119 protein-coding genes (1 of these 119 only partly in view) are annotated in these 110,439 nt (G+C 70.8%); 86 read left to right on the top strand and 33 right to left on the bottom strand.

The window, feature by feature from the left end:
* The 38 genes from fusA to truA all read left to right on the top strand — a co-directional run.
* On the top strand, positions 1 to 1,357 hold the 3' portion of the coding sequence (gene fusA / locus AB0M59_RS34510; protein WP_364623828.1) for an elongation factor G. 743 nt of this gene lie to the left of the window's left edge; only the last 1,357 of its 2,100 coding nucleotides appear in the window; the start codon falls outside the window, past its left edge; its stop codon occupies positions 1,355 to 1,357.
* A gap of 130 nt (positions 1,358 to 1,487) precedes the next feature.
* Positions 1,488 to 2,681, top strand: a complete 1,194-nt coding sequence (tuf, locus tag AB0M59_RS34505) for an elongation factor Tu (protein WP_364623826.1) — start codon at positions 1,488 to 1,490, stop codon at positions 2,679 to 2,681.
* A 409-nt stretch (positions 2,682 to 3,090) separates the two neighbouring features.
* Entirely contained in the window at positions 3,091 to 3,396 is a 306-nt protein-coding gene (gene rpsJ, locus AB0M59_RS34500; RefSeq protein ID WP_003102098.1) for a 30S ribosomal protein S10, read from the top strand.
* 31 nt (positions 3,397 to 3,427) lie between these two features.
* A complete protein-coding gene (rplC, locus tag AB0M59_RS34495; RefSeq protein ID WP_364623824.1) occupies positions 3,428 to 4,084 on the top strand; it encodes a 50S ribosomal protein L3 in 657 nt (218 codons plus the stop codon).
* Positions 4,081 to 4,770, top strand: coding sequence for a 50S ribosomal protein L4 (rplD, locus tag AB0M59_RS34490; RefSeq protein ID WP_364623822.1), 690 nt, complete (start codon positions 4,081 to 4,083; stop codon positions 4,768 to 4,770). Before rplC ends, rplD begins: the two co-directional genes overlap by 4 nt.
* Entirely contained in the window at positions 4,767 to 5,078 is a 312-nt protein-coding gene (gene rplW / locus AB0M59_RS34485; RefSeq protein ID WP_003102087.1) for a 50S ribosomal protein L23, read from the top strand. The genes rplD and rplW overlap by 4 nt, the downstream gene beginning before the upstream one ends.
* A gap of 14 nt (positions 5,079 to 5,092) precedes the next feature.
* Positions 5,093 to 5,929, top strand: a complete 837-nt coding sequence (gene rplB, locus AB0M59_RS34480) for a 50S ribosomal protein L2 (protein WP_364623820.1) — start codon at positions 5,093 to 5,095, stop codon at positions 5,927 to 5,929.
* A gap of 18 nt (positions 5,930 to 5,947) precedes the next feature.
* Positions 5,948 to 6,229: a 30S ribosomal protein S19 gene (rpsS, locus tag AB0M59_RS34475; protein ID WP_026468892.1), complete on the top strand. Its 282-nt coding sequence runs from the start codon at positions 5,948 to 5,950 to the stop codon at positions 6,227 to 6,229.
* Positions 6,230 to 6,258: 29 nt separating this feature from the next.
* On the top strand, positions 6,259 to 6,678 hold the full coding sequence (gene rplV, locus AB0M59_RS34470) for a 50S ribosomal protein L22 (RefSeq protein WP_290060366.1): 420 nt from the start codon (positions 6,259 to 6,261) through the stop codon (positions 6,676 to 6,678).
* On the top strand, positions 6,678 to 7,511 hold the full coding sequence (rpsC, locus tag AB0M59_RS34465) for a 30S ribosomal protein S3 (RefSeq protein ID WP_308669973.1): 834 nt from the start codon (positions 6,678 to 6,680) through the stop codon (positions 7,509 to 7,511). Before rplV ends, rpsC begins: the two co-directional genes overlap by 1 nt.
* 3 nt (positions 7,512 to 7,514) lie before the next feature.
* On the top strand, positions 7,515 to 7,934 hold the full coding sequence (gene rplP, locus AB0M59_RS34460; RefSeq protein ID WP_004558864.1) for a 50S ribosomal protein L16: 420 nt from the start codon (positions 7,515 to 7,517) through the stop codon (positions 7,932 to 7,934).
* A complete protein-coding gene (gene rpmC, locus AB0M59_RS34455) occupies positions 7,934 to 8,179 on the top strand; it encodes a 50S ribosomal protein L29 (RefSeq protein WP_086675500.1) in 246 nt (81 codons plus the stop codon). Before rplP ends, rpmC begins: the two co-directional genes overlap by 1 nt.
* The gene (rpsQ, locus tag AB0M59_RS34450; protein ID WP_013222609.1) at positions 8,176 to 8,454 is read left to right on the top strand and encodes a 30S ribosomal protein S17; all 279 of its coding nucleotides are present in this window, start codon (positions 8,176 to 8,178) and stop codon (positions 8,452 to 8,454) included. Before rpmC ends, rpsQ begins: the two co-directional genes overlap by 4 nt.
* Positions 8,455 to 8,545: 91 nt before the next feature.
* Positions 8,546 to 8,914 carry a 50S ribosomal protein L14 gene (rplN, locus tag AB0M59_RS34445; RefSeq protein WP_004558867.1) on the top strand — a complete coding sequence of 123 codons (369 nt, stop codon included), beginning with the start codon at positions 8,546 to 8,548 and terminating at the stop codon, positions 8,912 to 8,914.
* Positions 8,914 to 9,228, top strand: coding sequence for a 50S ribosomal protein L24 (rplX, locus tag AB0M59_RS34440; RefSeq protein ID WP_364514468.1), 315 nt, complete (start codon positions 8,914 to 8,916; stop codon positions 9,226 to 9,228). Before rplN ends, rplX begins: the two co-directional genes overlap by 1 nt.
* On the top strand, positions 9,228 to 9,791 hold the full coding sequence (gene rplE, locus AB0M59_RS34435) for a 50S ribosomal protein L5 (RefSeq protein ID WP_364623817.1): 564 nt from the start codon (positions 9,228 to 9,230) through the stop codon (positions 9,789 to 9,791). Before rplX ends, rplE begins: the two co-directional genes overlap by 1 nt.
* A 4-nt stretch (positions 9,792 to 9,795) precedes the next feature.
* Positions 9,796 to 9,981: a type Z 30S ribosomal protein S14 gene (locus AB0M59_RS34430; protein ID WP_284745392.1), complete on the top strand. Its 186-nt coding sequence runs from the start codon at positions 9,796 to 9,798 to the stop codon at positions 9,979 to 9,981.
* Between the two features lie 89 nt (positions 9,982 to 10,070).
* Positions 10,071 to 10,469 carry a 30S ribosomal protein S8 gene (rpsH, locus tag AB0M59_RS34425; protein WP_364623815.1) on the top strand — a complete coding sequence of 133 codons (399 nt, stop codon included), beginning with the start codon at positions 10,071 to 10,073 and terminating at the stop codon, positions 10,467 to 10,469.
* Between the two features lie 16 nt (positions 10,470 to 10,485).
* Positions 10,486 to 11,025 (top strand): 50S ribosomal protein L6, encoded by a 540-nt coding sequence (rplF, locus tag AB0M59_RS34420; protein ID WP_364623813.1) that lies wholly within the window; start codon positions 10,486 to 10,488, stop codon positions 11,023 to 11,025.
* A gap of 2 nt (positions 11,026 to 11,027) precedes the next feature.
* On the top strand, positions 11,028 to 11,426 hold the full coding sequence (gene rplR / locus AB0M59_RS34415; protein WP_364623811.1) for a 50S ribosomal protein L18: 399 nt from the start codon (positions 11,028 to 11,030) through the stop codon (positions 11,424 to 11,426).
* A gap of 34 nt (positions 11,427 to 11,460) precedes the next feature.
* Complete coding sequence (gene rpsE / locus AB0M59_RS34410) at positions 11,461 to 12,108, top strand: 30S ribosomal protein S5 (protein ID WP_328445515.1); 648 nt, start codon at positions 11,461 to 11,463, stop codon at positions 12,106 to 12,108.
* 1 nt (position 12,109) lies between these two features.
* On the top strand, positions 12,110 to 12,295 hold the full coding sequence (gene rpmD / locus AB0M59_RS34405) for a 50S ribosomal protein L30 (protein WP_155548877.1): 186 nt from the start codon (positions 12,110 to 12,112) through the stop codon (positions 12,293 to 12,295).
* Positions 12,292 to 12,738, top strand: coding sequence for a 50S ribosomal protein L15 (rplO, locus tag AB0M59_RS34400; protein WP_364623809.1), 447 nt, complete (start codon positions 12,292 to 12,294; stop codon positions 12,736 to 12,738). The genes rpmD and rplO overlap by 4 nt, the downstream gene beginning before the upstream one ends.
* A gap of 99 nt (positions 12,739 to 12,837) precedes the next feature.
* Entirely contained in the window at positions 12,838 to 13,452 is a 615-nt protein-coding gene (locus tag AB0M59_RS34395) for a hypothetical protein (protein ID WP_364623808.1), read from the top strand.
* Between the two features lie 48 nt (positions 13,453 to 13,500).
* On the top strand, positions 13,501 to 14,505 hold the full coding sequence (locus AB0M59_RS34390; protein ID WP_364623806.1) for a hypothetical protein: 1,005 nt from the start codon (positions 13,501 to 13,503) through the stop codon (positions 14,503 to 14,505).
* 31 nt (positions 14,506 to 14,536) lie between these two features.
* On the top strand, positions 14,537 to 15,166 hold the full coding sequence (locus AB0M59_RS34385; RefSeq protein ID WP_364623804.1) for a LysE family translocator: 630 nt from the start codon (positions 14,537 to 14,539) through the stop codon (positions 15,164 to 15,166).
* A 265-nt stretch (positions 15,167 to 15,431) separates the two neighbouring features.
* Complete coding sequence (secY, locus tag AB0M59_RS34380) at positions 15,432 to 16,739, top strand: preprotein translocase subunit SecY (protein ID WP_364623802.1); 1,308 nt, start codon at positions 15,432 to 15,434, stop codon at positions 16,737 to 16,739.
* Positions 16,736 to 17,290 carry an adenylate kinase gene (locus AB0M59_RS34375; RefSeq protein ID WP_364623800.1) on the top strand — a complete coding sequence of 185 codons (555 nt, stop codon included), beginning with the start codon at positions 16,736 to 16,738 and terminating at the stop codon, positions 17,288 to 17,290. The genes secY and AB0M59_RS34375 overlap by 4 nt, the downstream gene beginning before the upstream one ends.
* A 44-nt stretch (positions 17,291 to 17,334) precedes the next feature.
* A complete protein-coding gene (gene map / locus AB0M59_RS34370; RefSeq protein WP_364623798.1) occupies positions 17,335 to 18,111 on the top strand; it encodes a type I methionyl aminopeptidase in 777 nt (258 codons plus the stop codon).
* Between the two features lie 296 nt (positions 18,112 to 18,407).
* Complete coding sequence (infA, locus tag AB0M59_RS34365; RefSeq protein ID WP_004558881.1) at positions 18,408 to 18,629, top strand: translation initiation factor IF-1; 222 nt, start codon at positions 18,408 to 18,410, stop codon at positions 18,627 to 18,629.
* Between the two features lie 33 nt (positions 18,630 to 18,662).
* Positions 18,663 to 18,776, top strand: coding sequence for a 50S ribosomal protein L36 (gene rpmJ, locus AB0M59_RS34360; RefSeq protein ID WP_004558882.1), 114 nt, complete (start codon positions 18,663 to 18,665; stop codon positions 18,774 to 18,776).
* A 205-nt stretch (positions 18,777 to 18,981) separates the two neighbouring features.
* Positions 18,982 to 19,362, top strand: a complete 381-nt coding sequence (gene rpsM / locus AB0M59_RS34355; protein ID WP_004558883.1) for a 30S ribosomal protein S13 — start codon at positions 18,982 to 18,984, stop codon at positions 19,360 to 19,362.
* Entirely contained in the window at positions 19,359 to 19,544 is a 186-nt protein-coding gene (locus AB0M59_RS34350; protein WP_086681363.1) for a hypothetical protein, read from the top strand. Before rpsM ends, AB0M59_RS34350 begins: the two co-directional genes overlap by 4 nt.
* A gap of 18 nt (positions 19,545 to 19,562) precedes the next feature.
* Complete coding sequence (gene rpsK, locus AB0M59_RS34345) at positions 19,563 to 19,970, top strand: 30S ribosomal protein S11 (RefSeq protein ID WP_004558885.1); 408 nt, start codon at positions 19,563 to 19,565, stop codon at positions 19,968 to 19,970.
* Between the two features lie 23 nt (positions 19,971 to 19,993).
* The gene (gene rpsD / locus AB0M59_RS34340; RefSeq protein WP_364623796.1) at positions 19,994 to 20,599 is read left to right on the top strand and encodes a 30S ribosomal protein S4; all 606 of its coding nucleotides are present in this window, start codon (positions 19,994 to 19,996) and stop codon (positions 20,597 to 20,599) included.
* A gap of 148 nt (positions 20,600 to 20,747) precedes the next feature.
* On the top strand, positions 20,748 to 21,821 hold the full coding sequence (locus AB0M59_RS34335) for a DNA-directed RNA polymerase subunit alpha (protein ID WP_364623794.1): 1,074 nt from the start codon (positions 20,748 to 20,750) through the stop codon (positions 21,819 to 21,821).
* Between the two features lie 42 nt (positions 21,822 to 21,863).
* Positions 21,864 to 22,535 (top strand): 50S ribosomal protein L17, encoded by a 672-nt coding sequence (gene rplQ, locus AB0M59_RS34330; RefSeq protein WP_364623792.1) that lies wholly within the window; start codon positions 21,864 to 21,866, stop codon positions 22,533 to 22,535.
* A gap of 65 nt (positions 22,536 to 22,600) precedes the next feature.
* Positions 22,601 to 23,440: a tRNA pseudouridine(38-40) synthase TruA gene (gene truA, locus AB0M59_RS34325; protein WP_364623877.1), complete on the top strand. Its 840-nt coding sequence runs from the start codon at positions 22,601 to 22,603 to the stop codon at positions 23,438 to 23,440.
* Positions 23,441 to 23,486: 46 nt separating this feature from the next.
* On the opposite strand, the gene AB0M59_RS34320 is transcribed toward truA, so the two are convergent.
* From AB0M59_RS34320 to AB0M59_RS34310, 3 genes are read right to left on the bottom strand one after another with little or no spacing between them, the layout of a single operon-like run.
* Positions 23,487 to 24,206, bottom strand: a complete 720-nt coding sequence (locus AB0M59_RS34320) for a hypothetical protein (protein ID WP_364623790.1) — start codon at positions 24,204 to 24,206, stop codon at positions 23,487 to 23,489.
* Positions 24,203 to 25,438 (bottom strand): type VII secretion protein EccE, encoded by a 1,236-nt coding sequence (eccE, locus tag AB0M59_RS34315; RefSeq protein WP_364623788.1) that lies wholly within the window; start codon positions 25,436 to 25,438, stop codon positions 24,203 to 24,205. The genes AB0M59_RS34320 and eccE overlap by 4 nt, the downstream gene beginning before the upstream one ends.
* On the bottom strand, positions 25,402 to 25,770 hold the full coding sequence (locus AB0M59_RS34310; RefSeq protein WP_364623786.1) for a hypothetical protein: 369 nt from the start codon (positions 25,768 to 25,770) through the stop codon (positions 25,402 to 25,404). Before AB0M59_RS34310 ends, eccE begins: the two co-directional genes overlap by 37 nt.
* Before the next feature lie 251 nt (positions 25,771 to 26,021).
* On the opposite strand from AB0M59_RS34310, the gene eccB reads away from it, so the two are divergent.
* The 3 genes from eccB (at position 26,022) to AB0M59_RS34295 (ending at position 29,168) form a co-directional block, all read left to right on the top strand.
* Positions 26,022 to 27,662 (top strand): type VII secretion protein EccB, encoded by a 1,641-nt coding sequence (gene eccB, locus AB0M59_RS34305; RefSeq protein ID WP_364623784.1) that lies wholly within the window; start codon positions 26,022 to 26,024, stop codon positions 27,660 to 27,662.
* Between the two features lie 67 nt (positions 27,663 to 27,729).
* A complete protein-coding gene (locus AB0M59_RS34300; protein WP_364623782.1) occupies positions 27,730 to 28,047 on the top strand; it encodes a hypothetical protein in 318 nt (105 codons plus the stop codon).
* On the top strand, positions 28,047 to 29,168 hold the full coding sequence (locus AB0M59_RS34295; RefSeq protein ID WP_364623875.1) for a WXG100 family type VII secretion target: 1,122 nt from the start codon (positions 28,047 to 28,049) through the stop codon (positions 29,166 to 29,168). Before AB0M59_RS34300 ends, AB0M59_RS34295 begins: the two co-directional genes overlap by 1 nt.
* A gap of 39 nt (positions 29,169 to 29,207) precedes the next feature.
* Here the strand turns inward: AB0M59_RS34295 and AB0M59_RS34290 are convergent, their stop codons facing one another.
* Positions 29,208 to 30,833, bottom strand: coding sequence for a S8 family serine peptidase (locus AB0M59_RS34290; RefSeq protein WP_364623780.1), 1,626 nt, complete (start codon positions 30,831 to 30,833; stop codon positions 29,208 to 29,210).
* 20 nt (positions 30,834 to 30,853) lie between these two features.
* Positions 30,854 to 32,218: a type VII secretion integral membrane protein EccD gene (gene eccD / locus AB0M59_RS34285; RefSeq protein WP_364623778.1), complete on the bottom strand. Its 1,365-nt coding sequence runs from the start codon at positions 32,216 to 32,218 to the stop codon at positions 30,854 to 30,856.
* Between the two features lie 650 nt (positions 32,219 to 32,868).
* Here eccD and eccCa point away from each other — a divergent pair.
* The 5 genes from eccCa (at position 32,869) to AB0M59_RS34260 (ending at position 40,290) form a co-directional block, all read left to right on the top strand.
* The gene (eccCa, locus tag AB0M59_RS34280) at positions 32,869 to 36,882 is read left to right on the top strand and encodes a type VII secretion protein EccCa (protein ID WP_364623776.1); all 4,014 of its coding nucleotides are present in this window, start codon (positions 32,869 to 32,871) and stop codon (positions 36,880 to 36,882) included.
* A 103-nt stretch (positions 36,883 to 36,985) separates the two neighbouring features.
* Positions 36,986 to 38,989: a type VII secretion-associated protein gene (locus tag AB0M59_RS34275; RefSeq protein WP_364623774.1), complete on the top strand. Its 2,004-nt coding sequence runs from the start codon at positions 36,986 to 36,988 to the stop codon at positions 38,987 to 38,989.
* Between the two features lie 16 nt (positions 38,990 to 39,005).
* Positions 39,006 to 39,362, top strand: coding sequence for a hypothetical protein (locus AB0M59_RS34270; protein ID WP_364623772.1), 357 nt, complete (start codon positions 39,006 to 39,008; stop codon positions 39,360 to 39,362).
* A 256-nt stretch (positions 39,363 to 39,618) separates the two neighbouring features.
* Positions 39,619 to 39,936, top strand: a complete 318-nt coding sequence (locus AB0M59_RS34265) for a WXG100 family type VII secretion target (protein WP_364623770.1) — start codon at positions 39,619 to 39,621, stop codon at positions 39,934 to 39,936.
* A gap of 60 nt (positions 39,937 to 39,996) precedes the next feature.
* The gene (locus AB0M59_RS34260) at positions 39,997 to 40,290 is read left to right on the top strand and encodes a WXG100 family type VII secretion target (protein WP_364623768.1); all 294 of its coding nucleotides are present in this window, start codon (positions 39,997 to 39,999) and stop codon (positions 40,288 to 40,290) included.
* Positions 40,291 to 40,427: 137 nt separating this feature from the next.
* Here the strand turns inward: AB0M59_RS34260 and AB0M59_RS34255 are convergent, their stop codons facing one another.
* Together AB0M59_RS34255 and AB0M59_RS34250 are read right to left on the bottom strand one after the other, a co-directional pair.
* The gene (locus tag AB0M59_RS34255) at positions 40,428 to 41,150 is read right to left on the bottom strand and encodes a DUF4333 domain-containing protein (RefSeq protein WP_364623766.1); all 723 of its coding nucleotides are present in this window, start codon (positions 41,148 to 41,150) and stop codon (positions 40,428 to 40,430) included.
* Positions 41,151 to 41,179: 29 nt separating this feature from the next.
* A complete protein-coding gene (locus tag AB0M59_RS34250) occupies positions 41,180 to 42,073 on the bottom strand; it encodes a hypothetical protein (RefSeq protein WP_364623764.1) in 894 nt (297 codons plus the stop codon).
* Positions 42,074 to 42,347: 274 nt separating this feature from the next.
* Here AB0M59_RS34250 and rplM point away from each other — a divergent pair, with 274 nt between their 5' ends.
* From rplM to glmM, 3 genes are all read left to right on the top strand, one after another.
* Positions 42,348 to 42,800 (top strand): 50S ribosomal protein L13, encoded by a 453-nt coding sequence (rplM, locus tag AB0M59_RS34245; protein ID WP_284745421.1) that lies wholly within the window; start codon positions 42,348 to 42,350, stop codon positions 42,798 to 42,800.
* A 101-nt stretch (positions 42,801 to 42,901) separates the two neighbouring features.
* Positions 42,902 to 43,441 (top strand): 30S ribosomal protein S9, encoded by a 540-nt coding sequence (gene rpsI / locus AB0M59_RS34240; RefSeq protein ID WP_364623873.1) that lies wholly within the window; start codon positions 42,902 to 42,904, stop codon positions 43,439 to 43,441.
* A gap of 289 nt (positions 43,442 to 43,730) precedes the next feature.
* The gene (gene glmM / locus AB0M59_RS34235; RefSeq protein ID WP_364623762.1) at positions 43,731 to 45,065 is read left to right on the top strand and encodes a phosphoglucosamine mutase; all 1,335 of its coding nucleotides are present in this window, start codon (positions 43,731 to 43,733) and stop codon (positions 45,063 to 45,065) included.
* Here glmM and AB0M59_RS34230 read toward each other — a convergent pair.
* Complete coding sequence (locus AB0M59_RS34230; protein WP_364623760.1) at positions 45,051 to 45,935, bottom strand: cytochrome P450; 885 nt, start codon at positions 45,933 to 45,935, stop codon at positions 45,051 to 45,053. The two genes, glmM and AB0M59_RS34230, sit on opposite strands and share 15 nt — an antisense overlap.
* A gap of 30 nt (positions 45,936 to 45,965) precedes the next feature.
* Here AB0M59_RS34230 and AB0M59_RS34225 point away from each other — a divergent pair, with 30 nt between their 5' ends.
* The 5 genes from AB0M59_RS34225 to AB0M59_RS34205 all read left to right on the top strand — a co-directional run bounded on the left by AB0M59_RS34225 (position 45,966) and on the right by AB0M59_RS34205 (position 51,259).
* Positions 45,966 to 47,516 (top strand): fatty acyl-AMP ligase, encoded by a 1,551-nt coding sequence (locus AB0M59_RS34225; RefSeq protein WP_364623758.1) that lies wholly within the window; start codon positions 45,966 to 45,968, stop codon positions 47,514 to 47,516.
* Positions 47,509 to 47,769, top strand: coding sequence for an acyl carrier protein (locus AB0M59_RS34220; RefSeq protein ID WP_364623756.1), 261 nt, complete (start codon positions 47,509 to 47,511; stop codon positions 47,767 to 47,769). The genes AB0M59_RS34225 and AB0M59_RS34220 overlap by 8 nt, the downstream gene beginning before the upstream one ends.
* A gap of 175 nt (positions 47,770 to 47,944) precedes the next feature.
* Positions 47,945 to 48,223 carry a hypothetical protein gene (locus AB0M59_RS34215; protein WP_364623754.1) on the top strand — a complete coding sequence of 93 codons (279 nt, stop codon included), beginning with the start codon at positions 47,945 to 47,947 and terminating at the stop codon, positions 48,221 to 48,223.
* The gene (locus tag AB0M59_RS34210; RefSeq protein ID WP_364623752.1) at positions 48,223 to 50,766 is read left to right on the top strand and encodes a WXG100 family type VII secretion target; all 2,544 of its coding nucleotides are present in this window, start codon (positions 48,223 to 48,225) and stop codon (positions 50,764 to 50,766) included. The genes AB0M59_RS34215 and AB0M59_RS34210 overlap by 1 nt, the downstream gene beginning before the upstream one ends.
* A gap of 19 nt (positions 50,767 to 50,785) precedes the next feature.
* Positions 50,786 to 51,259, top strand: coding sequence for a hypothetical protein (locus AB0M59_RS34205; RefSeq protein WP_364623750.1), 474 nt, complete (start codon positions 50,786 to 50,788; stop codon positions 51,257 to 51,259).
* A 42-nt stretch (positions 51,260 to 51,301) separates the two neighbouring features.
* Here AB0M59_RS34205 and AB0M59_RS34200 read toward each other — a convergent pair whose 3' ends face one another.
* Positions 51,302 to 52,126 (bottom strand): alpha/beta hydrolase, encoded by an 825-nt coding sequence (locus AB0M59_RS34200; protein ID WP_364623749.1) that lies wholly within the window; start codon positions 52,124 to 52,126, stop codon positions 51,302 to 51,304.
* 374 nt (positions 52,127 to 52,500) lie between these two features.
* Between AB0M59_RS34200 and glmS the strand changes: the two genes are divergently transcribed.
* The 8 genes from glmS (at position 52,501) to tsaE (ending at position 61,945) form a co-directional block, all read left to right on the top strand.
* Entirely contained in the window at positions 52,501 to 54,363 is a 1,863-nt protein-coding gene (gene glmS, locus AB0M59_RS34195) for a glutamine--fructose-6-phosphate transaminase (isomerizing) (protein ID WP_364623747.1), read from the top strand.
* 15 nt (positions 54,364 to 54,378) lie between these two features.
* Positions 54,379 to 55,818 (top strand): NAD(P)H-hydrate dehydratase, encoded by a 1,440-nt coding sequence (locus tag AB0M59_RS34190; protein WP_364623745.1) that lies wholly within the window; start codon positions 54,379 to 54,381, stop codon positions 55,816 to 55,818.
* 78 nt (positions 55,819 to 55,896) lie between these two features.
* Entirely contained in the window at positions 55,897 to 56,730 is an 834-nt protein-coding gene (locus tag AB0M59_RS34185; protein WP_364623743.1) for a DeoR/GlpR family DNA-binding transcription regulator, read from the top strand.
* Positions 56,720 to 58,150, top strand: a complete 1,431-nt coding sequence (gene xylB / locus AB0M59_RS34180; RefSeq protein WP_364623741.1) for a xylulokinase — start codon at positions 56,720 to 56,722, stop codon at positions 58,148 to 58,150. Before AB0M59_RS34185 ends, xylB begins: the two co-directional genes overlap by 11 nt.
* A gap of 3 nt (positions 58,151 to 58,153) precedes the next feature.
* Positions 58,154 to 59,245 (top strand): sn-glycerol-3-phosphate ABC transporter ATP-binding protein UgpC, encoded by a 1,092-nt coding sequence (gene ugpC / locus AB0M59_RS34175; RefSeq protein WP_364623739.1) that lies wholly within the window; start codon positions 58,154 to 58,156, stop codon positions 59,243 to 59,245.
* 29 nt (positions 59,246 to 59,274) lie between these two features.
* The gene (gene alr, locus AB0M59_RS34170) at positions 59,275 to 60,390 is read left to right on the top strand and encodes an alanine racemase (RefSeq protein WP_364623737.1); all 1,116 of its coding nucleotides are present in this window, start codon (positions 59,275 to 59,277) and stop codon (positions 60,388 to 60,390) included.
* Positions 60,387 to 61,487, top strand: a complete 1,101-nt coding sequence (locus AB0M59_RS34165; protein WP_364623735.1) for an alpha/beta hydrolase — start codon at positions 60,387 to 60,389, stop codon at positions 61,485 to 61,487. The genes alr and AB0M59_RS34165 overlap by 4 nt, the downstream gene beginning before the upstream one ends.
* Positions 61,484 to 61,945 carry a tRNA (adenosine(37)-N6)-threonylcarbamoyltransferase complex ATPase subunit type 1 TsaE gene (gene tsaE / locus AB0M59_RS34160; protein WP_364623733.1) on the top strand — a complete coding sequence of 154 codons (462 nt, stop codon included), beginning with the start codon at positions 61,484 to 61,486 and terminating at the stop codon, positions 61,943 to 61,945. The genes AB0M59_RS34165 and tsaE overlap by 4 nt, the downstream gene beginning before the upstream one ends.
* Positions 61,946 to 61,978: 33 nt before the next feature.
* On the opposite strand, the gene AB0M59_RS34155 is transcribed toward tsaE, so the two are convergent.
* The 3 genes from AB0M59_RS34155 to AB0M59_RS34145 form a co-directional block, all read right to left on the bottom strand.
* Positions 61,979 to 62,977 (bottom strand): serine hydrolase, encoded by a 999-nt coding sequence (locus AB0M59_RS34155; RefSeq protein ID WP_364623731.1) that lies wholly within the window; start codon positions 62,975 to 62,977, stop codon positions 61,979 to 61,981.
* 74 nt (positions 62,978 to 63,051) lie between these two features.
* Positions 63,052 to 64,383 carry a carboxyl transferase domain-containing protein gene (locus tag AB0M59_RS34150; RefSeq protein ID WP_364623727.1) on the bottom strand — a complete coding sequence of 444 codons (1,332 nt, stop codon included), beginning with the start codon at positions 64,381 to 64,383 and terminating at the stop codon, positions 63,052 to 63,054.
* On the bottom strand, positions 64,376 to 65,800 hold the full coding sequence (locus AB0M59_RS34145; protein ID WP_364623725.1) for an acyl-CoA synthetase: 1,425 nt from the start codon (positions 65,798 to 65,800) through the stop codon (positions 64,376 to 64,378). Before AB0M59_RS34145 ends, AB0M59_RS34150 begins: the two co-directional genes overlap by 8 nt.
* A 200-nt stretch (positions 65,801 to 66,000) precedes the next feature.
* Between AB0M59_RS34145 and tsaB the strand changes: the two genes are divergently transcribed.
* The 3 genes from tsaB to tsaD are packed head-to-tail and all read left to right on the top strand — an operon-like array spanning position 66,001 to position 68,188.
* Entirely contained in the window at positions 66,001 to 66,666 is a 666-nt protein-coding gene (tsaB, locus tag AB0M59_RS34140) for a tRNA (adenosine(37)-N6)-threonylcarbamoyltransferase complex dimerization subunit type 1 TsaB (protein ID WP_364623723.1), read from the top strand.
* Positions 66,663 to 67,142 (top strand): ribosomal protein S18-alanine N-acetyltransferase, encoded by a 480-nt coding sequence (rimI, locus tag AB0M59_RS34135; protein ID WP_364623721.1) that lies wholly within the window; start codon positions 66,663 to 66,665, stop codon positions 67,140 to 67,142. Before tsaB ends, rimI begins: the two co-directional genes overlap by 4 nt.
* A complete protein-coding gene (gene tsaD, locus AB0M59_RS34130; RefSeq protein ID WP_364623720.1) occupies positions 67,142 to 68,188 on the top strand; it encodes a tRNA (adenosine(37)-N6)-threonylcarbamoyltransferase complex transferase subunit TsaD in 1,047 nt (348 codons plus the stop codon). Before rimI ends, tsaD begins: the two co-directional genes overlap by 1 nt.
* A gap of 93 nt (positions 68,189 to 68,281) precedes the next feature.
* Here the strand turns inward: tsaD and wecB are convergent, their stop codons facing one another.
* The 3 genes from wecB to AB0M59_RS34115 form a co-directional block, all read right to left on the bottom strand.
* The gene (gene wecB, locus AB0M59_RS34125; protein WP_364623871.1) at positions 68,282 to 69,433 is read right to left on the bottom strand and encodes a UDP-N-acetylglucosamine 2-epimerase (non-hydrolyzing); all 1,152 of its coding nucleotides are present in this window, start codon (positions 69,431 to 69,433) and stop codon (positions 68,282 to 68,284) included.
* A gap of 95 nt (positions 69,434 to 69,528) precedes the next feature.
* Complete coding sequence (locus AB0M59_RS34120; RefSeq protein WP_284745445.1) at positions 69,529 to 69,708, bottom strand: LPXTG cell wall anchor domain-containing protein; 180 nt, start codon at positions 69,706 to 69,708, stop codon at positions 69,529 to 69,531.
* 11 nt (positions 69,709 to 69,719) lie between these two features.
* Complete coding sequence (locus tag AB0M59_RS34115) at positions 69,720 to 70,487, bottom strand: choice-of-anchor P family protein (protein WP_364623718.1); 768 nt, start codon at positions 70,485 to 70,487, stop codon at positions 69,720 to 69,722.
* A gap of 361 nt (positions 70,488 to 70,848) precedes the next feature.
* Here AB0M59_RS34115 and xrtP point away from each other — a divergent pair, with 361 nt between their 5' ends.
* Both xrtP and AB0M59_RS34105 read left to right on the top strand, forming a co-directional pair.
* Positions 70,849 to 71,358 (top strand): exosortase P, encoded by a 510-nt coding sequence (xrtP, locus tag AB0M59_RS34110; RefSeq protein ID WP_364623869.1) that lies wholly within the window; start codon positions 70,849 to 70,851, stop codon positions 71,356 to 71,358.
* The gene (locus tag AB0M59_RS34105) at positions 71,355 to 72,731 is read left to right on the top strand and encodes a glycosyltransferase family 2 protein (protein ID WP_364623716.1); all 1,377 of its coding nucleotides are present in this window, start codon (positions 71,355 to 71,357) and stop codon (positions 72,729 to 72,731) included. The genes xrtP and AB0M59_RS34105 overlap by 4 nt, the downstream gene beginning before the upstream one ends.
* A gap of 60 nt (positions 72,732 to 72,791) precedes the next feature.
* On the opposite strand, the gene AB0M59_RS34100 is transcribed toward AB0M59_RS34105, so the two are convergent.
* Positions 72,792 to 74,669 carry an N-acetylmuramoyl-L-alanine amidase gene (locus AB0M59_RS34100; protein WP_364623714.1) on the bottom strand — a complete coding sequence of 626 codons (1,878 nt, stop codon included), beginning with the start codon at positions 74,667 to 74,669 and terminating at the stop codon, positions 72,792 to 72,794.
* A gap of 260 nt (positions 74,670 to 74,929) precedes the next feature.
* Here AB0M59_RS34100 and groES point away from each other — a divergent pair, with 260 nt between their 5' ends.
* Both groES and groL read left to right on the top strand, forming a co-directional pair.
* Complete coding sequence (gene groES / locus AB0M59_RS34095) at positions 74,930 to 75,223, top strand: co-chaperone GroES (protein ID WP_004559922.1); 294 nt, start codon at positions 74,930 to 74,932, stop codon at positions 75,221 to 75,223.
* Between the two features lie 97 nt (positions 75,224 to 75,320).
* Positions 75,321 to 76,934 (top strand): chaperonin GroEL, encoded by a 1,614-nt coding sequence (gene groL, locus AB0M59_RS34090; RefSeq protein ID WP_364623712.1) that lies wholly within the window; start codon positions 75,321 to 75,323, stop codon positions 76,932 to 76,934.
* Positions 76,935 to 77,048: 114 nt separating this feature from the next.
* On the opposite strand, the gene AB0M59_RS34085 is transcribed toward groL, so the two are convergent.
* A complete protein-coding gene (locus tag AB0M59_RS34085; protein ID WP_043792619.1) occupies positions 77,049 to 77,351 on the bottom strand; it encodes a WhiB family transcriptional regulator in 303 nt (100 codons plus the stop codon).
* Positions 77,352 to 77,560: 209 nt separating this feature from the next.
* Here AB0M59_RS34085 and AB0M59_RS34080 point away from each other — a divergent pair, with 209 nt between their 5' ends.
* The 5 genes from AB0M59_RS34080 to AB0M59_RS34060 all read left to right on the top strand — a co-directional run bounded on the left by AB0M59_RS34080 (position 77,561) and on the right by AB0M59_RS34060 (position 82,371).
* Entirely contained in the window at positions 77,561 to 78,505 is a 945-nt protein-coding gene (locus AB0M59_RS34080) for a MerR family transcriptional regulator (RefSeq protein WP_364623710.1), read from the top strand.
* A gap of 381 nt (positions 78,506 to 78,886) precedes the next feature.
* Positions 78,887 to 79,741, top strand: a complete 855-nt coding sequence (locus AB0M59_RS34075; RefSeq protein ID WP_364623708.1) for a hypothetical protein — start codon at positions 78,887 to 78,889, stop codon at positions 79,739 to 79,741.
* A 131-nt stretch (positions 79,742 to 79,872) separates the two neighbouring features.
* Positions 79,873 to 80,469: a response regulator transcription factor gene (locus AB0M59_RS34070; RefSeq protein WP_003073605.1), complete on the top strand. Its 597-nt coding sequence runs from the start codon at positions 79,873 to 79,875 to the stop codon at positions 80,467 to 80,469.
* 393 nt (positions 80,470 to 80,862) lie between these two features.
* Positions 80,863 to 81,435 carry a sigma-70 family RNA polymerase sigma factor gene (locus AB0M59_RS34065; protein WP_043786628.1) on the top strand — a complete coding sequence of 191 codons (573 nt, stop codon included), beginning with the start codon at positions 80,863 to 80,865 and terminating at the stop codon, positions 81,433 to 81,435.
* Complete coding sequence (locus tag AB0M59_RS34060) at positions 81,436 to 82,371, top strand: anti-sigma-D factor RsdA (protein WP_364623706.1); 936 nt, start codon at positions 81,436 to 81,438, stop codon at positions 82,369 to 82,371.
* Positions 82,372 to 82,432: 61 nt separating this feature from the next.
* Here AB0M59_RS34060 and AB0M59_RS34055 read toward each other — a convergent pair whose 3' ends face one another.
* Positions 82,433 to 82,828, bottom strand: a complete 396-nt coding sequence (locus tag AB0M59_RS34055; RefSeq protein WP_285459698.1) for a DUF5319 domain-containing protein — start codon at positions 82,826 to 82,828, stop codon at positions 82,433 to 82,435.
* A gap of 129 nt (positions 82,829 to 82,957) precedes the next feature.
* Here AB0M59_RS34055 and guaB point away from each other — a divergent pair, with 129 nt between their 5' ends.
* The 4 genes from guaB (at position 82,958) to AB0M59_RS34035 (ending at position 86,938) form a co-directional block, all read left to right on the top strand.
* Positions 82,958 to 84,469: an IMP dehydrogenase gene (gene guaB, locus AB0M59_RS34050; RefSeq protein WP_364372430.1), complete on the top strand. Its 1,512-nt coding sequence runs from the start codon at positions 82,958 to 82,960 to the stop codon at positions 84,467 to 84,469.
* A gap of 162 nt (positions 84,470 to 84,631) precedes the next feature.
* A complete protein-coding gene (locus AB0M59_RS34045; protein ID WP_364623704.1) occupies positions 84,632 to 85,078 on the top strand; it encodes a DUF3574 domain-containing protein in 447 nt (148 codons plus the stop codon).
* 74 nt (positions 85,079 to 85,152) lie between these two features.
* Positions 85,153 to 85,680 (top strand): hypothetical protein, encoded by a 528-nt coding sequence (locus tag AB0M59_RS34040; protein WP_364623702.1) that lies wholly within the window; start codon positions 85,153 to 85,155, stop codon positions 85,678 to 85,680.
* Positions 85,681 to 85,804: 124 nt separating this feature from the next.
* Positions 85,805 to 86,938, top strand: a complete 1,134-nt coding sequence (locus AB0M59_RS34035; RefSeq protein WP_364523465.1) for a GuaB3 family IMP dehydrogenase-related protein — start codon at positions 85,805 to 85,807, stop codon at positions 86,936 to 86,938.
* Here the strand turns inward: AB0M59_RS34035 and AB0M59_RS34030 are convergent.
* On the bottom strand, positions 86,922 to 87,122 hold the full coding sequence (locus AB0M59_RS34030) for a DUF397 domain-containing protein (protein WP_364623700.1): 201 nt from the start codon (positions 87,120 to 87,122) through the stop codon (positions 86,922 to 86,924). The two genes, AB0M59_RS34035 and AB0M59_RS34030, sit on opposite strands and share 17 nt — an antisense overlap.
* A 163-nt stretch (positions 87,123 to 87,285) precedes the next feature.
* Between AB0M59_RS34030 and AB0M59_RS34025 the strand changes: the two genes are divergently transcribed.
* The 3 genes from AB0M59_RS34025 (at position 87,286) to AB0M59_RS34015 (ending at position 91,516) form a co-directional block, all read left to right on the top strand.
* Positions 87,286 to 88,995, top strand: coding sequence for a GMC family oxidoreductase (locus tag AB0M59_RS34025; RefSeq protein ID WP_364623699.1), 1,710 nt, complete (start codon positions 87,286 to 87,288; stop codon positions 88,993 to 88,995).
* Positions 88,996 to 89,169: 174 nt separating this feature from the next.
* On the top strand, positions 89,170 to 89,880 hold the full coding sequence (locus AB0M59_RS34020; protein WP_364623698.1) for a maleylpyruvate isomerase family mycothiol-dependent enzyme: 711 nt from the start codon (positions 89,170 to 89,172) through the stop codon (positions 89,878 to 89,880).
* Positions 89,881 to 90,040: 160 nt separating this feature from the next.
* A complete protein-coding gene (locus tag AB0M59_RS34015; protein ID WP_364623697.1) occupies positions 90,041 to 91,516 on the top strand; it encodes an FAD-dependent oxidoreductase in 1,476 nt (491 codons plus the stop codon).
* Here AB0M59_RS34015 and AB0M59_RS34010 read toward each other — a convergent pair.
* Positions 91,513 to 92,958 (bottom strand): aldehyde dehydrogenase family protein, encoded by a 1,446-nt coding sequence (locus AB0M59_RS34010; RefSeq protein ID WP_364623695.1) that lies wholly within the window; start codon positions 92,956 to 92,958, stop codon positions 91,513 to 91,515. The genes AB0M59_RS34015 and AB0M59_RS34010 overlap by 4 nt on opposite strands.
* A 54-nt stretch (positions 92,959 to 93,012) precedes the next feature.
* A complete protein-coding gene (locus AB0M59_RS34005) occupies positions 93,013 to 94,047 on the bottom strand; it encodes a zinc-dependent alcohol dehydrogenase family protein (RefSeq protein ID WP_364623693.1) in 1,035 nt (344 codons plus the stop codon).
* Positions 94,048 to 94,122: 75 nt separating this feature from the next.
* On the opposite strand from AB0M59_RS34005, the gene AB0M59_RS34000 reads away from it, so the two are divergent.
* Positions 94,123 to 94,713: a rhomboid family intramembrane serine protease gene (locus AB0M59_RS34000; RefSeq protein ID WP_364623691.1), complete on the top strand. Its 591-nt coding sequence runs from the start codon at positions 94,123 to 94,125 to the stop codon at positions 94,711 to 94,713.
* Between the two features lie 49 nt (positions 94,714 to 94,762).
* Here AB0M59_RS34000 and AB0M59_RS33995 read toward each other — a convergent pair whose 3' ends face one another.
* Complete coding sequence (locus AB0M59_RS33995; RefSeq protein ID WP_364623690.1) at positions 94,763 to 95,233, bottom strand: hypothetical protein; 471 nt, start codon at positions 95,231 to 95,233, stop codon at positions 94,763 to 94,765.
* Positions 95,234 to 95,309: 76 nt separating this feature from the next.
* Complete coding sequence (locus AB0M59_RS33990) at positions 95,310 to 95,861, bottom strand: DinB family protein (RefSeq protein ID WP_364623688.1); 552 nt, start codon at positions 95,859 to 95,861, stop codon at positions 95,310 to 95,312.
* Between the two features lie 109 nt (positions 95,862 to 95,970).
* Here AB0M59_RS33990 and guaA point away from each other — a divergent pair, with 109 nt between their 5' ends.
* On the top strand, positions 95,971 to 97,527 hold the full coding sequence (gene guaA / locus AB0M59_RS33985) for a glutamine-hydrolyzing GMP synthase (protein ID WP_364623686.1): 1,557 nt from the start codon (positions 95,971 to 95,973) through the stop codon (positions 97,525 to 97,527).
* A 69-nt stretch (positions 97,528 to 97,596) separates the two neighbouring features.
* On the opposite strand, the gene AB0M59_RS33980 is transcribed toward guaA, so the two are convergent.
* Together AB0M59_RS33980 and AB0M59_RS33975 are read right to left on the bottom strand one after the other, a co-directional pair.
* Positions 97,597 to 97,842 (bottom strand): hypothetical protein, encoded by a 246-nt coding sequence (locus AB0M59_RS33980; RefSeq protein ID WP_364623684.1) that lies wholly within the window; start codon positions 97,840 to 97,842, stop codon positions 97,597 to 97,599.
* Positions 97,835 to 99,118: a PspC domain-containing protein gene (locus tag AB0M59_RS33975; RefSeq protein WP_364623683.1), complete on the bottom strand. Its 1,284-nt coding sequence runs from the start codon at positions 99,116 to 99,118 to the stop codon at positions 97,835 to 97,837. The genes AB0M59_RS33980 and AB0M59_RS33975 overlap by 8 nt, the downstream gene beginning before the upstream one ends.
* Positions 99,119 to 99,249: 131 nt before the next feature.
* Between AB0M59_RS33975 and AB0M59_RS33970 the strand changes: the two genes are divergently transcribed.
* Together AB0M59_RS33970 and AB0M59_RS33965 are read left to right on the top strand one after the other, a co-directional pair.
* Positions 99,250 to 100,545, top strand: a complete 1,296-nt coding sequence (locus tag AB0M59_RS33970; protein WP_364623681.1) for a PspC domain-containing protein — start codon at positions 99,250 to 99,252, stop codon at positions 100,543 to 100,545.
* A 40-nt stretch (positions 100,546 to 100,585) separates the two neighbouring features.
* Complete coding sequence (locus tag AB0M59_RS33965; RefSeq protein ID WP_364623679.1) at positions 100,586 to 101,254, top strand: response regulator transcription factor; 669 nt, start codon at positions 100,586 to 100,588, stop codon at positions 101,252 to 101,254.
* A 3-nt stretch (positions 101,255 to 101,257) separates the two neighbouring features.
* Here the strand turns inward: AB0M59_RS33965 and AB0M59_RS33960 are convergent, their stop codons facing one another.
* Complete coding sequence (locus AB0M59_RS33960) at positions 101,258 to 102,226, bottom strand: DMT family transporter (RefSeq protein WP_364623677.1); 969 nt, start codon at positions 102,224 to 102,226, stop codon at positions 101,258 to 101,260.
* A gap of 104 nt (positions 102,227 to 102,330) precedes the next feature.
* Between AB0M59_RS33960 and AB0M59_RS33955 the strand changes: the two genes are divergently transcribed.
* A complete protein-coding gene (locus tag AB0M59_RS33955) occupies positions 102,331 to 103,233 on the top strand; it encodes a LysR family transcriptional regulator (protein WP_364623675.1) in 903 nt (300 codons plus the stop codon).
* On the opposite strand, the gene AB0M59_RS33950 is transcribed toward AB0M59_RS33955, so the two are convergent.
* From AB0M59_RS33950 to AB0M59_RS33920, 7 genes are all read right to left on the bottom strand, one after another.
* On the bottom strand, positions 103,230 to 104,336 hold the full coding sequence (locus tag AB0M59_RS33950) for a serine/threonine-protein kinase (protein ID WP_364623673.1): 1,107 nt from the start codon (positions 104,334 to 104,336) through the stop codon (positions 103,230 to 103,232). The genes AB0M59_RS33955 and AB0M59_RS33950 overlap by 4 nt on opposite strands.
* A 16-nt stretch (positions 104,337 to 104,352) precedes the next feature.
* The gene (locus AB0M59_RS33945) at positions 104,353 to 105,975 is read right to left on the bottom strand and encodes a protein kinase (RefSeq protein WP_364623671.1); all 1,623 of its coding nucleotides are present in this window, start codon (positions 105,973 to 105,975) and stop codon (positions 104,353 to 104,355) included.
* Positions 105,976 to 106,190: 215 nt separating this feature from the next.
* Positions 106,191 to 107,051: a hypothetical protein gene (locus AB0M59_RS33940; protein ID WP_364623669.1), complete on the bottom strand. Its 861-nt coding sequence runs from the start codon at positions 107,049 to 107,051 to the stop codon at positions 106,191 to 106,193.
* A gap of 258 nt (positions 107,052 to 107,309) precedes the next feature.
* Positions 107,310 to 108,614 carry a hypothetical protein gene (locus AB0M59_RS33935; protein ID WP_364623668.1) on the bottom strand — a complete coding sequence of 435 codons (1,305 nt, stop codon included), beginning with the start codon at positions 108,612 to 108,614 and terminating at the stop codon, positions 107,310 to 107,312.
* A 335-nt stretch (positions 108,615 to 108,949) separates the two neighbouring features.
* Positions 108,950 to 109,264: a hypothetical protein gene (locus tag AB0M59_RS33930; RefSeq protein ID WP_285482411.1), complete on the bottom strand. Its 315-nt coding sequence runs from the start codon at positions 109,262 to 109,264 to the stop codon at positions 108,950 to 108,952.
* Between the two features lie 64 nt (positions 109,265 to 109,328).
* The gene (locus AB0M59_RS33925) at positions 109,329 to 109,625 is read right to left on the bottom strand and encodes a chorismate mutase (RefSeq protein WP_364623666.1); all 297 of its coding nucleotides are present in this window, start codon (positions 109,623 to 109,625) and stop codon (positions 109,329 to 109,331) included.
* Positions 109,626 to 109,783: 158 nt separating this feature from the next.
* A complete protein-coding gene (locus AB0M59_RS33920) occupies positions 109,784 to 110,209 on the bottom strand; it encodes a DUF1707 domain-containing protein (protein WP_364623664.1) in 426 nt (141 codons plus the stop codon).
* Between the last annotated feature and the right edge of the window lie 230 nt (positions 110,210 to 110,439).

Below are 110,439 nucleotides of genomic sequence, written 5' to 3'. Positions count from 1 at the left end.
CCGGAAGCTCACCATCACCCGCGACGTCTTCCCGGTGCTGGCCGGTTCCGCGTTCAAGAACAAGGGCGTCCAGCCCATGCTCGACGCGGTCATCGACTACCTGCCGTCGCCGCTGGACATGCCGGCGGTCGAGGGCACGCTGACCGACGGGGAGACCCCGGCCACACGCACCGCTTCGGTCGACGAGCCGTTCTCCGCGCTCGCGTTCAAGATCGCCGCGCACCCGTTCTTCGGCAAGCTGACCTACATCCGGGTGTACTCGGGCAAGGTCGCCGCCGGCGCTCAGGTCATCAACGCGACCAAGGAGCGCAAGGAGCGCATCGGGAAGATCTTCCAGATGCACTCCAACAAGGAGAACCCGGTCAACGACGCCCAGGTCGGCCACATCTACGCGGTCATCGGGCTGAAGGACACCACCACGGGTGACACCTTGGCGGACCCGCAGAACCCGATCGTGCTGGAGTCGATGACGTTCCCCGAGCCGGTCATCCGGGTCGCGATCGAGCCGAAGACGAAGGCCGACCAGGAGAAGCTGTCCCTGGCGATCCAGAAGCTGGCCGAAGAGGACCCGACGTTCCAGGTCAAGCTGGACGAGGACACCGGCCAGACGATCATCGCGGGCATGGGCGAGCTGCACCTCGAGGTGCTGGTGAACCGGATGAAGTCCGACTACAAGGTCGAGGCGAACATCGGCAAGCCGCAGGTCGCTTACCGCGAGACGATCAAGAAGACGGTCGACAAGCTCGACTACGTCCACAAGAAGCAGACCGGTGGTTCCGGCCAGTTCGCGAAGGTCATCGTGAAGCTGGAGCCGCTCGAGCGCACCGATGGCGCGCTCTACGAGTTCGACAACAAGGTGACCGGTGGTCGCGTGCCGCGGGAGTACATCCCGTCGGTCGACGCGGGCGCGCAGGACGCGATGCAGTACGGCGTCCTGGCCGGCTACCCGCTCGTCGGGTTGAAGTTCACCCTGTTGGACGGTGCATACCACGAGGTCGACTCTTCGGAGATGGCGTTCAAGATCGCCGGTTCCATGGCGATGAAGGAAGCCGCGAAGAAGGCCGGCCCGGTGATCCTGGAGCCGATGATGGCGGTCGAGGTGACCACGCCCGAGGACTACATGGGTGACGTCATCGGTGACCTCAACTCCCGCCGTGGTCAGATCCAGGCCATGGAGGAGCGGTCGGGTACCCGTGTCGTGAAGGCACTGGTCCCGCTGTCGGAGATGTTCGGCTACGTCGGTGACCTCCGGTCCCGCACCCAGGGCCGGGCGAACTACTCCATGGTGTTCGACTCCTACGCCGAGGTTCCCGCGAACGTCGCGAAGGAAATCATCGCGAAGGCGACGGGGGAGTAACTCCCCCCACCGCGCGCGGGCATTAAGGGACTCTCCTGAACGTCCGCAGCACCGACGAAGGAACATTCGGAGGGCAGCAGCCACGCTGCCCTCCGAGCACAAAGCGAAATCAGTCCAGGAGGACATTCCAGTGGCGAAGGCGAAGTTCGAGCGGAGCAAGCCGCACGTCAACATCGGGACCATCGGTCACGTCGACCACGGCAAGACCACGCTGACCGCGGCGATCACCAAGGTTCTGCACGACAAGTACCCGGAGCTCAACGAGTCCCGGGCGTTCGACCAGATCGACAACGCGCCGGAAGAGAAGCAGCGCGGCATCACGATCAACATCTCGCACGTCGAGTACCAGACCGAGAAGCGTCACTACGCGCACGTCGACGCGCCGGGTCACGCGGACTACATCAAGAACATGATCACCGGTGCCGCTCAGATGGACGGCGCGATCCTCGTGGTCGCGGCGACCGACGGCCCGATGCCGCAGACCCGTGAGCACGTGCTGCTCGCCCGCCAGGTCGGCGTGCCCTACATCGTGGTCGCGCTGAACAAGGCCGACATGGTGGACGACGAGGAGATCCTGGAGCTCGTCGAGCTCGAGGTCCGCGAGCTGCTGTCCTCGCAGGAGTTCCCGGGCGACGACGCTCCGGTCGTGCGCGTCTCGGGCCTGAAGGCCCTTGAGGGCGACGAGAAGTGGGGCGAGGCCGTTCTCGAGCTGATGACCGCTGTCGACAACAACGTGCCGGACCCGGTGCGCGAGCTCGACAAGCCGTTCCTCATGCCGATCGAGGACGTCTTCACGATCACCGGTCGCGGCACCGTCGTCACCGGCCGCGTCGAGCGTGGCGTGGTCAACGTGAACGAAGAGGTCGAGATCGTCGGCATCAAGGAAAAGTCGACCAAGACCACCGTCACCGGTGTCGAGATGTTCCGCAAGCTGCTGGACCAGGGCCAGGCGGGCGACAACGTCGGCCTCCTCGTCCGCGGTATCAAGCGTGAGGACGTCGAGCGCGGCCAGGTCGTCGTGAAGCCGGGTACCACCACCCCGCACACCGACTTCGAGGGCCGGGTCTACATCCTGTCGAAGGACGAGGGTGGCCGTCACACCCCGTTCTTCAACAACTACCGCCCGCAGTTCTACTTCCGCACCACCGACGTGACCGGCGTCGTGACCCTCCCCGAGGGCACCGAGATGGTCATGCCGGGCGACAACACCGACATCTCGGTCGCGCTGATCCAGCCGGTCGCGATGGACGTGAACCTGCGCTTCGCCATCCGCGAGGGTGGCCGCACCGTCGGTGCGGGTCAGGTCACCAAGATCATCAAGTGATTCGACGCCCGGCCCGGGGGCAATACACCCCCGGGTCAGGGGCGTCAAATCACGTGTGCGACACTATTCAGGTTGCTCGTCCTGGGGCGGCCGATCCCTTCGGGGTCCGGCCGCCTCGGTGCGAGTGGCCACGGTCCGCCGAGCTCTTCCTTCGGGTTGCAGGCGAGCGGGCAAAGGCAGTGAGACGACAGTGCTTGCAAAGGCAGAGCCGGCTCATAGCCTCCTCACGTTGAGGAAGACCAGGCAAGACGACGATCCCGCGGGATCCGTCTGTGCGTCGGGCGCGACACGCCCGACCGCGTGGACCGGGGACAGGGCCGTTGAACTGCGGAAACCCAGGCCAAAGTGGAGACACAGCGGCGGGGTTTGTGAGATAGCGGCACGAGACGACAAGGAACGAGCAGCCACCATGGCGGGACAGAAGATCCGCATCCGGCTCAAGGCCTACGACCACGAGGCGATCGACACCTCGGCGCGCAAGATCGTGGAAACGGTCACGCGCACCGGCGCCCGGGTCGTCGGGCCGGTGCCGCTGCCCACCGAGAAGAACGTTTACTGCGTCATCCGCTCGCCGCACAAGTACAAGGACTCGCGCGAGCACTTCGAGATGCGCACGCACAAGCGTCTGATCGACATCCTCGACCCGACGCCGAAGACGGTCGACGCGCTCATGCGCATCGACCTGCCGGCGAGCGTCGACGTCAACATCCAGTAAGCGTTGGGCGAGCGGCGGAGATAAGAGACTCATGTCTGACAGGCAGATGAAGGGCATCCTGGGCACCAAGCTCGGCATGACCCAGGTCTTCGACGAGCAGAACCGGGTTGTCCCGGTCACCGTCGTCAAGGCCGGTCCGAACGTGGTCACCCAGGTTCGGACCCAGGACAAGGACGGCTACACGGCCGTGCAGCTGGCGTTCGGCGCGGTCGACCCGCGCAGGGTGAACAAGCCGCGCACCGGCCACTACGACAAAGCGGGCGTGACCCCGCGGCGCTTCCTCGCGGAGCTGCGTACCACCGACGCCGAGACCTACGAGGTCGGCCAGGAGATCACCGCCGAGGTGTTCGCCGCCGGCGTCGAGGTCGACGTGACCGGTACCAGCAAGGGCAAGGGCTACGCCGGTGTCATGAAGCGCCACGGTTTCAAGGGCCAGGGCGCGAGCCACGGTGCCCAGGCCGTGCACCGCAAGCCGGGTTCGATCGGTGGCTGCGCCACCCCCGGCCGCGTCTTCAAGGGCCTGCGCATGGCGGGCCGGATGGGCAACGACCGGGTCACCACGCAGAACCTGACCGTGCACGCCGTGCGTGCCGAGGACGGCCTGCTGCTGATCAAGGGCGCCGTGCCCGGTCCCAAGGGCGGCCTGCTGTTCGTGCGCAGCGCCGCGAAGGGTGGTAACTCCGAATGACAAGCGTCGAGCTGAAGACCCCGGCCGGTAAAGCCGACGGCACCGTGGACCTCCCCGAGGAGATCTTCGACGTGCAGGCCAATGTCGCGCTGATGCACCAGGTGGTGGTGGCCCAGCAGGCCGCCGCGCGCCAGGGCACGCACGACACGAAGACCCGTGGTGAGGTCTCCGGTGGCGGCAAGAAGCCGTACCGGCAGAAGGGCACCGGCCGTGCCCGCCAGGGTTCGACCCGCGCGCCGCAGTTCGTCGGCGGTGGCGTCGTCCACGGCCCCACGCCGCGCGACTACTCGCAGCGCACCCCGAAGAAGATGAAGGCTGCCGCCCTGCGTGGCGCCCTCTCCGACCGGGCGCGCGCCGGCCAGCTGCACATCGTCACCGAGCTGGTGACGGGTGAGAAGCCGTCGACCAAGGCCGCCAAGGCCGTTCTGGCCGCGGTGACGCAGGCGAAGCGCGTGCTCGTGGTGCTGCACCGGGACGACGAGTACAGCTGGGTTTCCCTGCGGAACCTCCCCGAGGTGCACCTGCTCTGGGCGGACCAGCTCAACACCTACGACGTGCTGGTCAACGACGACGTCGTGTTCACCAAGGCCGCGTACGACGCGTTCGTCGCCGGCCCCGCCCGCGGAAAGACCGTCAAGGCTTCCGCGCGGTCGGGCGAGGTCACGGAAGGGAGTGACGAGAAGTGAGTTCGGTCGCCATTCCGGACCCCCGCGACATCCTGCTCGCGCCGGTCATCTCCGAGAAGTCCTACGGGCTGCTCGAGGACCACAAGTACACGTTCATCGTCCGTCCGGACGCCAACAAGACCCAGATCAAGATCGCGGTCGAAAAGGTGTTCGGCGTCAAGGTGGTCAGCGTCAACACCGCCAACCGCCAGGGCAAGCGGAAGCGGACTCGCGCCGGCTTCGGCAAGCGCAAGGACACCAAGCGCGCCATCGTGACTCTTTCGCCTGAAAGCAAGGCGATCGAGATCTTCGGCGGACCCACCGCGTAAAGGACTGAGCTGACATGGGCATCCGCAAGTACAAGCCGACGACCCCGGGTCGTCGCGGTTCGAGCGTCTCGGACTTCGCCGAGATCACCCGCTCGACTCCCGAGAAGTCGCTGCTGCGTCCGCTGAGCGGCACCGGTGGTCGCAACTCGTCGGGCAAGATCACCACCCGGCACAAGGGTGGCGGCCACAAGCGCGCTTACCGCCTCATCGACTTCCGTCGCAACGACAAGGACGGCGTTCCCGCCAAGGTCGCGCACATCGAGTACGACCCCAACCGGTCCGCTCGCATCGCGCTGCTGCACTACGCCGACGGCGAGAAGCGCTACATCATCGCGCCGGAGAAGCTCAAGCAGGGTGACACGGTGGAGAACGGACCCCGGGCCGACATCAAGCCGGGCAACAACCTGCCGCTGCGCAACATCCCGGTGGGCACCGTGATCCACGCGATCGAGCTCCGCCCCGGTGGCGGCGCGAAGATGGCGCGGTCCGCCGGCGCGAAGGTGCAGCTCGTCGCCAAGGACGGGCCGTACGCCCAGCTGCGTCTCCCCTCGGGCGAGATCCGCAACGTGGACGTGCGCAACCGCGCCACGATCGGCGAGGTCGGCAACTCCGACCACGCCAACATCAACTGGGGCAAGGCGGGCCGTAACCGCTGGCGCGGCAAGCGCCCCACGGTCCGTGGTGTCGTGATGAACCCGGTCGACCACCCGCACGGTGGTGGCGAGGGCAAGACGTCCGGTGGTCGTCACCCCGTCAACCCGAACGGTAAGCCCGAGGGCCGCACGCGTCGCCGCAAGGCGTCCGACGCGATGATCGTCCGCCGCCGCCGTACCGGCAAGAACAAGCGCTGAGCAGGGAGGTAGAAGAACATGCCACGTAGCCTTAAAAAGGGCCCCTTCGTGGACGACCACCTGCTCAAGAAGGTGGACGTTCTCAACGAGTCGGGCAAGAAGACCGTGATCAAGACTTGGTCGCGCCGTTCCACGATCATCCCGGACTTCCTGGGTCACACGATCGCTGTGCACGACGGACGCAAGCACGTCCCGGTGTTCGTCACCGAGGCCATGGTGGGTCACAAGCTGGGCGAGTTCGCCCCGACGCGGACCTTCAAGGGTCACATCAAGGACGACCGCAAGTCGCGCCGCCGCTGAGCGGGCACGAAACCAGACAGGAAGTAGCGATGAACGCCCAGAACGACGTGACGACCGAGGCTGAACTGCCTACGGCGTACGCGCGGGCTCGCTTCGTCCGGGACTCGCCGACCAAGGTGCGCCGGGTGATCGAGCTCATCAAGGGACGTAGCGCCGCCGACGCCTTGGCCGTGCTCCGGTTCGCCCCGCAGGCGGCCAGCGAGCCGGTCGCGAAGGTGCTTGCCAGCGCTGTGGCCAACGCCGAGAACAACCTTCAGCTGGACCCGGACACCCTCTGGGTCAAGAACGCGTACGCCGACGAGGGCCCCACCCTCAAGCGGATCCGCCCGCGGGCCCAGGGCCGTGCGTACCGGATCCGCAAGCGGACCAGCCACATCACCGTCGAGGTGGAGTCGCGTCCCGCCGTCGCGCAGAAGGCTCAGAGCAAGAAGAAGGCAGGTGGCCGGTAGTGGGCCAGAAGATCAACCCGCACGGTTTCCGCCTGGGTATCACCACGGACTGGAAGTCGCGCTGGTACGCCGACAAGCAGTACGCCGAGTACGTGGCCGAGGACGTCAAGATCCGCAAGCTGCTGGCGACGGGCATGGAGCGCGCCGGCATCTCCAAGGTCGAGATCGAGCGCACTCGTGACCGCGTCCGCGTCGACATCCACACCGCCCGGCCGGGCATCGTCATCGGCCGCCGCGGCGCGGAGGCCGACCGGATCCGCGGCGCGCTGGAGAAGCTGACCAAGAAGCAGGTCCAGCTGAACATCCTCGAGGTCAAGAACCCCGAGGCCGACGCCCAGCTGGTCGCCCAGGCGGTCGCGGAGCAGCTTTCCAACCGGGTGGCGTTCCGCCGCGCGATGCGGAAGGCGATCCAGACCTCCATGCGCTCGCCGCAGGTCAAGGGCATCCGCGTGCAGTGCGGCGGTCGTCTCGGCGGTGCCGAGATGTCCCGCTCCGAGCACTACCGCGACGGCCGGGTCCCGCTGCACACGCTGCGCGCCGACATCGACTACGGCTTCTTCGAGGCCAAGACGACGTTCGGTCGCATCGGCGTCAAGGTGTGGATCTACAAGGGTGAGCTCGTCGGTGGCCTGAAGGCTCGCGAGGCCCGCGACGCCGCCGAGCGCGCGCCGCGCGGCGGTCGCGACCGTGACCGCAGCGACCGGCCGTCCCGTCCGCGTCGTTCCGGCGCCTCGGGCACGACCGCCACCTCGACCGAAGCCGGTCGCGCCGCCGCTGCCGCCACGACCGAGGCGGCCCCGGCCACCGAGACCGCAGAAAAGACGGAGGGCTGAGACGTGCTCATCCCGCGCAGGGTCAAGCACCGGAAGCAGCACTCCCCGAAGCGCCACGGCGCCGCCAAGGGTGGCACGAAGGTCAGCTTCGGCGAGTACGGCATCCAGGCGCTTGAGCACAGCTACGTGACGAACCGGCAGATCGAGTCCGCTCGTATCGCCATGACCCGTCACATCAAGCGTGGTGGCAAGGTGTGGACGACCATCTACCCGGACCGCCCGCTGACCAAGAAGCCGGCCGAGACCCGCATGGGTTCCGGCAAGGGTTCGCCCGAGTGGTGGATCGCCAACGTGAAGCCGGGTCGCGTGATGTTCGAGATCAGCTTCCCGAACGAGGAGACCGCCCGTGAGGCGCTCCGCCGTGCGATCCACAAGCTGCCCATGAAGTGCCGCATCGTGACCCGTGAAGGTGGTGAGTTCTGATGGCGAACGCAGGTGCTTTGGCATCGGAGCTGCGTGAGCTCACCGCGGAAGAGCTCGTCCTGCGTCTGAAGGAATACAAGGAGGAGCTCTTCAACCTCCGCTTCCAGATGGCGACCGGGCAGCTCGACAACAACCGCCGCCTGCGCACCGTCCGCACGGACATCGCGCGGATCTACACGGTCATGCGCGAGCGCGAACTCGGCCTGTCCGTTGCCCCCGACGCCGAGAGTGAAGGTGCCGCATGAGCGAGCCCACCACCGAGACGCCGGCCCGGAACGACCGCAAGGTCCGCGAGGGCTACGTCGTCTCGGACAAGATGAACAAGACGATCGTGGTCGAGCTCGAGGACCGCAAGAAGCACCCCCGTTACTCGAAGGTCGTTCGCAGCACCACCAAGGTCAAGGTGCACGACGAGAACAACGAGGCGGGCGTGGGCGACCGGGTCACCCTGATGGAGACCCGCCCGCTGTCGGCGACGAAGCGGTGGCGCCTGGTGCAGATCGTGGAGAAGGCCAAGTAAGCAGGGCTCTTCGGAGTTCTTAGTTCCGCAAGGCTCGCCACGGTGAATCCTCACCAGCGGGCGAGAACCGGCGCGACATACAGGAGTTGACGTGATCCAGCAGGAGTCGCGGCTTCGGGTAGCCGACAACACGGGTGCGAAGGAAATCCTCTGCATCCGCGTTCTCGGTGGTTCCGGGCGGCGCTACGCCGGCATCGGTGACATCATCGTCGCCACCGTGAAGGACGCCATCCCGGCTGCCGGGGTGAAGAAGGGCGATGTCGTCAAGGCCGTCATCGTCCGCACGGTCAAGGAGCGTCGTCGTCCGGACGGTTCCTACATCCGGTTCGACGAGAACGCCGCCGTGCTCATCAAGAACGACAACGAGCCCCGGGGCACCCGCATCTTCGGCCCGGTGGGCCGCGAGCTGCGCGACCGAAAGTTCATGAAGATCATTTCGCTCGCGCCGGAGGTGCTGTGATGAAGGTGAAGAAGGGCGACACGGTCGTCGTCATCGCCGGCAAGGACAAGGGCGCCAAGGGCAAGGTCATCCAGGCTTACCCCGAGCGCGACCGCGTGCTGGTCGAGGGCGTGAACCGGATCAAGAAGCACACGCGGATCACCCAGACCCAGCGCGGTGCGCAGTCCGGTGGCATCGTCACGCAGGAGGCCCCGATCCACGTCTCGAACGTGATGGTGGTCGACTCGGACGGCAAGCCGTCGCGGGTGGGTTACCGCTTCGGCGAGGACGGCAAGAAGGTCCGGGTTTCGCGCCGGAACGGTAAGGACATCTGATGACCACCGCAGAGAAGGTCGCGCCGCGCCTCAAGGTGCGCTACCGCGAAGAGATCAAGGGCCAGCTGCAGGCGGAGTTCTCCTTCGCCAACGTCCACCAGATCCCGGGCGTGGTGAAGGTCGTCGTGAACATGGGCGTCGGTGACGCCGCCCGCGACAGCAAGCTGATCGAGGGTGCGGTCAAGGACCTCGCCCTGATCACCGGCCAGAAGCCCGAGGTTCGCAAGGCCCGCAAGTCCATCGCGCAGTTCAAGCTGCGCGAGGGCCAGCCGATCGGTGCGCGCGTCACGCTGCGCGGCGACCGGATGTGGGAGTTCCTCGACCGGTTGCTGACCATCGCGCTGCCGCGTATCCGCGACTTCCGCGGGCTTTCGCCGAAGCAGTTCGACGGCCACGGCAACTACACCTTCGGTCTCAACGAGCAGTCGATGTTCCACGAGATCGACCCTGACGCCATCGACCGCCCGCGCGGCATGGACGTCACCGTCGTCACGACCGCCACGAACGACGACGAGGGCCGGGCGCTGCTGCGCAAGCTCGGCTTCCCGTTCAAGGAGAACTGAGCCGATGGCCAAGAAAGCACTGGTCCACAAGGCCGCGAAGAAGCCGAAGTTCGCCGTTCGCGGCTACACCCGCTGCCAGCGGTGCGGCCGCCCGCACGCCGTGTTCCGCAAGTTCGGGCTCTGCCGGATCTGCCTTCGCGAGATGGCGCACGCGGGCGAGCTGCCCGGCGTCCGCAAGTCCAGCTGGTAAGAGCTTTTTTCTAAAACTCCACTTCGCCACAGGCCCCGCCCCCTCTTTACGGGGTGGGGAACCAGGGCGAGAAAGGTTGACAGGTCACCATGACGATGACCGACCCCATCGCAGACTTCTTGACGCGTCTGCGTAACGCGAACTCGGCGTACCACGACGAGGTCAAGCTTCCGCACTCGAAGCTCAAGGCGAACATCGCCGAGATCCTCAAGCGCGAGGGCTACATCGCGAGCTACCGCGACGAGCCGGGCGAAAAGCACAAGAACCTCGTCGTCGAACTCAAGTACGGCCCCAACCGTGAGCGGAGCATCGCCGGCCTGCGGCGCGTCTCCAAGCCCGGTCTGCGGGTCTACGCAAAATCGACCGAACTGCCGTCCGTTCTCGGAGGGCTGGGCATCGCGATCATCTCGACGTCCGGCGGCCTCCAGACCGACCGGCAGGCCAAGCGAAACAGCGTGGGCGGCGAAGTCCTCGCCTACGTCTGGTAAGGAAGGGGGCACAGACATGTCACGCATCGGAAAGCTGCCGGTCGCCGTCCCCTCCGGGGTCGAGGTGACCATCGACGGTCAGCACATCAGCGTCAAGGGCCCCAAGGGGACCCTGGAGCACACCATCGCCGAGCCGATTTCGGTCGTGCGCGACGATGACGGCACTCTGCTGGTCAAGCGCCCGGACGACGAGCGCACCAGCAAGGCTCTGCACGGCCTCACCCGCACCCTGGTGAACAACCTGGTCGTGGGTGTGACCGCGGGCTACGAGAAGAAGCTCGAGATTCACGGTGTCGGTTACCGCGTGCAGGCCAAGGGCTCGGACCTCGAGTTCGCCCTCGGCTACAGCCACCCGGTGAAGATCGAGGCTCCGGAAGGCATCACCTTCAAGGTGGAGACCCCGACCCGGTTCTCGGTCTCCGGTATCGACAAGCAGAAGGTCGGCCAGATCTCGGCCGTCATCCGCAAGCTGCGGCGCCCGGACCCGTACAAGGGCAAGGGGCTGCGGTACGAGGGTGAGAAGATCCGCCGCAAGGTCGGAAAGACGGGTAAGTGATCATGAGCGACACGACTACGAAGCGCAAGCCGGTGGGCACGGACATCTCGACCCGCCGCCGCGTCGCGAAGGCCCGTCGGCACTTCCGCCTTCGCAAGAAGGTCTCGGGCACGGACCAGCGTCCGCGCCTGGTCGTCAAGCGGTCCTCGCGGCACATCGCCGTGCAGGTCATCGACGACCTGGTCGGCCACACGCTGGCGTCGGCGTCCACCCTCGAGGCGGACGTCCGGGCGCTGGACGGCGACAAGAAGGCCAAGGCCGCCAAGGTCGGGGAACTGGTCGCGGCCCGTGCCAAGAACGCCGGGATCTCGGCTGTGGTGTTCGACCGTGGGGGCAACGCCTACCACGGCCGCATCGCCGCGCTCGCCGACGCCGCCCGTGAGGCGGGGTTGGAGTTCTGACGATGCAGAAGCTTGTTAACGGAAGGAAAGCCTGATGCCGGGACGTACACGGCAATTCGGCGGCGGACAGGGCGGACCCGGCGGCCAGGGCGGCAACGACCGCAATGACCGTCGCGGTGGCGGCCGGGACCGGCGCGACAGCGGCCGTGGCGGGGCCGGCCAGGACAAGACCCCGCACCTCGAGAAGGTCGTGACGATCAACCGCGTCGCCAAGGTCGTCAAGGGTGGTCGTCGCTTCAGCTTCACCGCTCTGGTGGTCGTCGGTGACGGCGACGGTCAGGTCGGCGTCGGCTACGGCAAGGCCAAGGAAGTTCCCGCGGCGATCGCCAAGGGCGTCGAGGAAGCGAAGAAGAACTTCTTCCGCGTTCCGCGCGTCGGCGGCACCATCCCCCACCCGATCACGGGTGAGGCGTCCGCCGGTGTCGTGCTGCTCCGCCCGGCGTCCGCCGGTACCGGCGTCATCGCCGGTGGCCCGGTGCGCGCGGTGCTGGAGTGCGCGGGCGTCCACGACGTGCTGTCGAAGTCGCTCGGCTCCGACAACGCGATCAACATCGTGCACGCGACCGTGGCGGCCCTGAAGGGCCTGCAGCGTCCCGAAGAGGTCGCGGCCCGCCGCGGTCTCCCGCTCGAGGACGTCGCGCCGGCCCGGATGCTGCGCCAGCGCGCGGGCCAGGGGGTCTGACATGGCTGAGCTCAAGGTCACCCAGGTCAAGAGCAAGATCGGCACGAAGCACGCTCACCGCGAGTCGCTGCGCACCCTCGGGCTGCGCAAGATCCGCCAGAGCGTCGTGCGTGAAGACACCCCCCAGGTGCGCGGCCTGATCCACACCGTCCGCCACCTGGTGGAGGTCGAGGAGGTCAAGGCATGACGGCCATCAAGATCCACCACCTGCGCCCGGCTCCGGGCTCGAAGCGCGAGAAGATGCGCGTCGGCCGTGGTGAGGGTTCGAAGGGCAAGACCGCCGGTCGCGGTACGAAGGGCACCAAGGCCCGGAAGAACGTGCCCGCCGGGTTCGAGGGTGGGCAGATGCCCATCCACATGCGGCTCCCGAAGCTTCGCGGCTTCAAGAACCGCTTCCGCACCGAGTACCAGCCGGTGAACGTGGGCGACATCGCCCGCCTCTTCCCGGACGGTGGCAAGGTCGGTGCCGAGGAGCTCACCTCCGCGGGTCTCGTCCGCAAGGGCAAGCTCGTCAAGGTGCTCGGCAACGGTGACGTCAACGGCGTCAAGCTCGACGTGACCGCCGACGGTTTCTCCGGCTCCGCCAAGGAGAAGCTCGAAGCGGCCGGTGGCTCCGCCACCACCAACTGAGCTGATTCTCGTCCGAAGGCCCGTCTGGTTCGCCAGGCGGGCCTTCGGCGTTCCCGGGTTCGCTTGTGGCGGCCGCGCTACGGCGGAAGGATCAGCGGGATGGACGTCACCCCTCCGGCGGCTCGCCGGACTCCGGTCTTCCTCACTCCCGCGCTGGTGACGGTCGCCCTCGCGTTGACGGTCTTCGGGACGTTCCTGCCGTTCTTCACCACCGAGCAGCCGCTGGGGCTGGAACCGTCCGGGGTCGCGCGGACGATCCAGCGGGCCTGGCGGATCGACTTCTCGTTCCCGGGCCAGGGGGAGCTCAGCTCGCCCTCCGTCCCGCTCGGGTTCCCGCTGCTGCTGGCGAGCGCGATCCTCCTGGCCGCGGCGGTCCTCGGCACCCGCCAGGCGGTGACCGGCCGGCCGTCCGCGGCCGCGCGGCGGACGACGCTGGCGGGAGCGGCGTTCCTGGCGGGAGCGGTCTGCACGATCGGCATGCAGGGCGCGCGCAACCTCTTCTACGACGGGGCACCCCAGCTGCAGACGACGGCCATGGCGGGCATGTGGGTGCTCGTGGCAGCCGTCCTGGCCGCGGCGGCGGCGACGGCGCTGAGCCACCGCAGGTTCGCGGAGGGCCGCCCGGAGTGGGCGGACCCGGCTGTCGCGTTCGCGGACACCACGACGCCGCCGTCGGGTGTCGTGATCACGGTGCTGCCCCCGGAAGACGACTGACCGGACAGGCTCCTTGCCGCGGCGCGGATCCGGACGGAGGATCACAGGGTGGACAGACCGTCGCAGAAGCCGCCCGAGCGGCCCGGCCCGCCATCCGAGGCGGGTGAGTCGCCGTTGAGCTTCCCGGTCGAGGCCCCGAAGCCGCCGCTCGACTTCCCGGCGGAGGTCGCGCCGCCCGCGGTCACGGCAACAGCAGGCCCGCTTGCTCCGGCGGATGCGGCATCGCCCCCACCGAATCCCCTGGCCTTCCCGGCGGAAGCCACACCGCCTGCTGACGCCCCGCTCTTCGCGGCCGCGGCGCCCGCCGATCCGTTCGCTTTCCCCGCGCAGGCACCCCCTCCGCCCGAGCAGCTGCCGTTCCCGGTGGCCGAACTGCCCGGCTCGGTCACCGCCGTCCCGCCGCCGGCCCCGCCAGCCGAGCCCGCACCGGTCCCGGTCACCGCCGCCGAAACCCCCGCCGGAGGGCTCCTGCGCTTCCTCCCACCCGTCCTCACCGCCGTCGCCGCGCTGATGACCGTCGGTGGCTGCTTCCTCCCGCTCTTCCGGCTGCAAGAGCACGTCAGCGTCCACCAAGGGTTCTTCGAAGCCCAGCTCACCGTCACCCAAAACGCCTGGGGCAGCCGTACCGAGATTCCCGGGCAGGACGCCGCCGACCAGGGGGGCGCGCCGGTCGGCATCCCGCTGATCCTCGCCGTCATCGTGCTGGCCGCCGCCGCTTTCACGGCCTTCTCGTGGCGGCAACGCGGCCTCGGGCGGTGGCTGATCGCCGCGGGTGCGCTCTTCAGCGCGGGTGTGGTCACCACCGTCGGCATGAGCGGGCTCGGTTGGTCCGCCATGGCGGAGGGCCTGGACCTCGAAGTCATCACCGAGGCCGGCATGTGGCTGCTGATCGGCGCCACCGTCCTGGCCGGCGTCGCGGCCGTGCTCGCCTACCTGCCCGCCTGGCGGCGCACCGGCGACGACTGGGCCGACCCCACGCTCGCCTACGCCGACACCCCGACCCCGCCCACCGGCGTCGCCATCACGGTCCTGCCGCCGGAAGAACCCGGATAACCCGCTCGCCACCGGCGTTACCGTGAGAACCATGACGTGGCTGCTGGTCTTCTTCGGGGCTTCCGTGCTCATCGCGCTTACGCCAGGGGCGAACAACCTGCTCGGCCTCCACCACGGGATGACGCACGGTGTTCGCCGCGGCCTCGCCGGGCTGGCCGGCCGGCTGACCGCGTTCACCCTGTTGATCACCGCCGTGGCGGCCGGGCTGGGGCAGCTGCTGGCCGCGTCCGAGACCGCCCTCACGATCATCAAGTGGGCCGGCGCGGCCTACCTGCTCTACCTCGGCGTGCGGATCCTCTGGTCCACCATCCGGCACAAAGACGACGAGACCGGCACCGCACCGAAGGCCGAACCGGCGACGGCGTGGCGCGTCGCGCGCAAGGAGTTCGGCGTCGCGATCACCAACCCGAAGGCGATCCTCATCTTCACCGCGTTCGTCCCGCAGTTCATCGACGCAGGTCACGGGCCCTTTTCGGCGCAGATTGCGCTGCTGGGCGCGGTGTACCTGCTGGCCGAGTTCCTGGCCGGCTCGGTGTACGTCGGGGTCGGCGCCGCGGTGAAGTCGATCGAGCTCACGCGGCGGGCCCGGCGCAACGTCGACCGCGGCACCGGCGTGGTCCTCGTCGGCCTCGCCGGGGTGCTCGCGACATCGACGGCTTGACCCGATCTTGCCCTCGTGTGTCAAGGAATACGGCCAAGACGGCGATGTGGATCAACCCGCCGGAGCAACCTTGGTACGGAAAACGCACACGGACTGCGGACACGCCCTGTGAAGCTGTTAGAGTCGGCGACACGCTTCGGGACGAGTGTGCCCCGAAGCGTTCCTGGCTTGCGTGCCAGTAGTGCTGTGTGTTCCCGCCGGCCACCGTGCCGGCCAAGCCGATCGTCGGTTGAGGACGGCCGACGACGCCGAGGAGGTCCCCCGCGTGTTCAGCGCCTTCCGCTCGGCTCTCGCGACGCCGGATCTACGCAAGAAGATCCTGTTCACGCTAGCCATCGTCGCGGTCTACCGAATCGGTGCGACCATTCCGGCACCCGGGATCTCCTACGGGGCGGTACAGGCCTGTAGTTCCCAGGCGCAGCAGGAAGGCGTCTACCAGCTGCTGAACCTGTTCAGCGGCGGTGCGCTGCTGCAGCTGTCGCTCTTCTCGACCGGGATCATGCCGTACATCACGGCGAGCATCATCATCCAGCTGCTGACCGTGGTCATCCCGCGGTTCGAGGAGCTGAAGAAGGAAGGCCAGTCCGGCCAGGGCAAGCTGACCCAGTACACCCGGTACCTGACGGTCGCGCTGGCGATCCTGCAGGCCACCGGCGTGGTCGCGCTCGCGGACCGCAAGCAGCTCTTCCCGGACTGCGACCAGCCGATCATCCCGGACAACAGCGTCTACTCGCTCGCCATCATCGTCATCACCATGACCGCGGGCACCGCCGTCATGATGTGGCTGGGCGAGCTGATCACCGAACGCGGTGTCGGCAACGGCATGTCCGTCCTGATCTTCCTGAACATCGCCGCGCGCATCCCGGTCGAGGGCGGCAACATCCTCAGCAACGGCGGTGGCGTCGCGCTGACGATGATCTGCGTCTTCGGCCTCGTGATCATCGCGAGCGTCATCTTCGTCGAGCAGGGGCAGCGCCGGATCCCGGTGCAGTACGCCAAGCGCATGATCGGCCGCCGGATGTACGGCGGCACGTCGACCTACCTGCCGATCAAGGTGAACCAGGCCGGCGTCATCCCGGTCATCTTCGCGTCGTCCCTGCTGTACCTGCCGGACCTGATCAGCCGCCTCGTCGGCGACCAGAACAGCAACTCCGGCTGGCAGGTCTTCATCAAGAACTACGTCGTGAACCAGTCCAGCTGGGTGCACATCGCGCTGTACTTCGCGCTGATCATCTTCTTCACGTACTTCTACATCACCATCACGTTCAACGTGGACGAGCGCGCGGACGAGATGAAGAAGTTCGGTGGCTTCATCCCGGGCATCCGCCCGGGCCGCCCCACCGCCGAGTACTTGAGCTTCGTGCTCGGCCGGATCACCCTTCCGGGTTCGCTGTACCTGGGCATCATCGCGATTCTTCCGAACTTCTTCCTGTCGGTGACCGGTAGCGGGAACAACCAGAACTTCCCGTTCGGTGGCACGGCTGTGCTGATCATGGTCGGTGTCGGGCTCGACACCGTGAAGCAGATCGAAAGCCAGCTGATGCAGCGCAACTACGAAGGGTTCTTGAAGTGACGCGGCTGGTTCTCGTCGGTCCGCCAGGCGCGGGCAAAGGTACGCAAGCGGAGGCTCTGTCGGAGCAGCTGCGCGTCCCGCACATCTCCACAGGTGAACTGTTCCGCGCGCACGTCGGCCAGGAGACCCCGCTGGGTCAGGAAGCCAAGCGCTACCTGGACTCGGGCGAGCTCGTGCCCGACTCGGTGACGAACGAAATGGTCCGCGAGCGGCTGGCCGAGCCGGACGCGAAGGCCGGCTTCCTGCTCGACGGCTTCCCCCGCAACACCAAGCAGGCCGAGGTCCTCGGCGAGATCCTCGGCGACGCCGACGTCTCGCTCGACGCGGTGATCCAGCTGCAGGTGCCGGAGGACGTCGTCGTCGGACGCCTCATGTCCCGCGGCCGCGCGGACGACACCGAAGAGGTCATCCGCCGCCGTCAGCAGATCTACGTGTCCGACACCGCGCCGCTGCTGGAGTACTACGCCGGCATCCTGGTGACTGTCGACGGCGTCGGCAGCGTCGAGGAGATCTCCGGCCGGGTGCTGAAAGCACTGCGCGACCGCACGTGAATCTCGGAGGGTTGCGTGTTCTGCAAGTGCTCCGCCGTGGGCGCATGATCGAGGTCAAGACCCCGGACGAGCTGCAGGCGATGCGGGCCGCGGGGCTCGTCGTCGCCCGCACGCTGGCGGCGGTCCGCGCCACCGCGAAACCGGGCGTCAGCACGGCCGAGCTCGACGAGCTGGCCGAGCAGACGATCCGGGACGCCGGTGCGGTGCCGTCCTTCAAGGGCTACCACGGCTTCCCCGCGTCGATCTGCGCGTCGGTGAACGACCAGATCGTCCACGGCATCCCGGCGAAGACCCAGGTGCTGGCCGACGGCGACATCATCTCCGTCGACTGCGGGGCGATCCTCGACGGCTGGCACGGCGACTCCGCCGTCACGCTGGCCATCGGCGACGTCTCCGACGCCGACTTGGCGCTGTCCGCGGCGACCGAAGCGGCGATGTGGGCCGGCATCGAGGCGGTCAACGCCGGCGGCCGGTTGACCGACATCTCCTACGCCGTCCAGTCGGCCGCCGAACGCGCGGGCCGCGACGACGGCATCGAGTACGGGATGATCGTCGAGTACGGCGGGCACGGCATCGGGCGCCAGATGCACATGGACCCGTTCCTGCCGAACATCGGCAAGCCGGGCAAGGGCCCGCGGCTGAAGCCCGGCATGGCGCTGGCGATCGAGCCGATGCTGACCGGCGGCGGCGGGGAAACCCGCGAGCTGGACGACGGCTGGACGGTCGTCACGGCCGACGGCTCCCGCGCGGCCCACTGGGAGCACACGGTGGCGATCACCGAAGAGGGCCCGTGGGTCCTCACCGCTCCCGAAGAGGCCTGACCTGCGCTTTCACCCTTCCGTGGTGATCGAGGTCACGTGCACCTGCGCATTCCCCTAGCATGATTACCCCCGGTTTGGGGGTCGCGACACGACCTGCGTACACTGTCAAGTCGGCGCACTTATCGCGCCCGGATCCTGCGCGCTCGTGAAGTCACGATCTAGGGAGCCGGGCACCAGTGTGCCACGCAACACCCGACCCAGCACTAGTGCTCGAGTTGATCACGGGTGTGGCGACAGACGCTGCTGACAACGGCAGTGTCCGACAAGGCAGTGCGCGACGAGGAAATGCGGAGGACATGGCGAAGAAAGACGGGGCCATCGAGGTCGAAGGCCGCGTAGTCGAGCCGCTCCCCAACGCGATGTTCCGCGTCGAGTTGGAGAACGGTCACAAGGTCCTGGCACACATCAGCGGCAAGATGCGGCAGCACTACATCCGCATCCTGCCCGAGGACAGGGTTGTCGTGGAGCTCTCGCCCTACGACCTCTCTCGTGGTCGCATCGTCTACCGCTACAAGTGATCACGAAGAGCAGCTAACAGGAGAGCAGAAGACGTGAAGGTCCAGCCGAGCGTCAAGAAGATCTGCGACAAGTGCAAGGTGATCCGCCGTCACGGCCGGATCATGGTGATCTGCGAGAACCTGCGGCACAAGCAGCGGCAGGGCTGATCACTCGCACTCGACCAGAGTGGATTGACGGCTACACACCCTCCCCGCACCTGCCGGGCCACGCGAGTGGCCCGGTTCACCCCCGGACTTCAGGCCGGGGCCGGGACACCCGAAGCGCAAGCAGAGGGCACGACAGGCGAGTCGGTCCCGGAACCGGACGGGGAGCAGACCTGAAGATGAATTCAATGAAGGAGCATCAACGCCAATGGCACGACTCGCTGGCGTAGACCTCCCCCGCGAAAAGCGGTTGGAGATCGCGCTTACGTACATCTACGGCATCGGCCGTACCCGCTCGAAGCAGCTCATCAAGGCTGCCGAGCTCAACGCGGACACTCGCGTCAAAGACCTCAGCGATGACGACCTCGCGAAACTGCGTACGTACATCGAAGAGAACTTCAAGGTCGAGGGTGACCTTCGCCGCGAGGTGAACGCCGACATCCGTCGGAAGATCGAGATCGGGTGCTACGAGGGCCTTCGCTGGCGCCGCGGACTTCCCGTCCGTGGTCAGCGCACGAAGACCAACGCCCGTACCCGCAAGGGTCCGAAGAAGACGGTCGCCGGCAAGAAGAAGGCTGGCAAGAAGTGAGCGTCCAGGGCAAGAAGGTCGTGCAGATGGGCGGCGTCCAGCGCCGTGGCACGGCCTGCGTTTCGCCCAAGGCGCTCTACGCCCGCCCGATGGCGCTCCGCAACCTGTACACCGACGCCGGTTCGATCATCCGGCGCGGACAGGCCGAAGCGGTCGCCGCTCACCAAGAGAACGCGCGCTAACAGGAGAACCCTCAAAACATGCCACCGAAGTCTCGTACTGCGGCCGGGGCCAAGAAGGTCCGCCGCAAGGAAAAGAAGAATGTCGCGCACGGTCACGCGCACATCAAGAGCACCTTCAACAACACCATCGTCTCGATCACGGACCCGACCGGTGCCGTGATCGCGTGGGCGTCGAGTGGGCACGTGGGCTTCAAGGGCTCGCGCAAGTCCACCCCGTTCGCCGCGCAGATGGCCGCCGAGAACGCCGCCCGCAAGGCTGCCGAGCACGGCATGAAGAAGGTCGACGTCTTCGTGAAGGGCCCGGGTTCGGGCCGCGAGACGGCGATCCGCTCGCTGCAGGCGGCCGGCCTCGAGGTCGGCACCATCCAGGACGTGACCCCGCAGCCTCACAACGGCTGCCGCCCGCCCAAGCGGCGCCGGGTCTGAGGAACGGGGAGGAGTAAGAAGAAATGGCTCGTTACACCGGCCCCGCGACGCGTATTTCGCGTCGCCTCAAGGTTGACCTCATCGGCGGCGACCAGGCTTTCGAGCGTCGCCCCTACCCGCCGGGCCAGCACGGCCGCGGGCGCATCAAGGAGTCCGAGTACCTCCTGCAGTCGCAGGAGAAGCAGAAGGCTCGCTACACCTACGGCGTTCTCGAGCGTCAGTTCGTCCGGTACTACAAGGAAGCCGTCCGGCGTCCCGGCAAGACCGGTGAGAACCTGCTGCAGATCCTCGAGTCCCGCCTGGACAACGTGATCTACCGCGCCGGCATCGCCCGCACCCGCCGTCAGGCGCGTCAGCTGGTGAGCCACGGCCACTTCCTGGTCAACGGCGTCAAGGTCAACGTCCCGTCCTACCAGGTCTCGAAGTGGGACATCATCGACGTGCGGCCGAAGTCGTTCTCGATGCTGCCCCTGGTCGTGGCCAAGGAGTCCTACGGCGACCGCCCGATCCCGGCGTGGCTGCAGGTCGTCCAGTCCAACCTCCGCGTGCTGGTCCACCAGCTGCCGGAGCGCGCGCAGATCGACGTTCCGGTTCAGGAACAGCTGATCGTCGAGCTTTACTCCAAGTAGTTTTTGGGGTCAGTTCTGGGGCTCGCCCCAGAAAAGGAGTAAGTCCGGCCCCGGTCGGACAAGGGCGGCGGCGCAACAGGTGCGCCGCCGCCTCGCCACCCCTTTCGGCGTCATATGGCGGTCGCCGTTTGGAAAGGAATTAGGAAGAATGCTGATTTCCCAGCGGCCGGCTCTCGGCGAAGAGACGGTCAACGAGACCCGCTCCCGGTTCACCATCGAACCGCTGGAGCCCGGCTTCGGCTACACGCTCGGCAACTCGCTGCGTCGCACGCTGCTGTCGTCCATCCCGGGCGCGGCCGTGACGAGCATCCGCATCGACGGCGTGCTGCACGAGTTCACCACGGTCCCGGGGGTGAAGGAAGACGTCACCGACATCATCCTGAACCTCAAGGAGCTCGTGGTGTCCTCGGAAGAGGACGAGCCGGTCACCATGTACCTGCGCAAGCAGGGCCCCGGTGAGGTCACCGCCGCTGACATCGTGCCCCCGGCCGGCGTCACCGTGCACAACCCGGACCTGCACATCGCGTCGCTGAACGGCAAGGGCAAGCTCGAGATCGAGCTCGTCGTCGAGCGCGGCCGCGGGTACGTTCCGGCCCTGCAGAACAAGCAGGCGGGCGCGGAGATCGGCCGGATCCCGGTCGACTCGATCTACTCACCGGTGCTGAAGGTGACGTACAAGGTCGAGGCCACCCGTGTCGAGCAGCGCACCGACTTCGACAAGCTGATCCTGGACGTCGAGACCAAGCCGTCGATCACGCCGCGCGACGCGGTCGCGTCGGCCGGCAAGACGCTGGTGGAGCTGTTCGGTCTCGCCCGCGAGCTGAACGTCGACGCCGAGGGCATCGAGATCGGCCCGTCGCCGCAGGAGGCGGACACCATCGCCGCCTACGCGATGCCGATCGAGGACCTGGACCTCACCGTCCGGTCGTACAACTGCCTCAAGCGCGAGGGCATCCACACGGTGGGCGAGCTGGTCTCGCGCAGCGAGGCGGACCTGCTCGACATCCGCAACTTCGGCGCCAAGTCGATCGACGAGGTCAAGCTCAAGCTCGTCGGCCTCGGCCTCGCGCTGAAGGACAGCCCGCCCGGGTTCGACCCGACCGCGGCTGCCGCCAGCTACGACGGTGAAGGCTGGTCGGAGGGTGTCGGTGGCATCGCCGACGGGATTTCGGACGGCCACCACGACGATGGCCAGGACTACGCAGAGACCGAGCAGCTCTAGGCCTTCGCCCGGACGCTGTGAGCTGAACTAGTAGGAGAACCAATGCCCACCCCTACCAAGGGAGCCCGGCTCGGCGGGTCGTCCGCGCACGAGCGGCTGATCCTGGCCAACTTGGCCACGCAGCTGTTCGAGCACGGCAAGATCACGACGACCGAGGCGAAGGCGAAGCGGGTCCGTCCGCTGGCCGAGAAGCTGATCTCGAAGGCGAAGCGGGGCGACCTGCACAACCGCCGTCAGGTTCAGCGCGTCGTCCGTGACAAGGACGTCGTCCACAAGCTGTTCGCCGAGATCGGTCCGCACTTCGCGGAGCGTCCGGGCGGCTACACGCGGATCACCAAGACGATGCCGCGCAAGGGCGACAACGCCAAGATGGCGGTCATCGAGCTGGTGAACGAGAAGACCGTGACGAGCGAGGCCGAGCGCGCGCGCAAGACCAAGTTCGCCAAGGACGAGAAGCCGGCTGCCGTCGAGGCCCCGGCCGCCGAGGAAGCCGCTTCGGAGGCTCCCTACGGCGAGGGCAGCCACGCCGCGCTCGAGGACGGGACGCAGCCCGAGGGCTTCCCGATCAAGGGCAACGACGAGTCGAAGTACTACCACACCGAGGAAAGCCCGTACTACGAGCAGACCAAGGCCGAGGTGTGGTTCGCCTCCGCAGAGGCTGCCGAAGCCGCGGGCTTCTCGCTGCCGCCGTCGCAGCAGGACGACGAGTCCTGACGACGGAAGCCGTTCCGAACGAGCCCGCCACTCCCCCCGGGGAGGGCGGGCTCGTTCGTCTGCGCCTGGACGTTTCCTACGACGGCACGGACTTCTCGGGCTGGGCCCGCCAGCCGTCGCGCCGCACGGTCCAGGGGGTCCTGGAAGAGGCGTTGCACCGGCAGCCGCCGGGGGCTTCGGTGCCCAAGTCGGTGGTCGTCGCGGGCCGCACGGACGCCGGGGTGCACGCGACGGGCCAGGTGGTGCACGTCGACGTCATGCCGCTTTCGGAGCCTTCGGGCCGGATCCCGGTCTCGGCTCTCGGCGTGCCGGACCTGACCCGGATGACGGGCCGCTGGAACCGCCTCCTGCCGGGTGACGTCCGGGTGCTGGGCGCCCGGGTGGCCCCCGATGGCTTCGACGCGCGGTTCTCGGCGATCCGCCGCCACTACCGCTACCGTGTGTCCGACGCCCCGTGGGGCGTGGACCCGTTGCGCCGCAACGACACGCTGGCCTGGAACCGTCCACTCTCGACGGACGCGATGAACGCGGCGGCAGCGTCCCTGCTGGGCCTGCAGGACTTCGCGGCGTACTGCAAGCAGCGCGACACGGGCACGACGATCCGCGAGCTGCAGCGCCTGGAGTGGCGGCGGGTGGACGAGCACCTGCTGGAGGTGTCGGTCTCGGCGGACGCGTTCTGCCACTCGATGGTCCGCAGCCTGGTAGGGGCGTTGCTCCTGGTGGGCGACGGCCGCCGCGCCCGCGACTGGCCGGAGCAGGTCCTGGCGAGCGGAGTCCGCGACAGCGCGGTGGCCCCCGCGCACGGGCTCACGTTGACCGCGGTGGACTACCCACCGGACGCCGAACTCGCGGCCCGCGCCGAGCAGACGCGCAACGTCCGCACCTCGCCCGCCGGTCGTGAGTGAGAAACAGGGTTAGAACACTGTTTCTCACTCACGAGGGGCTGGGAGGTCAGTCGCCGCGGCGGACCGGGCCGAGCAGCTGCTGCTCCTTGCCCGTCGTCACCAGCCGCAGCGGCCGCCACAGGTTGCGGCCCAGGGCCACCACCTGGTCGTCCTTCAGCATCGTCAGCTGGCGCATCATCTGCGGCGGCAGGTTCCAGATGCGGCCCGCCAGCTCGGCCTGGCCGGCCGGGAGACGCTGCATCAGCACCAGGTCCGCGGCATTCGCCGTCACGCCCGCCTGGGGGTGCAGGTACGGCAGCACGTACACCGTCGTCTGCCACGGCGACCGCGGCGGGAACAGGTCCTGCGGGGTCGGGCCGCCGTCGGTCACCACGAGCAGCGGCGCGTCCTCCGACGGCCGCGGCAGCTCGACCGGCGACAACCGCCTGATCTGCACCAGTGGCGACGGACGGCCGTCGCCACTGCCGGCGGCCCGGGACAGCACCTGCCACTCGGTCGGGCGCCCGGTCGCGACCACGACCCACGCGCCGACCGCCATCGCGCGCATGGCGACCTGGCGGGCCAGGTACAGCCCGCCCACCAGCACGATGCGGGTCGGCGTCGAGCGCAGCGCCGAGATCGTCAGCGGCTCGCCCTTCAGGCCCGAGCCGAGCACGATGCCACCGCGGTCGCCGGAGGGACTGACCGCGTCGAGCATCGCGGGATCGACGGTGAACTCCGGCGCCACACCGGTGTTCTGCCCGGCGTCGCGGACACGCGAGCTCATGCTGTTCCTCCAATGGGCAGCGTCGCGGCGAACGCGGAGACCTGCAGCCCCCGCAGCGGCGTCAGGTTCACGTCCAGCCGCTCGGCCAGCCCCTGCAGCCGCTGGTCGGCGGCGTCGAGCTCACGCGGGTTGCGCGCGCTCAGCCGGACCACGCCGCGCAGCCCGATCTTGCCTTCGTCGGACGCCGGGGAGATCGACATCGCGAGCGTCGACGAGAGCGCGCGGACGCTCGTCAGCGCGTTCAAGCTGCCGGCGATCTTGCCCTTCGGCCAGCCGGTGATCGCGTAGCTCGCGTGGCCGATGCCGGCCGCGGTCACGCCGGACCAGCGCTCCTGTAGCGTCACCTTGGTCGGCGAGCCGGCGACGGACGTCAGCTCCGCGGCCGAAATGCTCGCGCGCAGCAGCTCGTCCGGGTCGAGCGGCCGGGTCGGCACGCCCTGCGACTCGAGCGCGTTGCGGACCCGCGAAAGCGCACCGATCAGCGCGCGGTGGGCGCCGACGACGCCGCCGCCGCGTTCCCGGATCGCCGCCGGGCAGCGCCTCGGGTCCAGCCGGATCGCGACCCACGTCGTCCGCCGCGCCGCCGCGGGCAGCGGCCCGAGCACCTCCATGTAGGAGCTCAGCGCGGGCGAATCCGCCGGCAGCGCCGCACTGCCCGGGTAGCAGTGCCAGATCATCTGGATGGAGTCGAGGACCACGCCGCGGTCTTCGAGGGTCGGCGCGAGCGCCGACAGCGGCAGGCTCGGCGCGCCACCGGCCTGGGTGATCAGCGCCGGCGTCGGCTCGACGAGCAGCACCGCCGTCCAGGTGCCGTCGTTCCAGGCGAGCCCGACCTGCTGGCGTTCGTGGTCGACGCCGTGCGCCACGACGAGGTCCGGCACGGCGATGCGGAGCAGGTTGACGCGGGCGTCGTCCGGGCCGGTCACCGCGGTCTCTTCGGCGGCCAGTTCCTCGACCGTGCTCGGCGGCAGCGGCTCCGCGACACGGTCGTGCGAACGGAAGGAGTAGCGCATCGTCAGCCCGATCCACTGGGTGAACCAGCGGCCGCGCCAGCGCAGCAGCGCGAAGATGAGGGCGAAGCCGACGACGCCGATCGCGACGTACTTCGTCGACATGTCGATGGCGAGCAGCACGAGCCCGACCGCGAGACCGACCTCGAGCACGACGAGGTTCGCCACGGGGAGCGGGCCGAGGTTCACGCCGGAGGAGCGGCGCCGCGCGGGGGGCGCCATCCGCACGGGGGCGGGCGGGGGAGTCGAGGGACCGCTGTCGTCGGGTCCCTGGGGGCCGCCGGGACCACCGGGCCCACCAGGTCCACCGGGACCGCCGCCACCGGGACCGCCAGGTCCACCGGGGCCACCAGGACCGCCGCCACCGGGCCCACCGGGGCCACCAGGTCCGCCGGGACCGCCGCCACCGGGACCGCCAGGTCCACCGGGACGTCCACCGGGCCCGGGTCCCTGAGGACCACCTGGGCCGCGCGGGGGCATGCCGGGGCCACCACCGGGTCCGCCGGGAACGCCACCAGGGCCGCCCGGCACTGCTCCCGGACCGCCGGGGCCACCGGGTCTCCCGGGCCGCGGCGGCGGGCCGGGCGGGCGGCCGGAAGGCGGGGGCCCGGGCGGGCCAGGCGGACGTGGAGGAGTGGTGACGGACATCCGCGCTTTCTCTTCCCCTCGGTGCTTGCTGCGTACCCGGAAGCCGGGTCCCGGGGAATCCGACCCTAGCCGGAGTTGGTAGAAACCCCACACCAGACGGTCCCCGTACGGCTATCCTGCGGAACCGTACCGCGACGGGGAGAGCTGTAGGTCGAGAATGCCATCAACACCCACGACTAAGTCTCAGGTCCAGGCGTACAAGTTCGTCCTGCGCCGGATGCAGTCGGCGCTGGTCCGGCGTGACGCCGTGATGTTGCACGACCCGATGCGCACCCACACGAGGGCCACGATCGTGGGAGTGGTGCTCGGCGCCCTCGGCATGATCGTGTTCGTCGTCTGGGGGCTGCTCAGCCCGGCCCCGTCGGTCCCGGAGGCCGGCGGGATCGTGATCGGCGAGCAGTCGGGCACGGTCTACGTGGTGATGGGGAACCCGAAGATGCTCGTCCCGACGTTCAACCTCGCGTCGGCGCGGCTTTTGTTGCTGGCGCAGCAGAAGAATTCGAGCACGGGCAGCACGGGCGCCGCGCCGGCGGCCGCCGCCCCGGCCGCGGCGAGCACCGAGAGTGTGAAGAATCCCACGGTCGTTTCCGACGAGCAGCTGAAGGACATCCCGCGCGGAAAGCTGACCGGAATCCCGGACGGACCGCAGCTGATCCCGACGGACGCCCAGCGGATCACCCCCAACTGGGCGGTGTGCGACCAGGTCCTGCTCGATCCGACGCAGCCGAACCCGGACATCGGCAAGACCGAAACCTCCGTCTTCGGCGGCGTCGCCCCGAGCGCTCTCGGCACCGAGCTGGGGGAGAAGGAGGCATTGCTGGCGGCGGCGGACAACGGCAAGACGTACCTGATCTACCGCCTGCCGAGCACGCAGAACCGCCCGAACGCCAACACCGTCCGCGCCGAAATCGACACCAGCGACTCGCACAACGCGGTCTCGACGGCCTTGCAGCTGCTGAACCAGAAGCCGCGCAAGATCACGCAGGGCCTGCTGAACGCGATCCCCGAGGTCCCGCGCCTGACCCCGCCGGTGATCCCGGACGGCGCGCCCCCGGCCGACCTCGACGGGCTGAGCGCGGGCGACGTCTTCTCCACGCAGCCCACGGGTGAGCAGCCGCAGTACTGGGCCATCACCACGGCCGGCATCCAGCAGGTCTCGCAGGCGGTCGCCGACGTCATGCGCGTCGCGAAGCACGGCAGCGCGAGCGAGCTGCGGAAGCTCGGCCTCGACAAGCTGTCCGGCATCCGCGTGCTGCGGGCCGGTGACCCCGACTACATCGAGGTCGACGACTTCCCGCGGTCGGTCCCGACGGTCCTCGACGCCACCAAGAACTCGGCGGTCTCCTGCCTCGGCTGGTCCGTGGTCGGCGACGGCGACAACCGCGACGCCCACACGTCGGTCTACATCGACACCCAGCTGCCGGGCCAGAACAGCCACGGCGCCAAGTTCGCCACCACCAAGGTCACCACGCCGGGCCCGAACCGCGTGCCGATCAACGGTTTCTACCTCCAGCCCGGCTTCGGCGCGGTGGTGCAGTCCGCCACCGGCAAGGCCAGCTTCGGCAAGGGCGCGATCCAGCTGATCTCCGACCGCGGCATCCGCTACAGCGTCCCGGACGCCGCGACCGCGGACGCGATCGGCTTGAACAACCGGCAGCCCGCGCCGGAGTCGATCATCGGCCTGCTGCCGACCGGCGCTTCGCTGAACACCCAGGACGTGCTCAAGCAGTTCGACTCGGTGCCGATCGACCCGAACGCCGGCTCGTTCCCGAGCCAGACTCCGCAGACGGGCGGCTGAGGGGGAACCACCGGGCGGCGGCGGACGTCACACGCCCGATGGATCTTCTGGTGAGCGGAGAGGTGCCATGGCCGGCTTGAGGATGGACGGCGTGGTCGTCGCCGAGTACGCCCGGACGGCTGAGGAGGCCGCTGACGACCTGCACGCGGCGGCGGCCGACGTGGGGGGCGAGGGCGTTTCCGGGGAGTCCTACGGCCCGCTGGGCGCGCAGATCGGGCTCGGTGAGTCGTACGGCCGCGCGGCCGGCGCGCTCCGGCGTCAGCTGGCCGACGGCGCCGAGGCGCTGAAGTCGGCCGCGGAAGCGCTGCGGCAGGCCACGGTCCGCCACAGCGGGCAGGACGCGGAGGCCGCGGAGCTGATCAAGCGCGCGGGCAAGGTCGGATGATGTTCGCCGAACCGGAAGCCTCCACAGACTCCATTCCGCACCCGCTGGCCAAGCGGGCAGCCCCGGTGCCCGCCGTTCCCGCGGTGGAATTCGGCCCGGACGCGGAAGGCGACCAGATCGCCGCCACGGCCGAGCCGTACTTGGGTTACCTCACCGACGTGTCCCGTCAGCTGGGGCTGGCCGACCCCGTCGAGACGTACTTCCGCCCGCTGATCGGCCGCTGGGGCGACCTCGGTGCCGAAGCCGGGCGGCTGCGCCAGGCCGCGAGCGCCGCGGCCGAGGTGTCCACGCGGCTCGACGACGGCCTCGGCCGGCTCGACGGCGGCTGGGAAGGCCGGGACGCCGACGCGTTCGTCGCGTACATGCGCGAGATCGGGGCCGCGGGCGGCGACCTCCAGGAGGCGCTCACCGTCCTCGCCGGCGCGCTCGACGAGCTGGTGACGACGCTCCGCCACGTCGTCGTCGACCTCGTCGAGGTGCTGGTCGACGCCGCGGACCTGATCTCCGAGACGATGACGCTGCCGAGCGGGGGCACCAAACGGGCGCGGGTCCAGCTGGCGGAGACGCAGGAGTCGGCGAAGGCGCTGTACGAGACCGCGCGGGACGTCCTCGAGGCGTTCGACCGGCTTTGCGACGGTGTCGACGATCCCGATGCGACCTCCCGGAGCATCGAGATCGCGCACCGGTACCCGGAGGAGCGGTTCCGGCTGCACGACGACGCCGTGATCGGTTCCACCGGCGCTGAAGAAACGACGGCAACGCCGACCGCGGCGGACTCCGATTCCGACGAGGTCATGACGCCGTCGTCGGCGAGCGGGGACGCGGCGGAGCCGAAGCACACCGGCGCGGGCACGCCGGACGCCGCTCAGCCCGCCGACGCGGCACCTCAGCCGCCCCCGGCCGAGGACAATTCGGCGAACCACAGCGCGTCGGGCATGCCGATGATGCCGATGATGGGCTTCGGCTCGTTCGGCGGAGGCGGCGGCCAAGGCCGGCGCCAGTCGAAGACGCGCCCGACGACGACGTCGTCGGAGCTGTTGGGGGAGCCGGGTTTGGTGGCCCCGCCGGTGATCGGTGAGGAAGAAAAGCCGGCGCAGCAGAAGAAACCGCCGGCGAAGTGACCCGGTCCCGGCCCGCGGTGAACGCGGGCCGGGAGAGCGTCAGCGGCGGGAAGCCGTTTCCGCCGGCCGGTTGCGGCGGATGGTGCGCATCACGAACAGCGTGATCAGCAGCGCCACGACACCGCCGCCGGTGCCCGCCAGCGCCACGATCATCGGGGTCGAGCTGTGGTCGTTCGCCGGCGGGAGCTGGGCCAGCTGCGGGGGCGGGATCGGCGCCTGGTTGCCGATCTCGGACGGCAGGCTCTGGGTCAGCGCCGCCACCGGGTCGATGACGCCGTAACCCACGAAGTTGTCGCGGCCGCCCGGAGCCGCGGGGTGCTGGGCGGTCTCCTTGATCCGGTTGATGATGCCCTTGGCGTCGAGGTTCGGGTACTTGGCCTTGACCAAGGCCGCGAGGCCCGCCACGTACGGCGCGGCGAAACTCGTTCCCTGGATCGGGCTGGCCTTGTCGCCGCTCTCGAACGTGAGGTTCGCCAGGCCGTTCGAGCCCTCGGCGGGGTCGAGCGAGATGATCTGCGTCCCCGGCGCCGCGACACCGACCCACGGACCGTGCACGCTGAACGAGGCCACGCTGCCGAATTCGTCGATCGCCCCGACGGACAGCACGTCGTCGGCGAACCACGGCGGCGTCACGATCGTCTTGGGCTTCTTCGCGTCCGGCTGGTCGTTCTGCGGGCAGGTGTCCGTCGCGTTGCCGGCGGCGGCGACGATCACGATGCCCGCCTGAGCCGCGTAGTGCACCGCGGCCTGGACCTGCTGCTCGCCGTCGGTGATGTTGCCGGTGGCGGTGCGGCAGTTGTCGACCGACATGTTGATGACGTCGGCTGCCTTGCGGTCGGCGATGCCGCGGATGATCTCGGCGAGCGTCTTCAGCGTGCCTGCCGTGCCGGCCTTCTCCAGCTGGCGGCCGCCGTTCGACTGCCCGGGCGAGGTCTGGTCGCCGTCACCGGATCCGGTGCCGCCACCACCGCTCGGCGGGAGCGAAGTATCCGACCCGGTGGGCGGAGTGGTGCTCGACGACGGGGTGCCGCCGGTGGTGTTGCTCGCCGACGGCGTCGACGTCGAGGTGTCGGGCTCGTAGTTCTCGCTCAGCTGGCGGTAGGACACGATGGTCGCGTCCGGCGCCACGCCGATGAACCCGACCTCCGGGTTGTCCGGCTTCGCCGCGATGATCCCGGCGACCTCGGTGCCGTGGCCGTCGCAGTCCTCGAGTCCCTTGGGCTGGCCGTTCGTCGGCGTCGCGACGTACTCACCGCCGGACTCGAGGTTCGGCAGCCAGGGGTGCTTCGTCACGCCCGTGTCGACCACGGCGACCTTGACGCCCCGGCCGACGCCGCCGTTCGTGGCGGCCTTGACGATCTCCTGGGCCTTCGTGATCTGCAGGTAGTCCTGACCCCACGGCCGGTTCTTCAGCACGATGTTCTGGCCCAGGGTGCTGCGCTGGACGCAGCCTTTCGACTGTTTGTACTTCTTGTCCGGCTGGCCGGAGTCCGGGAGCAGCTTGCTCATGTCCACCGGCGGCGGAGTTGCGAAGTAGCCGTCGGCGGGCGCCTGCTGCGCCCAGACCGGCACCGCGACGGCCACGGAGGACAGGAAGCCGATCGTGCCGGTCAGCAACGCCGTCGTGGTCCGCCGGGTGGCGCCGAAACGCCGTCCTACTGCCATCCGAGATTCACCCGATCCGGTCACTTGAAGTTCAGGTGCCGCAGGGTCGTGTACAAGTCCATCACGCCCAGGGCCAGCGGGAGCACGGAGGCGATGCAGAGCGCCTCGATGATCTCCACCGTGCGCCGCAGCGGCGGCGAGAAGCGCTGGTTCGGGAAGATCACGCCGACCACGAGCGCGCCCGCGGCCAGCAGGATCAGGATGCCGAAGACGTAGAGCAGGCGGTTCTGCGCGCTCGCCGAGACCAGCCAGCCGATCGCGATGCCGGTCGCCGCGACGAGGCCAGTGGTGAGTAGGGCGACCGCCTGGCTGCCGTTCGCGTACGCGCGGGCGCGCAGGAGCAGCACGAGCGTCGCGACGACGCCCAGGATGATCCCGAACGCACCGGGTGCGCTGGCAGCGATGACCGCGGAGACGGCGACCGTGGCGCCGCAGCCGACCATCAGGCCGGTCATGTAGTTGTGCGCGATCGCCGTGCGGCGCTCGATCGCCCGGTAGTCCGGGAAACCGGAGTCTTCCTTGAGCTCCTCCGCGCTGCCCGGGACGTGCGGCAGCGGCAGCTTCGCGAGCCAGATCGTGGCGCGCGGCAGGATCGAGATGCAGGCGAGGGCGACCGCGACCGTGCCGGCCGCGATGCCGGCCGCCGGGTGCGCGACGAGCGTGCCGAACAGGAAGGCCAGGCCGCCGAAGGTGCCCGCGGTGGCCGCGGCGATGAACGTCGTGATGCCGGCGCCGATGACCATGATGCAGACCGACGCGACGATGATCACGAGGACCGCGCCGAGCAGCAGGTTCGCCCGCATCGACAGGCCGGGCACGATGTAGAAGCCGCTGACGAACGCGAGGGGCAGGCCGCCGGCCGCGGCGATCAGGACCCCGGTCGCTTCGGCGTTGTACGCCTTGGCGAGGGTCGCGCCGACCGCGACGCACGCGATCGCGCCGATGCCGCCGGCGATGGCGGCGCCGAGCGCGTTGCCGCCGTAGAGCGAACCGCTCATGAACAGCGCGACCGCGGCGGCGATCAGCGCCAGCCCGCCCGCGACGTGCCCGAAGCGGTTCGCCGTCTCCTTGGTCCACGGGCGGAAGCTGTCGGGGGAGGACTCCGCGATGGCGTCGACGACGTCGTCGTACAGCGGCGGCGGCGGGTTCTCGTTGCGCTTGCGCAGCTGGAGCAGTTCGCCGTCGACGACGCCGAGCGAGGCCAGGGTCCGGCTCGGGTCGAGCGGGGCGTCGCCGAGCTTGGCCAGCGCCCAGCCGCCGTGGCGGGCCCCGCCGTCCGGCGACGACTCCTTGGCCATGTCCAGCAGCATCGGCAGCAGATCGGCCACCGCGACGTCGGCGGGCAGCGCCACATCGATCCGCGTGGAGGGCGCGACGACCGTCACCCTGCTGAAAACTGTCGTGCCCGTAGCCACTGCACTGCCCCCGCTCGGTCGAGACTGCTCCCGGGGGAACTTATACCGAACCCCGGTGCCGACATCATCGAACGTCCGAAATTCACCGTCATCCGCAGGTCGGGTCCCGGCCGCGGGTTCCAGGACGGGCGGGGTTCCGCCCGGGCCACACGACAGGTCCGGCCTCGTTGTGACTCGTTTCCCTCCTCCGGCGACAGGGCTCCGGCAAAGTCCCGGTCGCACGCTTGCCGCCGGCCCACCCAACGTCCTGAATGAGTCATTCAGGTCTTCAGAGGTCCTGAATGAGTCGTTCAGGACCTCCGCCGGCTCCCCGAGCGACCGCCGACCCGGCCTGGCCTGGCCACCCGACTTTGCCGGGCCCCTGTCGTCCGGCGACATGAACGAGTCGTTCATGTCGTGCGGCCCGCCGTCCCCACCGCGATCCGGCCGCCGGCAGAGCGAGGTACCAGACCTGGAACCTGGCGTTACTGTCGGTGGTGGGCCCTACACTCGCCAGACGAGGGTGGGCAGCGCTCACGAGCGGTTCCGGCGTCCGCCGGAATTCGTCAGCGGCGTTCGATAGGTTGTTCGCACACCTTGCGGTGGCCGCCATCGTCGAGTTTTGAATGAGGGGTCCTTCGATGAGCACGCTGCAGTTCAAGAAGTCGCCGCGGCTGGCGGCACCGCGCCCGCCGGGTGGTGAGGTGCACCTCGAGCCGCCGCCCGAGGTGCCTCGCGTCATCCCCGGCAACATCGTCATGAAGGCGCTGCCGATCGTCATGATCGTCGCGTCGCTCGGGATGATGGTCTTCATGTTCCAGGCCAGCAACCGGAACCCGATGATGATGGCCATGGGCGGCATGATGGTCGTCGGCACGCTCGGGATGATGGCCGGCGGTGGCGGCAAGGGCGGGGGCGCCAAGCGCGCCGAGATGGACGAGGACCGCAAGGACTACCTCCGCTACCTGGGCCAGATGCGCGACCGCGCCCGCGAGGCGATGGTCGACCAGCGCGCCGCGCTCGAGTGGGTGCACCCCGACCCGCAGTCCCTGTGGTCGCTGGCCGCCAGCCGCCGCATGTGGGAGCGCCGGCAGAACGACCAGGACTTCCTGCACCTGCGCGTCGGGCGCAGCTCGCACCGCCTCGCGACGCGGCTGGTCCCGCCGCAGACCGGGCCGGTCGACGAGCTGGAGCCGATCGCCACCCTCGCGCTGCGCCGGTTCGTGCGCGCGCACTCGATCGTGCCGGACCTGCCGACCCAGATCACCCTGCGCGGGTTCGCCGCGGTGAGCATGCAGGGCGACCGGGCGCTGACCCGCGGCCTGACCCGGGCGATGCTCGCGCAGATGGTCACCTTCCACAGCCCCGACGACGTGCTGATCGCGGTCGCCACCGCGGGCCGGGCGAAGGAGGAGTGGGAGTGGGCGAAGTGGCTCCCGCACGCCCAGCACCCGACGCTGGCCGACGGCATCGGCCAGCTCCGCATGATGGCCGGTTCGCTGGCCCAGATCGAAAACTGGCTCGACGAAGAGTTGCGTGACCGGCAGCGGTTCTCCCGCAACGCGACTCCGGCGCCGGACCAGCCGCACGTCGTGATCATCATCGACGACGCCGAGGTCACCCGCGAAGAGCAGATCATCCTCGAAGAGGGCCTGGTCGGCGTCACGCTGGTCGACCTGTCGGACTCCATCGGCAACCTCGCCGCCCGCCGCGGCCTGCGGCTGGTCGTGGAGGCCGACAGGCTGGGTGCGCGCAGCGCCGGCGGCGTCGAGTGGTTCGGCCGCCCGGACACCCTCAGCCTGGTCGAGACCGAGTCGCTGGCCCGGCTGATCTCGCCCTACCGCGTCGGTGGCGCGGCCGGGCAGGACGTCGGCGACGAAGAGCCGCTGCTGTCCAACCCGTCGCTGCTGGAGCTGCTCGGCATCCCGGGTGACCCGATGACCTTCGACGTGCAGCAGGCGTGGCGGCCCCGCCCGATCCGCGACCGCTACCGCGTCCCGTTCGGCGTCGGGGAGTACGGCCAGCCGGTCGAGCTGGACATCAAGGAAGCCGCCGCGGAAGGCATGGGCCCGCACGGGTTGTGCATCGGCGCGACCGGTTCGGGTAAGTCGGAGTTCCTGCGGACGCTGGTGCTGGGCATGCTCGCCACGCACTCCTCGAGCACGCTGAACTTCGTCCTCGTCGACTTCAAGGGTGGCGCGACCTTCCTCGGTTTGGACAAGGCCCCGCACGTCTCCGCGGTCATCACCAACCTCGCGGACGAGGTCACGCTGGTCGACCGCATGAAGGACGCGCTCGCCGGGGAGATGAACCGCCGGCAGGAAGCGCTGAAGAACGGCGGTAACTTCAAGAACGTCTGGGAGTACGAGAAAGCCCGGGAGAACGGCGCCGACCTCGACCCGTTGCCGGCGTTGTTCATCGTCTGTGACGAGTTCTCCGAGCTGCTGGCGGCGAAGCCGGACTTCATCGACCTGTTCGTCGCGATCGGCCGGCTGGGCCGGTCGCTGCAGATGCACATGCTGCTCGCCTCGCAGCGCCTGGAGGAGGGGAAGCTGCGCGGGCTGGACTCGCACCTGTCGTACCGGATCGGCTTGAAGACCTTCTCCGCGGCGGAATCCCGCGCGGCGATCGGGGTGCCGGACGCGTTCGAGCTGCCCTCGGTCCCCGGTGGCGGGTACCTCAAGTTCGACACCTCCACGCTGGTCCGGTTCAAGGCCTCCTACGTCTCGGGCCCCTACCGCCCGGCCGGCATCCAGGCCGCGGGCCCGGCGGCGACCGTGGTGCGGGCGGACAAGCGGCCGCAGCTGTTCGTCCCGGACTTCGTGGAGTTGCCGAAGGAGCCCGAGCCGGAGCTGATCGAGGCGCCGCAGCAGGCCGCGCCGCAGCAGCCGGAGGAGGCGGTCGAGCCCAGCGAGCTGGACGTGATCGTGTCGCGGTTGATCGGGCAGGGCCCGCCGGCGCACGAGGTGTGGCTGCCGCCGCTGAAGGACCCCAACTCCCTCGACACGCTGTTGCCGAACCTGAACCCGACCGACGACCGCGGTCTGTCCCCGGTCGGTTTCTTCGGCAACGGCCGGCTGCAGGTGCCGCTGGGCATCGTCGACCGGCCGTACGAGCAGCGCCGTGACCCGCTGTGGGCGGACTTCTCCGGCGCGGCCGGGCACGGGGTGATCGTCGGCGGCCCGCAGTCGGGGAAGTCGACGATGCTGCGGACGCTGATCATGTCGATGGCGCTGACCCACACGCCGGAGGAGGCGCAGTTCTACTGCCTGGACCTCGGTGGTGGCACCCTGGCGGGTCTCGCTGACCTGCCGCACGTGGGTGGTGTCGCGGTGGCCCGGCGCGAGCCGGACAAGGCGCGGCGGATCGTGGCCGAGCTGACCACCCTGCTCACCGAGCGGGAAGGCCGGTTCGGGTCGATGGGCATCGACTCGATGACCGAGTTCCGCAACCGCAAACGCCGCGGCGAGATCCGGCCGGACCAGGACCCGTTCGGCGACGCGTTCCTCATCGTCGACGGCTGGCGGGCCCTGCGCGACGACTTCGAAGAGCTCGAGACGACGATCACCCGGATCGCGACGCAGGGTCTGTCCTACGGGGTGCACGTCATCGTCGCCGCCAACCGGTGGGCGGACATCCGCCCGGCGATCAAGGACATGATCGGTACCCGGTTCGAGCTGCGCCTGGGTGACCCGACCGAGTCCGACATCGACCGGCGGGTCGCCGTGAACATCCCGGCCGGGCGGCCGGGCCGCGGCCTGACGCGGGAGAAGCTGCACCTGCTGGGCGGGTTGCCGCGGATCGACGGGTCCAGCGATCCGGAGACGATCGCGGCGGGCGTGGCCGACGCGGTGGCGAAGATCAAGGGAGCGTGGCGGGGCCGGGTGGCGCCGCAGGTGCGGCTGCTGCCGGAGCTGATCACCTACGACGAGGTGCTCAAGCTCGACAGTCAGCGGGATTCGAAGCTGATCCCGATCGGCGTCAACGAAGAGGACCTGCAGCCGATCTACCTGGACTTCAACGCCGAGCCGCATTTCTACGCGTTCGCGGACGGGGAGTCGGGGAAGACGAACCTGCTGCGGCAGATCGCCCGGGGCATTTCGGAGCGGTTCACGTCGAAGGAAGCGCTGATCCTGCTGGTCGACTACCGGCGCACGATGCTCGGGTACGTGCAGGGTGATTCGCTGCTCGGGTACGCGGTGTCGGCGGCGCAGCTGGAGAGCATGGTCGGCGACGTCTTCAACTCGATGACGCGGCGCCTGCCGGGTCCGGACGTCACGCAGGAGCAGCTGAAGACGCGGTCGTGGTGGAAGGGGCCGGAGTTGTTCATCCTGGTCGACGACTACGACCTGGTGGCGACCTCGAGCAACAATCCGTTGCGGAAGATCTCCGACTTCCTGCCCCAGGCCAAGGACGTCGGCCTGCACCTGGTGGTCGTCCGGCGCACCGGTGGTGCGAGCAAGGCGATGTACGACCCGATCATCGGCAAGCTGAAGGAGATCGCGGCGCCGGGCATGGTGATGAACGGTTCGCGGGACGAGGGTGCGCTGGTCGGCAACATCAAGGCGTCGGCGATGCCGCCGGGCCGGGGCAACCTGCTGACCCGCAAGGCCGGCAAGCAGCTCATCCAGGTGTCGTGGATCAACCCCGACTAGGTACGGCGACGGCGCGCCCGGCTGGGAACGGTAGGTTCCTCCCCGAGGGCGCGCCCCGTCGGCCGGGCGCGGGGGAACGCGACAAGTTTTTCGGGAGCTGCTGGTGACGGTCCGGGTTGCGGTGGACTTCGGGACGTCGAGCACCTGCGTCGTCGCCTCGGTGAACGGGCGCGATCCGCAGGTCGTGGTGATCGACGGCCAGCCGCTGATGTCCTCGGCGGTGTTCGCGGCGGCGGACGGCACGCTGTTCGTCGGCCAGGAGGCCGAGCGGCAGGCGGCCGTCGACCCGTCGCGGTACGAGCCGAACCCGAAGCGCCGGATCGACGAAGGTGATCTGCTGCTCGGCGACAGCGTCCTGCGCGTCACCGACGTCGTGCACGCCGTGCTGGGCCGCGCGGTCGCCGAGGCCCGCCGCCTCGCCGGCGAAGCCGAGGTCGACCTGCTGGTGCTGACCCACCCCGCGGACTGGGGCGCCATCCGCACCCGGCTGCTGCGGCAGGCGGCCGGCGGGCTGGCGCGCGAGGTCGCGCTGGTGCCCGAGCCGGTCGCGGCGGCGGTCTACCACGCGGCGACGTTCGCCCCGCAGGACGTGACGAACGACCGCACCGTCGAGTTCAGCGGCCGCCCCGGCGACGCGCTGGCGGTGCTGGACCTCGGCGGCGGCACGATCGACGTCAGCGTGGTGCGGCGGCTGCCGCCGGACACAGCGCGCGATCGCGCCGGACGCCCGCAGCGCGGCGGCTTCCAGGTGCTGGCCACCCGGGGCGACCCGGCCTTCGGCGGCGCGGACATCGACCAGGCGCTGCTGGAGCACGTCGGCGCGCTCGTGGCCGGGGCGGACCAGGACGCGTGGCGCCAGCTCGTCGAAGGGCGGGAGCTGGTCGACCGGCGCCGCCGCCGCGTGCTGCGCCAGGACGTGCGAGGAGCCAAGGAAACCCTGTCGCGGCACGCCTACACCGACGTGCCGATGCCGCCGCCGTTCGCGGACGCGCACGTGACGCGTGAAGACCTGGAACGGCTCATCACGGCGCCGCTGGGGCGCGCGGTGGAGCTGACGGTCGCGGCGATCGGCGACGCCGGCCTGCGGCCGAAGCAGCTCACGGCGATCTTCCTGGTCGGCGGGTCGAGCCGGATCCCGATGATTTCGCGGCTGGTGCACGAACGCACGGGCGTCGTGCCGACGAGCCTCGACCAGCCCGAGACGGTGGTCGCGCGCGGCGCGCTGCGGGCGGTGCTGGTGGACCCGGACCGCACGGGCGCGCTGCCCGGCGAGGCGATGGCCCGGCTGGGCGCGGTGCCGGGCGGCGCCCTCAACCCGGCGGCGCAGCGCACGGAGGTCGTCCGCCCCGGCGACGTCGCCCCGCGCCCGGCGCCGCCGCGCACGCCGGTCCCGCCGGCCAACGGGTTCCCGAACCGCGCGGGGCCGCCGCCGTCACCACCCCACGGACAGCCGGTGGCCCGGCCGCCGTGGACCCCGCCCGCCGGCCAGGCCACCCCGTCCGGCCCGCCCGGCAACCGCCCCGGCGGGGCCACCGCGTCGCCGGAGAAGAAGCCCGGCCGCGGGAAGCTCTGGGGGATCGTCGCCGGCGCCGTGGTCGTCGTGGCCGCGCTCGTCGTCACCGGGATCTTCGTGTTCGCCGACTCCGGCGGCCAGGCCGAGACCGGCCGGACCCTTTCGCAGTACGACTTCAAGTTCGTGTCGCCCGAGGACTGGGTGCAGACCGACGACCGGGTCGCCCAGCGGCAGGTCGTGATCCACCCGCAGGAGTCGCGCGACGGCAACGACCTCCTGGTCGCCCAGGAGTTCGTCATGGACTACGACGCGACGGCGGACCCGCAGAAGCTCGCGGACGAGCTCAAAGTCGGCGCGGACCGCGATCCCGAGCACTACAGTGCGTTCAACCCGGCCCTCTCCTACGCCGGCAAGACCGTGATCGGCTACCACGAGATCAAGAAGGACCGCCCCGACCTCCAGGTCGACTGGTACGTCGTGGCGAAGGGCCGGATCCGCGTCCACGTCGGCTGCCAGTACGCCACGGCGCAGTTGCGCGACCGGGTCGCCGCCGCCTGCACGCAGGCCGTGCGCACGGTCGAGATCCTCAACTGAGAGAGGAGGGCACGCGGTGCCTTCCGAAGAGTTCGAAAGCGCCGCGTCCGCCTTCCGGCGCACCGGCGAAGACGCGGTGACGCACGCCCGGCGCGTCACCGGGAACGCGAAGGCGCGCAGCCGGCGCCACCACAGCGAAAACGTCGAACTGCTGAAGCGCAGCGGCCGCGGCGCGAAGTCCGGCGACCCGACTCCCGGCACGCTGCGCGCCGCCGCCGAACGGTTCCGCCGTGCCCGCGGCTTGCCGGTCCCGGGGGTTCCGGATCCGGCCGATTCGGTTCCTTCGCGTTCGCAATCCTCCGCTCGTGCCCCTCGAACGGGTGACGAGGACGAAGACTTTTCCCAGATGCGAATCATGAAACGCGACGCCTGACTGCCGGTCGGTGATCGCTGTGCGTGTGCTAACAACGCTGGTGGAGAACGCATTTTCGGGTGACGCGTCGCGATGTCGGGTCGATCGGGCAATACCCGCGGCGACCGGTTCCCGGTGCGAGCGTTCACGCAAGCAACTACTTGCGGGCAAAGCACGACAAGGGGGAACCGGACATGGCAAGGTCTGCGTCGTAGGGCCGTACAAACGAACAAGACTTGTTACGGCCGACCACCACTCTTAAGAAGGGGGTTCCAGCATGGCTGGATTCCAGGGAACAGTCGCCCAGTTCACCGATGCCGAGGGCAAGGTCACCGAGGTCCGCGCGGGGATGGACCAGAACCTGTCCACGCTGCGCGACCGCATCGAGGCCACCCGCGCCGGCTGGCAGGGCGACGCCCAGAAGGCGTTCGACCACGTCATGCTGCGCTTCGACGACGACGCCCGTCAGATGAACCAGGCCCTCCAGCAGATCGCGGAACTGCTCCGCGAGGCCGGTTCGAAGTACGAGAAGTCCGAGCAGCAGCAGCAGGAGATCCTGGGAGCCGTCAACCGCGGCTTCGACGCGCTCGGCTGAGCTTCACCCCGATCTTCCCTTTCATTCACCCCGAATTCTTGAGAACTGAAGGAGCACATCATGCCTGATGGCGCCGGCATTGTCGTAAATTACGCCACCATCCGCGCGGCCGCGGACGACTGCACGCAGACCGGTGGGGAGCTGCAGCAGGCGTTCGACCGCCTCCAGGACGACCTCAAGCCGCTGGTCACCACGTGGACCGGTTCCGCGAAGGAGCAGTACGACGCGGCCCAGCGCAAGTGGAACGAGAAGTTCGAGGACCTGAAGCAGGTTCTGGCGCAGATCGCCGCCGCGCTGCCGCAGATCGCCGACGGCTACCAGTCGACGGACAGCGCCGTCGAAGGCCTGTTCTGAGCCGGTAGTCCCGGAAACCACGGCGGGCCCGCACTTCGGTGCGGGGCCCGCCGTTTTCGTTTTTACCGCAACAGAGTCGGTTTACGGCAACAGAGCCGGTTTCACGGCAACAGAGCTGTTTCGTGGCAAGGGAAAGCTCAGTGCGGCGCGCCGACCTCGTACTCGGGCCGGTCGTTGAGCACCCGCACGGTCACCTTCTTGTCCTGCCCGCCGATCTTCACCGTGCAGTCGAACGTCGTGCCGTTCTCGGCGGCTTCGTTCGCCGGGCACTGCGCGTTCTTCACGTCCGGCTCGCCGTAGTTCTCGTTGAGGACCTTGACCACACCGTCCTCAAGGGACCGTTGCTCGAGGACGTTCCCGCGGAACGCGCCCAGTAGCCACGCCGCCCCGCCGCCGACGACGAGCACCAGCACGACGGCGCCGGCGATCAGCAGCGGCTTCTTCGACTTCGGTTTCTTCTCCGGCGCGAGAGCGAACGCACCGAGGCCGCCGTACTGCGTGGGCTGGAACCCGCCCCCGTACTGCGGTCCGGAAGGCTGCTGGGAAGGCTGAGCCTGCCACCCGCCGCCGGGCGTGCCCGGCTGCTGGGGAGTCGGCTGGGACGGCGGCTGCCACGGGCCGCCGGCGGGCTGCCCCGGCTGCCACGGCCCCGAGAACGACCCGCTCGTGCCGGGCTGCTGCGCCTGGTTCCACTGGCCGGTGTAGGAACCGGAAGCCACGCCCTGGTCGGCGTTCTGCTGCCACTGCCCGGCGTGCGGACCGGTCGGCTGCTGCTCCGGCTGCCACCCGGAAGGGGCTCCGGGCGGGTTCGCCGGCGGCTGCCACCACTGGGGCTGCTGCGGGTCGGGCGGCTGAGTCATCGGAGGTCACCTCGGGTCGTGGCCACGGTTCAGCTGCCCTGCGCTTCGCCGAGCCGGCGGTAGAAGTCGTCCATGGCCGCCCGGTCGGGCAGCACCGTGATCTGCGACGCGTCCGGCAGCTTCGGCATGTCCTGCAGGCTGGCCTTGCCGGTGAAGCGGAAGTCGTACTTGAGCTCGAGCTGGTGGCCGTCGCCGGAGAACTTGGCGTCCATCACGAACGAGACCAGGCTGCCGTCCGGGTTCAGCGTGATCGTGGTCGGGACCATGGCCTTCTTCAGCTCCGGCCCGACCTGGCTCGTGATGCTGGACGGCAGGATCTCGACCTTGTTCTTGACGAAGATCTCGAACGGCACGTTCACGGTCAGCGCGGTCTTCCCGTCGCCGAGGCTCTTGGCCCCGCGGACCGCGCGCTTGTCGGCCTGGTAGGCGTCCACGGTCGAGTCGGCCATCCGGCACGGGGTCAGCACCCCGCCCCAGGCGCACGGCAGGATCAGGCCGGCCTCGGGCTTCGGCATCGACACCCACGCCGTCGGCGAGACGCCCTTCTGGACGTACATCGGGCCGAGGTAGGTGTACTCGACCGCGCCGGCGGCCGGCGTGTACGTGTCGATGATCTCGTCGGGGTTCTTCTGCGACCGGTGCCGCACCGCCCGGTTCTCCGGGCTGCCGGTGCGGGCCGACGTCACGGTGCTGTGGATCCACTTGTCGTCGAACTTGAAGTAGGCGTCCAGCGAGTTGGTGACGTCGCGCGTGTCGGTGATGGCGTCCCCGAGCTTGCCGATGACCTGCTCGAACTTGCCGCCGACGTAGTCCGCCGCGTCGTCGCCCTTCGGCAGCGCCGTGCCCGCCTTCGCCGTGCCGCAGGCGCTGACCAGGGCCAGGACGGCGCCCAGGACGAAGATCGCCATCGGTCGTTTCTTCATCGCCGTCCCCTGCTCGACTGGGCTGTCCGGTGCGTGCCCGGATCGTCTCATCCTCGCGTGTCGGGGCGGTGCGTGCAGGCACTTCGGCGGGAAAACCCGGTAGAGTCCGGCTGCGCCCGGGCCGGTCGGAGCCCCGGGTGGGCGTTCCAAGCCACCCCCGATGCACAGAGGCGGTGGACGTGCGGGTATCTTCATATGTCGTTGTGCGTTGCGGCGCATCAGCGCGCTAGGCCCGCACATAACCCACACGCAATGTTGACGACGAGGTAGACCCTTGCCCACGTACAGCCCCAAGCCCGGCGACGTCACTCGTGCCTGGCACGTGATCGACGCCGAGGATGTCGTGCTCGGCCGGCTCGCGACCGAGGTCGCCACGCTGCTGCGCGGCAAGCACAAGCCGACCTACGCCCCGCACGTGGACACCGGTGACTTCGTCATCATCGTCAACGCCGAGAAGGTCGCGCTCACCGGAAACAAGCGCGAGCAGAAGTTCGCGTACCGGCACAGCGGTTACCCGGGCGGTCTGCGGAAGCGCTCGTTCGGCGAGCTGCTGGACACCAAGCCCGAGCACCTTCTCGAGAAGGTCGTCAAGGGCATGCTGCCGAAGAACAAGCTCGGCCGCGCCCAGGCGAAGAAGCTGAAGGTCTACGCCGGCCCGCAGCACCCGCACACCGCGCAGCAGCCGCAGGTGCGCGAGATCACCAAGATCGCGCAGGTCGCGCAGTGAGTGAGGAACAGTCTGTGACCAGCACCGAGCCCGAGACCGCCGAGGTCACGACCGAGGCGACCGAGTCCGGCGCCGTCGAGACCAGCGAGACCCCCGCCGAGGTGACCACCGAGGCCCCGGCCGAGGCGACCACCGAAGCTCCGGTCGCCACGAGCGAGACCCCCGCGGCGACCAGCGAGACCCCGGCCGCCACGAGCGAGACGCCCGCGGCGACCAGCGAGAGCGCTGCCGCGCCGCGCCCGTCGCGTGCCGCCGGTGGCAACGCGCAGACCGTCGGCCGCCGCAAGGAAGCCGTCGTCCGCGTGCGGGTCGTCCCCGGCACCGGTGAGTTCAAGCTCAACGGCCGCACCCTCGAGGAGTACTTCCCGAACAAGGTGCACCAGCAGCTCATCCGTGACCCGCTGGTCCTGGTCGAGAAGCCGGACTCGTTCGACATCTTCGCCAACCTGCACGGTGGCGGCGTCTCGGGTCAGGCAGGCGCGCTGCGCCTGGCGATCGCCCGTGCGCTCATCGAGGTCGACGCCGACGACCGCCCGGCCCTCAAGAAGGCCGGCTTCCTGACCCGTGACGCGCGCGCCACGGAGCGGAAGAAGTACGGCCTCAAGAAGGCCCGCAAGGCCCCGCAGTACAGCAAGCGCTGATCGCGCCTCTGGCGCAACCCACCGGAGCGCCCATCCGTCCATCGGATGGGCGCTTCGGCGTTTTCCGGGGGGTTACCAATCCGGCCAAAAGCAGGCCGGCCCCTGAGCGGTACGCAACCGTTGTTACGGGCCGGTTCGGCCGTGACTGTGGTCGGATTGGTAACGAACGAGCACTGTGTCGTTTCCGGGGTCGGGGGCGACACTCGGGGGTGGGGTAGTGCGGCCCGGCAGGGTCGCTAGGTTGTCGTGGTCGGTTGCGCTGCCGCAACCACACTGAGGAGGTCCATCGATGGCACGCCTGTTCGGTACCGACGGCGTACGTGGCCTGGCCAACGCCGAGCTGACGCCGGAGCTGGCGCTGGCGCTGGCGGCCAGCGCCGCCCGCGTGCTCGCCGCGCACGACCGCTCGCACCGGCCGGTCGCGGTCGTCGGCCGCGACCCGCGCGCCAGCGGCGAGATGCTCGAGGCCGCCGTCGTGGCGGGCCTCACCTCCGCGGGGGCCGACGTGCTCCGCGTCGGCGTGCTGCCGACGCCGGCTGTCGCCTACCTGGTCGGCTCGCTCGAGGCCGACCTCGGCGTGATGATCTCCGCGTCGCACAACCCGATGCCCGACAACGGCATCAAGCTCTTCGCCTCGGGCGGGCACAAGCTCCCCGACGGCATCGAGGACGAGATCGAGGCCGGTCTCGCGGACGGCAAGGTCCGCCCGACCGGTGCCGGCGTGGGCCGCGTCCACGACGTCGACGACGCCCTCGACCGCTACGTCACCCACCTGCTCGGCGCGACGCCGCACACGCTCGCCGGGCTGAAGGTCGTCGTCGACTGCGCGAACGGCGCGTCGTCGGCCGCCGCCCCCGAGGTCTACCGCCGCGCCGGCGCCGAGGTCGTCGCGCTGTACGCGGAGCCGGACGGCGTCAACATCAACGAGCACTGCGGCTCGAACCACCCGGACAAGCTGCGCGAGGCGGTCGTCGCGCACGGCGCCCACCTGGGCATCGCCCACGACGGCGACGCCGACCGCTGCGTGGCCGTCGACTCCGCCGGCGAGCTGGTGGACGGCGACCAGATCATGGCGGTGCTGGCGCTGGCGTTCGCCGAGGCGGGCGAGCTGACCAAGGACACGCTGGTCGCGACCGTGATGAGCAACCTCGGCCTGCACCTGGCCATGAAGGCCCACGGCATCACCGTCGTCACGACGGGCGTGGGCGACCGGTACGTCCTCGAGGAGCTGCGCGCGAGCGGCTTCGCCCTCGGCGGCGAGCAGTCCGGCCACGTCGTGCTGCCGGCGCACGCCACCACCGGCGACGGCCTGCTCACGGCGCTGCGCCTGATGAGCCGCATGGCCGAGACGGGCAAGTCCCTCGAAGACCTGGCGGCCGTGATGAACCGGCTCCCGCAGGTCCTGGTGAACGTCCCGGTCGCGGACAAGGCGGCGGTGGCGGACTCGAGCGAGGTCCGCGACGCCGTCGGCGAGGTCGAGGCCGAGCTGGGCGAGGAAGGCCGGGTGCTGCTGCGCCCGTCCGGCACCGAGCAGCTGGTCCGCGTGATGGTGGAGGCGACGGCCCAGGCGACGGCCCAGGCCGCGGCCGACCGCCTGGCGGGCGTCGTCTCAGCGGTTTCCTGACCGGGTGACCACGGCCTTCGCCAGGCCGTGGAACACCGAGTGGGTCTTCCACCCTACGTCGCCGACTTCGCAGCCGCCGTCGAGGAGCTTCGCCAACGCGCCGAGGGCGATCTCGCCCTCGGCCAGCGCGACTCCCGAACCCGGGCACGCGTGGCGGCCCAGGCCGAACGGGAGCCCGTCGGTCAGGGACACCGCCAGCGGGCCGTCCGGGCCGAAGCGCAGGACGTACCGGGCCGGGCAGATCGACGTCACCAGCTCGCGCACGCTTTTCGGCGTGGGCGACGAAGCCAGCTCCAGCCCGGCGCACGCCAGGAAGTTCAGCGAGTTCTCGTAGGCGGCGTGCGCCAGCACCACCGGGTTGAGCATCAGCTCGTCTTCATCGAGCCGGCCGGCCGCGTGGGCCTCCCGCAACGCCGTCAACCCGCCCGGCCCGGCCGCCGCCCGGCTCAGCTGCACCGCGAGCCGGAACGCCGACGCCTGCCCGGTGCGGTCGGCGCCGCCGAAGACGTCGAGGTTCGCCGTCGTCTTCTCCAGGTGGTCCAGGAAGACGTCGTCGAGGGGCACGCCCAGCACCGCCGACGTCACCGCGCCCGCCACCGGCCGAGCGAAGTCGCGCACGAGGTCGAACGACGACCCCAGGCCGCCCACGACGGCTTCGATCGACGCACGCACGGAGTCCGGGAGCGGCTCCAGCCCGGCGATGATCTCCCGCAGTACCCCGCGCACCCGCGCGTGGCCGTCGCCGTCGCGCAGCAGGACGCTCGGCGAGCCGCCACCGGGATCGGACGTCAGATCGGGGGAGCGCAGGGCGTGCACGCACGCGTCGCGGCCGGAGACCACGCCGATCCCGTGCCGCTCGAACTCGTCCATCGCTTGCCCACGGTAGGGCAGGATGGGCCCGTGCCGCCCGCAGACGTCCCGGATGAGGTCCTGACCACCCCGTTCACGGATTACCTGCTCCGCAACGCCAGCGAAGACCGCCCCGCGTTCACGTGCCGCACCTTCCCGGGTCCCACCGACCACACCCTGAGCTGGCCCCAGGTGCTCGACCGCGTCCGCGGGGTCGCGCGTGAGCTGCGCCGGTTCACCCGGCCGGGCGACCGGGTGGCGATCGTCGCCCGCCAGGACCTCGGGTACGTCATCGCGTTCCTCGGCACGCTCTACGCGGGCCGCGTCGCGGTGCCCCTGTCCGTCCCGACCGGCCGGACCGGCCGCACCCGGATCGAGTCGGCCTTCGCGGACGCCACCCCGGCGGCCTGCCTGACCTCGGCGAACCTCCTGGAGAAAGTCCCGTCGCCACCGGGCGTCCTGCTCGCGATCGAGGACATCGGGCCCGACGACGCCGAGCCGCCCGCCGAGGTGGCGATGACCGACCCGGCGTACCTGCAGTACACGTCGGGCTCGACGAGCCGCCCGGCCGGCGCGGTGATCTCGCACCGGGCGCTCGTGGCCGCGTGCTGGCAGACCACGCGGTGCTACCACGCCGACGCGTCGGCCCACCTCGCCGGCTGGGTGCCGTTCTTCCACGACATGGGCCTGATCCTGCTCGTCGGCGTGCCCGTCTTCCTCGGCGCGCACTCGGTGTTCTTCACGCCGATGGAGTTCGTCCGCGACCCGCTGCGCTGGATCCGGCTGCTGGCCGAGCACCCCGGCGCGATCACCGCCGCGCCGAACTTCGCCTTCGACCTGGCCGCCGAGGCCGCGGGGGAGCTGGAAGACGTCGACCTCTCGCACGTCAACTCCGTGCTCAACGGCAGCGAGCCGATCCGCGCGGCCAGCCTCGACGCTTTCAGTCACGCCTTCGCTCCTTACGGGCTGTCGCGCACCTCGCTCAAGCCGTGCTACGGCCTGGCGGAGGCGACGGTGTTCGTCACGAGCGCCGGCGACGAAGGCCCGACGATCACGACGTTCGACGGCGGCGAGCTGGTGTCCGTGGGGCGGCCGTACGGGCAGCGGATTCGTATTGTCGACAAAGAGATCTGGGTGTCCGGTCCGAACGTCGCCGACGGTTACTGGGGCCGGCCGGACCGCGGGGAGACCTTCACCGAAGACGGCTGGCTCCGCACCGGCGACCTCGGGTTCGTCCACGAAGGACAGCTGTACGTCGCCGGGCGCCTGAAGGACCTGATCATCGTCGACGGCCGCAACCACCACCCGCAGGACATCGAGGCCACTGTCGAGGCCGCGCACGCGGGCATTCGGGCCGGGCGCGTCGCCGCGTTCGCCGTGCGGGACGACCACGGCGAGGGCGTCGCGGTCGTCGCCGGCTGCGCGGCACCGGACGACGACGTCGAAAGGGCCGTCCGGCGGGCCGTCTCCGCGGGCCACGACCTGCCGCTGCGCGCCCTGTGGCTGGTCCCGCCGGGCGCGGTGCCGCGGACCTCCAGCGGCAAGGTCGCCCGAGCCGCCGCCCGTGATCGCTGGTGGGGCGAGAATGGGCGCCATGACTGACCCGGCCGCCCACGCCGACGAGATCCGGAAGATCGTCTGCACCGCGCTGCAGCTCCCGCTCGAACGGCTGACCGACACGACGCCGTTCGACGACATCGGCATGACCTCCCGGCAGCGCGTCCAGCTGCTCGCCCGGGTCGAGGTGCGCTACGGCGTCTCCGTCGACCTGGACGAGCTCGACCGGCTGGTGGACGTCCGCGGCGTCGCCGAAGTCATTTCCGAAGCGGTCGCCGCGCAGCACCCCACCGGGTGAGTGCACTTGGGCAAAGCCCAGGTCCGGCGCTCGGCCGAACGCTAGACTCTGTGTGCATCTGCGACGGCACCGAACGGCGTCCGGGTGCGTCACAGTCTCGACACCCGGAACAAGGGCTGTGGATCGAAGGGGGAAGCCGACCATGCCAAACGGTTACGAAGCGAGTTCTGAGGCGATGACGCGGGCGCAGGTCCGCCTCAACGACGTCGCGGACGACCCGGCCGCCGAGGCCAAGAAGGTCGCGCCGACCGAGATCGCGCAGGCGGACTTCGGCCGTGTCCACGGTGACGGCTACAGCAAGTACAAGTCCGGGATCGACGAGATCGGCGCAGGCATGACCGGGCTGTCGAACGCGCTGATGAACCTCGGCAGCGGAATCGGGACCGCCGGCTCGAAGTACACCGCGCAGGAGTCGCACGCCGGCGCGCAGGCGAACTCGGCGGGGAGCAAGTAATGGCGGACTGGGCGGAAATCAAGAAGGTCCTCGACGACCCGAACGTCTCCATGGAAAAGAAGTCCGCGCTCATGGAGGCGTACGACGACAACACCTGGAACTTCAACGAGGAAGAAGAGAAGTACGCCAAGGAATACATCGACGGGTATTCCGACCGGACCTGGCTCGACGCGAAGACGCCGTCCATCGGTTCCGGCGACGACGTCGACAACCGGCTGAAGGAAGCTCAGCAGGATGGCGCGGCGAAGGGCAAGGAGCAGCAGGCCCAGACCGACCGCAAGAACACGGCGAAGAAGAACCTCGACGCGATCGCGACGCCCACGCTGGGGGTCGGCGCGAAGACCTCCGACGAAATGCTCGACCAGGGCAACGTCACCGTCGACTTCCTGGTGCTGTGGACCAACGACATCTGGAACAAGATCAAGGGCGGGACGGGCCAGCTCGACGCCCAGAAGGACCTCAAGGACAAGTTCCACGAGAACCGCGGCATCCAGTTCCAGAAGTTCCTCACCGAGGCCGACGACCTCGCCAAGGCGCACAAGGTCGTCGAGGACACGCTGACCAAGAGCGACACCGAGCTCCAGACCCTCTTCGGGGAGTGGAAGGGCAAGGGCGCGAACGCGGCGGAGATCAAGTACGACGAGGCGATCAAGCCGCACGCCAAGGAGCTCTCGCAGCAGATCGACGGCGCCGCGAAGCTGATCCCGCAGACCGTGACGCACGTCTACGACGCCGTCAAGAAGAAGGTCGACGAGGTCCTGCAGCTGCACCGCACGACGATCGCCCAGGCCGACATCACCATGGCCAGGGACGTCCTCAAGATCGCGAACGGCGAGACCGAGGAATTCGACGACTTCATGAAGGTCGCCGGCTGGGTCGACGCCGTCAACGCGAAGAACGGCAACCAGACGAACCTCGCCGAGCGGCTGCAGAACGACGACTGCGGCTTCAACGACGAGAACAAGGAGTACGGCCGCGACGTCTGCCGCTACTGGCGCGACGGCGCGTTCTCGACCGAGTACCGGGGCCTGATCGACGCCTTCAACGGCTCCTGCAAGTCCGCCAAGGACACGATCGACCAGCAGTTCGGCGCGCTCGAGCGGTTCATGGACGGCTACCGCAACCAGCTCACCGAGGCCAAGGGCACCGACAACGGCGGCACCGACAAGGGCAAGGAGAACACCGGCGGCCCCGGCAAGAACGACAACGGCGGCGGCACGGGCGGCGGCACCGGGGGAGGCACGGGCGGCGGTACCGGCGGTGGAACCGGCGGCGGGGGCAGCACGACGCCGTCGGCGGCCGAGCCGCCCGCGACCGAGGACCCGGCGAAGCCCGAGGACGGGAAGAACCCGATCACCGGCAAGCCCCTCGAGATGGACCCGGACACCGGCAAGCCGTACCCGATCGACCCGACGACCGGTGAGGCCATCAAGGACACCGACGACACCGACACGGTGTCGGTCAAGAAGGGCGACAACACGATCGAGATGTCCGAGCCCGACAAGGAGGGCAAGCAGGACATCTCCGTGGACGACGGCCACGGCAACAAGAAGGACTACCACCTCGACTGGGGTGACGACGACAAGGCCGAAGCCGGCAAGGAGGGCAAGGACGGCGCCAAGGCCGATGACAGCAGCTTCGGCCCGCAGGGCTCGCAGCAGGCCGTCAAGGACGGGCAGCCCTCGGCCGACGGCAGCTACAAGCCGGGTCCCGACGGAAAGATCCACATCAAGGACGGCAACCTCGAGATCACGGCCGAGCGGCCCGAGGGTCCGGACGGTCCGACGATCGTGACCGTCGACGACGGCAAGGGCGAGCCGACGACGTACACGCTCGACGAGAAGGACGACCCGAAGGCGAGCGACCTCAAGACCGACCCGGCGGCCACCGACGGCAGCGGCTCCGCGATCAAGCACGATGCGGACGCCGAGCTGCCGTCGGCGAAGGACCCGGCTCCGGCGAACCCCGACCCGGCCTTTACGCAGGGCGCGGCAGCTTCGGGTGGGGGCGGCTTCACCACCCCCGGCGGCCAGGACTTCTCCGGCGACTTCGGCGGCGGTGGCAGCGTCGGCGCGGAGCCCGCGATCGCGGTGGCCGACGCGGGTGCCGGTGGCGGTGACTCCGGCGTGGCCGGCGGTGGCGGCGGAGACTCGACGACGACGGCCGGGGCGAGCGACTTCGGGTCCGCCGTCACGGGCGGCGGGTCGGCGGACTTCGCCGGCGCCGTGTCGCTGGACCCCGGTGCGCAGTCGGGCAGCGACGCGTCGATGCCGATGGCCGACGGCAGCGGGCTCGGCGCGACCCCGGTCGACTCGGGTGGCCACCAGGCCGCGGCGAACTCGTCCGGCGGGATGAGTGGCATGGGCGGCATGATGGGCGGCATGGGTGGCGCCCCGGGTGGTGGCGGTGGCGGCGGCGACCAGCAGCGCGGGCCCAGCCAGTACCGCATCGAGGGTGGCGTCTTCGAGACGAGCGGCGCCAAGGGCCGGATCAGCGGCTCGCTGGACGACGAGGGTGACCGTTCGATCCGGTACGACCGGTGACCAGGGCTGAGGAGGGCCGATGAGCAGCGCCGAAGATCGGTATCGCGCGGCGATCTCGACGATGGACGCCGCGGCGCGCGAGCAGGACGAGCAGCGGGGGCTGCGCGAACGCCGGGTCGCGGAGGCCGAGACGCAGGCCCGCGAGGGGCTGAAGAACGAGCTCGCCGCCGCGCAGAAGTACGCCGAGCACATGGACGAGCTCAACAAGCGCAAGCAGAGCGCCGGTGGCTGGGCAACGGAGAAGACGCTGGCCGACAAGGGCCGCGAGTCGCTGATGGAGTTCGGCGTCGAGGACGAGGAAGCGGCCACCGGCCGCACGCCGTACCCGACGCCGAGCTACGGGACGCCGGTGCCCTCGGCGGCGGCGCCCCGGCCGGAGCCGGAACCTCCGGTGCCTCCCGCGCCCGCCGCGCCGGAGTCGCCGAAGCGGGGGCGGCACGCGCGCCCGGTGGAGGACGACGACGACTTCTCCAGCACGAGCTGGCTGGTCTGAGGTTCTTCGGAAGGGCCCGGCTTCGGCCGGGCCCTTTTCGTGTCAGTGCGCGGGTTCTTCTTCGCGGTCGATGGTGGCGCGCTTGACGTCGGCTTCCAGCAGGGGCCGCCACTTGTCCGTGCCGGTCAGGTGGGTCAGGAAGAACGCCGTGAACAGCGCGCGCGTGAGCTGCTGCGTCTTGCGGTGCGGCTTGCCGTGCATGATCAGCTGCGACCAGTGCCGGCCCTCGGTGACGCCCAGGTGGGTCGACTTGCCGAGGGTGCGCAGCTGGACGTCTTCGCCGCCCCAGGAGTTCGTGATCGCCTCGGCGTGCCCGATCTTCGGGGCGACGAGGTCCTCCTCGGCGGCGAGGTGCAGCCCGGGGACGGTGATGGCCTTCGCCGACTCGGTGGCCGGCGGCAGCGTCTGGGCGGCGGTGATGGTCGCGACGGCCTTGATCCGGGGATTTTCGGCGCGCGCGTCCTGAGCCGCGGCGAGGACGGCGGAGCCACCACCGGTCGAATGCCCGGCGAGGCCGAGCTTGGCCGGGTCGACGCTGATGCCGTCCGGCCCGAGCCGCACGGTCGTGACGACGTCGAGGGTGGTCAGCAGGTCGGCGGCGAGCAGCCGGTGCGACGGCAGCGGGCCCCGCTGGGTCGCGGGCGCGGCGGCGACGATGCCCCAGCTGGCGAGGTGGTGCAGCAGCTGCCGGTACCGATCGGGCGGCTGCAGCCACCCGTGCCCGAAGGCCACGGCCGGCAGGCCGAGCCCGGCGCGCGGCGTGAACACCACGCCGGGCAGCCCGACCAGGGCGAGATCGCCCCGCAGGACCTCGTGCGGACCCGGGTGCGTCAACTCCGCGAGCAACTGCTTGGGCTTGCTGGCCATGGCGCGAACCCTACTGTGCGCGTCGCGCCGCGGCTCGCCCGCCGCTCCGGTGGGCGCGGTCCTGGGCGCCGGCCAGTTGCGACCGCGCGCACCCGCCTCGGCTCGCCCGCCGCTCGCCCCCCGACCCGAGCGCCCCGATGTGGCATTGGGTGCGTGGGGCGCACCGAACGCCACGTTGGGTGCGTGGGACGCACCGAACGCCACATTGGATGCGTGGGGCGCACCGAACGCCACATTGGGGCGCTTGCGGCAGGCGGCCACACGTGTGGGTTACCCCGCATTGGTCCGGACCACCCGGCGTCGCATCCGCGCAGGTCAAGGCCCGTTCGCGGACCCCGTCAACCCGCCGAACGTCCCTCGTTAGGCTGGTGCGCGTGTGTGGAATCGTGGGATATGTCGGGCACCGCCCGGCTCTGGACGTGGTCCTCGGCGGGCTCCGGCGCATGGAGTACCGCGGGTACGACTCGGCCGGTGTCGCGGTCCTCGACGGCGCCGGTGCGCTGACGGTCGAGCGCAAGGCGGGCCGGCTCGCCAACCTGGAAGCCGAGCTCGACAAGGTCGGCCGCGACAGCATCACCGGCACCGCCGGCATGGGTCACACCCGCTGGGCCACCCACGGCGCGCCGATCGACCGCAACTCGCACCCGCACCGCGACGCCTCGCAGCGCGTCGCCGTCGTGCACAACGGCATCATCGAGAACTTCGCCACCCTCCGCGCCGAGCTCGAGGCCGACGGCGTCGAGATGGCCAGCGACACCGACAGCGAGACCGCCGCGCACCTCGTCGCCCGCGCCTACACCGACGGCGAAACCAAGGGGGACCTCGCCGCGAGCGTCGCCGCCGTCTGCCGCCGCCTCGAAGGCGCCTTCACCCTCGTCGTGACGCACGCCGACGAGCCGGACACCATCGTGGCCGCGCGCCGGTCGTCGCCGCTGGTCGTCGGGGTCGGGGAGGGCGAGCACTTCGTCGCCTCCGACGTCGCCGCGTTCATCGAGCACACCCGCGAGGCCGTCGAGCTCGGGCAGGACCAGCTCGTCGTCATCACCCGCGAGGGCTACGACGTCCTGGACTTCCACGGTGACGCCGCCCAGGCGAAGCCGTTCACCGTCGACTGGGACCTCAGCGCCGCCGAAAAGGGCGGCCACGAGTACTTCATGCTCAAGGAGATCGAGGAGCAGCCCGAGGCGCTGGCCAACACGCTGCGCGGGCACTTCGAGTCCGGCCGGATCATCCTCGACGAGCAGCGCATCTCCGACCAGGACCTCCGCGACGTCGACAAGGTCTTCGTCGTCGCCTGCGGTTCGGCCTACCACTCCGGCCTGGTCGCCAAGTACGCCATCGAGCACTGGACGCGGCTGCCGGTCGAGGTCGAGCTGGCGTCGGAGTTCCGCTACCGCGACCCGGTCCTCGACCGCGACACGCTGGTCGTCGCCGTCTCCCAGTCCGGCGAGACGGCGGACACGCTCGAAGCCGTCCGGCACGCGCGTGAGCAGAAGGCGCGCGTCCTGGCCGTCTGCAACACCAACGGCGCGCAGATCCCGCGCGAGTCCGACGCCGTCCTCTACACGCACGCCGGGCCCGAGATCGGTGTCGCGTCGACCAAGGCGTTCCTCGCCCAGATCGCGGCGAACTACCTGGTCGGCCTGGCGCTGGCGCAGGCCCGCGGCACCAAGTACCCGGACGAGGTCGCGCGCGAGTTCGCCGAGCTGGAGGCGATGCCCGCGGCCGTCCAGAAGGTACTGTCCACTGTGGACCAGGTGCGCGACCTCGGCCGCCGGATCGCGGACTCGAAAGCCATCCTCTTCCTCGGTCGCCATGTCGGCTTCCCGGTCGCGCTCGAGGGCGCGCTGAAGCTCAAGGAACTCGCGTACATGCACGCCGAGGGCTTCGCGGCCGGCGAGCTCAAGCACGGTCCGATCGCGCTGATCGAAGAGGGCCTGCCGGTCGTCGTCGTGATGCCGTCGCCCAAGGGCCGCGCGGTGCTGCACTCGAAGCTCGTGTCGAACATCAGCGAGATCCAGGCCCGCGGCGCCCGCACGATCGTGATCGCCGAAGAGGGCGACGAGACCGTCCGGCCGTTCGCCGACGAGCTCATCGAGGTCCCCGCGGTGCCGACGCTGCTGCAGCCGCTCGTGTCCACGGTGCCGCTGCAGGTGCTGGCCGCGGAGATCGCCCGCGCCCGCGGGTACGACGTCGACAAGCCGCGTAACCTGGCGAAGTCGGTGACTGTCGAGTAGCGGGAGGCCTTCGCCGTGCAGGGAATCTGGACCACGGAACGGATTCGCGAGGCGGAGGGGCGGGCGTTCGCCGTCACGCCCGAGGGCGAGCTGATGCGACGGGCGTCGTTCGGCTTGTCGGTCCAGATCGCCGACCTGCTCGAAGACCACACCGGCGCGGTATCCGGCCGCCGGGTCGTGTTGCTCGTCGGCTCCGGCGACAACGGCGGTGACGCGCTCTGGGCCGGGGCGTTCCTGCGGCGGCGCGGAGTGGCCGTGACGGCGATCCTGCTGAAGCCCGAGAAGGCGCACCCCGCCGGTCTCAAAGCGCTGAAGCGCGCCGGCGGCCGGGTGGTGTCCGCCGAGGACGGTCCACAGTGGATCGCGAAGGCCGACGTCGTCGTCGACGGGATCGTCGGGATTTCGGCTTCCGGATCGCTGCGGCCCGACGCCGCGCGGCTGGTGGACCTGGTGGAAGCGCCGATCGTGGCGGTCGACCTGCCCAGCGGCGTCGACCCGGACACCGGCGCGGTCGACGGCCCGGCGGTGAAGGCGACCCGCACGGTGACGTTCGGCGCGCTCAAGCCGGTGCATGCGCTGGCGCCGTCTTGGTGCGGCGAGGTCGTGCTGGTCGACATCGGTCTCGAGCTGGTGGATCCCGACCTGCGGCGGCTCGACATCGTCGACGTCGCGGCGGCCTGGCCGGTGCCGGGGCCGGAGGACGACAAGTACAGCCAGGGCGTGGTCGGGATCGCGGCGGGCTCGGCGACGTACCCGGGCGCGGCGGTGCTGGCCGCGGGCTCGGCGGTCCGTGCGACGGCCGGCTTGGTGCGCTACGCGGGCCACGCGGCCGACGTCGTCCGGTCGCAGTGGCCGGAGATCATCGCGACGGGCACGGTCGCGGACGCCGGCCGCGTCCAGGCGTGGGCGGTCGGGCCGGGCATCGGCACGGGTTCTGAGGGCCGCGACGTGCTGCGGCACGTGCTCGGCCAGGGCGTCCCGGTCTGCGCGGACGCCGACGCGACGACGATCATCGCGAAGTCCCCGGAGGTCCTGGACGCGCGCGACCCGGACACACCGCTGGTGCTGACGCCGCACGCGGGGGAGTACGAGCGCCTGATGGGCCGGAAGCCGGGCGCGGACCGCGTGAAGGCTGCGCGCGAAGCGGCGAAGAAGTACGACGCGGTGGTGCTGCTGAAGGGGCACGTCACGGTCGTGGCGGCCCCGGACGGCCGGGTCGCGGTGAACACGCCGCGCGGAGCCTGGCTGGCGACGGCGGGCTCGGGCGACGTGCTGTCGGGGCTGGTGGGAGCGGTGCTGGCGGCGGGCCTGGACCCGTGGCTGGCGGCCGCGGCGGCGGCCCACGTGCACTCGCTGGCGGGGGCGATCGCGGCCCAGAACGCGCCGACGTCGGCGTCAGGCCTGGTCCACGCGATCCCGGAGGCGATCCGCTCGATCCGCTCCCTCACGACGTGAAAGTGCGTTCTGGCCGACGCGAGAAGAGTTATCGAGTTTTCTGTTAACTCCGGGCGATAAATCTGGTAAGAATGCGGTGTGAGCGGCGGCACAGCACCTGGAGACCGGAAGACCCGGCCGTCCGATGCCGTCGTCGAACAGCGGCGGCAGGACATCCTCGACCACGTCATCGAGCACGGCGAAGCCCGCATCGACGACCTGACGACGAGGTTCCGGGTCAGCCTCATGACCATGCACCGCGACCTCGACGACCTCGCCGAACGCCGCCTCCTGCGCAAGCTCCGCGGCAAGGTCGAGGCCTACCCGGCGCTCACCATCGAGACCGCCGCCCGCTTCCGCGACACCCTCCACCACGGCGAAAAAGAAGCCCTCGGCGAGGCGGCCGCGAACCACGTCCAGCCCGGGCAGACCGTCTTCGTCGACGACTCCACCACCCTCCTCCCGCTGGTCAAGCGCCTGGCGGAGATCGACGCCCTCACCGTCGTCACCAACTCGCTGCACGCCGCCCGCCTGCTCGGCCCGCGGGTCGACGTCGTGCTCGCCGGCGGCCGTTACTCCCCCGAGTACGACTCCTGCGCCGGTCCCGAGGTCCTGAACCTCCTCGACTCGATCCGCGCCGACATCTCGTTCGTCTCGGTCACCGCCGTCGCCGTCGGGCGGCTCTTCCACCCCGACCGCGACTACGCGGAGCTCAAGAAGGCGGCCCTCAAGGTCGCCAACCAGACGGTTCTCGTCGTCGACCACTCGAAGTTCGGCCGGACCGCCACCTACGGGCACGGCGACGTCGGCGACTACGACCTGCTCATCACCGGCGAGACCACGCCGACCGAAGAGATCGAGGCCGCGCTCAACGCCGGTACCGCGATCGAGATCGTCGAACACGTCGCAGAGGGGCAGCCCTATGACAGCTGAGCTGGTGGCCGGCATCGATTCGTCCACGCAGTCGACCAAGGTCGTCGTGTGCGACGCGCGCACCGGTGAGATCGTCCGCACCGGCCGCGCGCCGCACCCGGAGGGCACCGAGGTCGACCCCGCCGCCTGGTGGGACGCCTTCCAGGAGGCGGCCAAGGGCCTGCTCGACGACGTCAAGGCCATCGGCGTCGGCGGCCAGCAGCACGGCATGGTCACCCTCGACGAGAACGACGAGGTCGTCCGCCCCGCACTGCTGTGGAACGACACCCGGTCCGCGCAGTCGGCGCTCGACCTCATCGACGAGCTCGGCGGGCCCTCGGTCTGGGCGAAGTCCGTCGGCTCGGTGCCGGTCGCCAGCTTCACCGTCACGAAGCTGCGCTGGCTGGCCGACAACGAGCCCGAGCTCGCCGACCGCGTCGCCCGCGTGCTGCTCCCGCACGACTGGCTGACCTGGAAGCTCACCGGCGGCGCCCCGGTCACCGACCGCGGCGACGCGTCCGGGACGGGCTACTTCTCGCCGTCCGACAACGCCTACCGCCTCGACGTCCTGGCCCACGCCTTCGGCGGCCGGACGCCGGAGCTGCCGACCGTCCTCGGGCCGGCCGACACCGCCGGCCACACCCCCGGCGGAGTGCTCGTCTCGGCCGGCACCGGCGACAACATGGCCGCCGCGCTGGCGCTGGAACTGCAGCCCGGCGACGTCGTCGTCTCGCTCGGCACCAGCGGCACCGTGTTCGGCGTCGCCGAAAGCGGCGCGGCCGACGCGTCCGGCGAGGTGGCCGGGTTCGCCGACGCCACCGGCCGGTTCCTCCCGCTCGCCTGCACGCTCAACGCCGCCCGCGTCCTCACCGCGACGGCCGGCATGCTCGGCGCGACGCTGAGCGAGTTCGACCGGCTCGCGTTGCGGGCCGAGCCCGGCGCCGGCGGCCTGACCTTCCTGCCTTACCTCGACGGCGAGCGCACCCCGAACCTGCCCGGCGCCACCGGCTCCCTGACCGGCCTGACCCGGGCGAACATGACGCCGGAGAACCTCGCGCGCAGCGCCGTCGAAGGCATGCTCTGCGGCCTGGCCGCCGGCCTCGACGCGGTGCGCGCGCACGGCCTCGACGTCCGCCGCGTGCTGCTGATCGGCGGGGGCGCGCAGTCGGCCGCCGTCCGCGCGGTCGCGCCGCTGGTGTTCGGCGTCCCCGTGCAGCTGCCCGAAGTCGCCGAGTACGTCGCCATCGGCGCGGCGCGGCAGGCGGCGTGGGCCCTGACTTCCAGCGCGGAACCCCCGTCCTGGCAGGAAAACACGAAAACGAGGCTCGAGCTGGACGAGCCGACCGAGGCGCAGCGCGCCGAGGGCCACCGGATCCAGCAGCGCCACCTCGAAGCCCGCGAAGCGGCGTACGGGGTCCGGCGGAATCTCGGAGAGGACTGACCGATGGCTTCCATCACCTACGACAAGGCGACCCGGCGCTACGCCGGTTCGGAGCGCCCCGCGGTCGACGCGCTGGACCTGGAGATCGCCGACGGCGAGTTCCTGGTGCTGGTCGGCCCGTCCGGCTGCGGCAAGTCGACCAGCCTGCGCATGCTCGCCGGCCTCGAGGACATCGACGACGGCGCCGTCTGGATCGGCGACCGCGACGTCACCCAGCTGCCGCCGCGCTCGCGCGACATCGCGATGGTGTTCCAGAACTACGCGCTGTACCCGCACATGACGGTCGCGCAGAACATGGGCTTCGCGCTGAAGATCGCCGGGCGTCCCGCGTCCGAGATCAAGCAGAAGGTCCTGGAGGCCGCGAAGCTGCTCGACATCGTGGACTACCTCGACCGCAAGCCGAAGGCGCTTTCCGGTGGTCAGCGCCAGCGCGTCGCGATGGGCCGCGCGATCGTGCGCGAGCCGCAGGTCTTCCTGATGGACGAGCCGCTGTCGAACCTCGACGCGAAGCTGCGCGTGTCGACGCGTACGCAGATCGCCGCGCTGCAGCGCCGCCTCGGTGTCACCACCGTGTACGTCACGCACGACCAGGTCGAGGCCATGACGATGGGTGACCGCGTCGCCGTGCTGTCGGACGGCCTGCTGCAGCAGTGCGACACCCCGCGCGCCCTGTACGACCGGCCCGCGAACGCTTTCGTCGCCGGGTTCATCGGCTCGCCCGCGATGAACCTCGCCACCGCGAAGCTCACGGCCGACGGCGCCGAGGTGGGTGGCGCGCGCGTGCCGCTGACCCGCGAGACCATCGCCGCGGCCGACGGCGACACCGTGACTCTCGGCTTCCGGCCGGAGGCTCTGGAGATCGCCACCAGCGAAGAAGGCGCCCTGCCGATCAAGGTCGACCTGGTCGAGGAGCTCGGCTCGGACGCCTTCGTCTACGGCAAGCTGGCCCAGACCGACGCCGACGACACCCGGCCCAACGTCGTCGTCCGGGTCGACCCGCGTACGCCGCCGGCCATGGGTGACACGCTGCACCTGCGGATTCGCGCCGACGAGCTGCACGTGTTCTCCGCCACCTCCGGGCTGCGCCTGCCCTGACCTCGGGTCATGGGAAACTGGGAGTCGTTATGACTTCCAGTTTCCCTCGCGCGCAGGTCGATATCGACCTCGACGCGATCCGCCACAACCTCACCCTGCTGGGCGCCCGCGCGCCCGGCGCCGAGGTGATGGCCGTGGTGAAGGCCGACGCCTACGGCCACGGCGCGCTGCCGGTGGCGCGCGCCGCGGTCGAGGCCGGCGCGGGCTGGCTCGGCACCTGCTCGCTCGGCGAGGCCCTCGCCCTTCGCGAAGCCGGGATCACGACGCGGCTGTTCAGCTGGCTGGACACCCCGGACGTCGACTTCGCGCCGGGCATCGAGGCCGGTGTCGACCTCGCCGCGAGCTCGCTGGGTGAGCTACGCCGCATCGCGGCCGCCGCGACAACGGGTACCCGCGCTCGTGCGCACCTCAAAATCGACACCGGGCTTTCGCGCAACGGCTGCCCGCCCGCCCGCTGGGCCGAACTGGTCGAAGCGGCGGCCGCCGAACCGCGGGTCGAAGTCGTCGCGATCTGGTCCCACCTCGCGTGCGCGGACGAGCCGGACCACCCGGCGACCGACCTCCAGGCGAAGCGGTTCGCCGAGGCCTACGACGCCGCCCGCGCCGCCGGGCTCGACCCGAAGCGGCACCTGGCGAACTCCGCGGCCCTGCTCACCCGGCCGGACCTGCACTTCGACGTCGTCCGGCCCGGTATCGCGATGTACGGGCTCAACCCGGTCCCGCAGGCCGAAGACCTGCGTCCGGCCATGACGTTCCGGTCCGCGGTCGCGCTGGTCAAGCGCGTCGAAGCCGGCCAATCGGTGTCCTACGGGCACACCTGGACGGCCGCGCGCGACACCAACCTGGCGCTGGTGCCGGCCGGGTACGCCGACGGCGTCCCGCGGTCGCTCTCCGGCCGGATGGACGTCTGGCTCGGCGGGCAGCGGCGACCGGTCGCCGGGCGGGTCTGCATGGACCAGCTGGTCGTCGACTGCGGCGACGACCAGCCGTCCGTCGGCGATGAGGTCGTCCTGTTCGGGCCGGGGACGTTCGGCGAGCCGACCGCCCGGGAATGGGCCGACAAGCTGGGCACCATCGACTACGAGATCGTCACCTCGATGTACCGCCCGCGGGTGCGGCGCCGGTATCTGGGAGAGCGCTCGTGACACCTTCACGTCGACTGCTGGCCATCGCCGGCGGGGTCGGGGCCGTGGCCACCGGGACCGCCGCCGCCATCGCCGTCGCCGCGCAGCAGCAGCGGCGGCACAGTGAGGATCCGTACGTGGACGAGCCGCTGGGGGAGCTGAAGCCGGACCGTACTTCCACGGTCGCGGCCGACGACGGCACGCCGCTTTCGGTCGAGGAGATCGACCCGGAGGACGGCGGCGAACCTGAACTGACTGTCGTGGGCGTGCACGGTTTCGCGCTTTCCCGGCGGTGCTTTCACTTCCAGCGCCGGGATCTCGCGACGCTTCGGCTGCCTCGCGTGCGTCAGGTGTACTACGACCACCGCGGCCACGGCCTGTCCGGCGCGGCCTCCGCGGAGAATTCGACGATCGAGCAGCTGGCGCGCGACCTCGACGTCGTGCTGCGGTCCGTGGTCCCGGACGGGCCCATCGTGCTGGTGGGGCACTCGATGGGCGGCATGGTGATCATGGAGCTGGCCGCCGAGTTCCCGTCGCTGTTCGAAGAGCGGGTCGAAGGTGTCGCCTTCATCGCGACCGCGGCGGGCGAAGTGGGCGCACGCGGGTTGCCGCGTTCGCTGCTCTCGAAGTACAACCCGCTGACGCGCGCCGCCGGCGGTCTCGCCGGCTGGCAGCCGGGGCTGGTGGAGTTCGTCCGCGCCGCGGGCGGGCAGCTGACGCGCCAAGCCGTGCGGCGGCTGGCGTTCGGTAGCCGCGACGTCGCGCCGAGGCTCGTCGACTTCATGCTCGAAATGCTGGAAGTGACGCCGGTCCGCGGGCTCGTCAACTTCGTCGACACGCTCGGCAGCCACAACCGCTACGCGGCGCTGGCCGGGCTGAAACACGCGGAAGTGCTGGTCATCGGCGGGGATTCGGACCGGTTCACGCCGTTCTCGCACGCCGAGCGGATCGCGTCCGAGCTGCCCGACGCGGAGCTGGTGCGCGTCCGCGGCGCCGGGCACATGGTGCTGCTCGAACAGCCCGAGCTGGTGACCAGCCACCTGATCGATCTCCTGCAACGCTGTTCCGGTGTGGACGGCGTGACTTCTGCTCAACGAAACTGGTGGTGGCAGCGTTGACGTTGGTGTTTCCGACGCCCGAAGACACGATGGAGTTCGGGCGGTCCCTGGGCCGGTCCCTGCGCGCGGGTGACCTGGTGTTGCTCGCGGGCCCCCTCGGCGCGGGCAAGACGACGCTGACCCGCGGCATCGCGGACGGCCTCGGTGTCGGCGGCCGGGTGAGCTCCCCGACGTTCGTCCTGGCCCGCGTCCACCCGGCGGGTGCTTCGGGCGTGCCCTTGGTGCACGTCGACGCGTACCGGCTTGGTGGCGACCTGTCCCAGCTGGATGATCTCGACCTGGACACGGACCTGGAACGCTCGGCGATCGTGGTCGAGTGGGGCGAGGGCTCGGCGGAACGGCTGTCGTCGGACTACCTGGTGGTGCGGCTGGACCGCCGCGAGGACGACGTCCGCGAGGTCACCCTGGAGCCGCACGGCACCTGGGCCGACCGCGTCCCGGAGCTGGTGCGGGCGTAAGTCCGCACCAGCTCCGGGACTCCCGTTGGCCGCTCAGCCGCCGTTGTACTGCTGGTAGGCCGGTGCCCGGAATGTCTTGGTGCCGGCGCCCGCGATCTTGTCGACCGCGCGCAGGAACTTCGGCCCCATCTTCGCGCAGGCCTGCCGGACCGGGTGCGTGGCCCCGAAGTCCTCCGGGTTCGCCTGGCCGTGCGCGAACATCGAGTAGGTCACCACCGGCTTGCCCGCGGCGTCGAACATGATGCCCGCCTCGTTGCGGCCGTCGTTCAGCCAGCCCGCCTTCGTGGCGATCCTCGCCCGATCGACGGACGACATCTCACGGCGGATACCGTCGGTGAACGCCACCTGCGACCGCAGGATGGACAGCAGGTACTCCGTCGACGCCGGGCTCAGCAGTGTGCCCGCGACCAGCGCCTTCAGCAGGTCGTGGGTCTCGCGCGGAGTGGTCTGGCCGAGGAAGTAGCGGTTCGGGTTGGCCACCGGCGTGACCTGGGTCTTGGGGAAGCCCTTGGCCACCAGGATCTGGTTGATCTCGGCCGCCGGAACCACGAGCCCTACCAGCCGGACGCACGTGTCATCCGAAACCGTGAGGAACAGCGACAGGACGTGGCCCAGCGTGAACGCGCTCGGGTACGCCTTGTCCAGGATGATGATGCCGTCACCGCCCGGCACGACGATGCTCTCCGGCACCTGGACCTGCTGGTCCAGCGTGAGCAGGCCACGGTCGATCTTGTCCATCAAGGTGACCGCGACGGCCACCTTGTTGACGCTGTACGCCTCGACGACCTCGTCGGACGCCACGTCGACGGCCACCTGGTCGGCCACGCTGATGTAGGAGTTCCAGATGCCGCCTGCCTCAGCGGCCGCGGTGTCGTAGACGCGCTTCACCTTCTGCCTGGCCCGGTCCGGTGTGGCCGGGCTGGCCTCGATGTCTGCTTCCTGCGCGTACGCGGGAGAGCCGGCCAGAATGCTTCCAGCAGCGACGGCGGTCCCCAAACCGAACGCCGCTCGCCTGTTGAGTCGATGCCCCATCGCAAGATCCAACCACGGATGGACCCGCTGGCGGCACAAAGCTCGCCAAGACGTCGTGAGTGAGAAACAGTGTTCTAACCCTGTTTCTCACTCACGACCGCGCGGGCGACCCCTAGGTCCACCAGGTCCTGCGGCCGCAACCGCAGCTGGTCCGCCAGCGCCGGCACCTCCGAAGCCGGTCGCTTCAGGATCGCCGCCGCGGCTTCCGGGGACGTCACCGAGAAGTACGCGTCCGGGGTCACCCACGTCGACCCCTGTGCCGCGAACGCCAGCGCCCCACCCGAGCCGCCTTCGCCGATCACCAGCGTCGTCACCGGGATCGACGCCGTCGCGACCGCCTCGAACATCGCCGCGATCGCGCCGCCCGCGCCCGCCTGCTCCGCCGCCGCGTCGTTCGCCGCGCCCGGGGTGTCGACCAGGGTGAGCACCGGGATGCCCAGCCGTGAAGCCAGCTTGACCAGCCGCGCCGCCGTCCGGAAGCCCGCGGGCAACGTCGGTGTGCCGCACTGGGCCGCGTACGCGATCGTCCGGCCGTCGCGCCAGCCGAAGCCGCACGACACCCCGGGATCGACGCCGCCGGCACGGTCGCCGCTGACGTCCGAGCGCCAGTCGAAATACGCGTCGAGGTACTCGACGGCCCGGGGACGGCGCGGGGAACGCGCGGCCTGGACCGCTTCCCAGCCCGTGTCGGGCAGGGAAGCCTGCCGCAGCGCGGAAGGCGGGGGAGCCGCCGCCGACGACCGCGCCGTCAGCAGCCGCAGCCAGCGCTCCAGGGCCGGCCCGAGTTCGTCCGGGGAGACGATCGCGTCGACCTGCCCCCACTCGTACTTGGCCTCCGCGGTGTACGCCTCCGGGGACCCGGCCGGCCGCACCCGCGAGCCCGCGAAGCCGACCTGCGCCTCCGGCAGCGCGAGGATGACGTCGGCGCCCGCGCCGAGCGTCGCCCAGCCGCCGCCGGTCGTCGGGTCGCGCAGCACCGAGATCTGCGGGATGCCCGAAGCGCGCGTCAGCGCCGACGCCCGGGCCACCCGCTGCAGCTGCATCAACGCGCGCATGCCCTGCTGCATGCGGCTGCCGCCGGTCGAAATCAGCGAAACCACCGGCAGGCGAGCATCCCGCGCGTGCGCGAACGCCGCCTCGATCCGGTCGCCGGTGCGCTGCCCGAGCGATCCGCCGAGGAACCCGAACTCGAACGCGACCAGCACGGCCTCGACGTCACCGACCTTCGCCGTCCCGCAGACGACGGACTCCTTCTCGCCGGTGCGCTCTTCGGCGGCGGAGCGTGCTTCGCGGTAACCGGGCCAGCCGATCGGCCCGTCGGCCGGCTCGTCGCGCAACAGCGTGGGGAGCTCCACGAAGCCGTTCGCGATCGCGCCGACGACCTCGCGCGCCGGCTGCCTAGTCACCGAGCGCCCGCTTCATGACCTTGCCCATGTCGTTGCGCGGCAACGCGTCCAGGTACCGGACGACCCGCGGGCGCTTGTGCGGCGCGAGCAGCTTGGCGACGTGGTCGGCGAGTTCTTCCGCGCTGGGCGGCGAGCCGTCGGGCACGATCCACGCGACGATCCGCTCGCCGAGGTCGTCGTCCGGCTCGCCGGTGACGGCGGCCTCCGCGACGCCGGGGTGTTCGAGCAGCGCGTTCTCGATCTCGCCGGCACCGATCTTGTAGCCGCCGCTCTTGATCAGGTCGGTCGCCTTGCGCCCGACGATCTGCACGTACCCGTCGGCGTCGCGCGTCGCCATGTCGCCGGTGCGGAACCAGCCGCCGTCGAACGCGGCGGCCGTCGCGTCCGGGCGGTTGAGGTACTCGGTGAACAGGTTGGGCCCGCGCACCTGGATCTCGCCGACGCTGTCGACGTCGTCGATCGTCTCGCCGGCTTCGCCGACCAGCCTGACTTCGACGCCCCTCAGCGGAACACCGACGGTGCCGGGCTTGCGCTCGCCGTCCGCGCGGACGCTCGTGTTCATCAGCGTCTCGGTCATCCCGTAGCGCTCGACGACCTGCTGGCCGGTCGCCGCGGTGATCCGCTGGTGGTCGTGTACCGGCAGCGCCGCGGACCCGGAGACGAGCAGCCGCGCGCCGCGCAGAGCGTCCGCGAGCGCGGTGTCCGCGGCGACTTCGCCCGCGATCCGGTGGTACATCGTCGGGACGCCGAACAGCATGGTCGCGCCGGCCGACAGTTCGCGCGCGACGCCCTCGGTCGAGAACCGGCCGAGGTGGCGCACCGAGCCGCCGCGGCGCAGCGGGCCGAGGATGCCGAGGATCAGGCCGTGCACGTGGAACAGCGGGAGCCCGTGCACGAGGACGTCGTCCGCGGTCCAGCCCCAGGCGTCCTCGAGCGCGTCGAGCGTCGTCGCGATCGAGCGGCGGGGGAGGACGACGCCCTTCGGCGGGCCGGTGGTGCCCGACGTGTAGACGATCAGCGCGGGCGTCTCGGGGTCCGGCTCCTCGGCGAGAGGCGTCTTTTCGCCGGTCAGCGAAATGTCACGGCGGGGGAGCGCGGCCAGGCCCGCGGGCAGCTCGGCGCCCGGTTCGGCCAGCACCAGCTCCGGCTCGCTGTCGGCGAGGATGTGCGCCAGCTCGCGCTCGCCGATCTTCGGGTTGAGGGGGACGGCCGGGACGCCGGCCAGCAGCGCGGCGACGACCGCGACGCTGGTGTGCACGGTCGGGGTCGCCCAGACCGCGACGCGGCCACGGGGCAGCTCGGCGGCCAATCCACCGGCGACGGCGGCGAGGTCGGCGTAGGTCAGGACGTGATCGCCGAAGCGCAAGGCTTCTTTTGCGGAACCTTCGGCCAGGGCGGGGAACAACGGGGCGGGCACCGCGGGGACCTCCCAGAGTCGGACTCCATCCGCACGTTACCAATCCGGCCGAAAGCAGGCGGACACGTTCCCCGACCGATCAGCGCAAGGCGCCGGTTTCCGCCGTGGCTGCTGTCGGATTGGTGACAATCGGCACAGTACCGTGCGGATGAGTCCCCTGCAGCAAGCCGCCGAAGGCCCTGGTCGTAGGCTGGGACACCGTGTTGGTACTGGCGATCGATACCTCGACCCCGGCGGTGACCGCGGGCGTCGTCGAGGTGGACTCCGACCGGGTGGAGACGCGCGGCGAGCGCGTCACGGTGGACCCTCGCGCGCACGGCGAGCTGATCATGCCGCACGCGCTGGCCGCCGCCGAGGCCGCCGGAGTGTCGCTCGAGGACCTCGACGCGATCGTCGTCGGTGTCGGTCCCGGCCCCTTCACCGGCCTGCGCGCCGGGATGGCCACCGCCGCCGCGCTCGGACACGCCCTCGGGCTCCCCGTGTACCCGGTCTGCAGCCTCGACGCGCTGGCCGCGGACGTCGTCCGGAGCGACAGCGCTTTCCTCGTCCTCACCGACGCCCGCCGCCGCGAGGTCTACTGGGCCGCGTACGACGACGCCGGGAACCGCACCGACGGCCCGCACGTCCAGCGTCCCGCCGACCTGGAAGCCGGTATCAAGGTCGCGGCCGGTGACGGCGCGGTGCTGTACGCCGACGCGCTCGACGTCCAGCCGATCGAACCTCGCTTCCCATCGCCCGCCGGCCTGGTCACGGCCGCTCGGAGCGCGTTGCTGGCGAAGGAAACGCCCGCGCCGCTGACACCCCTGTACTTGCGCCGCCCCGACGCCGCCGAGCCCAGCGCGCCGAAACGGGTGACCGCGCCGTGAGACTCGAGCCGCTGCGCCGCCGGGACATCGCCCGGTGCGTCGAGATCGAGCAGATCCTCTTCCCCGGCGACGACCCGTGGAACTCCCGCGCCTTCCACTCCGAGCTGGACGCGGGCAACTTCTACCTCGCCGCGCGCCCGGACGAGACCGACGAGCTGCTCGGGTACGCCGGGCTGGCCGTCGTCGGGCGCCGTCGCGGCGAGTACGAAGCGACCGTGCACACCATCGGCGTCGCACCCGAGTACCAGCGCCGGGGCATCGGCAAGGCGCTGCTGCGCGCCCTGCTCGAGCGCGCCGACGAGTTCGAGGCGCCGGTGTTCCTCGAGGTCCGCACGGACAACGACTCGGCCCTCGCGCTGTACGAGAGCCACGGCTTCGAACGGCTCGGCATCCGGAAGCGCTACTACCAGCCTTCCGGCGCCGACGCGTACACGATGGTCCGCCCGGCGCGGACGCGAGACGAGGTGGCGGGCTGATGTCACGCATCATCATGGGCATCGAGAGCTCGTGCGACGAGACCGGCGTCGGCCTGGTCCGCCTGCACGACGACGGCGCGGTCGAGCTGCTCGCCGACGAGGTCGCCTCCAGCGTCGAGCAGCACGCCCGCTTCGGCGGCGTGGTGCCCGAGGTCGCGAGCCGAGCCCATCTCGAAGCGATGGTCCCGACGACCGAGCGGGCGTTCGACAAGGCCGGCCTCGCACTGTCCGATGTGGACGCCATCGCCGTGACGGCCGGGCCGGGCCTGGCGGGCGCGCTGCTCGTCGGCGTCTCCGCGGCGAAGGCGTACGCGACGGCGCTGGACGTGCCGTTGTACGGCGTCAACCACCTGGCCGGGCACATCGCCGTGGACACGCTGCAGCACGGGCCGTTGCCCACGCCGTGCCTGGCGCTGCTGGTCTCGGGCGGGCACACGCAGCTGCTGCGCGTCGACGACATCGCGTCGTCGATCACCGAGCTGGGATCCACTGTGGACGACGCGGCGGGCGAGGCGTACGACAAGGTGGCGCGGGTCCTCGGCCTGCCGTACCCGGGTGGGCCGCCGATCGACAAGGCGGCGAAGAACGGCAATCCCTCCGCGATCGCGTTCCCGCGTGGGATGACCGGCCCGCGCGACGCGAAGAACGACTTCTCGTTCTCGGGTTTGAAGACGTCGGTGGCGCGCTGGGTCGAAGGCGCGGCGCGGCGCGGTGAGGAAATCCCGGTGGACGACGTCGCGGCGTCGTTCCAGGAGGCCGTCGCGGACGTGCTGACCATGAAGGCGATCCGCGCGGCCAAGGAGCAGGGGATCGGCACCATCGTGATTTCGGGCGGTGTGGCGGCGAACTCGCGGCTGTCGTCGCTGGCGGCCGAGCGTTGTGCCGCGGCGGGGATCGAGCTGCGGGTGCCGCGGCCGCGGCTGTGCACGGACAACGGCGCGATGATCGCAGCGTTGGGCGCGCACGTGGTGGCGGCGAAGCGCCCGACGGCGGCGTTGGACTTCAGCGCGAACCCGGCCCTGCCGGTCTCGGTGGTCTCGCTCTAGCCCCACCCCGCCCGCTGAAAGGTCTTGAATGAGTCATTCAGGACCTCCGAAGACCTGAATGAGTCATTCAAGACCTTTGAGCCCGGCTCGGGCCTACGAAGCCGCGGCGTGCCTGCGTGCCGGGGATCCCACGCCGAGCAGCTCCTCGATCGCCGCCACCGCCAGCACTGCCGCATTTCCTTCACCGTAAGGGTTTCCCACCTGCGCCGGCCGCAGCTCGCCGCTCAGCAGCCGCGCCGCCGTGTCCGCGATCCGCTCGGTGTCCGTCCCCACCAGCCACGCGCAGCCCGCTTCCACGACCTCGACCCGCTCGGTGACGTCGCGCAGGACCAGCACCGGCGTGCCGAACGTCGGCGCCTCCTCCTGGATCCCACCCGAATCCGTCAGCACCAGCGACGCGAGCCGCAGCGCGCGGACGAGGTCCGGGTACTCCAGCGGGTCCGTCACCGTCACGCGCGGCAGGCCGCCCAAAGCCGCCTCGACCTGGTCGCGGACCTGCGGGTTCGGGTGCGCCGGGAACAGCACCTGCACGTCCGGGTGCTCGGCCACGATCAGCTGCACCGCGGCCAGCGTCCGTTCCAGCGGCTCGCCCCACGACTCGCGGCGGTGCGACGTCACGAGCACCAGCCGCTCGCCCGCCTCCGCGATCTCCATCTCCAGCAACGCCAGCGCCGTGTCGCGCGCCGGGAGGTCGCGCGCCGCGATCTCCAGCACCGCGTCGACGACGGTGTTGCCCGTGACCGCTATCCGTTGCCGCGCAACGCCTTCCGAGCGCAACGCCGCCGCCGAGCCGAGGGTCGGCGCGAGGTGCAGCGCCGCCAGGCGGGCCACCATCTGCCGCGCGCCCTCCTCGGGGAACGGCGCGGTGAGGTCGTTCGTGCGTAGCCCGGCTTCGAGGTGCACCACGGGGATGCCCAGCCAGAACGCGGCCAGCGCGCCCGCCAGCGTCGTCGTCGTGTCGCCCTGGACGACGAGCGCGGCCGGGGCGAGCCGGCGCAGCACGTCGTCGAGGGCGGGCAGCAGGCCCGCGACGAGCTCCGCCTGGCCGCCGGTCACGCGCGGCGGCACGTCCAGCCACGCGTCCGCGACCAGGCCGAACGGCGCCAGTGCCTGCTCGACCATGCTCGCGTGCTGCCCGCTGTGGACCAGGATCGGCCGCAACGCGGGGTGCGCGTCCAGCGCCAGTGCCAGCGGCGCGAGCTTGAGCGCTTCCGGCCGCGTCCCGGCCAGCAACATCACGTCCACCCCGCGGTTCCCCTTCTCCACATAGTCCAGTGTCCCGGAAATTTCTCCCAGAGGGGCCGCCGGCGTGCGAGGGGCGCACGCCGACGGCCCTTCCCTCAGTCCCGCGCCCGGGAAAGGCGGCGGTTGCGGCGGTGGACGGCGATCAGCGCGACGGTCCCGAGCAGGACCAGGAGCACGCCGACGGCCAGCCACCACCCGACGTCGGCCCCGGTGGCGGCGAGGGTGCCCACCCCGCCACCGGCCACGCCGACGCCCGCACCCGGCATCTTGTACATCCGGGCCTCGCTCAGACCTGTGCGGAGCGGCGGCGGTAGATGCGCGTCCCGACCGGCACCGCGACGGCGCCGAGCAGGCCGAGCCCGATCCACAGGCCCGCGCCGGACGCCAGCGGCATCGGCGGCGCGACCGGGCCGCAGGTCGCCGACGAGACGATGACGTCGCCCGAGCCGAGCGCGCCGACGACCCCGCCGAGCAGCTTCACGTGGAGGGCGTTGACCGTGAGGCTGCCGTCCTTGTTCTTGATCTGCTCGTTGAGGATGACGGTCGCGATGTTGACACCGGCGAGCCCGACCTTGACCTGCGTGTTCGGCGCCGGGGTCGCGTCGATCGCGCCGGCGCTGCCGAGGTTCGCGCCGACCAGTGTGGTGCTGCCCTTGACGCCTTCCTGGGTCGCCGTGCAGACCGCTTCGACGGCCTTGGCGCCGACCTTGTTCCCGAGGGCCTTGAGCAGCGGCAGGCCGACGTCGGCGGTGCTCGCCTTCGCCGTCACCGCGCCGGAGTTGTCGTCCCGCTCGGCTTCGGTGTTGATCACGCCGGTGGTCAGGATCCCGGTCAGGTTCACCTTCGCCGTGCTGTTGCTCGTCGGGCCCGCGGTGTTCGCGGCCGCGAGCGGTCCTGCCTGGACGGCCGGCTGGCCGAGCAGGGTCACGTCGACGTTCACGCCGTACGCGGACCCGTCGCCGGGCGCGGCCGAAGCGGGCGCCGCGCCGGCGAGCACGAAGCTCGCCACGACCGCGGCGAGCAGGCCGCCACGGCGCGCGAGGGAGCTCTTCATCAACTGATCCTCCGAATTCGCTGGGTTTCCCTGGAGTTCGCGTGACGGCGGCGCGGATCGACCCGGCTTGCCTCGACTCGGCACGCGAATCGACTATCGCGAAGAGCGGCCCGAATAGCACACAAAATTTCGCGGATCACCGGATCGGGTATTCCGCGACGCCGTTTCCGCTGGTCGTCGTGACATCACCCGGTCGGCCTAGCAAGTTCGCCGCTGATTCTGCCGAATGGCCGGTCAAACCACACCTCCGGGTGGAACCGCGGGGCGTTCATGACTTACGCTCGCCCGGGGTCCGCAGCTTGATCGAAGAATCGACACCGAGAGGATCGTCGTGGCCGTAGCGAGCGCTCCGAACTCAGAAATGGCACGGTTTCCGCTGGTCATCGCGCTCGGCGCGCTGGCCGCCGCGGGAGCCGCGGTGGTGCTGGCCGAGCGGTTCTACCGCGAACTGGAAGTGCGCCTCGCCGGCGCGATCCTCGACGTCATCACTACATCGGGTGTTTATGTCGCGCCCGATCGGGAGTCCGTTTACTTTGGGTTGAGCAGTGCTACTCCATTCGGGTTGAGAATGACGCCGGAATGTTCTTCGGCGTTCCTTTTGCTGCCGCTGCTCGTTGTGACGATGGCCATGCTGTACTTCCGGCCTGCCAATGCGAAGCGGCTCTTCTTTTCCCTCGGCATTTCCGCGGTGGTCGTCGTACTGGTGAATCAGCTGCGCATTCTCACCATCGTCGGGTTGGTGCACGAGTACGGCACCGACGAGGGCTACTACTGGGGCCACACGCTGCTCGGCTCGATGGTCAGCGTGTTCGGCGGCGCCGTCTCGCTGGTCCTGTTCGTCTGGCTGGCGACGCGGAAGAAGAAGGCATGAGCGTCAAGGTCCTGCTGGCGATCACGCAGGCGTTCGCGCTGACGATGAGCGTGGCGTTCCTGGTGTACGTCGTCGTGATCGTCGTGCCGTACCTGCGCCGCAAGCCCGCCCCGGTGGGCGATCCGGCGGACTTCACGTGGCACTTCTTCGTGCCGTGCCGCGACGAGCAGACGGTCATCCGCGAAACCGTGCGCTACCTGCGCACGACGTTCCGCAAGGCGCACGTCTGGGTCGTCGACGACGACTCCGACGACCGCACCGCGCGCGTCGTCCGGATGCTGTGGCGGCGCCACGGCGGCTACGACCCGTACCTGCACCTGGTGCCGCGGGTGCGGCCCGAGGCCCGGACGGGCAAGGGTGACGCCCTCAACGCCGCCTACCGGGCGCTCAACGACTGGATGGGCCCGGAGGCGACCCGCGACGACGTGGTCGTGGTGGTGGTCGACGCCGACGGCCGCCCGGCGCCGAACTGCCTGGAGGTCTGCGCGGCGGACCACCTCTTCGGCGACGCGGAGATCGGCGCCGTCCAGCTGGACGTCTGGATGAGCAACGCCGGGACGCCGCCGCCGTCGCGCAACCCCGTGGGGCGCTGGTTCGGCCTGAAGCTCGCGCAGCTGCAGGACCTCGAGTTCCGCACGGCGATCGCGGCGATCCAGACGTCCCGCGGCTTCACGGGCACGATCTCCATGGGCGGCAACGGCCAGTTCACCCGGCTCACCGCGCTCGACTCGATCGCCGGCCCGGACGAACAGCCGTGGCGCGGCTCGCTGCTGGAGGACTTCGAGCTCGGCGTCCACCTGCTGACCGAGGGCTGGCGCACCGGGTTCACGCCGGATTCCCATGTGGCGCAGGAAGGTCTGTACAGCCTGCGGCGGTTCCTGGTGCAGCGCACGCGGTGGGGCCAGGGCACCATGCAGTGCGCCCGCTACCTGCGGCGGATCTGGGACTCGCCGCACGTCAGCACGCTCGGCGCCGCGGAGATGATGTACTACCTGGCCCAGCCGTGGCTGCAGCTGCTCGGCTCGCTGCTGTACCCGATCCCGTTCATCCTGCTGATCGCGAGCACGGCGGGCGACCCGGCGCAGATGTGGACGTGGTTCACCGGCGGCGCGTGGATCCTCTTCGCCATCTACGGCTCGTTCGGGCTGCTGCCGTTCCTCGTCTGGGGCCCGATCTACCAGCTGAAGTGCTTGCGCAGCAAGAACATCCTGCGCGGGATCGGGATGGGCTTCGCGTACGCGGCGTACATCTACACGTTCTACGTGACGTCGTGGCGCGCGTTGTTCCGCTTGGTCCGCGGACGCAACGGCTGGGCGAAAACCCGCCGCAACACCGAACAGGCGGCCGGGGTGAAGGTCGCGCTGGACGCCTGAAATCCGTGAAGGCCACCTTCGGGAACTTGAACTTCCTGAAGGTGGCCTTCACGGATTTGGTCAGAACGCGGGCAGGATCCGGACGTCGTCCGCCTTGACGAACGCGATCCGGTGCCCGAACTGGATCTGGACGTACTTGAGCTTGCCCTTCACCACCACGTGGTCGGCCACGTCGAACGTCGTGGCCGAGTAGTACTCCGAGCCGACCGTCCCGGCCGAGGAGTACTTCTGCCCGGCGGACAGCGTGTACGGCAGCGGCGTGATGGTCTGCACGGTGACGTTCGCCGGGTAGGCCTCGGGCTCGGGGTAGGCACGCCCGTAGACGGGCACCGTCGCGAGGCCGGGCTTCGGCGTCACGACGAGCCCGATCGCCGGCTTCGCGACACGGGCGTTGCGCGGGTTGTGGAACCAGCCCTTCTGCCCGAGGTACCAGATCGCCGTCCAATCGCCGCTGACGCCGGCGACGGCGTACTGCTGCCCGGTCGCGGCGCGGCTGCCGACGTCGGAGACGTCCGTTGTGGACGGTGAACCGTTCGGGTGCAGGCCGATGTCGACGAGCAGCGGCGACGTCTCACTGGGCTGGGAGTGCAGCACGACGGCCTCGGAACCCCGCGGCGCGCAAGCCGTGCCGGGACCGTCGCACCCGGTGAACACGGGCTGGTTCTTCGCGAAGTCCGGGTCGATGGTGACCAGCGACGAGCCGGGCAGGCCGAACCCGCCGAGCGGCGCGCCCAGCAGGTCGAAGTAGTGCGACCAGTCCCAGTAGGGGCCCGGGTCCCAGTGCATGCCCGCGATGGTCGACGGGACCGTGCCGGGCACGTTGTCGTGGCCGATGATGTGCGCCCGGTCGAGCGGGATACCGTACTTGCGCGCGAGGTAGCCGACGAGCTTCGCGCTCGAGCGGTACATCGCTTCGGTGTACCAGGTGCCCTTCGCGGCGAAGCCCTCGTGCTCGATGCCGATGGACTTCGCGTTGACGTACCAGTTGCCGGCGTGCCAGGCGACGTCCTTGGTCGGCACGTGCTGCGCGATCAGGCCGTCGTTCGAGCGGATGGTGTAGTGCCAGCTCACGTACGTCGGGTCCTGCGCGAGGTCGAGGACGTTGTCCCAGTAGCCCTCGGTGTCGTGGATGACGATGTGGTCGATCTTCTGGCTGACCGGCCGGTTGGCCAGGTCGTGGTTGCCGTAGTCGTCGTTCGGCAGCTCCTGGTACGGCGCCGGGACCGACTCGCAGGCGACGGTCCGCGGGCACTCGACGTTCGCCGGGTTCCCGGGGCGCTGCGGCACCGTGACGGCCGGCGTCGCGGCCAGGCTGACCTGCTGGCCGTCGTCGGTGGTCCGGGCGACACCGGTCTTGATGGTGTCGAAGACCTCGTCGGCGAAGGTCCGCGCGGCGGTGGTGCCGGCCGAGCCGCTGTACCGCGCGACGGCGTCGTACCAGTCGGTCTGGCCGGCGTGGTACTTCGCGAGCAGGGCCGCGCCGCCCCGGATGTTCTGGGTGGGGTCGGTGCGCAGGGTCTTCGTGTCGGTCTTGAGGAGCTGTGCGGCTTCGTCGATGGTCTGCAGCCCCTGCGGCGGCGTGGCGGGGCCGGCCTTGGGGTGCAATGCCGGGCGGGCATCGTCGCCGCGCGGGTCCTCGGTGCCTTCGTCGTGGTGGGAGGTGGCGGCGCCGGCTTCGCGCAGGTCGGTGAGGTGCATCGGGCCGTAGCCGGCGGACGTGCTGGGCGTGCCGCCGTTGAAGTCCCAGCGGGACTCCAGGTAGGAGACGCCGAGCAGAACGTTCTGCGGAACCCCGAACTCGCTCGCGGCGGCGGCGAAGTCCCGCTGCCGTTGTTCGGTGGTGGCGGCCTGGGCCGGAGCGGCGGCGAGGCCGGCCGCGATCGCGACGACGGCCGCGACGGCCGCCGTTCTCGGGACGGAACGGGAGGACATGGGCATAAACCCCCAGGGTTCAGGTGCCAGACGTGAGAACCTAACCAGAAACTCACGCCGGGGGTAAGAGGGGCTGCTGACCTGCCGATGCGTGACCGGGACTGGCGGGCGTCGGACGATCCGGCGGACCCTGGTTGCACGGCTGGCACTCCCGTGGCTAGAGTGCTAATCGCACGGCCCGACAGCCCCGGCACCCGCGACGGCGGGGGTGGTAGAGCCGTAACCACATCCTGCCAACGCTTTCGACGACCGTGGAGGTCAACCCGGTGAGCGTGAACATCAAGCCGCTCGAGGACAAGATCGTTGTCCAGACGAGTGAGGCCGAGGAGACGACCGCTTCCGGCCTCGTCATCCCCGACACCGCCAAGGAGAAGCCCCAGGAGGGCAAGGTTCTGGCCGTGGGCCCGGGCCGGATCGACGACAAGGGCAACCGTGTCCCGCTGGACGTGAATGTCGGCGACGTCGTCATCTACTCCAAGTACGGCGGCACCGAGGTCAAGTACAACGGCGAGGACTACCTCATCCTGTCCGCCCGCGACGTGCTGGCCGTCATCAACTGACGTCCGCTCGCAGCGCATGACGCCCCGGGCCCCGCACAACGCCGGGGAGCGGGGCGTTCGTGCGTTCAAGACCACCGGAAGGTAAGCGGAAAACGCTATGCCCAAGCAGATCAAATTCGACGAGGACGCTCGTCGCGCGCTGGAGCGCGGGGTGAACAAGCTCGCCGACGCGGTCAAGGTCACCCTCGGCCCGCGGGGTCGCCACGTCGTGCTCGACAAGAAGTTCGGCGGGCCGACCATCACCCTCGACGGCGTGACCGTCGCCCGTGAGATCGAGCTCGACGACCCGTTCGAGAACCTCGGCGCCCAGCTCGCCAAGAGCGTCGCCACCAAGACCAACGACGTCGCGGGTGACGGCACCACGACCGCGACCGTGCTCGCGCAGTCGCTGGTGAAGGTCGGCCTGCGCAACGTCGCGGCCGGCGCCAACCCGTCCTCGATCGGCCGCGGCATCGAAGCCGCCGCGGCGAAGGTCATCGAGGTCCTCAAGGACAAGGCCACCCCGGTCAAGGGCCGCGAGAACATCGCCCAGGTCGGCACCGTCACCTCCCGCGACGCCAACATCGGCGCCCTGCTCGGCGAAGCCGTCGAGAAGGTCGGCGAGGACGGCGTCATCACCATCGAGGAGTCGTCGACCCTGGCGACCGAGCTGGTGATCACCGAGGGTGTCCAGTTCGACAAGGGCTTCCTCTCGGCGCACTTCGCGACCAACCCGGAGGAGCAGAAGGCGATCCTCGAGGACGCCTACATCCTGCTCGTCCGCGAGAAGGTCTCGTCGCTGGCGGACCTGCTGCCGGTGCTCGAGAAGGTCGTCGAGGCCAAGAAGCCGCTGCTGATCATCGCCGAGGACGTCGACGGCGAAGCGCTGTCCACCCTCGTGGTGAACTCGCTGCGCAAGACGATCACCGCGGTCGCCGTCAAGGCGCCGTTCTTCGGTGACCGCCGCAAGGCGTTCCTGGACGACCTCGCGATCATCACCGGCGGCGAGGTGATCTCCACGGAGATCGGCATGAAGCTGGCCGACGCGGACCTCGGCTCGCTCGGCAGCGCGCGCCGGATCGTCGTCACCAAGGACGACACCACCATCGTGGACGGCGCCGGCACCAAGGACGCCACCCAGGCGCGGATCGGCCAGATCCGCAAGGAGATCGAGGCGACCGACTCCGACTGGGACCGCGAGAAGCTGCAGGAGCGGCTCGCGAAGCTCGGCGGCGGTGTCGCGGTGATCAAGGTCGGCGCGGCCACCGAGACCGAGCTCAACGAGCGCAAGCACCGCATCGAAGACGCCGTGGCAGCGACCAAGGCGGCCGTCGAAGAGGGCATCCTGCCCGGCGGTGGTTCGGCGCTGGTGCACGCGGTCAAGGAGCTCGAGGGCGGCCTCGGCCTCGAAGGCGACGAAGCGACCGGTGTCCGCATCGTGCGTGACGCGCTGTCCGCCCCGCTGTTCTGGATCGCGACCAACGCGGGCCACGAGGGCGCGGTCATCGTCAACAAGGTCCGGGAGCAGAGCTGGGGGCACGGCTTCAACGCCGCCACCGGCGAACTGACCGACCTGCTGGCCGCCGGCATCGTCGACCCGGTCAAGGTGACCCGGTCCGCGGTGGCGAACGCCGCTTCGATCGCGCGTCTCGTGCTGACGACGGAGTCGTCGGTCGTCGAGAAGCCGGCCGACGAGGAGCCCGCCGCGGCGGGCCACGGCCACTCGCACTGACGCGGTTTGACACAGAACCGGGCGGCACTCCAGCAGGAGTGCCGCCCGGTTTCGTCTTGAAGAGCACGGAGGGCGGCACCCCACCCGGTGCCGCCCTCCGTTGTCTGTGGCCGCTCAGCCGCCGGACATGCTGAGCGCGCGTTTGTCGGACTTGATGAGGTGCTCGCGTTCGGACTCCGAGAGCCCGCCCCAGATGCCGTAGGGCTCGTGCACCGCCAGCGCGTGGCTGCGGCACATCTCCAGGACGGGGCAGCTCAGGCAGACCGCCTTAGCCCTGGCCTCCCGCCGTGCCCGCGCCGGGCCGCGCTCGCCGTCCGGGTGAAAGAAGGACGCGCTGTCCATCCCCCGGCACGACCCTTCGAGCTGCCAGTCCCACATGTCGGCGTTGGGTCCTGGGAGCCTGCGCGTGTCTGCCATCCTGACCGCCTCCGTCAATCGGTCGATGCCGCTAGCTGCTCTGCTGTGGTGCCGATACTCCATTCGGTGCAACGGCCGTAACGTTAGAAGCGCGCCAATAGTTGTTCAAGCGATTCGGGTCGATTCAGCCGTTAGGCATCCCCCGGATGTGTGAGCAGGGGTTTCGCCTCCGGTTGCCGACTGCGCTGGGTGCCTGGATATTGAGGCTCGTGGGAGCTGGGTCGGGTACCGAAGAACCCACCCTGCCGGTGGCCTCGGTCGCCCGCCGGCTCGGGGTCGCGCCGTCCACCCTCCGAACCTGGGACCGCCGCTACGGGCTGGGTCCCAGCCGGCACACCGACGGCCGTCACCGCCGCTACGGCAGCTCCGACATCGGCCGGCTGGAACTGATGCAGCGAGCGTTGCTGAGCGGCGCGTCGACGGCCGAGGCCGCGCGCTACGCCCTCGAACAGATGCCGAGGTCCGGCCCTCCCCAGCCGGAGGAGCCCGAGGAACCTCCGGGGGTCTCCGGCGCCGACGACGGCCTCGAAGTCCGTTCCCGCCTGGCCCGCCGCCTGAGCACGGCGGCGCTCGCGATGGACGTGGGCGCGGTCCAGCGCATGCTCGCGGACACGATCGCCGAGCTCGGCGTCCTCCCGGCGTGGGCGGGCGTGATCGAGCCGGTGCTGTCGGCGCTGGGGGCCCGCTGGCGCGGCGCGAGCGCGGGCGCGGAGGTCGAGTACCTGCTGGCGGAGTGCGTGTTCGCGGCGCTGGTCCGCGCGACCCCGGTGCTCGACGAGCCGCGCAACACGCGCCCGGTGCTGCTGGGGTGCGTCCCGGAGGAGCGCGACTCGATGCCGATGTACGCGCTGGCGGCCTCGCTGGCCGGCCGCCGGATCGGGGCGCAGCTGTTCGGGGTGCCGTTGCCGGCGGAGGTGCTGGCGGTGGCGGTCCGCCGGAGTGCGCCGGCGGCGGTGGTGCTGTGGGCCCACCGGCGCGGGGTGGCGGACACGCGGCTGTTCGCGAGGGTCTCGCGGGGGCGGCAGCGGAGCCGGCTGTTCGCGTGCGGGCCCGGGTGGGATCCCGCGGGGTTGCCGGACAGGGTGGAGCTGCTGGTGGATCTGCCGGGTGCCGCGGACCGGATCGAGCACGTCCTGGTGGGCGGGCGCGAATAGCCGTACCGTTCCCGGTTGTCCACAGCCTACGGAGGATGTGGACAACCTCGGCGCCCGAACCGCGATCCGCCGGTTTTGTCCGACCTCGTCGATAGACTGGAGCGGGGACGCCCCCCAGGGACGGGCGGGGGCTGTCCCGGCCCGGCCCTGCCCGCTGTGCCCGCGGACCCGAGCGCTGCCCGGCCGCCGGGCTTACCGTCGGCGAGATGTCCTGAATGACTCATTCAGGTCGTGGGATGTCCTGAATGACTCATTCAAGACACGCCAGCTGAGCCCAACCGAGCCGGTGGGATGTCCTGACCGACGCCGGTCGCGCGCCCGGCTGGTGAGGCCGGTCGCTTCCGGGCCGATCTTGTCGGGGGTAACCGCTAGAAAGGACGGGTGCACGAACCCGCCCTGAGGGCCGCCGCGTTCGGGAGCGATCCGCTGCCCGACCCCGCCGTCACGCGCGGCGGAGGCACGGCGAAAACGCGACTGCTCGCTGCCATCGTCCTCGGCGCCCAGGGCCGGTATGCCGCCGCCGCGGCTCTGCTGGGCCCGCTGCGGCACGAAGCCGGTCCGATCGAGGCCTCACTCGCCGCCAGCACCCTCGCGGCCCACCGGAGGCAGCTGGGCGGCCACTGGGAGGCCCGTGCGCTCGACGGCGAGGCCTTCGCGAAAGCCGTCGGCCGGAAAACCGGGCAGGACCCCGACGGGCTCGACGCGGCGGGCGCGCGAGCCGACGCCCTCCTCGGCTTGGCCGCCGACAACCTCGCCCTCGGGCGCCTCCGGGCTGCCCGCAGGCTCGCCGAGCGGGCCGCGGCCGAAGACGCCGGCTGGCGTGCGGAGGTCCGGGGCGGCTGGGTCGGCGCCGAGATCGAGCTCGCCGCAGGTCAGGGTGCCGCCGCCGTGCCGCACGCCGAGCGCGCATTCGAAACGGCCCGGGCTCGCGGTGCGCGGCGGCACTCCGTGAAATCCGGGATTGTGCTGGCCGTGGCCCTGCGGGCCGCCGGGGCTCCCGATCACCGGGAGATTTCGGACGGTCTTGTCGGAAATGCAATGGCGACCGCCGAGGAATGCGAATTGCTTTCACTTTTGTGGCCGGCCGCCCTCGTCATGGCCGATGTGCGCCCAGGACACGCCGAGGAGTATCGATTCAGAGTCGCGCAGGTGTTGCACGCAGTGTTACGAAGCGCAGATCCTTGCGGGAGGAGGATCGCGGGGGAATCGCCATGGGTCCCCGCCCCGGGTGGTTGAGCCGTCGGAATGGGGTGTTCCGGCATCCGGGCTAAGAAAGTTCAAAAAAAGCCACCGGATCGTGTCAAGGTTCGGGCTAAAGCGTCCGATAGGGGAAGTGGAATGTCACCCGGCTGCAGGAAGGAAACCCCGTGACGACGGTCTTGATCTGCGACGACCGACGCAGTGTCCGTGAAGGGCTCACCCGAGTGATGTCCGCGGTCCCTGGGGTCAGTCGCATCGACTGCGTAGCGCACGGTGACGAGCTGCTGGCCCGGTACTCCCGTCAGCCCGTCGACGTCGTGCTGGTCGGAACGCAACGCGCGGTTCCGACAGGTGTCGAAGCCACTCGACGGCTCGTCTCCGCGAACCCCCAGGCGAACGTCATCGTGTTCGGTGCCCCGGACGACGCGGGCAGCATCGCCGCCGCGATCGCCGGCGGTGCCCGTGGCTACCTCCGCTGGGACGCGTCCCGGCCGGAGCTGGTCGCCGCCCTGGCCCACACCCTGGCGAGCACCTCGGTGCCCGCGCCCCGTCAGCCGTCCGACCCGGGCGTCCAGCTGACCGAGCGCGAGCTTCAGGTGCTCCGTGGGATGAGCCAGGGCAAGAGCAACGGCCAGATCGGCCGCGAGCTCTACCTGTCCGAGGACACGGTCAAAACCCACGCCCGGCGGCTGTTCCGCAAGCTCGGCGTGCGCGACCGCGCGCAGGCCGTGGCTCACGGCTTCCGTCGCGGCCTGGTCAGCTGACCCGTCCCCGCGGCTTCTCCTCGATCCTGACACGGCCGGAATACAGGTGACGACGGGCCAGGGCGCACCGCCCTGGCCCGTACCTGTGTGGTCCCCATCACGCTCCGGCGCCCACCTGGGCAGCCCCCGGGACGAAATCCCGTCCCGGCACCCGTCCTCCGACGGAACTCGTACCCGTGACGCCGCTCGTTCGTTGAATCGACGATATCGACCGCGGGTCCGCAGGATGATCCGTATTTCCGCGCCCTCGGGCGGCGCGGCGCGCCGGGGAACACCGCGCGCGCCGGCCCGAAGCGGGCCGCAGGTACGGTAGCGGTCACCGGTTCGGGGTGGAGGCGACCACGGGCCGGGTTCTTTGCACACCTACACGTAACACTGGGACTGTTGTCTGCGATGGCCAATGTGGGGGATGGACTGGATGAACCGGTCGCCGCTGCTGTCGAGGGAGATCCCCAGGCAGTGGAGCGGCTGCTGGCTGCTATCCGTCCACTGGTAGTGCGGTATTGCCGCGCCCGGGTTGGCAGGCAGGAGCGATCGTTCGCTTCGGCGGACGACGTTGCGCAGGAGGTGTGTCTCGCGGTGCTAACGGCATTGCCCTCGTACCGCGACCAAGGCCGCCCGTTCCTGGCCTTCGTCTACGGGATCGCCCAGCACAAGGTGGCCGACGCGCACCGCGCCGCGGCGCGCAACCGGGCCGAGCCGGTGGCCGAGATCCCCGACGAGGTCGAAGTCGGGGTCGGTCCCGAGCAGCGGGCGCTGCAAGGTGAGCTGAACGAGCGGATGTCCCAGTTGTTGCAGGTGCTGCCGGACAAGCAGCGGGAGATCGTGGTGCTACGGGTGGTCGTCGGCTTGTCGGCGGAGGAGACCGCGGACGCCGTGGGGTCGACCCCCGGCGCCGTCCGCGTCGCCCAGCACCGCGCACTCGCGCGGCTGAGAAAGGTCCTGGCCGCGGAGGAGGTGATCTGAGTGACCGGTCGCGAGAAGGGCTACGAGCCCGAGGACGCATTCGGCAGTGGGTTGTCGTCGTCGGAGGCGGAGTTCGCTGCCGATCTGTCGGCGGTCCAAGCGGACGACGCGCTGCTCGACGCTCTCGGCGGGTCCGACCCGGCATTGGCCGACGGACTCGGCGACCAGGAGCTCAACGCGTTGCTGGTGGCGTGGCGAAGAGACATCGACAGCGAGCCTCTGGCCGAGCTGGTCGACGTCGACACCGCTGTGCGGACCGTCACCACCGCGAGTCTCGCGAAACGACACGCTTCGAGCGGACGCCGCCGCAGGCTGCTCGTCCCGGTCGCCGTCGCCGCCGCCGTGCTGGCGATCGCCTTCACCGGCACCGGGCTGGCCGCGCGCTCCGCGCAACCCGGCGACACCCTGTGGGGCCTCGCGAAGGTCCTGTACTCCGATCACACCCGCTCGGTCGAGGCGGCCGCGAACGCGAAGCTCGACCTCGAGAAGGCGAACCTGGCCATCGCCGGCGGCAACCTCGACGCCGCCCGTGAAGCCCTCGACGCCGCTCAGGCCGCCCTGTCGCAGGTCAGCGACGAGGACAACCGCGACCAGCTGATGGAGCAGCACCGGCAGCTCGCCGCGCAGCTCCAGAACCCGGACGCGCCCGTCCAGGGCCCCACCCAGACGACTTCGACGCAGGTGCCACCCGGCGCCTCGTCGACGCAGGTGCCGCCGGCCGGCTCGGCGACGTCCATCCCGGGCAGTGGCAGCGGCACGACCAGCCTGCCGGGCACCGGGACGCCGACCCCGACGCCCCCGCCGCCGACCACCGAGCCGCCCCCGCCGACCACCGAGCCGCCGCCGTCCTCCACGGCCGCGAGCGGCAACGACCCCGGCACGAACACGGGACGCAGCGAGTCCTCCGTCGGCGGGCAGAGCGTCGACGGCGGGTAGGAATTCCGGACACGAAAAAGCCCTGGTGAGCAAGCTCACCAGGGCTTTTTCGTGATCGGGCTCAGTAGGCGCTTTCGTTGGCCGTCACGCCGTCCGCGAAGCCGCGGCAGTAGTCCCAGCTCACGTAGTCGCCGGGGTTCGGGTCGTAGGCCGGCTCGTGCGGGCGCATTCGCCCGTCGGCCAGCAGCTGCTCCAGGCTGGCTCGCAGCAGGTGCCAGTCGTGGTAGTGCGGTTCGTCGCACTCACCGCAGTCGACGACGATCCCGCGGACTCCGCGGGGCTCGAGGAGTGCCTGGTAGACGGCCAGATCGGAGAGATCGGCCAGCAGCTCCGTGCGTTCCTGGTCGCTGATCGGCTCGTCCAGCCGGTCCTCGTCGACGAGGAACGCCCGGGCCGGGTCGTCCGGGTCGTCCGCGAACGGGTCTGGAGGCAGGACATCGTGCGCCACGGCCTGCACGGTACCGGTCGGTCCCGGCGCCTCGCCCACCGCCCGGGCCGGGGCCGAGCGGCGGATATCATGAGGGGAAGGCTCCGAGTCGCCACAGCGACCCCGCTCATCCCGCGTCAGGAAGGCCCTTCACCCGCTATGACCAGCGACGGCATCACCGCCCCCATGCCGGCCAAGTTCGCCATGCTCGGCCTGACCTTCGACGACGTGCTGCTGCTGCCCGCGGAATCGGACGTCGTGCCCAGCGCGGTGGACACCGGCACGCGGCTGACCCGGAACATCACCCTCGGCATCCCGCTGGTCTCCGCCGCGATGGACACCGTCACCGAGGCGCGGATGGCCATCGCCATGGCCCGTCAGGGCGGCATCGGCGTGCTCCAGCGCAACCTGCCGATCGACGAGCAGGCCGCCGCCGTCGAGGTCGTGAAGCGGTCCGAGGCGGGCATGGTCACCGATCCGGTCACCTGCTCGCCCGACGCGACGCTGGCCGAGGTCGACGCGCTGTGCGCGAAGTTCCGCATCTCCGGGGTGCCGGTGGCGGACGCGTCCGGGGCGCTGGTGGGCATCATCACCAACCGCGACATGCGGTTCGAGGTCGACCACAGCCGCCCGGTGTCCGAGGTCATGACGAAGGCACCGCTGGTCACCGCCCAGGTCGGCGTGTCCGCTTCCGCGGCGCTCGGCCTGCTGCGCCGGCACAAGATCGAAAAACTGCCGATCGTCGACGGCGCGGGCAAGCTGCGCGGGCTGATCACGGTCAAGGACTTCGTGAAGACCGAGCAGTACCCGAAGGCGACGAAGGACCCGGACGGCCGCCTGATCGTCGGCGCCGCGGTCGGCGTCGGCCCGGACGGCCACAAGCGCGCGATGGCGCTGGCCGACGCGGGCGTCGACGTCCTGATGGTCGACACCGCGCACGGGCACTCCCGCGCGGTCGTCGACACCGTCTCGCTGCTGAAGAAGGAGCTCGGCGACGCGGTCGACATCGTCGGCGGCAACGTCGCGACCCGGGCGGGCGCGCAGGCGCTGGTCGACGCGGGCGCGGACGGCGTCAAGGTCGGGGTCGGCCCGGGCTCCATCTGCACCACCCGGATCGTCGCGGGCGTCGGCGTCCCGCAGATCTCCGCGATCTACGAGGCCGACCAGGCGTGCCGCCCGGCGGGCGTCCCGGTGATCGGCGACGGCGGCATCCAGTACTCCGGCGACATCGCGAAGGCGATCGCTTCGGGCGCGTCCACGGTGATGCTGGGCAGCCTGCTGGCCGGCACCGCCGAGTCGCCCGGTGACCTGATCCTGGTCAACGGCAAGCAGTTCAAGGTCTACCGCGGCATGGGCTCGCTCGGCGCGATGCAGTCGCGGGGCCAGGCGAAGTCGTACTCGAAGGACCGCTACGCCCAGGACGACGTGCTGAGCGAGGACAAGCTGGTCCCCGAAGGCATCGAAGGCCGCATCCCGTTCCGCGGGCCGCTGGCCAACGTCGTGCACCAGCTCGTCGGCGGGCTCCGCTCGGGCATGGGCTACGCGGGCGCGAACACGATCGCCGAGCTGCAGGAGGCCCAGCTGGTCCGGATCACCGCGGCCGGCCTCAAGGAGAGCCACCCGCACGACATCACGATGACCGTCGAGGCCCCGAACTACACGACGCGTTAAGTCGGTGCGGGGCCGTCGAGGCCCCGACTGTGACATGACGCGTTAGGTCGGTGCGGGCCGTCGAGGCCCCGACTGTGACATGACGCGTTAGTCCGCCCTTTCGGGCATTCCCCCCGTTCGCCGCGGCCGAGAGACTCGGCTGCGGCGAACGAGGAGGGTCTGATGGCGATTTCGCGACGGACGTTGGCGGCCGTGACCACGGCGGCGTTGCTCGGGCTCGGCGGCGGCATCACCGCGTCCGCGGCCGAAACCCCGGCCGCTCCGCAGGCAGAGCAGTCGCCGGGGGAGCTCTGGAAGCGCACCGAGCTGTACTTCGGCACCGGCAAGCCGGACGGCACCGAGGTGACCGACAAGGAGTTCGCCACCTTCTCCGACCGGGAGATCACCCCGGCGTTCCCGGACGGCTTCACCCGGCTCGACGGCAGCGGACAGTGGCGAGGCGGCTCCGGCGTGATCGTGCGGGAACGCACCCATGTGGTGGTACTGCTCTACCCGTTCGCCGATCGCGAGGCCGAGCGCGAGATCGAAGGTCTGCGCGCCGACTACGAAAAGCAGTTCCAGCAGGAGTCGGTACTGCGTTCGGACTCGGTCGAGAAGGTCTCCTTCTGAGTTTCCGTAACCTAGAGTGCTTACGGTAATCGGCCTATCGCCTTGCGTGGCCACTGTGGTGTGCACTGAACGGCATGACGGTCAGCCGCTTCACGCGCGCGCTGCGCAAGGTGTTCTTCACGGCCGTCGCGCTCGTGTCCCTGTTCCTCGGCGGGATCGTCTGCCTGATGTGCCAGGTGCTGGCGGGCCGGGACGCGCCCACCTTCCGCGTCGACGGGCACGTCGTGTCCCACGAGCGGGGAGCGCTCCCGGTCGGCGGGGACGACGAGGCCGTCAGCCACACCATCGCGGTCGACGCCGGGAACCGGCTCTACCGCGTCACCGCGGTCGACCCCGGCCTCGACCTGCCGGCCGGGCAGCCGGTGGTGCTCGACGTCTCGACGGCGGACGGCGGCATCGCCTACCTCCGCGCCGGCGGCGGCGTGGTCGACCTGCGCCCGGGCGTCATCCGGCCCGTGCTGCTGATCTGCGCGGCCTTGCTCGCCTTGGGCGCGATGTACTTCGGCGCGGTCCGACTGAACGTCTACCCACCGGTGGCGACCTGGCTGGCCCTGGCCCTTGGCGCCTTGCTCGCGCCGGTCGTCGTGTTCGTGCGGGTGTGAGCCGCGGCCTTCGCGACGTCCGGGCGGGCGCCCCACTTGCGGTTTCAACCCCCGTGCGCAGGTCACCCACGCGGACTAGCGACAATGGGGCACGGCAGATTGTCGTCGTCGGAGGAGGCTTCACGTGCGGGACCTGGTCGAGATCGGGATGGGCCGCACCGCGCGGCGGGCTTATGACCTCGACGACGTCGAGATCGTGCCGTCGCGGCGGACCCGGTCGTCTTCGGTGGTGTCCACCTCCTGGCAGATCGACGCCTACCGCTTCGACCTGCCGCTCGTCACGCACCCGACGGACGCGATCGTCTCGCCCGGCACCGCGGTCGCCGTCGGCGAGCTGGGCGGCCTGGGTGTGCTCAACGCCGAGGGGCTCTGGGCGCGGCACGCGAACGTCGAGGACGCCATCTTCCAGCTGGTCCGCGCGGCCGAGGACCTCGAGGACCCGACCGCGGTCGGCCGCGTGCTGCAGGAGCTGCACGCCGCGCCGATCCGGCTCGACCTGCTGACCGAGGCGATCAAGACCGTCCGCGAGTCCGGCGTCACGGTCGCCGCGCGGGTCAGCCCGCAGCACGCCGCCGAGCTGACCCCGGACCTGATCGCGGCCGGCGTCGAGATCCTGGTCGTGCAGGGCACGATCATCTCCGCCGAGCACGTGGTGCGCGAAGCCGAGCCGCTGAACCTCAAGGACTTCATCGGCCGCCTCGACGTGCCGGTGATCGCCGGCGGCGTCAGCGACTACCGCACGGCGATGCACCTCATGCGCACCGGCGCGGCCGGCGTCATCGTCGGCCACGGCTACACGCCGGGCGTGACGAGCACCGACCGCGTCCTCGGCATCGGCGTCCCGATGGCCACGGCGATCATCGACGCCGCGGCCGCCCGCCGCGACTACCTCGACGAGACCGGCGGCCGCTACGTGCACGTCCTGGCGGACGGCGGCATGACGGTCTCCGGTGACATCGCCAAGGCCATCGCGTGCGGCGCGGACGCCGTGATGCTGGGCTCGCCACTGGCCGCCGCGTCGGACGCGCCCGGACAGGGCCTCTACTGGACGGCGGCGGCCGCGCACCCGTCGCTGCCGCGCTCGCGCGTGGCAGCCGGGCCGGACTACGCCGTCGACCTCAAGACCCTGCTGTTCGGGCCGTCGTCCGACGCGGAGGGTGTGGTGAACCTGTTCGGCGCCCTGCGTCGCGCGATGGCGAAGACGGGCTACTCGGACCTCAAGGAGTTCCAGCGGGTGGGGCTCACCGTCCGCCGGTGATGTGTACGAGGAACGCGGCGAAGGCGGTTTCGGAGTAGACGAGCACCGGGCGGGCGGCGAGCGCCGCCTGCTTGGTGTCCCGCACCCCGACCACCCCCGGCGCGGAACCGATCTCCACGCAGGCGTTCTCCTCGAAGTGGCTGTGGCTCGACTTGCGCCAACCGGTGAGCTGCTGGGGGATCATGTCGGTCCCTCCCGGAAATCGTGTCCCGCCGACGGGTCTCGCCTACGTGGACATCGAGCACCTTGATAATTACCCACAAAGGTCACGATGGATGCGCCAGAACGGGTGACTCGCCAGTAACTTACCTCTGGTCAGGACGGGAACCCCGGGTTACGCTCAAGGTGTGACTGCCAGTAACACCACCACCAGTGCGGGTGCCCTCGACTACGACGTCGTCGTGGTGGGGTCGGGGTTCGGCGGCAGCGTCGCGGCGCTGCGGCTCACCGAGAAGGGCTACCGGGTAGCCGTCATCGAGGCCGGGCGCAGATTCGCCGACGACGAGTTCGCGAAGACGTCGTGGGACCTCAAGCGCTACCTGTGGGCGCCGCAGGTCGGCTGCTACGGGATCCAGCGCATCCACATGCTCAACGACGTCATGGTGCTGGCCGGCGCGGGTGTCGGCGGCGGGTCGCTCGTCTACGCGAACACGCTGTACCGGCCGCTCAAGCCGTTCTACGCGGACAAGCAGTGGTCGCACATCACGGACTGGGAGTCCGAACTCGCGCCGCACTACGACCAGGCGAGCCGGATGCTCGGCGTGGTCACGAACCCGACGATCACGCCCTCGGACGTCGTGATGCGGGACGTCGCGAAGGACATGGGCGTCGCCGATTCCTTCCACCCGACGCCCGTGGGCGTGTACTTCGGCAAGCCCGGCTCGAAGGCGGCCGATCCCTACTTCGGCGGCGCCGGGCCCGAGCGCGTCGGCTGCACCGAATGCGGCGCCTGCATGACCGGCTGCCGCGTCGGCGCGAAGAACACGCTGGTCAAGAACTACCTCTACCTCGCGGAGCAGGACGGCGCGCAGGTCGTCCCGCTGACGACGGTGACGTCCGTGCGGCCGGTCGGCGGCGGTTACGAAGTCGACCTGAAGAAGACCGGGACGACGTCGCGGCGCTTCCGGACGACGATCACGGCCGAGAAGGTCGTCTTCGCGGCCGGCACCTGGGGCACGCAGAACCTGCTGCACAAGATGAAGGACACCGGCACGCTGCCCGCGCTGTCGCGCCGGCTCGGCGAGCTGACCCGGACGAACTCCGAGGCGATCATCGGCGCGGCCCGCACCGAGGTCGACGAGAGCCGGAACTTCAGCCGCGGGGTCGCGATCACGTCGTCGATCCACCCCGACGAGAACACCCACATCGAGCCGGTGCGGTACGGCAAGGGCAGCAACGCGATGAGCCTGCTGCAGACGATCGCGACCGACGGCGCGTCGCCGGTCCCGCGCTGGCGGCAGGCCGTGACGTTCATGCTCAAGCACCCGGTGCAGGCGGCGAAGCTGCTCAACGGCTACCGCTGGAGCGAGCGCACGGTGATCCTGCTGGTGATGCAGAGCCTCGACAACTCGATCACGACGTACACGAAGCGCGGGCTGTTCGGCCGGCGCAAGTACACGTCCAAGCAGGGCCACGGCGAGCCGAACCCGAGCTTCATCCCGGCGGGCCACGAGGCGAACGAGCGCACGGCCGACCGGATCGGCGGCATCGCCGGCGGCACGTGGGGCGAGATCTTCGACATCCCGCTGACCGCGCACTTCATCGGCGGCGTCCCGATCGGCGCGTCCGCCGAGGAGGGCGTGATCGACCCGTACCACCGGGTGTTCGGCTACCCGGGCCTGTCGGTGGTCGACGGCGCGGCGATCACGGCCAACCTGGGCGTGAACCCGTCGCTGACGATCACGGCCCAGGCCGAGCGCGCGTTCTCGTTCTGGCCGAACAAGGGCGAGGCGGACCCGCGGCCGGCGCAGGACAGGAAGTACGCCCGGCTGGAGCCGGTGGCGCCGAAGAACCCGGCCGTTCCCGCCGACGCCCCGGCGGCGCTGCGCCGGTCCTAGACCGGCCGGTGCCGGGATGTCTTGAATGAGTCATTCAGGACCTCCGAAGACCTGAATGAGTCATTCAAGACGCGGGAGCGAGGCGCGGGCCAGCCCTGCCGGGCGGTCGGGAAGCGCGATGTCCGCCCGAAAACCGTCCACCGCCCCTGCGCCGGACCTCCTAGACTCGGGGCCGTGACGGCATCCGAGAAGGCGCACGCGCTGCTCGACGGGGTACGGAAGCTCGACGACGAATGGGCGCGGGCCATCGGTGGCCTCGGCGAACCCGAGCTGCGCGCGCCCAGTGCGTTGCCCGGGTGGTCGCGCGCCCACGTTCTCGCGCACGTCGCGCGCAACGCCGACGGCCTCAAGAACCTCCTGACTTGGGCGAACACCGGGGCCGAGACGCCGATGTACGCCAGCGCCGAGGCTCGCGAGGCCGACATCGAGGCCGGCGCCCAGCGTGGGGCCGCCGACATCCTCGCCGACTTCGTCGCGTCCGCCGCGCGTTTCGAGGAGTACGCCGCAAGCCTCCCGGACGACGCCTGGGCGCGCGAGGCCCGCAACCGGCAGGACGCGCCCGTCAGTGGGGCCGTCGTCGCGCGGATGCGGGTGTCCGAGCTGACCATCCACCTCGCCGACCTCGACCGGGGCTACGACCTCGACCGCGTCCTGGCCCTCCTCGGCCCGCTCGCCGGGGAGGTCGTCCAGCACGCGATCACCTCCCGGAGCGCGCACCTTCCCGCGCTTCGCCTGGTCGCCGAGGGAACCGGGGAGTGGACCATGGGCGCCGTCCCCGGCGCGACCGTCACCGGCACGAGCGGGCAGCTCCTGGCCTGGCTGAGCGGACGCTCCGGCGGCGAGAGCCTCGACGGCGACGTGCCGCGGATCCCCGCTTGGACGTGAACTGACCGCGACCGTCCTCCGTGTACCGATCAGGAGCGCGGATACCCGGGTCCGGCCCTAAACTGGGCGTCCCCGGCAGCGAGGAGTCCGATGTGGACAGCGTGAGCAGGCCGGCCCGGTGACCGGGCAACCCGGCGGACGGCCGCACGTCTTCGACCACATGGACAGAAGGGCATTCCTTCGCGTCGCGGGCGTGTCGGCGGCCGGTGCCGTCGCCGCCGCGTGCGGCCCGGGCGGCCCTTCGGCCCCCGCCGCTTCGACGGGCGCGCCGCCGCCGGTGACGACGTCCGAGCCCACCACCTCACGGTTGCCCACCGGCCCGCCGAACTGGGACGACCTGCGCAGCAAGCTGGCCGGCGGTCTGGTGCGCCCGGGCGGCGACGGGTACGCCACCGCCAAGCGCGCCTTCAACCCGCTCTTCGACGGCAACAACCCGGTCGCCGTGGCGAGCGCGAAGAGCGCCCAGGACGTGCAGGCCAGCGTCCAGGCCGCGGCCGGGCGCGTGACGCTCGCCGCGCGCAGCGGCGGTCACTGCTACGCCGGCTACTCCGTCCCCGAGGGCGGGCTCGTCATCGACGTGTCCGGGATCGACAAGGTGGACATCCGGGGCACCCAGGCCGTCATCGGCGCCGGCGCGAAGCTGAAGGATGTCTACGCCGGCCTGGCGGCAGCCGGTCGCGCGTTGCCCGCCGGCTCCTGCCCGACAGTGGGGATCGCCGGGCTGACCCTCGGCGGCGGCATCGGCGTGCTCGCCCGCAAGTACGGCCTGACGTGCGACCACCTGAGCTCCGCGCACGTCGTCACGGCCGACGGCAAGCTGGTGACGGCGTCCGCGAGCTCCGAGCCGGACCTGTTCTGGGCGCTGCGCGGCGGGGGCGGCGGCAACTTCGGCATCGTCACCGAGTTCACCTTCGAGACCGATCCCGCGCCGAACCTGACGGTGTTCTCGCTGCACTTCCCGGCCGGTTCCGCGGCCGGCGTGCTCGGCGCGTGGCAGGAGTGGATCGCCGCGATGCCGCCGGAGCTGTGGGCGAACATCGTGCTGTCCGGTGGCTCGCCGGTCCAGTGCCGGGTCGGCGGCTGCTATGTCGGCGCCCCCTCCGGGCTCACCACGCTGCTCAACAACCTCACCGCCAACGCCGGCGCGCGGCCGACGCAGCGCACGGTGAAGGCCCTCGACTACCTCGGCGCCATGAACTACTTCTCCGGCAGCTCGGCCCGGCAGTCGTTCGTCGCGTCGTCGCGGATCATCACGAGCCCGGTCGACGCGGCGAAGATCGTCGGTCTCGCCGACGGCCGGCCGGGAATGGACCTGCTCATCGACGGCCTCGGCGGGAAGGTCGGCGAACCGGCGAAGGACGCGACGGCCTTCTGGCACCGCGACGCGCTGGCCAGCGTGCAGATCTACGCACCCGCGACGGCGAAGACCCGGGCGAAGGTGGCGAAGTCGGTGGGCGAGGTCGTCGGGGGGCTCGCGGCGGCGGGGGCCGGCGGCGGGTACGTCAACTACATCGACCCGGCCCTGCCCGACTGGAAGACCGCCTACTACGGCGACAACGCCAAGCGGCTGCAGGACGTCGCGAAGAAGTACGACCCCTACAACGTCTTCCGGTTCGGGCAGGCCGTCGTCGCTTAGAGGTCGATGCCGGTGAAGACCGTGACGCGCTCTTCCGTCAGGTCGTGCATGGCCGCGAGGACGCCTTCGCGGCCGACGCCGGAGCCCTTGACGCCGCCGTAGGGCATCTGGTCGGCGCGGTAGGACGGGACGTCGCCGATGATCACGCCGCCGACCTCCAGCTCCGCCGACGCGTGGAACGCCAGCTGGACGTCGGTGGTGAAGACGCCGGCCTGCAGGCCGTACGCGGATTCGTTGACCGAGCGGAAGGCCTCGTCCACACCGTCCACAACGGACACCGCGAGCACCGGGCCGAAGATCTCCTCGGCCCACGCCTTGGTGTCCGGCGGGACGTCGGTGAGCAGGGTCGGGGCGACGGTCGCGCCGTCGCGGGTGCCGCCGGTGAGCAGCTTCGCGCCCGCCTCGACGGCCTCCGCGACCCAGGCGACGATCCGCTCGGCGGCGGCTTCGTCGACGACCGGGCCGACATCGGTGTTGCGGTCGTACGGATCGCCCGTCCGCTGCGATTCGACGGCTTCCAGCAGCGCGGGCACGAACTCGTCCGCGACGGCGGCGTCCACGATCACCCGCTGCACGGCGATGCAGGACTGTCCGGCCTGGTAGTTGCCGAAGGTGGCGATGCGGTGCGCGGCGCCTTCGGGGTCGGGCCAGTCGCGCAGGACGACGGCCGCCGCGTTGCCGCCGAGCTCCAGCACGACGTGCTTGCGCGGCGCGGCGTCCTTGAGCGACCAGCCGACCGGGCCCGAGCCGGTGAAGGAGACGACGGGCAGCCGCGGGTCGGCGACCAGTGCCTTCGTCTCTTCGTTTCCCAGCGGCAGCACGGAAAACGACCCCTCGGGCAGGTCCGTCTCGGCCAGGATCTCGCCGAGGACCAACGACGACAACGGCGTCCGCGGGGCCGGCTTGACGATGATCGGCGCGCCGATCGCCAGCGCCGGCGCGACCTTGTGCGCCACCAGGTTGAGCGGGAAGTTGAACGGCGCGATGCCGAGTACCGGCCCGCGCGGCACGCGGCGGGTCAGCGCGAGCCGCGCCTCGCCCGCCGGGTCGGTGTCGAGGCGCTGGACGTCGCCGGTGAACCGGCGGGCCTCCTCGGCGGCGATGCGGAACACCGACACCGCGCGCTTGACCTCGGCCTCGGCCCACTTGAGCGGCTTGCCGTTCTCGGCGGTGATCACTTCGGCGATCTCTTCGGCGCGGGCGGCGAGCACCCGGGACACGTGCTCGAGCGCGCCGGCGCGGACGTGCGCGGGAGTGCTGCGCAGCTCCTTGGCGACGGACACCGCGGCGGCGACCGCGCGCTCGACCTGCTCCGGCCCCGGCACGGCGACCGTGGCGACCTCACTGCCGTCGTACGGGTGGTGCACGACGAAGGTGGTGGCGCCCGGCTCCGGGCGGCCGGCGATCCAGGCGGGGCGCGGCTCGGGGGTGATCATGTCCATGCGTACCAACGTAATCCGGGTGGAGGTCTCGACGTGGGACCCCACCCGGACGGGTCACGGCTTGATGAGCACCTTCAGCGCCTCGCGGTCCGCCATGGCGCGGTAGCCGTCCGGCACGCCCTCGACGTCGATGGTCCGGTCGAAGACCTTGCCGGGCTGGTACTTGCCGTCGAGGACGTCCGGCAGCAGCTCGGGGATGTAGTGCCGCGCCGGGGCGACCCCGCCGGTGACGGTGACGTTGCGCCGGAACACCCCCACGCCGATCGGGCCGTCCTCGTACTGCGGCAGGCCGACCCGGCTGACCGCGCCGCCCGCGCGCACGACCCCGACGCCCATCTCGAAGGCGCCCTTCGTGCCGACGCACTCGAGGACAGCGTGCGTGCCCTGGCCGTTCGTCAGCTCGCGCACCTTCTCGATGCCTTCGTCACCGCGCTCGGCGACGACGTCGGTCGCGCCGAACTCGCGGCCGAGGTCGGTGCGGGCCCGGTGGCGGCCCATGAGCACGATCCGGTCGGCGCCGAGGCGCTTCGCCGCGAGGACGGCGGAGAGCCCGACGGCGCCGTCGCCGATGACGGTGACGTTCTGGCCCTCGCTCACCCGCGCCTTCACCGCGGCGTGGTGGCCGGTGGAGAAGACGTCGGACAGCGTCAGCATGGACGCGAGCAGGTCGTCGTCCTCGGTGTGCGGGAGCTTGACCAGCGTGCCGTCGGCCTGCGGGACGCGCACGGCCTCGCCCTGGCCGCCGTCGACGCCCTTCGCGCCCCAGCCGCCGCCGTGCAGGCACGACGTCTGCAGGCCTTCGCGGCAGAACTCGCAGGTGTTGTCGGACCAGACGAACGGCGCGACGGCGAGGTCGCCTTTCTTGACCGTAGTGACGTCGGCGCCGGTCTCCTCGACGATCCCGAGGAACTCGTGCCCGATCCGGCGCCCGTGCTCGCGCGGCGGCATGTCGGCGTACGGCCAGAGGTCGCTGCCGCAGATGCAGGACCGGACGACCCGCAGGACGACGTCGGTGGGCTCGGCCAGCTTCGGGTCCGGAACGGTCTCGACCCGGACGTCGCCGGCGCCGTAGATGACTGTCGCTCGCATGCCAGTGCCTTTCCCGTGGAGGTTCGTGACAAACGTCGGGGGTGCGGCGGCGCTGTCGCGCCTAGATTTTCGTCCATGACCACGCGCACCGCATCCCGCACCCCGTTCGGGCGACTCGCGCTGGGAGCCCGCCGGCCGTACCTCACCGCCGCGGTGTTCCTGGTGACGCTGGCGTGCGGGATCGCGCAGCTGGCGCACCGGCCGCTGTACGACGCGGTCGTCCGCGACGCGGCGCGCATCGACGACGGCGAGTGGTACCGCCTGGTCACCGGAATGTTCTTCCAGGACGGCTGGGCGTTCGGCCTGGTCTCGAACCTGCTCTGGCTGGCGGTGTTCGGCACGCTCGCCGAGCGCGTGTTCGGCCGCGCCCGGTGGCTCCTGCTCTACTTCGGCTGCGGGCTGTTCGGGCAGTTCATGAGCTACGTGTGGCTGAACCCGGTCGGCGCGGGCAACTCGATGTGCGTGGTGGGCCTGATCGGCGCGCTGGCGGCGGTGGTCCTGGTGGCGTCACGCCGCTACGGCGTCGTGCTGCCGGTGCAGTTCCGGATCATGGCGTTCGCGGCGCCGGTGCTGGCCGTGGTCGACACGGTCGTCCACGACAACCACGGCCTTCCGCTGCTGCTGGGGATGGGGCTCGGCTTCCTGCTCCTGCCGCGGGCCCGCTGACCGCGGACGGTCCGGAGCCTCGGCGGGGTGGCTCCGGCCCGTCCGTCTTTCAGTCCGGGTAGCGGCCGCCGAGCCGCTGCCAGTGCGCGACCAAGTCGATTTGCACGGGCACCGCGAGGAGCTCGGCGAGATCCGCTTCGGCCTTGCGAGCCGCTTCCTCGGTGCGTTCCCACTCCCGGTCTTCCAGCCGGGCGTCCGAGCCGAGCACCCCCACGAGCTGCCCGCCCGCACCGCCGCGCGGTTCCGCCCGGGCCTGGGCGGCGGCGATCCGGTCGCACCGCAGCTCGTCGGCCCGGCCGAGGTCCTCGGTGTGGCGGGCGTCGAGGACGATCCCGCTGCCCGAGCGCACCCCGTACCGGGCGGCGATCCGCAGGAGGTCGTTGCTGAACACCCGCGCTTCGGCCGGCAACCACGACAGCCGTTCCCAGTCGGGCGCCGGCTGGTCGTCGCCCCGGCAGACCGCGTACCCGGGCACGTCACACCAGGTCAGCCGGGCTGGTGGGCGGAGTCGGTAGAGCATGCGCGGTCCCCCTCGGCGGCGTGCCCCGGTCGGGGCCGCTCATTACCCGGTGAATCGGACCGGCGGTGACTCGGTGTTACACGGACTGGTGCCGGTAAAGGTCGCGAAGCAGGAGTACCTCCGCGCAGTGGTGGATCATTTCGCGGTGGATGTGCAGCACCAGCGTGGCCATCGGGTACTCCGCGTACGGGCCCTCCGCCGGGCCGCACGGCCGCGCCAGGGCGTCCTCGTCGAGGCCCTTCACACCCTCGACCCACTGCGCGTAGAGCTTGTCGAGCTCCGAAAGCGCTTCGGCGGCCGTCCCCGGGTAGGGGTAGCTGTCGTAGCCGATCGGCGCGCCGCCGAAGTGCGACCCGATCCGCGCGCCGAGCACGCCGACGAGGATGTGACCGAGCCGCCACGCGATCGTCGTGACCGGCGGCGGAGTCGGCTCGGGGAAGGCGAAGTCGATGGTGAACGGGCCCGTACCGGGCTCGTCGTCCGACTTCCGCGGCCGCACGGTCCAGCAATCCAGGACGGGCTCCCGGAAGTACTCGTCGTCGGTGAGCCCCTCGAGCTTCGGGCGCACCAGGACGTTCCAGTGGAAGTCGAGCTGGTCGGTCAGTTCCTTCGTCCAGTTCACAGCCATACCGCGCACCGTAGGCCCGATCGAGGACAGGGGCGGCCCTGAATCCCGGGTGACCCAGCCCACCTGGGACGATGGAGGGGATTCCCGCTTCTCGCCAGGAGGTCGTCAGGTGCCCAACCCCACCGGTCCGGTTCTCGTCGTGGACTTCGGGGCGCAGTACGCGCAGCTGATCGCCCGGCGGGTCCGCGAGGCGCAGATCTACTCGGAGGTCGTGCCGCACAGCGCGTCCACCGAAGAGATCCTCGCGAAGAACCCCTCGGCCATCATCCTCTCGGGTGGCCCCTCGAGCGTGTACGCCGAAGGCGCGCCGGGCATGGACCCGAAGCTGACTGAAGCGGGCGTGCCGATGTTCGGCATCTGCTACGGCCACCAGCTCCTGGCCAGCGCGCTCGGCGGCGTCGTCGAGCCGACCGGCGTCCGCGAGTTCGGCCGCACCGAGGTCCGCGTGACCGGTGACGGCGGTGTCCTGCACGCCGGCCTGCCCGCGCACCAGCCGGCCTGGATGAGCCACAACGACAGCGTCACCAAGGCGCCGGAGGGTTCGGTCGTCACCGCGTCCTCCGACGGCGCCGAGGTCGCCGGCTTCGAAGACGTCGAACGCCGCTTCGCCGGCGTCCAGTACCACCCGGAGGTCGCGCACTCGCCGCACGGCCAGGAGGTGCTGCGCCGGTTCCTGCGTGACATCGCCGGCATCGAGCCGCAGTGGACGACGTCGTCGATCGTCGAGGACCAGGTCAGGCGGATCAGCGAGCAGATCGGTGACGGCCGCGCGATCTGCGGCCTGTCCGGCGGCGTCGACTCCGCCGTCGCGGCCGCGCTCGTGCAGCGCGCCATCGGGGACAGGCTGACCTGCGTGTTCGTCGACCACGGTCTGCTGCGCGCGGGCGAGCGCACCCAGGTCGAGCAGGACTTCGTGTCCGCCACCGGGGTCAACCTCGTCACGATCGACGCGCGTGAGCGGTTCTTGGACGCACTCGCCGGCGTCACCGACCCGGAGCAGAAGCGCAAGATCATCGGCCGCGAGTTCATCCGCGTGTTCGAGCAGGCCGAGCGCGACCTCAAGGCCGCGGGCGACTACCGGTTCCTCGTCCAGGGCACGCTGTACCCGGACGTCGTCGAGTCCGGCGGCGGCGAGGGCACGGCCAACATCAAGAGCCACCACAACGTCGGCGGCCTGCCGGACGACCTGCAGTTCGAGCTGGTCGAGCCGCTGCGGCTGCTGTTCAAGGACGAGGTCCGCAAGGTCGGCACGGAGCTGGGCCTGCCCGAGACGATCGTCCAGCGCCAGCCGTTCCCCGGCCCCGGCCTGGGCATCCGCATCATCGGCGCGGTCGACCAGGAGCGCCTCGACACCTTGCGCGCGGCCGACCTGATCGCCCGCGAGGAGCTGACGGCGGCCGGGCTGGACCGCAGCATCTGGCAGTGCCCGGTGGTGCTGCTCGCCGACGTCCGCAGCGTCGGCGTCCAGGGCGACGGCCGGACCTACGGCCACCCGATCGTCCTGCGGCCGGTGTCGTCGGAGGACGCGATGACCGCGGACTGGACGCGCCTGCCGTACGAGGTCCTGGAGCGGATTTCGACCCGCATCACCAACGAGGTCGCGGAGGTCAACCGGGTGGTCCTGGACGTGACGTCCAAGCCGCCGGGCACGATCGAGTGGGAGTAGAGGCTTAGACAGGTCTCGAGGCCCCTGGCGTGGGATCCAGGGGCCTCGAGAGTGAGTGGTGTTCTTCGGTTACCGGCGGCGTTTGCTGCCGAACGACGCGCCGAGGAGCAGGAGCCCCACGAACACCGCGCCCCCGGCGATCACCCAGCGGAAGTCGAACTGCGGCAGCCAGCTCGCGCCGTCCGAAAGGACGTAGGCGGACACGAGCAGCGTCGCGACTCCGACGATCAGGGTGAAGATGTCCACGCCACCGCGTTTCGCGGGCGGCTGTGTCTCCGTCGGGTTGTCGTAGGCGTAAGGGTTCTGGTCAGCCACGGCGCACCTCCACGTTGCCCACGCTGTTCTTCACGTGCAGGGTGATCTTCTGGCCGCCGGGACCGTCCTTGCCGTAGTCGGTCCCGGTCAGCGCGTCCTGGCTGATGCCGTCGGTGGAGCGGTCGAAGCACTCCGTCGAGCCGGCGCCGGTGTGGCAGTCGTAGGTGACGTCCGCCGTGTCCGGCACGATGACGGTGGTGTCGCCGGCGCCGTTGACCACGTTGGTGGTGATCGGGGAGGAGCCGGCCGGCAGCTCGGTCAGGTCGACGTCGAGGTTGCCCGCCGCGTGCTGGTAGAGCGGCCGCACGTCGGTCACGGAGTGCGGGGTCTCCTGGATGTCGTCCACGCCGCCGCGGAAGTCGAAGTTCTCGAACGGCACGGTCGTCAGCACCATCCCGGCGATCGCGAGCGGCACGGCGAGCCCGATCAGGCCGCGCCCGCCGCGGGCGAACGCGCCGGTGACCAGGCCGATCCCGACCACGCCGAGCACCAGGCCGATGATGTGCTGCGCGGAGAACCAGCCGGCGCCGTTGAGGTTCGCCAGCACGCCTCCGCCGGCGGTCAGCACGGCGAGCGCGAAGGTCACCGAACCGACCTTCGAGTTGCGGCGCCGCTCGGGCCGCTGGTAGGTCGGCGGCGCGGGCGGAGGCGGCGGCTGCGAAGACGGCGGATCGGGCAGGTCCCAGCCGGCCGGGTCGGCGGCGAGCGGGTCCCAGCCCGGCTTCGTCTCCGCGGCCGCGGTCGCGGTGTCGGTCATGGTGAAGGCTCCGTTCCCGGTGAAGGCCTGTGTCCGCGAAACGACCGGCGCGGGCCGGTTCTCCTGGCCGCGGCTGCGGTGCAGCAGGTAGAGCGCGATGGCGATGAGGGCGAAGCTGATGAGGGCGCCGCCGTCGAACCACGAGCCGCTGAAGCTGCCCCCGACGCTGACGACGGTGAGCACGCTGAGCACGACGGCGAAGGCCGGCGAAACCGAGGACCGGCCGCGCCCGATCAGGCTTTCGAAGCCGGAGACCTCGTCGCTCTCGCCCGGCAGGAACAGCCACCCCAGCAGGTAGAAGGGGACGCCGAAGCCACCGAAGATCGTCGCGACCACGAGCGCGATCCGCACGACGACGGGATCGATCCCGTACCGGTACCCGATGGCGGCGGCGACGCCGGCCACCTTCCGCCCGGCGTGCGGCCGCCTCGGCCGGCTCACCCAGAAGTCCTTCACGGTTTCTTCGAAGCCGTTCAACGGACTCGGCTTCGGTGCCCGTGTCTCACTCGCACCACTCATACCGAAGAGCATGCGGCACGGGCGATCGGCGGACATCCGGGATGGTCCCTGAGGTTTCCCGGAGGGGGATTCCGGGGCCGGGTCCGGATCAGGGACTTCCCCGATGGAAGCCCGCGCCCCTGCGTGTGACCATGGACCACGTGCAGGAAGCCCTCGACCACGTAGCCCCCGACCAGGTGGCCGTCCCGGACAAGCCCAAGATGTTCCGGCGCCGGTCCGGCCGGGCGATCGCCGGGGTCGCCGGGGGGCTCGCCGATCACCTCGGGGTGCCCGTCGTCTGGGTGCGGACCGCCTTCGCGCTGCTCGCCGCCCTCAACGGGGCCGGCCTGCTCGCCTATGGGCTCCTCTGGGTCTTCGTCCAGCAGCAGACCGAAGAGACCGCGCAGGCACCCACCTCGAAGGAGCGTCAGCAGGCGTTCGGCCTGATCGCGCTCGGGGTCGGCCTCGCCGTCGCCAGCGGGACGCTCACCGGGTTCATCAGCGGCTGGGTCGCCGTGCCGCTCGCCGTTGCGATGATCGGTCTCGCCGTCGTCTGGCGCGAGGCCGACGAGTCGCAGCGCCGCCGTTGGCGCGTCGGTGCGAAGGACGGCTTCGCGGGCGCCTTCCTCGGTGGGGGTGGCTGGTCGGCCGCGATCCGGATCGTCGCCGGCGTCGCGCTGGTGATCACCGGCATCGGCGTCGTCGCGCTCCGCAGCGGCAGCCTCGACCAGGTCCAGTTCGCCCTGATCGCCGTCATCGCGACGCTGATCGGCGTCGCCGTCCTGACCATCCCGTTCTGGCTGCGGCTGGTCCGTGACCTCTCCGACGAGCGCAAGGCCCGCATCCGCACCGACGAACGCGCCGAGATCGCCGCGCACCTGCACGACTCCGTCCTGCAGACGCTCGCGTTGATCCAGAAGCAGAGCGAACAACCGCGCGAGGTCGCGCGGCTGGCCCGCAGCCAGGAACGCGAGCTGCGTGGCTGGCTCTACGGCCCGAACGGCTACGGCAAGCCCGTCGAGAACCCCGAGGAAACCCCGACCACCGGCCAGCTGTCCGAAGCGCTCGCGACGGCGTGCGGCGAGGTCGAGGACACCTTCGCGATCTCCGTCGGCCAGGTCGTCGTCGGCGACGCCGAGCTGGACGACTCGCTGGTCGCGCTGGTCCAGGCCGCGCGCGAAGCGATCGTCAACGCCGCGAAGCACGCCGGCGTCGAGGAGGTCAGCGTCTTCGCCGAGGTCGAGCCGACGTCGGTGACGGTGTTCGTCCGCGACCGCGGCAAGGGCTTCGACCCGGACCTGGTCCCGGACGACCGCCACGGGCTCGCCGACTCGATCCGCGGCCGGATGACCCGGCACGGCGGCACGTGCAAGGTGCGCACCGCGCCGGGGAAGGGCACCGAAGTGCAGCTCGCCATGCCGGTGAAAGCGGGCAAGGGGGCCGCGTGAGCGGGCTATGCTCGGGGCTCAGGGCTAGCGAGGGAGAGTCGTGACGGATAGCCAGCGGGAACCGGTCAAGGTGTTCCTCGTCGACGACCACGCGTTGTTCCGCGCGGGGGTGCGCACCGAGCTCGACTCGATCACGGACGAAGTCCGGGTGGTCGGCGAGGCCGGTTCGGTCGCCGAAGCGGTCGCCGGGATCGCGCGGACGAAGCCCCAGGTGGTGCTGCTCGACGTCCACATGCCCGACGGCGGCGGCGCCGAGGTGCTGCGCCGCGTCCGCCCCGAGCTGCCGGACGTGGTGTTCCTGGCGCTGTCGGTGTCCGACGCGGCGGAAGACGTCATCGCGGTCATCCGCGCGGGTGCCCGCGGGTACGTGACGAAGACGATCTCGTCGAAGGAGCTGGTCCGCGCGGTGGTCCGCGTCTCGGACGGCGACGCGGTGTTCTCCCCGCGCCTGGCGGGCTTCGTCCTGGACGCGTTCGCCGACCGCCCGGGCTCGGCGCCGATCAACGACCCCGAGCTGGACCTGCTGACCCCCCGCGAACGCGACGTCCTCCGCCTGCTGGCGCGCGGCTATGCGTACAAGGAGATCGCGTCGGAGCTGTTCATCTCGGTCAAGACCGTCGAGACGCACGTGTCGAGCGTCCTGCGGAAGACCCAGCTCTCGAACCGCTACGAGCTTTCTCGCTGGGCCTCCGACCGCCGCCTGGTCTGACGCTCAGTCCGCCAGAGGAGCGAGCGGCCGGGGCGCGCGCCCGGTGGTGTCGTCACCAAGCCCATCCGCCTGGTCACCGGGCACTTCAGCGGCCACTCGCTCCGGCTTCTGGAGGCGGGTCAGCGCGACCCCGCCGAGGACGACGACCATGCCCGCGATCACCCGCAGGTTCAGCTGTTCGCCCAGGAACACCGCGCCCAGCAGCACCGAGACCACCGGCAGCAGGTACCCGACCACCGACGCCGCGACCGCGCCCTCGCTCGCCAGGAGCTGGTAGTTCAGCGCGAACGCGATACCCGTCGACCCGATGCCCAGCACCAGGACGGCCAGCAGCGGCCCGGTGGACACGTGCACCGGCGTGAACCCGCCCGCCGGCAGCGCCAGCACCAGCATCCCGCTGGCCAGCAGCATCTGCCCGGCCGAGATCGCGTAGGGCGAAGAAGTCGAAGAAGACAGGTACTTGCCCTCGTAGACGAACGCGAAGCCGTAGCTCGCCGCCGCCGCGAGGCACGCCAGCGCGCCCCAGCTCAGCAGCCCCGACGCCTGCCACGGCGCGAAGATCAGCAGGATCCCGCCGAGCCCGATCAGCAGGCCGGCCAGCCGGGCCCCCGCCATCCGGGACGACGTCCCCATCATCGGCGCCGCCAGCAGCACCCACAACGGCGTCGTCGAGTTCAGCACCCCGGTGATCCCCGAGTCGACGGTCGTCTCGCCGATCGCGAACAGCAGGAACGGCAGCGCGTTGTGGAAGAACGCCGCGACGGCCAGGTGGCCCCACACCCGCCGGTCGCGCGGCAGGCGGGCCCGCTGCACCCGGCACAGCACCAGCAGCATCGCCGCGCCGAGCACGAGCCGCGCCAGCACCAGCTGCACCGGCGAGAACATCCCCAGCCCCAGCTTGATCCAGAAGAAGCTCGAGCCCCACATCAACGCCAGCGCGGCGATCCTCAACAGGGTCTTCGACTCGCCCACCCCAGTCCTCCTTCTCCGATCATGCGCCAGCTTCGTCCGGGGAAGACGTAAGGACAAGCGAAAATAACTGCAGGAACCTTTAAGCTCAGCTGTACGATCGAGGCATGCTCGACGTCCGCCGCATGCAGGTCCTCCGCGCCGTGATCACCAGCGGGTCGATCACCGCCGCGGCTCGCAACCTCGGCTACACGCCGTCCGCGATCAGCCAGCAGCTCTCGGCGCTGGAACGCGAAGCCGGCACCGAACTGCTCGAGCGCGTCGGACGCGGTGTGCGGCCGACGCCGGCGGGCGCGCTGCTGTCCGAACACGCCGAGACGCTGAGCACCGAGCTCGCGAAGGCCGAGGCGGCGCTGACCGAGCTCAAGGAGGGCCGCATCGGCCGCGTCGCCATCCGCTACTTCGCGACGGCCGGCGCGTCCCTGGTCCCGCCCGCCATCGCCGCGGTCCGCCGCGAGCACCCCGGCGTCCGCCTGGACCTCAAGCTGGTCGAGCCCGACGACCCGATGATGGACGTCGAAACGGGCGACGCCGACGTCGCGATCACCGTCTTCCCCCGCAAGAGGCAGCCCGGCAAGGGCGTCGAGCTCGTCCACCTGCTCGACGACCCGTACCGGGCCGTGCTGCCCAAAACCCACCCGCTGGCCCGCAAGCGCGTGCTCGACCTGACGGAGTTCGCCGAGGAGCCCTGGGTCGGCGTCGACGGCCTGCCGGGCGTCTGCCGCGACATCCTGGACAGCGCCTGCGCGTCCGCCGGCTTCTCGCCGAACGTCGTGGTCGAATCCGAGGACTACCAGACGGCGCAGGGGTTCGTCGCCGCCGGCATCGGCGTCGGCCTGATCCCGGAGCTCGGGCTCGGCGCGCAGCACCCCGGCGTCGTCGTCCGCAAGATCCGCAACCCCGAGCCGGTCCGCGCGATCCACGCCGCGGTCGCGTCCCGGGCGTGGGGCCACCCGGCCGTCCGCACGCTGCTCGAGGCCATGCGCGCGGCGACCGCCAAGGTGGCTTAGACGAAGAACAGCTCCGAGACGAGGATGCCGACGAGCACGGCAGCGAGGATCGCGGCCACGGTGATCAGCGTCTTCTTCGACACCGGCAGGTTCCACGCCTGCGCCTGCGGCTGTGGTCCCGGCGCGAGCGGCGGCGCGTACTGCGTCGGCTGCGGCACCGGCTGCATCCGCTGCGTCTCCTCCGCCGAGGAGTAGCCGGGCGCGGCGACCGGGACCTGCTGCTGGAACTGCGGTCCCGACGGCGGCATCGGGGGTGGCATCGGCGGTCCCGCGGCCGCCAGCCCCGGGTTGAAGGGCGGGGGCGGGGGCGGCGGCATCCCGGGTGCGGTCGGCGGGATGAACGCCGTCTCGCGGCCTTCGGTGATCGCGCTCAGCGAGCGGACCGTGTCGGCCATCGTCGGCCGGGTGGTCGGGTCGGAACGCAGCATCTTGCGCAGCGCCGCCGTCAGCACGCCCGCGTTCTGCGCCGGCCGCTCGGACGACTGCCCGTCGTCCCCGAACGGCGGCACGCCCTCGACGGACGTGTACAGCGTCGCGCCCAGGGAGAAGACGTCCGCGGCCGGCGTCGGGGGCAGTCCCCGCGCGACCTCGGGCGCCACGTACGCCGCGTGGGGTCCGCCACCGCTGATGCCGATGTCGGTGAGCTTCACGCCGCCGTCGTCGGCCAGCAGCACCGTGCCCGGCTCGAGCGTGCGGTGCACGAACCCGGCCGCGTGGATCGCGGCGAGCGCGTTGCCGAGCTGGATCCCCAGCTGCGCCGCCTGGTCGGGGGTGAGCCGGCCGTGCTCGGCGAGGAACGTCGCCATGCTGCGCGACGGGATGTACTCCATCACCAGCCAGACGTCCTGGCCGTCGGGCAGCACGTCGAACACCTTGATCGCGCTGGGGTGCTCGATCCGGGCGGCGTCCTTGCCCTCCTGCATGGCGGCCGCGCGTGCCTGCTCGGCACGGTCACCCGCGCCGACCGGGAGGTACATCCGCTTCATCGCGACGGTGCGGAACAGCCGCGTGTCGAACGCCAGCCACACGATGCCCGCGCGGCCGCGGCCGATCGGCTGGTCCAGCCGGAACCGGCCGCCGACGATGGTGCCTTCGGAACTCAACACAAACCTCGGACTGTCAGGGGTTGTTGCCGGCCGGGGTGGATTCCGGCGGAGTTGACTCAGGCGTGGACGAACTCGGCGTTGTCGATGGTGTCGTCGTCTTCGGAGTCGTCTTGGGTGTAGTGGTCTTCTCCGGTTCGGTCTGCCGGGAAGTCGTGCGCTTGGACGAGGTCGTCTCCGACACCGGCGGCGGCACGTCCGCCGTCTCGGTCGGCTCGTCCGTCGTCGACGGCTGCGAGTCCGTCGTCGCGACCGGCGTCGGCTTGCTGCTCGAAATCGGCGCGGCCGGCGCTTCCGGGTTGTTCGGGCTCAGCAGCCAGACGGCCAGCGCGACCAGGCCCACGACCACGATGCCGCCGATGATCGCCGGGCGCTTCCAGGCGCCGGGCTTCTCGTCGTCATCGTCGGCGGGGCCGGTCTGCGGGCGCCGCGGCGGGGGCGGCGGGGCCGGCTCGTCGTCGTAGTCGTCGTACTGGTCGTCCGCGTACGGGCCCTGGCCGTGCGGGGGCACCGGCACCGCGCGGGTCGCGGCCAAGCCGGGCGGCACGCCGCCGGCGTAGTGCTGGTCGTCGTCTTGGTAGCGGCCGTACCCGTCGTAGTCGTCCTCCGGGTAGCCGGTGCCTTCCGGGTAGTCGTCCTCGTCGTAGTACGGGACGGCCTGCGTCGGGGCCTGGTTGTCGAGGAGGCTGCCCGAGTGCCCGGCAGGGATCTCGTCGAACATCTGGGTCGCGTTCGGGTCCGCGACGGCGGCCGCGCCCAGGATGCCCGCGGACGGCGCCATCATGGTCTCGTCCGACGGCCCGCCGAGCGGCAGCTCACCCCGCGCGACGGCCGCGAGCAGCTCTTCGCACTCTTCGGCGGTCGGCCGGTGCTCGATCTCCGGGTGCAGCAGCACGGCCAGCACGCTCGCCAGCGGGCCGGACTGGCGCGGCGGGTTGATCTGCCCGGCCGCGACCGCGTGCAGCAGGCTCAGCGTGTTCTCCGACAGCCCGAACGGCGGCTGGCCCTCGCACGCCGCGTAGAGCGTGGACCCGAGGGAGAAGACGTCGGACTCCGGGCCGGGCTCGCCGCCGATGGCCACCTCGGGGGCCAGGTAGGCGGGGGTGCCGGCGATCATCCCGGTCTTGGTGACCGTGACGTCGTCCTTGGCGCGGGAGATGCCGAAGTCGGTGATCTTCACGACGCCGTTGGCGCCGAGCAGGATGTTGCCCGGCTTGATGTCGCGGTGGACGATGCCGACCGCGTGCGCCTCGCGCAGCGCCGCGGCGACCTGGGCGCCGATGCGCGCCACCTCGGTCGGCGGCAGCGTGCGGCGGTCCTGCAGCACGGCGGCCAGGCTCGTGGAGTTGAGGTACTCCATGATCAGGCACGGCTGCCCGTTGTCGTCGGTGACGACGTCGAAGACGGAGATGGCGTTCGGGTGGTGCAGCCGGGCCGCGATCCGGCCCTCGCGCATCGTCCGCTGCCGCGCGTCCTCGGCGTCGTGCTCGTCCAGGTGCGAATGGAGCAGGAGCTGCTTGATGGCCACGGTGCGGCCCAGGACTTCGTCATGCGCCTGCCAGACGGCCCCCATCGCGCCCGTGCCGATCCGGCCGACGATGCGGTATCGATCGGCGACCAGGCGACCCTCGTCGCTCACGCGACCTCCCTTTGGGCTCCGACTTCACCAGGGCGTGAGGATCGGTGCCTGGTGACGCGGCCACGAGCACGCCGCTTCGCTGGAGCGTATGCACATGTCGTGGGCTGTGGGCCGACTCTCCCGAGATCGGCTCGTGACAAGGCTAGGCGCTCACTCTGCGCACACGAATCCGGTACAGGCACTTGAACCACGGGTGAAGGGCCGATCGCCCAGGGCTACATGTATTGGGCCGAGACGAGCTCGGCTTCGGTGATCAACCCGCCCGTGTCGGCGACCCGGAACAGCTGGGTCACGCGCACCAGGGCGCCGTCCGGCCGGTGGAGCGTCGCGACCGCGAGGATCGAGCCGTCCGGCTTGATCTGCGTGTCGGCCTCCTGGACGTCGATGGCGTCCATCGAGCTCCAGGTGCGGACCAGCTCGCCGGCCGCGCCGTCGGCCAGCGACGGGCTCAGCAGCGCGAGCGCGCCCGTCGAGTCCCGCGCGATGGCGGCGTAGAAGTCCTTGACGGCCTGGATCTTCCGGCTCGCGCTGCGCGCGTCGGCGGCCGTGTCCGGCACCGCGTCCGTGGTGACCGGCGCGGCCTGGGTCCGCGGACCGCCGGTGGTCGATTCGTCGGCCGACGGCGCGCCGCCGGAGTGCGTGCCCGGGGCGGGGGCGCTGCGCTGCTCGGGCGCGCCGCCGCCGGCCTGGTGCTGGGGGACGGCGAGGCCGCCGAGCTCCGCGGCGCCGGTGAAGCCCGCGGGCGTGGACTGGCCGCCTTCGGACACCGCGCGGTGCGCGCTGGTCAGCATCGGCGCGGCGACCACCGCGCCGGCGACGAGCGCCCCGGCGGCGACGAGCCCGGCCAGCTTGGCGCGGCGGACGAACCTGCTCTCCGGCTCGTCGGAGTCTTCGTCCCGCGCCGGCTCGCGGACGGGCTCCGGACGCGGCGGCAGGAACCGCTGCGGATCACGGAAGACCTGCTCGAGATAGTCGCGATCGGCGTCGCCGACGCCGTCGAGAATCTCGGCCGGGATCACGTCCTCGACGCGGACGGCGTTGGGTACCTCACGCCGTGTGCGCTGCCGATCAAGCACGAATGTCCTCGCTCTGGGTTCCGGGGACGGTCGCTCGGCCGTTCGCCGGGCTTCCGTTGGTCCGGATGGCCGACTCGTGGCCGGTTCCGGATCCGCTGTCGTCAGGTAACCCTGTGCGGACGAGCACCACCAGGCTCTGTCGCCGGAATGCTGTCGCGATACGACGAGCGGCAGCTTATGTCACCCACCCGGACCAGGGGGAACCGCTCGGCGCACCGCACGTGCATCGGAACGGGCGAGCCGCACGTGCAGGCTCGGTTACTGGCCGTCAGCCGCGATCTTGTCGCCGTCCCCGAACGTCAGCGTGCGCTGTTCGATCGTCTTGGACCCGTCGGTGTGGGTGATCTCGACGGTGTTCACCGTGACGCCGCGCTGCTGGTCGATGCTGATCTTCCGGACCTCGAAGTAGGCGACGCCCGCGTACCGCTCGGCGAGGGCCTGCGGGCCCTGGTCGTGCAGGTCGCCGGTGGTCACCGCCGACGCCGCGGCGGGGTCGGTCGTGACGGTGTTGAAGAACTTCTCCGAGTTGTCGCCCATGGTCTGCGCGTCCGGGGGGAAGGAGTACCACCAGGGCGGCTTGACCGGGGTCTCGCGCTGGGCGGGCGTGACGGCGGGCTTCTGCGGCCGTCCGCTCGGCGTGGTCGCGCCGGACGTCCCCGAGCCGGCGGAACTGTCCCTGACCGGCGGCGATGGGACGCCGTCGACGGGGCCGGCGCCACCGCCGCTGGTGCGCCCGGCCGGCCGGTCCGCCGAGGGCGTGCTGTCGTCCGGCCCCGGCGCGGAACCGCCCTGCCGGGACGGCGGCTCGGCCTCGCCCGTCGGGTCGATGACGGTCGGCGCGCCCTGGTAGCCCGGCCACGCGCCCTGCACGGCCTGGTCCACCGGCGGCTTCCCGACCAGGTAGGACCCGGCGAAGAGCAGCCCGACGACCACGGCGCCGGACGCGCCGGTCGCGAACCAGGCCGCCTTCTTCCACGTCTTCGGCGGGGTCACGGACGCGGGCACCGACCCGATGGTGAAGCCGCCGAGCCCGTCGATCGGGGGTGCCGCGTAGATGAGGACGTCGTCGTCTTCCGGGTCCGTGCTGCGCGGCTGCGGGGTGGTCAGCGAGACGCGGGTGCGCCGCGCGGCCAGGTCGCCGCGGGTCTCGGGCCGCGGCGGCGCGACGGGCTCAGCCGGCTCGACGTCGTCCAACGGGAGGCTGCCGTGCGAAGCGGGGAAGAGCGGGGGCGCGGGGCGCCGGTCGCGAGGCTGGGGCAGCACGCCGGACGTCGGCTGGGGGAGCGGGATCGCGCCGGACACCGGCTGCGTGAGGGGAAGAGGTCCGGACGTCGGAAGGGCGCCGGACCTCGGCTGGGCGAGCGGATGTGCCCCGGACCTCGGCTGCGCGAGGGGGAGTGACCCGGACACGGGCGGGTCGACCGGCGCCGGGGCGGCCGCGTGGCGCCGCCCGGCGCGGTTCGGGGGCAGCGGCGGCGTCCAGCCGTCCGTGCCGCCGAGCCGGTGCCGCCCGGGATGCGCGGGCGCGCCGCCGCGTCCGTGGAACTCCGTGCCTTGGGTCATGTCGGCTCGACCACCCGGCGGTCCCGCCGTGACGCCGTCCGGCGGCAGGAGAACCCGATCGGAGCACCCTCACGAGCGGAATCGCGTTCGGAATCCTGCGCAGATGCACGCGCATGCGAGACCGGGCGCGCGGGGCCAGTGCCCCCGCGCGTCCTCCGGGCTTCGCCCGAACCAGACGCAAGGGTCCTCACGGCGTCAACCCTAGGAGCATCCGGCGTAGAAAGTCGCCCCCAAACCTGCAAGTTGCAGAGGTTTCACTCGGTCGGGCGCGACCGAAAGGGGGAAAGTGACGCTACGAAGTCTCACCCAGCGCCATCAGGCCAGCTCAGGGGGTTTCAGCCGCCGGTGCGATAACGGTCACGGGTGGACTGCAGCGCCTTCGTCGCCACCACACCGCTACCCGCCGCGACGAGGATCGCCACGATGTCGAGCGTCGGGCCCCCGGCCGTGAGCAACCAGGCGAACAGCGACGCGGCGGTGGTCCCGCCGGCCACGGCCCAGCGACCGCGGACGTACTGCGCGACCGGCGCGCCGCCGGCCCGCTTGCCCGCTGCGTTGTTCAGCATCGCCAGATACCCCACATGACCCAGCGCGGCCAGCACGCTCGCGAGCGCGACGATGACGGCGATGAGGTTCACGAGCCAGTCCATGACCCCAGTCTGCCCGCAGCGGGGTCACCGGTGCCTCAGGGAAGACCCGGAATTCGGACAACCGTTACCGGCCGAGCCTGCCGCGGCCGAGGTTCAGCAGCGCCATTGCCAGCTGGCGGCCGTCCGGGCCGAGCTCTCGGTAGCGCGCGAGCACGTCCATCTCGCGGTTGTAGACGATCCGCGTGCCGCCGGCGGCCATCCGCGCGGCCCCGATCGTCTTGGACACCTCGACCCGGCGCTTCACCAGGCGCAGGATTTCCTTGTCCAGGAAGTCGATCTCCTGCCGGAGCGACGCGATGTCGTCCCCGGCCGGGGTGTCCTCGGCGGGCTGGCCGTCGGCGTTCGTCGCTTGTGCGTTCATCGGGACCTCTCCCTCGGTGCCCGGACCCGGCCCCTGGGACGGCGACAGCCCCGGGTCCGTGGACTCCGGGGCTGGCGTGATGGCGGTTCGGGCACTACGCGATCACGGGAGCCGGAGTCCGGGTCCCGTAAAAAAATCGCTCTGCGTGCCGCATGGGATCAGTATGGCACAGCCGCGCCGGGCCGCTCCCGGAACGAGCGCACCCTCGCATGAACGAAGAGGCTCACCGCGAGCCAGAAGATCGGGAAGGCCGGCCAGAAGAACCCGGCGCCCAGCACCGCCCAGCGGACGATGGCCAGCACGGCGATCGCGACCACCACGGCGAGGTGCAGGCGCAGCGCCGGGTGCCGCCGCAGCGCGGCCCGGGTCAACGGGAAGCCGGGCCGGTCCGGTGCGGGCCGCGGCAGGTCGGTGGTGAGCGCGGTCAGCTCGTCGGTGAACCGCGCGGCGTAGACGTGGGTGAGGCGCTCTTCGACCTCTTCGAGGGTGAGCCGGCCTTCGGAGCCGGCGGTCTGGACGGCGGTGGCGACGTGTTCGCGGTCGGCGTCGGCGGCCCGGATGCGGGCGGTGCGGTTGTCTTCCATGTCCGCCGATGCTCCGCGCGGCGGGCCCGCGGCGCGTCGGACGCCAGGCGACACCTTCCGCTACGCCCGCCGCGGTAGGCACGCAGCCGACCCCGACGCGGTGACGACTCTTTCACCGCGCCCGACGAAAGGGTCCCGGCAAAGTCATCACGCCTCGGGTGCTCGTGGCTCGCCAAAGGTCTTGAATGACTCATTCAGGACCTCCGAAGACCTGAATGAGTCATTCAAGA

Source organism: Amycolatopsis sp. NPDC051371 (assembly GCF_040682155.1).
Taxonomy (GTDB): domain Bacteria; phylum Actinomycetota; class Actinomycetes; order Mycobacteriales; family Pseudonocardiaceae; genus Amycolatopsis.
The sequence above is the reverse complement of the archived record's forward strand: the minus strand, read 5'-3'. Positions and strand labels throughout refer to the sequence as shown.

Coding starts and splice junctions, on each gene's coding strand:
- rpsJ (WP_003102098.1), top strand. CDS start 3,091: ATGGCGGGACAGAAGATCCGCATCCGGCTCAAGGCCTACGACCACGAG.
- rplC (WP_364623824.1), top strand. CDS start 3,428: ATGTCTGACAGGCAGATGAAGGGCATCCTGGGCACCAAGCTCGGCATG.
- rplD (WP_364623822.1), top strand. CDS start 4,081: ATGACAAGCGTCGAGCTGAAGACCCCGGCCGGTAAAGCCGACGGCACC.
- rplB (WP_364623820.1), top strand. CDS start 5,093: ATGGGCATCCGCAAGTACAAGCCGACGACCCCGGGTCGTCGCGGTTCG.
- rpsS (WP_026468892.1), top strand. CDS start 5,948: ATGCCACGTAGCCTTAAAAAGGGCCCCTTCGTGGACGACCACCTGCTC.
- rplV (WP_290060366.1), top strand. CDS start 6,259: ATGAACGCCCAGAACGACGTGACGACCGAGGCTGAACTGCCTACGGCG.
- rpmC (WP_086675500.1), top strand. CDS start 7,934: ATGGCGAACGCAGGTGCTTTGGCATCGGAGCTGCGTGAGCTCACCGCG.
- rpsQ (WP_013222609.1), top strand. CDS start 8,176: ATGAGCGAGCCCACCACCGAGACGCCGGCCCGGAACGACCGCAAGGTC.
- rplX (WP_364514468.1), top strand. CDS start 8,914: ATGAAGGTGAAGAAGGGCGACACGGTCGTCGTCATCGCCGGCAAGGAC.
- rplE (WP_364623817.1), top strand. CDS start 9,228: ATGACCACCGCAGAGAAGGTCGCGCCGCGCCTCAAGGTGCGCTACCGC.
- AB0M59_RS34430 (WP_284745392.1), top strand. CDS start 9,796: ATGGCCAAGAAAGCACTGGTCCACAAGGCCGCGAAGAAGCCGAAGTTC.
- rpsH (WP_364623815.1), top strand. CDS start 10,071: ATGACGATGACCGACCCCATCGCAGACTTCTTGACGCGTCTGCGTAAC.
- rplF (WP_364623813.1), top strand. CDS start 10,486: ATGTCACGCATCGGAAAGCTGCCGGTCGCCGTCCCCTCCGGGGTCGAG.
- rplR (WP_364623811.1), top strand. CDS start 11,028: ATGAGCGACACGACTACGAAGCGCAAGCCGGTGGGCACGGACATCTCG.
- rpsE (WP_328445515.1), top strand. CDS start 11,461: ATGCCGGGACGTACACGGCAATTCGGCGGCGGACAGGGCGGACCCGGC.
- rpmD (WP_155548877.1), top strand. CDS start 12,110: ATGGCTGAGCTCAAGGTCACCCAGGTCAAGAGCAAGATCGGCACGAAG.
- rplO (WP_364623809.1), top strand. CDS start 12,292: ATGACGGCCATCAAGATCCACCACCTGCGCCCGGCTCCGGGCTCGAAG.
- AB0M59_RS34395 (WP_364623808.1), top strand. CDS start 12,838: ATGGACGTCACCCCTCCGGCGGCTCGCCGGACTCCGGTCTTCCTCACT.
- AB0M59_RS34385 (WP_364623804.1), top strand. CDS start 14,537: ATGACGTGGCTGCTGGTCTTCTTCGGGGCTTCCGTGCTCATCGCGCTT.
- map (WP_364623798.1), top strand. CDS start 17,335: ATGATCGAGGTCAAGACCCCGGACGAGCTGCAGGCGATGCGGGCCGCG.
- infA (WP_004558881.1), top strand. CDS start 18,408: ATGGCGAAGAAAGACGGGGCCATCGAGGTCGAAGGCCGCGTAGTCGAG.
- rpsM (WP_004558883.1), top strand. CDS start 18,982: ATGGCACGACTCGCTGGCGTAGACCTCCCCCGCGAAAAGCGGTTGGAG.
- rpsK (WP_004558885.1), top strand. CDS start 19,563: ATGCCACCGAAGTCTCGTACTGCGGCCGGGGCCAAGAAGGTCCGCCGC.
- rpsD (WP_364623796.1), top strand. CDS start 19,994: ATGGCTCGTTACACCGGCCCCGCGACGCGTATTTCGCGTCGCCTCAAG.
- AB0M59_RS34335 (WP_364623794.1), top strand. CDS start 20,748: ATGCTGATTTCCCAGCGGCCGGCTCTCGGCGAAGAGACGGTCAACGAG.
- rplQ (WP_364623792.1), top strand. CDS start 21,864: ATGCCCACCCCTACCAAGGGAGCCCGGCTCGGCGGGTCGTCCGCGCAC.
- AB0M59_RS34320 (WP_364623790.1), bottom strand. CDS start 24,206: ATGAGCTCGCGTGTCCGCGACGCCGGGCAGAACACCGGTGTGGCGCCG.
- eccE (WP_364623788.1), bottom strand. CDS start 25,438: ATGGCGCCCCCCGCGCGGCGCCGCTCCTCCGGCGTGAACCTCGGCCCG.
- eccB (WP_364623784.1), top strand. CDS start 26,022: ATGCCATCAACACCCACGACTAAGTCTCAGGTCCAGGCGTACAAGTTC.
- AB0M59_RS34300 (WP_364623782.1), top strand. CDS start 27,730: ATGGCCGGCTTGAGGATGGACGGCGTGGTCGTCGCCGAGTACGCCCGG.
- AB0M59_RS34295 (WP_364623875.1), top strand. CDS start 28,047: ATGTTCGCCGAACCGGAAGCCTCCACAGACTCCATTCCGCACCCGCTG.
- AB0M59_RS34290 (WP_364623780.1), bottom strand. CDS start 30,833: ATGGCAGTAGGACGGCGTTTCGGCGCCACCCGGCGGACCACGACGGCG.
- eccCa (WP_364623776.1), top strand. CDS start 32,869: ATGAGCACGCTGCAGTTCAAGAAGTCGCCGCGGCTGGCGGCACCGCGC.
- AB0M59_RS34265 (WP_364623770.1), top strand. CDS start 39,619: ATGGCTGGATTCCAGGGAACAGTCGCCCAGTTCACCGATGCCGAGGGC.
- AB0M59_RS34260 (WP_364623768.1), top strand. CDS start 39,997: ATGCCTGATGGCGCCGGCATTGTCGTAAATTACGCCACCATCCGCGCG.
- AB0M59_RS34255 (WP_364623766.1), bottom strand. CDS start 41,150: ATGACTCAGCCGCCCGACCCGCAGCAGCCCCAGTGGTGGCAGCCGCCG.
- AB0M59_RS34250 (WP_364623764.1), bottom strand. CDS start 42,073: ATGAAGAAACGACCGATGGCGATCTTCGTCCTGGGCGCCGTCCTGGCC.
- glmM (WP_364623762.1), top strand. CDS start 43,731: ATGGCACGCCTGTTCGGTACCGACGGCGTACGTGGCCTGGCCAACGCC.
- AB0M59_RS34230 (WP_364623760.1), bottom strand. CDS start 45,935: ATGGACGAGTTCGAGCGGCACGGGATCGGCGTGGTCTCCGGCCGCGAC.
- AB0M59_RS34220 (WP_364623756.1), top strand. CDS start 47,509: ATGACTGACCCGGCCGCCCACGCCGACGAGATCCGGAAGATCGTCTGC.
- AB0M59_RS34215 (WP_364623754.1), top strand. CDS start 47,945: ATGACGCGGGCGCAGGTCCGCCTCAACGACGTCGCGGACGACCCGGCC.
- AB0M59_RS34210 (WP_364623752.1), top strand. CDS start 48,223: ATGGCGGACTGGGCGGAAATCAAGAAGGTCCTCGACGACCCGAACGTC.
- AB0M59_RS34205 (WP_364623750.1), top strand. CDS start 50,786: ATGAGCAGCGCCGAAGATCGGTATCGCGCGGCGATCTCGACGATGGAC.
- AB0M59_RS34200 (WP_364623749.1), bottom strand. CDS start 52,126: ATGGCCAGCAAGCCCAAGCAGTTGCTCGCGGAGTTGACGCACCCGGGT.
- xylB (WP_364623741.1), top strand. CDS start 56,720: ATGACAGCTGAGCTGGTGGCCGGCATCGATTCGTCCACGCAGTCGACC.
- ugpC (WP_364623739.1), top strand. CDS start 58,154: ATGGCTTCCATCACCTACGACAAGGCGACCCGGCGCTACGCCGGTTCG.
- alr (WP_364623737.1), top strand. CDS start 59,275: ATGACTTCCAGTTTCCCTCGCGCGCAGGTCGATATCGACCTCGACGCG.
- AB0M59_RS34155 (WP_364623731.1), bottom strand. CDS start 62,977: ATGGGGCATCGACTCAACAGGCGAGCGGCGTTCGGTTTGGGGACCGCC.
- tsaD (WP_364623720.1), top strand. CDS start 67,142: ATGTCACGCATCATCATGGGCATCGAGAGCTCGTGCGACGAGACCGGC.
- AB0M59_RS34120 (WP_284745445.1), bottom strand. CDS start 69,708: ATGTACAAGATGCCGGGTGCGGGCGTCGGCGTGGCCGGTGGCGGGGTG.
- AB0M59_RS34115 (WP_364623718.1), bottom strand. CDS start 70,487: ATGAAGAGCTCCCTCGCGCGCCGTGGCGGCCTGCTCGCCGCGGTCGTG.
- xrtP (WP_364623869.1), top strand. CDS start 70,849: ATGGCACGGTTTCCGCTGGTCATCGCGCTCGGCGCGCTGGCCGCCGCG.
- AB0M59_RS34105 (WP_364623716.1), top strand. CDS start 71,355: ATGAGCGTCAAGGTCCTGCTGGCGATCACGCAGGCGTTCGCGCTGACG.
- AB0M59_RS34100 (WP_364623714.1), bottom strand. CDS start 74,669: ATGCCCATGTCCTCCCGTTCCGTCCCGAGAACGGCGGCCGTCGCGGCC.
- groL (WP_364623712.1), top strand. CDS start 75,321: ATGCCCAAGCAGATCAAATTCGACGAGGACGCTCGTCGCGCGCTGGAG.
- AB0M59_RS34085 (WP_043792619.1), bottom strand. CDS start 77,351: ATGGCAGACACGCGCAGGCTCCCAGGACCCAACGCCGACATGTGGGAC.
- AB0M59_RS34065 (WP_043786628.1), top strand. CDS start 80,863: ATGGCCAATGTGGGGGATGGACTGGATGAACCGGTCGCCGCTGCTGTC.
- guaB (WP_364372430.1), top strand. CDS start 82,958: ATGACCAGCGACGGCATCACCGCCCCCATGCCGGCCAAGTTCGCCATG.
- AB0M59_RS34045 (WP_364623704.1), top strand. CDS start 84,632: ATGGCGATTTCGCGACGGACGTTGGCGGCCGTGACCACGGCGGCGTTG.
- AB0M59_RS34040 (WP_364623702.1), top strand. CDS start 85,153: ATGACGGTCAGCCGCTTCACGCGCGCGCTGCGCAAGGTGTTCTTCACG.
- AB0M59_RS34030 (WP_364623700.1), bottom strand. CDS start 87,122: ATGATCCCCCAGCAGCTCACCGGTTGGCGCAAGTCGAGCCACAGCCAC.
- AB0M59_RS34015 (WP_364623697.1), top strand. CDS start 90,041: ATGGACAGAAGGGCATTCCTTCGCGTCGCGGGCGTGTCGGCGGCCGGT.
- AB0M59_RS34010 (WP_364623695.1), bottom strand. CDS start 92,958: ATGGACATGATCACCCCCGAGCCGCGCCCCGCCTGGATCGCCGGCCGC.
- AB0M59_RS34005 (WP_364623693.1), bottom strand. CDS start 94,047: ATGCGAGCGACAGTCATCTACGGCGCCGGCGACGTCCGGGTCGAGACC.
- AB0M59_RS34000 (WP_364623691.1), top strand. CDS start 94,123: ATGACCACGCGCACCGCATCCCGCACCCCGTTCGGGCGACTCGCGCTG.
- AB0M59_RS33995 (WP_364623690.1), bottom strand. CDS start 95,233: ATGCTCTACCGACTCCGCCCACCAGCCCGGCTGACCTGGTGTGACGTG.
- AB0M59_RS33990 (WP_364623688.1), bottom strand. CDS start 95,861: ATGGCTGTGAACTGGACGAAGGAACTGACCGACCAGCTCGACTTCCAC.
- AB0M59_RS33975 (WP_364623683.1), bottom strand. CDS start 99,118: ATGAGTGGTGCGAGTGAGACACGGGCACCGAAGCCGAGTCCGTTGAAC.
- AB0M59_RS33970 (WP_364623681.1), top strand. CDS start 99,250: ATGGACCACGTGCAGGAAGCCCTCGACCACGTAGCCCCCGACCAGGTG.
- AB0M59_RS33955 (WP_364623675.1), top strand. CDS start 102,331: ATGCTCGACGTCCGCCGCATGCAGGTCCTCCGCGCCGTGATCACCAGC.
- AB0M59_RS33935 (WP_364623668.1), bottom strand. CDS start 108,614: ATGACCCAAGGCACGGAGTTCCACGGACGCGGCGGCGCGCCCGCGCAT.
- AB0M59_RS33930 (WP_285482411.1), bottom strand. CDS start 109,264: ATGGACTGGCTCGTGAACCTCATCGCCGTCATCGTCGCGCTCGCGAGC.
- AB0M59_RS33925 (WP_364623666.1), bottom strand. CDS start 109,625: ATGAACGCACAAGCGACGAACGCCGACGGCCAGCCCGCCGAGGACACC.
- AB0M59_RS33920 (WP_364623664.1), bottom strand. CDS start 110,209: ATGGAAGACAACCGCACCGCCCGCATCCGGGCCGCCGACGCCGACCGC.